Genomic DNA, 115,343 nt, shown 5'->3' on the forward strand with positions numbered 1-115,343 from the left:
GAACAACAGCCACAAAAACAAGAATTTCTTTTTGATGGTATTAACTACAAAATTCTATTAATCGGAATTGGGGTTATCGCATTAGGCTTTATTTTAATGTCTGGCGGAGGAAGTAAAGATCCTAATATTTTTAATGAAGATGTTTTTAATTTCAGACGTATTCGTTTGGCTCCAACTACTGTTTTAATTGGTTTTGGAATTACGATTTATTCTATTTTCAAAAAATCTAAATAGACTTTCTTTAGACTGCTTAGACAATTTAGATCTTTAAGATTATTAGATTAATCTCTTTAAAAAAGTCTGACATCTAAGAAGTCTAATAATCTAACAATCTAAATTAAATGAATACTTTACAAGCTATTGTTCTTGCCATAATTGAAGGAATTACAGAGTTTTTACCTGTTTCTTCAACTGGCCACATGATTATTGCCTCTTCTTTTTTTGGTATTGCCCACGAAGATTTTACTAAACTTTTTACCATTGTTATTCAACTTGGTGCAATCCTTTCTGTAGTAGTTTTATACTTTAAACGTTTCTTTCAAACACTTGATTTTTACTTTAAGCTTTTGGTTGCTTTTATTCCGGCCGTAGTTCTAGGTTTATTATTAAGTGATTTTATTGATGGTTTATTAGAAAATCCGGTTACTGTAGCGGTTTCGCTTTTAATAGGAGGATTAATTTTATTGAAAGTTGACGAATGGTTCAATAATCCAAATACTGCTGAGACTTCGCAGGAAATCACCTATTTACAAGCTTTTAAAATTGGAATGTTTCAATGTCTGGCGATGATTCCGGGAGTTTCACGAAGTGGAGCCAGTATCGTTGGAGGTATGTCTCAAAAATTATCCAGAACAACAGCTGCTGAATTCTCTTTCTTTTTAGCTGTACCAACAATGTTGGGTGCAACTGCAAAAAAATGCTACGATTATTATAAAGCAGGATTCGAATTATCTCATGATCAGGTTAATTTATTAGTTATTGGTAATGTTGTTGCATTTATTGTGGCACTTTTAGCGATTAAAACTTTTATTGGCTTTTTAACTAAAAACGGATTTAAAGTTTTTGGTTATTACAGAATAATCGCCGGAATCGTTTTATTATTGATTCACTTTTTCATTCATCCCCTTACCATAATATAATGACGCCTGAAGATTATTTAAACGGACAAGTTTTATTGATAGACAAACCTTTAAAATGGAGTTCGTTTCAAGCTGTCAATAAATTAAAATATCTATTGATTAATAAAGTTGGACTTCCTAAAAAGTTCAAAATTGGCCACGCGGGAACATTAGATCCTTTGGCGAGCGGATTATTATTAATTTGTACCGGAAAATTCACTAAAAGAATCACCGAATTACAAGGTCAGGCAAAAGAATACACAGGAACTTTTTTCATTGGAGCCACTACTCCATCCTATGATCTGGAAACCGAAATCGATGCAACTTTTCCAACTTCGCATATCGACGAAGCTTTGATTCATGAAACTGTAAAACAATTTTTAGGAGAAATCGATCAAAAGCCACCTATTTTTTCGGCTATTAAAAAAGATGGTGTTCGTTTATACGAACATGCACGTGCAGGAGAAACCATAGAAATTGCAAGCAGAAAAACTACTATTCACGAATTCGAAATTACAAGAATCGCATTGCCTGAAGTAGATTTTAGAATTGTTTGCAGTAAAGGAACTTATATCAGATCAATAGCTTATGATTTTGGAAAAGCAATGAATTCAGGATCGCATTTGACCGTTTTACGCCGAACTAAAATTGGCGATTATGACGTAAAGAATGCCATTGATGTTACTTTATTTGAGGAAAGTCTGCAATCTGATTCAAAATAAAAAGCCCTTTCAGAATCAGTCAATAAATTGGTATCATTTCTTTTTTTTATACTTTTAGGTATATGCTTTAAAAACAAGAATATGAAAAATCTCTTTTTGACATTGCTTACTGTCTTTGGTTTATCTTCTTATAGCCAAAATCAAAAAATTGTTTCTGTCGATATTGATCATTTTTGGAATGCTTATGATAAAATCAGCAACGAAAAGGACACTTTAAAACAATACCAAATTTTTAAAGAACTTTATATCGACAAAGGAACTCCAGGTTTAAAAAGTTTAATTGAGGTTCGAAATTATACGCTCAAAGAATATGTCGATGCAATAAATAAATATCCCGAATTCTGGAATTCACTAAGGCCAAATACATTAAATGTAAATGAGCTCTGTCCTGAAATTGAAACTGCAATTGACAAACTACAACACGCTTATCCTGATTTAAAACCATCAACTATTTATTTCTCTATTGGCGCTTTTAGAACAAACGGCACGATACAAAATGATCGTGTTTTAATTGGAAGCGAATTGAGTCTCGCAGACGAAACTACGTTCATCAACGAACTTCCTAAATGGAGACAGCCTTTTTATAAAGAATACAATCCAAGAAAAAACATCGCATTATTATGTACGCACGAGTATGTGCATACGCAGCAAAAAGAATTAGTCGAAAACCTACTATCAATGTGTTTGTACGAAGGTGTTGCTGAGTTTATTTCATGTCACGCAACAGACGAAAAACCAAATACTCCTGCGATCGAATTCGGTAAAAAGAATCAGCAAAAGGTAATTGATCAATTTATTACTGATTTGTACATTATCAGCAATAACTATAACTGGATGTGGGGTGAAAACAAAAACAGTTTAAAAGTAAGAGATCTTGGTTATTATATTGGTTACGAAATCTGTGAACGCTATTACAACGCTGCAAAAGACAAAACAAAAGCCATAAAAACTCTTATCGAACTGGATTATCATAATGAAAAAGAAGTTGAGAAGATTGTTGATGCTGTAAAATTATTTCCGGAAAGCGTAAAGAAACTAAAACAGAATTATGAGAAACAGAGACCAACTGTTGTATCTGTATCAGCTTTTAAAAACGGAAGTCAAAAAGTAAAACCGGGCATAACCGAAATTACGATTACATTTTCTGAACCATTGAACGGACGCAATACGGGTATTGATTTTGGTCCGCTTGGCGAAAATTATTCTCCAAAAATAAATCCTGAAAAAACCTGGGCACCGGATATGAAATCCTGGACTTTTAAAGCAGATCTAAAACCAGATCAGCACTATCAGATATTAATTTCGGATAATTTCAGAAAACAAAACGGAACAAGATTAAAACCATATTTAATAGAATTTAAAACGCTCAAATAGAAAGTTCTTTTTGATTTAAATGAAAGTCGAAGAATTGACTAAAAACAGAAAGCACATTACAATTAAAAAATAGTAATGTGCCAACTCCTAAAATAATTCTATTTCATAAGGTGTCTTTTTTTGGAGTTAATAATTACATACATTTTTTCCTCCAAACAATACACCTGAAACAAAATCATAAAATCTTTCGAATAACTTTTTCATAATAGTGCATTTTAATTGTTAAACATTAAATAAACACCAATAAAAAGAGTAAATCAGAAAATAAATAATAGAAGTGGGATCATGTGACTAAGTTAAACAATTTTTAAATTAAAAAAAATATTTTATTATATTTTTAAAATCTATTAAATTCAATTACAACACATTAACCAACAAAACCCCTATTTCAGCATCTTAATTAAATAAAATCACAGACGATTATATTTAATATCTTCTATAATTTGCATGAGTTCTTCCTGAACCGAAACACCTTTATCTGCCAGGTACCATAATTGCAAATCTGTTTTTATTTTTTCATCAAGTACACCAAATTCTTTTTTGTAGTTGGCTATTAGTTCAGAAGCTCCTTTTGGTCTTGGTCCCCAATCGGCACGAACAATTCCGGCTTCTTTACAAATTACAATAACTTTCGGGATTGCTCTTCCGCCATTTGTAAGATATTGATTCATTAATTCTTCATTTTCATCACGCAACACAATTCTAAGATCAATTTTTTTATTTGACGCCAAAGCCATCTTATTCAGAATTGGAAGTATTTGCGCAGCATCACCACACCAGCCTTCAGAAATTACAAGCCAAATATATCTATGATCCAGATTCTCTAATTTTAAAACAATTTCATCTGTTAATTTTATCGTTTTATCTAATCGATTCATTCTCGCATCGTTCAGCTTACTATAATTGGTTAAACTTTCAGATTGTTCGCTACCGGTTGATTTTCCGTCGACTAATAAATCAGCAACCAATTTGCGATATTCAGGATAAGTATGACTTTTAAATAATGCCTTCGCGATAATATTTTTCATATTTGTTTAATTTTTGAATTGCATAAAATTACAAATTTCAAGAAGACCCAAAGAATGACTTTTATCACATTCAAAAAAATCCTGAAAATTCCGTATAAATTTAAAAATAAAAGAACGATTAATTTTTTTAAAACATTATTTTTAAAAATAAGAATATGTCTATATTTGCACAAATTAACGCAACAACACATGAAATATAAAAGAATTCTTCTAAAACTAAGCGGCGAAGCCTTAATGGGTGATTTACAATACGGAATTGACCCTAAAAGATTAGCCGAATATGCTGAAGAAATTAAGCAAATTCACAGTAAGGGAGTAGAAATTGCTATTGTTATTGGAGGAGGAAATATTTTTAGAGGCGTTGCAGGTGCAAGTGCTGGTATGGATAGAGTACAAGGCGACTACATGGGAATGCTTGCTACAGTTATAAACGGTATGGCATTACAAGGCGCTCTTGAAGACAGAGGAATGAAAACCCGTTTGCAAACTGCCTTAAAAATGGAGTCTATTGCAGAACCTTATATTAAAAGAAGAGCAGATCGTCACCTTGAAAAAGGAAGAATTGTAATTTTTGGAGCCGGAACCGGAAATCCTTATTTTACAACTGATACTGCAGCCGTTTTAAGAGGAATTGAAATTAATGCAGATGTGATCTTAAAAGGAACCCGTGTTGATGGTGTTTACGATTCTGATCCTGAAAAAAATGCATCAGCAGTAAAATTCGATATGATTTCGTTTGATGATGTTCTTAAAAAAGGATTAAATGTAATGGACACAACAGCTTTTACATTAAGTCAGGAAAACAAATTGCCAATAGTTGTTTTTGATATGAACAAAATTGGAAATTTATTAAAAATCTGTGAAGGCGAAAACATAGGAACAGTAGTTAACGTATAAGCTACTTCGATTGTTTAATTTTAAATCATCAGATTTCTAAATTTTTGCAATCGTACAATATTAAAAAAACAAAAAACTATATTAGTTAGTAAATTAGATGCCGGTATTTTTAAAAATTTAAAAATCGAATCGTCTAAAAATCTAAAAATCTAAAAGAAATGACTGAAGAAATAGAATTTATATTAGATAGTACTGAAGAATCAATGAATGGTTCGATTGCGCATTTAGAGAAAGAATTTCTTAACATTCGTGCAGGAAAAGCTTCTCCAGCAATGCTAGGAAGTGTTTTCGTAGATTATTACGGATCAGCAGCGCCACTTTCGCAAGTGTCGAAAATTAGTGTTCCGGATGCAAGAACGATTACTTTACAGCCCTTTGAAAAAAACATGCTACAAGCGATCGAAAAAGCAATTATGGTAGCCAACATTGGTTTTAACCCAATGAACAATGGAGACGTAATTATCATTAGCGTTCCGCCTTTGACAGAAGAGCGTCGTAGAGATTTAGCCAAACAAGCAAAAGCTGAAGCTGAAGATGCCAAAATTGGTGTACGTAATGTGCGTAAAGATGCTAATACCGATATCAAAAAATTAGAAAAAGAAGGAACTTCTGAAGACATTTGTAAATCTGCAGAAGAGCAAGTTCAAAATCTGACAAATACTTATATCAAGAAAATCGACGAATTATTGGCTGCAAAAGAAGCCGAAATCATGAAGGTTTAATGATATTATCACAAAATAAAAATCCGTTTAGTTAAATTGTACTAGACGGATTTTTTTTATTGTTATTTTTGCATACCAAAATTACGTTTTATCCGTTTTGAAACTATAATATTCTCTATGAAGCTATTTTGTTTATTGACTTTGTTTTTTACGCTTACTATTCAGGCGCAATTTCAAATAAACGGAATTGTAACGGACTCCAACAACAAACCTTTACCTTTTGCCACCATAACAACTTCTGACAACATCAATACAATTACTGATGTCGACGGAAAGTTCATTTTTACACCTTCGGCAAAAGCAACCACTTTCGCGGTTTCTTACATTGGTTTTCAAACCAAAATTATTGCGATTACAGAGAACAAAAAGTTTTATTTAATTCCGCTTTCTCAAAAAACCGACGATTTAAAAGAAGTTATTGTTTCTAATGAAAATCCGGCTTTAACCATTATAAGGAAAGTAATTGCAAATAAAAACAAAAACAATCCGCAAAAAAAACTGAATAGTTTTGAGTACAAAAGCTACAATAAACTGATCGTAACCGCCAATCCCGATTCTATCGATGGTAGAATCGATTCTACGGCCGCTTATAAAGATTTCGACAAAAAACGCATCAATATAGACTCATCTGATTATAAATTCAAAGAGATAATCAGCAAACAGCATTTATTTCAAACCGAAAAAGTGTCGCAATATCAGTTTGGCAACAACAAACTAAAAGAAACCATTCTGGGTACAAAAATGGCTGGATTTAAAAATCCGATCTATGAAGTTATTGCTTTCAATTTGCAATCGATCTCTATTTACGATAATAAATACGAGCTTTTCGAAACCAAATACGAAAACCCAATTTCCAATAATGCTCCCGCAAATTACAATTATAAAATACTCGATACTGTCAATATCAAAGGCCGCGAAACCTATATGATTTACTTTAAAAACAAACAAAAAAGAAAATCATCAGGACTTGAAGGCGTATTGTATATCGATCAGGAAAATTTTGCCGTAGCCAAAGCCGTAATGCGTATAAAAGGTGTTCTGGACATTAGCGGTATTCATGAATTTGATTATGTACCCAACGAAAAAGTATGGTTTCAGAGCAATACTACTTTTAAAATCGTAAAAGGTAAAAACGACGATGATATAAAAATTCTTGGCGGAACGATTCAGTTTGACGGAGATGTCGAGGACAACTTTGAACCCCGAAAAAAATCAGCTTCAGACTTTACTTATCTGCTTTCAGAAAGTAATAATTTCGACATACATTACAACACAAATACCCCAATAAAAGATCCGGCACTTTATATCGAAATTAAAGATGATGCCAGCAAAAAACCGGAAGCCTTCTGGAACGAGTACCGTAAAGAAACTCTGGACTTAAAAGGCCAAAGAACCTATCAACTGATCGATAGCCTTTCGATCAAGAAAAGGATCGAAAATCGTTTGGGTTTTGGTCGAAAAATAATCAATGGTTACGTTCCTATCGGACCAGTTGATCTTGATCTGAAAAAAATCATCAGTTACAACAACTACGAAGGTTTTCGATTAGGTCTTGGCGGAATCACAAATGATCGTTTTTCTAAGAATTTCAGAATCGAAGGATACTCTGCTTACGGAACAAAAGATGGCGAACTAAAATACAGTTTAGGAACCGGAGTTTTGCTTGACAAAAGCACCAATACATGGGTAAACGGATATTATACAGATGATGTTCGCGAAATTGCGAGTACCGTTTTTGCGGTAGACAAACGCGTTTTTAAAATCTACGATCCGCGACCAATTAACATTAGTACTTTCTATAAATATACAGCCTGGAAAGCCAATGTTCAGTCAAAAATCATCCCAAAAACCGAAGCCGTTTTCGAATTGGCAAGAACAAATGTCGAACCCCAATTTGATTATCTTTTTAATTACGGCGGAAAATTATATTCGAGTTACATCATGACAACCGCGATGGTTTCGATTGTTTGGGCACCGTTTAGCAACTTTATGCAAACGCCAACCGGAAGAAACGAATCTGAGAAAAGATTTCCCCGATTTACTTTTCAATACACGCAATCCCTGCCTGATGTTTTAGGAAACGATTTTACTTTTGGTAAAATAGATTTTAAAACCGAATATGAAAAAAATTACCTGAACGGTCAAAAAACAAGCTTGCTTTTGCAAGGAGGTTACGCCATAGGCGATGTTCCGCTTACGCATTTGTACAACACGATGCCCAACAACCTGACCAAAGAAACCGTTATTCAGCGTATTACTTTTGCCGGCCGAAACAGTTTTGAAACCATGTATTTTAATGAGTTTTTCTCGAGTCAATATATCTTTTTCCAAATCAAACATGGTTTTGACCGAATCAGAATACTCAAAAAAGTTCGTCCGTCATTAGTATTGGTGACCAGAATGGCGTGGGGAAATATGGAAAACCCTCAGCAACACGTTGGTCCAACCTACAAAACCCTAGACAAAGGTTTCTTCGAATCCGGAATCGAACTAAACAAAATCTACAAAGGTTTTGGCCTTGGAGGTTTCTATCGCTACGGACCAAATCAGTTATTGAAATTCGAAGACAATATTGCCGTTAAGATTTCGTATGTTCTGGATTTGGGGCTATAAATTAAAATTAAATTCCAATCTTTTTAAATTGCTTCGCCTGTTCGCTATCGCTCGGGTCCAAATTCCAATTATAGAAATAGCTTGTCATTCTGAGCGAGTCGAAGAATTAGGAGCTATTTCCTGCTATCCGCTTGTATCTTTTCATCCGCAAAAGGCGGATAAAAAGGATACCGCTTCTATCAGGGCTAGGGCATTCGTTTTCATAATAAAAAATATAAATTCCAATTACACATATAGTTTGTCATCTCGACGTGAGGAGAGATCACACTCGAAACTCCGCACAGCAAATCGCCAATCATTATTGATCTCCTGGTGTGATCTCTCCTCACGTCGAGATGACAAGATTGTGGCCCATCTTTATCGAGCTACTAGCAAAGATTCTTCCTTCCTCAGGATGACAAAAAAAGTGACATAAGGAATAAAAAAAATCCGCACAAATCCGTGTTTTCGCGCAAGCGAATCCGTGTCATCCGCGTGCCATCTCGCAATCAAAATCCTCAAAAAGTCAAAAACAAAAAAAATCCCAAACCCCAATAAAAATTGGAATTTGGAATTTTAAAATTATTGTAATTTAAACCCTAATTATGGTTTCAAGATCAAAACCGAAGGTGTATTATTCAACCACGTACTTTGAGATTCGATTAGTTTTTTCCAGCTGTCTAAACTAATAATCATTAAATTCTGGTTTTCTAAAAACTCTTTCTTGATCGTTCTGTCATGCATAATCATAATATGATTCGGTGCTATTTGCTCGATCGAACGAATCGTTTCCTGAATATCCCTGGTATTTTTCACTTCACCACTCGCATCCAGAACCGTAATCTGAGAACCATTATTGTTGATTAATTTCTTCGCATATTCAATTAGGAAAGAATCTTCTTTGGTAAAAATTGGCATGAAAACCTGATTTACTTCCTCTAATTCCTTATCGATAAAAATACCAACCGGCATTTTACTTTTTAAAATAATATGACGCGTTCTTTCATCAAAAGGAGAATTTTCGAACAAACCTTCTTTTCCGGTAAACTTATCGATCAAACGATCCGGATTTACGATTCGGGTCGTGAAACCTAGAATCTTTCCTAACAAAGTTCCGTCAAAAATAGACTGACCTAAACCAACTAATAATAAATCATATTCGCCTTGATTGGCCGTGTCTATAATATCAGTATCAATATCATTCGTTACCTTAAAAACGCTCACCATATTCTGATTCAAACGTTCTGATTCTTCAATAACCGGAACCAGCATTTTACGTTCATGGTCTTTTACATCAAACGAATGTATTTCGGTACTTAATGATAAATGCATTGCCGTAACAATAGAATTATCACCTTGTTTCTTCACTAAACTATTGGCGATTTTCAATAGTTTTTTCCCTCTTTCAGGAGTTGCAAACGAAAGCAGAATCTTGTATTTACTTTTATTTCCAATTTCCTGCGGAACGGCTGTTACTTTATCTTTAAAAATAAAACCTATAAAATCCAGCGCCGGACCCGTCATAAAAGTCGTTACTAAGGCCATAATTACCATCATGGTAAAAATCTCTGTAGAAAGAACACCAAGATCATAACCAATATTTAAAACCACAAGTTCCATTAAACCACGAGTATTCATTAATGCACCAATGGCCAAACTGTCTTTCCAGCTTTGCCCAACGAATTTCGCAGCAAAAGCACTTCCTAAAAATTTACCAGCTACAGCAACAGCGATAATCAATCCGGTAATTTTCCATAAAGCAGGATCATTTAATAAACCAATTTGCGTACGTAAACCTGTAAATACAAAGAATAAAGGCAATAAAACGATGATGGCAACATCTTCTACTTTTTCGATAAAAATATTTCTGAATTTGTTATTTTCAGGCATGATTGCTCCAGCTAAGAAAGCTCCAAACAAAGCGTGAATTCCGATTAACTCAGAAGCATAAGCAGAAAACAAAAGCGTAAGGAAGAAAATAGCAACAACCGGTTTATTCAAACTTTCGCGAGTTGAATTTAAATCTCCAACACGTTTCAGGAACGGACGCACTATTTTTAGCATGATAATAACATACAAAATAGCCAAACCAATTACGTATAAAGAACTTGTAAACGAACCTGCTTTTACAATAGCAATTACAACAGCCAAAATACACCAGGCCGTAATGTCATCTGCGGCAGCACAAGTAATGGCAATAGTACCCAATTTTGTTTTTTGCATGCCTCGCTCCTGCACGATTCTGGCCAATACCGGAAACGCTGTAATACTCATCGCAATACCCATAAACAAACCAAACGACGCAAACTCAACTCCAACAGGAGCAAAAGTATGGTAGATAAAATAAGCTAATGACAGACCCAGGGCAAAAGGGATAACAATACTTGCGTGACTTATTACTACAGCATCGTGTGCTTTATTTTTTAATACTTTCAAATCCAGTTCCATCCCAATAACGAACATAAAAAGGATCAAACCAATCTGACTTAAGAATTGTAAATTTCCTAAAGATTCTTTTGGAAACAACGCGGCTGAGAATTCAGGAAAATACATTCCGACCAAAGACGGCCCTAAAACAATACCTGCAATCATTTCGCCAATTACAGATGGCTGTCCTATTTTTCTAAAAACCCATCCAAACAAACGCGCTACTAAAATAATGGTAACGATCTGAGCCAATAAAATAGCGAGAGGATGTTGTAAATTTTCGACCATCGAATGCAGGAAGTCATTCCAATGATTGCTTTCGATTTGTTTATGTACGATTCCGCGCCCCACTTCGAGTGCAGCACCTTTTGAAATTACCCAATATATCAAGGCAGTGAATCCGCCAATAACAGTAACGTAAAATAAGGAGTTTTTAATGTTATTCATAACTCGTTTTTTTGATTTAATGGTGCAAATATCAGAACTGAGAATTAAGTGATAAAGCAATTTTAAACCTAATTTCGAATGTATGTAACAAGTCCGAAAAACTTTGTAATAAGTTATAATTTTACCTTTTTCAAAAAGTCCGAACGGTAGGTTTCACTTAAAATCAAAGTACTGTTTTTATCATTTTTTTCTAAATGATGCAGGACAATTTCGTTATGATTAAAGAATTTAATCGCTTTTACAGCAACAATTTCCTTTTTGTTTATACGGCAAAAATCAGCATCGGGTAATTCGTGCAGCAACGTATCAAATTTTACATTTTTCAGGTTCAGGAAACTTCCGTCAGTCAGCAAAACGGTTTTATCACGGCTATCGCTCACTGCGGTTTTGATGTACACGATTTGATTAAAATACAACAGCGTTTTTCCTTTGTCAGTATTCAGCTGAATAAACTTTTTAGCAGCATCCGGTTTATGAAAACGTTCATAAGCCTTTGTGATTGCTTTTTGCAAACGTTCAAGTTTTACCGGTTTTGTAATATAATCTACAGCATCAATATTAAAAGCATCGGCAGCATAATCTTTATAAGCCGTACAAAAAATTACTAATTTATTATCTAATAATTCTGCAAGATGCAAACCGTCCATTCCCGGCATTTCGATATCTGAAATCAACAGATCAAAATCGAGATTGGGAATATCAGCAAGAAGTTTCTCCGGATTATTATACGTTTTTACAATTTCGACTTCGTGAATTTGTTCGCAAAGCATTTTCAGGTACGTTAATCCCGGCAACTCATCGTCCAGAAGCAAGCATTTCAGTTTTGTATTCAAGTAAATCTATTTTAAGATGAGCGATATAAACATCGTTTTCTACAAACTTATCGAGTTTGAAGTTGTTTTTATAAATAATACGCAATCGGTGTTCTAAAGTCGCATGACCAAAACCGCTTCGTTCTTTTTTTAATACTTTTTTATCTGATATTTTATTCGAAACCGTCATAAAAAAGGCATTATCCCTAAACTCAAAAACAACCGAAATGAAGGCATCGGCACTTTGCAAATCGGCGTGTTTAAAGGCATTTTCGATTAAATCAATAGAAATTAACGGCGCGAGTAAAGGCTGATCGTATAATTTGTCTTCTTTGTTGATATTGGTTTTTATCTTCAACTCAAAAAGCGGACTGATCTTAATTTTATTGATTTCGATTAAATTCAATGCAAAATCAATTTCTTCTTTTGCAGTGACGAATTTCTTTTTGCTTTCGTATAAAATATAATCCAGAACATTGGCCAGTTTATCTAATGCAAAATAGGTTTGGTAAGCATGCGACTGAATCGAGTTTAAAATATTCTTAAACAAATGCGGATTCAGTTTCGATTCTAAAGTTTCTAACTGCAAATCGTTGACTTTCATCTCGAGAGCATAAAAACTTTTCTCAGCATCGTCTTTTGCTTTTTTAAACTGCATCAATTGATACATTAAAAAACAAATGATAATGATAAGCAATAAAAGTATCGCCAGGAATATAAAAGTGATAGTGTTGTTTTCTTGCATATGTTACGCTTGTAAAGTTGTTTTTAATGTCATTTTATAATGAATCAAAATCCCAATTGTCAATATCAAAATACTCGCTAACCAAAGATAATATCCCAATTCAAAAGAAACAATCTTAGCCATAGTACCGCTTTCTGCACCCAATATTTCATTCCAGAATGAAAAAGAAATTGCCAAAGCAGAAGCTATTAAACTTACTAAAACAGCTCTCTTATCATCTTTGATCATAAATTTTATGGCTAATAAACATAACGGACTTGCCAACCAAATAATCTCTTCTAATAATCCTCCGCCCATAAAAGCTATTGATCCTATAAAAAGATATTCTAATGATGAAGCTGTTTTTATTTCATTATTATAATTTACAACCAAAGCATTTTGAGTAAGTGAAATAGCAAAAACTAATAAACTCAATCCGATAGTTGTAAATTTTATTTCTCTTGATTCCATAATTTATATAAATGTTATTTTTTGCCACGACTTTACTTCGTCTGTTCGCTGTCCCTTGAGTCCCGAATAACATGATTTTTTTTTTGAATATTTTTTTGCCACTGATTAAATGATTAAAAAGATTTTTTCTAATAATTTACTACAAATTAATCTGTGAGAATCTGTGTAATCTGTGGCATATTTTATTATTTAAAAAATAAAAAAATCCGCGTAAACCTGTTCAATCCGTAAAACCCGTGGGCCAATTCTTAATGACTAGAAACAAACTTTAACCCAATAATCGAAGCAATTAAAGTCGAAAGAAAAAATATCCTCCAGAAAGTTGCCGGTTCTTTAAAAACCAAAATCCCAACTAAAACAGTTCCCACGGCTCCAATTCCTGTCCAGACAGCATAAGCAGTTCCTATTGGCAAAACCTGAGTGGCTTTATACAATAATAACATACTTATCGAAAGACAAATAAAGAAACCCACCATCCAATACGTCGAGATCATTCCTGTTGTTTCTTTGGCTTTGCCTAAGCAAGATGCAAACCCTACTTCAAAAAGTCCTGCTATGATTAATAAAATCCAGTTCATTTTTATCTCATTTTTAAATTACGTACAAATATGAGAAAAGCTGATCATTAAAACACAAAAAGAGAGAAATATATCACAAACAACAACTGTTCAATTTGTGTTAACATTAAGTAAAATACAATTGATTATTTATGATTTAGAGCACTTTTCACTACATTTGCATCCATTTTAAAGATTTTATGAAAAACGCTGTACAAGTTGGATTTTGGGAAAAACTAGCCCGAATCATACTTAAGAACCGAATTATAATACTAGTAATTCTATCTGCTTTAACGATTTTCCTTGGTTACCAATGGAAAAACCTTTCTATGACTTATACTGAAGCTAACTTGCTTCCTAAAGATCATATCGTAAATAAACAATACCAACAGTTTCTTGATAAATTTGGTGAAGAAGGAAATTTAGTAGTAATTGGGTTTCAGGATCCGAAATTTTTTACGCCTAAAAATTATGCTGCGTGGAATGAATTAATGACAGGTTTAAAAAATTCTAAAGAAGTAGATTTGGTCGTTTCTTTGAATGATTTAAAGAAATTAGAAAAAGATACGGTTAACGAAAAATTTGTTCTGACTCCGTTTATCGACCAAAAGAAAGCGCTTGATCCTGAGTATTTAAAGAAAATTCAATACGATTTGTTTCACAATTTGCCTTTTTACGAAGGATTATTGTTTAACAAACAAAGTGGTAGTATTCGTTCAGCGATTTACATTAATAAAGCACTTGTAAATACGCCGGAAAGAAAGACTTTTATTCTTGAAAATCTGGTTCCGAAAATCAATAAATTCGAAAAAACTACGGGAGTTGATTTAAAAGTTTCCGGAATGCCATACATCAGAACGATTAATGCTGACAATATGAAAGGCGAAATTGGGCTTTTTATTGGCGCGGCTTTATTCACAGTTTCCCTGATTTTCTTTTTCTTTTTCCGTTCGTTCAGAGCAACTTTTATCTCGATTTGTATTTTAATTATTGGTGTAATCTGGTCTTTTGGAACACTTGGATTATTTCATTATAAAATCACGATTTTAACGGCGATTATTCCGCCATTAATTATCGTTATCGGAATCACGAATTGTATTTTCCTGATCAATAAATACCAGCAGGAAATTAAACTGCACAACAATCAGGCAAAAGCTTTGCAACGTATTATTTCTAAAATTGGAGTTTCGACTTTAATGACGAATTTAACTACGGCGATAGGTTTTGCAACATTTATGATTACGGGCAATGATTTGCTTTTTGAGTTTGGTCTTGTAACTTCTATCAATGTAATTTCGGTTTACTTATTGACGCTTTTAATTGTACCAATTGTATATAGTTTTATGTCGATTCCGGGAGAAAGACATTTATATCACTTAAACAAAACTTACATTTCGACTTTATTGAATTTTGTCGAAAATGTGGTTAAAAATAAACGAAGAGTAATTTACACGATTTACGGTTTGCTTTTGGTTTTTAGTGTAATTGGAGTGGCGCAAATGAAAGTTTCCGGAAGTTTGATTGGCGAAATGCCAAAAAGCGCTTCATTTTATAAAGACATTTTATTTTACGAAAAAGAATTCAACGGCGTTATGCCTCTTGAAATAATGATTAACACCAAACACAAAAAAGGTGTTATGAAATTATCGACGATGAAAAAAATGGATGAATTGCAAAGCACTATTGCAGAACTTCCTGAATTATCGAAACCGGTTTCTGTAGTGAATTTGGTTAAATATTCGAAACAGGCTTTCTATAACGGAAATCCGGAATATTATCAATTGCCTACTTCGCAGGAACAGACATTTATTTTGTCGTACGCAAAAAATGCAACCAAAAACAGTAAAGACAATTTAATGAAGTCGTACGTAGATTCGACTGGACAATATGCCCGAATCACGACTTTCATGAAAGATATTGGAACGCAGGAAATGGCAAGAGTAGAGAAAAAATTACGCTCTAAAATTGCTGAAATTTTCCCTGCCGACCGTTACGAAGTGACTTTAACAGGAAAAGCATTGGTTTTCCAGAAAGGAACTTCTTACCTGGTAGACAACTTAATCGAATCTTTGATTTTTGCTATTTTAGTAATTGCAGCTTTGATGCTGTACTTGTTCAGATCGTTTAAAATGGTAATGGCATCGGTAATTACGAACATTTTACCGCTTTGTATTACGTCGGGATTAATGGGTTATTTCGGGATTCCGTTAAAACCTTCAACGATTTTAGTATTTAGTATTGCGTTTGGAATTTCGGTAGATAATGCGATTCAGTTTATGGCGAAATACAAACATGATTTGATACAAAGTAACGGAAAGGTAAAGAAATCTGTTTTCAGCGCTTTGAGAGAAACAGGAATCAGTACTTTTTATACTTCGGTAGTTTTGATCTTAGGTTTTGCAACTTTCACGCTTTCAAGCTTCAGCGGAACAATCGCCCTTGGTGGATTAATTTCTTGTACTTTGGCTTTTGCAATGTTTGCTAATTTATTGGTTTTACCTGCTTTGGTTTTGACTTTTGAAAAGAAAAAAGCTAAGAAAGAGGATTTGGAGAATTTGGAGGGGTAAACAAGAACTAGTTTCCAAATAAAATATTTAGGTATGGATAAAGGTTTTTCAGAAATCACAAGTCTAATTAAGCAAACTAGAATTAACACTTTGAAAATTGTTAATTCTGAATTGATAAATTTATATTGGAATATTGGTCAACATATCTACTTGAAAATTGAGCAATCTAATTGGGGACAATCTATTGTAAAAGAATTAGCCAAACACATTCAAGAGACCGAACCTGATTTAAGAGGTTTTTCAGATAAAAATCTTTGGCGAATGAAGCAATTTTATGAAGCTTATAAAGATTTTCCAAAACTCTCAACACTGGTGAGAGAAATTAGCTGGTCACATAATTTAGCCGTTTTTTCAAGATGTAAATCAGTTGAAGAACGAGAATTTTATTTAAAGCTTTCTAAAGAAGAAAAATATAGCTTTCGAGAGCTTGATCGTCAAATCTCTGCAAGTCTTTTTGAACGAACTCTGATAGGAAATTCAAAAATCTCAACAGTGTTGAGAGAAATAGATTCAGATATTACTAATTCTTTTAAAGACAATTATATTTTTGAGTTTTTAAACCTTCCTGAACTGCATAATGAAAAGGATTTGCAAAAAGGGCTTATCAAACAGATGAAAAATTTTATTCTTGAATTAGGAAAAGATTTTTTATTTATAGAGGAAGAATATAGAATACAAGTAGGAAGCAGTGATTTTTACATTGATTTATTGTTTTACCATCGTGGCCTACAATGTTTAGTTGCATTTGAATTAAAGACAGACAAATTTAAACCTGAACATTTAGGACAATTGAATTTTTATCTGGAAGCACTCGACCGAGATGTAAAAAAACAAAACGAAAACCCAAGTATTGGTGTTTTACTTTGTAAAGATAAAGACAACGAAGTTGTAGAATATGCATTAAGCCGAAGTTTATCACCAACATTGGTTTCTGAATACAAAACACAACTTCCGGATAAGAAAATATTGCAGCAAAAACTTCACGAATTGTTTGACAGAGAAAGTGAGGATGAATTATAAAAAATTAAAAGAGAATTTGAAGGAGTAAAAGTTTTTTGAGAAGACTTTTACTTTTCTTTATAAGTTAATTACCAAAAAAGATGGAATTAGAAGAATTTCGAAAATTAGATGAAGTAATTACTCAAAATCAATTTCATCCTTTACTTGATCTTTTTCTTGTTGAAAAGAATAATTTTAAAAGCTTAGAACAGATAGAAATTTTAAATATTCTATCTGAGAAATATTCTAAATTTTACTCTAATATTTTAAATGAGGAACAAGAAAATAAAATTTATCAATTATTGATTGACTTAACTGATTTTGGAGATTTAGAGAGAATGGAAATAGTAACTGGAATATTATTTAATTTTCAAAACAACAGCTTTTATAACTATTTAGACAGACATAAAGACACAATTATTCATATACTCGTAAAGAAAGAGGTCATTAAAACTTTAGCAGATTATAGAAAAGATTTTAATCATTTTAAAGAAAAAGATGAAACCTGCTTTTAAGAAGAGATAGAGGATTTGAAAAATTTGGAGGATTAAAACTTGAATTAAAAAGGCTGCAAAAAAAATGAAGAAAAGCATAATTACTTTTGCCCTTTTGTTTTTATACAATACAAATTGTCATGCTGAAGGCCAAGGCGGATTGAATGAATTGTCTAATATTATAAGTTCAATTTACTATGTAGGTGTTTTTATTTGTTTTGTTTGCTACGCCATAATCGCACGATCTGTTTTAAAATGGATATTGAGGAAAAAGACAATAAAGCTTTTAGGGAAAGAAATAAACAACAGCGATCTTATCACTTCATTTGTAATCATCTTTTTAGTAGCTATATTTTTGGTCATGATTCTATACGTTTATTCAGGAATTTTACTTTAATAAAGTTCCCTTTAAAAACTTGACAAAGACTTATAAATAAACTTGTCATTCCTTGTTTGTGTGAATGACAAAAATGAGAGAAATAATAAATTCATAAAAAATAATTGCTTCTTTTGAAAACGATTGCCCTAGCCCCGATAGCAGCGGCATCCTTTTTATTGCTCCTTTAGCAATAAAAAGATATAGCGGATAGCGGGAAACAGCTTCTAATTTTAATTATTATCGTTTATATTTGCAGTTATTACACAACAAATAATTTAATTTCAATATTATATATAAAATGAAACACACAAAAGTTAAAGACTTATTAAACAGTACGACGACGCTTCAGGAGGTTAATGCAAAAGGATGGGTAAGAACTTTTAGAAATAATCAGTTCATCGCTCTTAATGACGGTTCTACCATTAATAATATACAATGTGTTGTTGATTTTGAAAATACGCCTGACGAAACTTTAAAAAGAATCACTACTGGTGCTGCGGTTTCTGTAATTGGAACTTTGATCGAAAGCAAAGGTGCTGGTCAGAAATATGAAATTCAGGTGAACAAATTGGAAATCTTAGGAGATTCTGATGCAGAAAAATTTCCGATACAGCCAAAAAACAAACCTAGTTTAGATTTCTTACGTGAAAATGCACATTTACGTGTTCGTACGAATATGTTTGGTGCTATTATGCGTGTGCGTTCGGTATTATCGTTTGCGGTTCACAACTATTTTCAACAAAAAGGTTTTGTGTATGTAAATACGCCAATTATTACCGGTTCTGATGCTGAAGGTGCTGGAGAAATGTTTAAAGTTACGGCTTTACCTTTTGACAATACGCCAAGAACTGAAGACGGAAAAGTAAATTATAAAGAAGATTTCTTCGAAAAAGAAACCAACTTAACGGTTTCAGGACAATTAGAGGGTGAAACGTATGCAATGGCTTTGGGTCAGATTTATACTTTTGGACCAACTTTTAGAGCTGAAAACTCAAATACTTCTCGTCACCTTGCAGAATTCTGGATGATTGAGCCGGAAGTTGCTTTCAACAATCTTGATGACAACATGGATTTGGCTGAAGATTTTATTCAGTACGTTATTAAATATGCTTTAGACAATTGTCAGGATGATTTGAAGTTTTTAGAAGGAAGACTTCTTGAAGAAGAAAAATCAAAACCTCAGGCAGAAAGAAGCGAAATGGCTTTGCTAGAGAAATTGAACTTTGTATTAGAGAACAACTTTAAACGTGTTTCTTATACTGAAGCAATTGACATTCTGAGAGATTCTACTCCAAACAAAAAGAAAAAATTTCAATATATCATCAACGAATGGGGAGCTGATTTACAGTCAGAACACGAACGTTATTTGGTTGAAAAACACTTTAAATGTCCGGTAATCTTGTTTGATTACCCAGCAAATATTAAAGCGTTTTACATGCGTTTGAACGACAACACGGAGCCTGGAAGAGAAACGGTTCGTGCAATGGATATCCTTTTCCCTGGAATTGGAGAAATCGTTGGTGGTTCTGAAAGAGAAGAGCGTTACGATGTTTTGATCGAAAAAATGAAAGCTTTAGAAATCGATGAAGAAGAATTATCATGGTATTTAGATACCAGAAGATTTGGATCAGCAACTCACGCAGGTTTCGGACTTGGATTTGAGCGTTTAGTATTGTTTGTTACTGGAATGACAAACATTAGAGACGTAATTCCTTTCCCGAGAACTCCTGGAAATGCAGAGTTTTAATTTAAGGTTCTAAGGTACTGAGATACTAAGGTTCTAAGTTTTTAGAATGTAAATAAAAAAATAATTAACACGAATTTAATTCGTCAATATAAGATACTTAGCACCTTAGTGCCTTAGTATCTTAGCAACTTTTTATATGCTAAAGCAATTTTTAAATTTAAAATTATCCCAAAAATTATCTCCTCAGCAAATTCAGCTGATGAAGTTAATTCAATTGCCTACGCAAGCTTTTGAGCAACGTTTATTAGAAGAAATGAACGAAAATCCAGCTCTTGAAGCCGGAAAAGAAGATGAATACGAAGCAGATGAATTCGCTAATGAAGACTACGACGATTATGATGATGCAGAATCTGACAGAATCGAAGCGGACGACATTAATATCGACGAATACTTAAGCGACGACGATACTCCTGATTATAAAACTCAGGTGAATAATTATAGCGAAGACGAAGAAAGAGAAACTCCTTTTGCTTCTCCAATCAGTTTTCACCAGGATTTGATCAATCAGTTGAATACTTTTATTTTGAATGATGAAGAACGCGAAATCGCGGAATTCCTTGTTGGAAGTATTGATGATATGGGTTACATCCGCAGAAGTGTTCCGGATATTGTAGATGATATGGCTTTTACTCAGGGTATATATACGGATGAGAAAATGGTCGAAAAAATGCTTCAGGTAATTCACGAGCTAGAACCTTCGGGCGTTGGCGCACGTGATTTGCAGGAATGTTTGTTATTGCAATTAAAACACAAAACACCAACTGAATATGTTGATTTAGCAATTGATATTATCGAAAATCAGTTTGATGCTTTTACGAAAAAGCATTACGATAAACTGCTTCAAAAATACGGAGTTTCGAACGAACAGCTTAAAAAAGCAATTCACGAAATTGAAAGACTAAACCCTAAACCGGGCGGATCTTACACGGGAAACAATAAAGTAACAGAGAATGTGGTTCCTGATTTCGCCATCAGAATTGTTGATGGAGAACTGGAATTAACTTTAAACGGAAGAAACGCTCCTTCTCTGCACGTTTCTAAAGATTATCAGGAAATGATGCAGACGTATAAAGATTCTCGTGATAAATCGTCGGCTCAAAAAGATGCAGTTCAGTTTATCAAACAAAAACTGGATTCAGCTAAATGGTTTATCGATGCGATCAGACAACGTCAGGAAACGCTTTTTGTAACGATGAATGCGATTATGCATTATCAGGAAGAATATTTTTTAGATGGCGACGAAACGAAACTAAAACCAATGATCTTAAAAGATATTGCGGATATGGTTGGTTTGGATATTTCGACAATCTCTCGTGTTGCCAACAGTAAATATGTTGAAACACCATACGGAACGAAATTAATCAAAGAGTTTTTCTCTGAAGCGATGAAAAATGATCAGGGTGAAGATGTTTCGACTTTAGAAATCAAAAAGATTCTTAAAAATACAATTGAAGAAGAAGACAAAAAGAAACCTTTACCGGATGATCAATTAGCTGAAATCTTAAAAGAAAAAGGATATCCTATCGCCAGAAGAACTATTGCAAAATACCGTGAGCAATTGGATATTCCGGTGGCGAGAATGAGAAAGAAAATTTAATTTTTTTTACCATATAAGAAATATAAGTTCATTTAAATAGCAAACCCGACAGGTTTTAAAAACCTGTCGGGTTTTATTTTTTTATATCATTTCGTATTAAACCGGACTAAAGTCCGTCCCTACAAAATGGTTCGAGCTGAAGGCTCTTTCATAGTTCCGAAGGAACGTTTTATATTGTAGAGCTGGACTTCAGTCCAGTTTAGATGTAATTTTTAAAAGTTCAAACCAATAGAATTATCGTATCATTTATTATTCCGTAGGAATTTTGATTGATAGAAAAAGACTACGGTTTTCGAATTGTGTCCTGTAGGGACACTTGTTATTTGCGTGATTAATTACAATAAAAATCTTCTACATTCAAACGTTCCTACGGAACGTATATTGACAAAACGATTTAAAATAGCTACCAATCAGACATTCCTACGGAATGATCAATACTCCTCTAAAAACAAAAAACCCAACAAATCAAAATCTGTTGGGTTTCTTTATATTCAAATATCAGGTTATTTATACTGATCAGGCAATATTCTTATTTTAAATAAAGCTGCTTTCTTTTTGTCATAGTAATTGTAAATCAATGAAAAATCATTGTCTCTAAAAACCTGAAGCCCCGGATTTGCTTTAGCAGTACTGATCAGACTTTTTTCTATTTCTTCTTGTATGATATTGATTTCTGCCTTTTCTTTCTCAACATTCATCAATGTCAAATTGTACTGAACAGTTCTTTCTTCAGGCAAACTCACGCTGTCTAAGCGAATGCCTTCCTGAATCGTCAACGGGCAATTTTTATTGTATTTTTCAATAAGTTCTGTCACCTCGGTGTTTACTTCCTTGACACTGTTAGAAAGATAAAACTGAAAATAAGCAACCAGCACCAATGCGATTCCGATTCCTATTAACAATAAGGTATTCTGTTTCTTTGTACTTTGTTTTTCTTCCATAGGTCTACTAAAACTTAATTGAATATTACTTTTCCTGACTTTTTTTCATAGCATTATAATAAGCTGCACGGCTTAATGGCTCATATTCCTCGGTTTCGCCAAGCATTACTAACTTATCATTATCTGTTTTTCTAAAACTATAATTGGCTAAATTTCCTGTTCTGGTACAAACGGCATGAACTTTAGTAACATATTCTGCTGTTGCCATAAGTGCCGGCATCGGACCAAAGGGATTTCCTTTAAAATCCATATCAAGTCCTGCAACTATCACACGAATTCCCTGATTGGCAAGATCATTACAAACTGTAACAATCTCATCATCAAAAAATTGTGCTTCATCAATACCAATAACGTCGCAACCTTGTGCTAAAATAGAGATATTTGCTGCGGCCGGAACCGGAGTGGAGCGAATTTCGTTCGAATCATGCGACACGACCATTTCGTCATGATAGCGTGTATCAATTGCGGGTTTAAAAATTTCGACTCTTTGTTTGGCAAATTGGGCGCGTTTTAATCTGCGGATTAACTCCTCGGTTTTACCCGAAAACATTGATCCACAAATAACTTCAATCCAACCAAATTGTTCTTTGTGATTTACTGTATTTTCGAGAAACATTTTGTATTTTTCTACCTTTAAAAATGAATAGTTTTTATTACTTTGTACTGGTAATAAATCGACGTGAAAAATCGCTGTTTTTACACTTTTTCAAAAGTAGAAAATTTTTATCAAATCGGAGATTCGCAAACGCTTATTAACAGAAATAAAAAAATATCTTTTAGATTTCTACCGGGAATAAAGACATTCAAATACAAAATATACTAAAATACCCTATTCACTATAATTTCAACAGTTATGAAAAAAAAATTGGAAGCCGATTTAATCAGCATTGCACATCGAATTTTAAAGCTTAAAAACAAATCCGATATCAATCAATTGTATCTTGAAACGCAGAAATTATACGAGAAATTAGCGGTTTTAAAGTTTGTAGATGAAAATTTCGATACTTTGAAGCCAACAATTGGTCACAGCGAAATTAGCTCTGAAATTGAATCTATTTTTGATAAAGAAGAAACAATTCCTGCAGCAATTGCAATTGGAGAGTCTGTTACAGTAACAGAAACTCCAATTGAAACTATAGCTGAACCAATAGTTACTGAAGAAATCAAAGCAGAAGAAGTAACCGAAGAAATTGTTGCTGAAGAGGTTGTTGCTGAAGAAACTGCTACAGAAGAAATTATTGAGGAAGAAATCGTTGCTGAAGTTTCTGAAGAAGTGATTCCGGAAACTGTAATTGAAACGATTACGGAACCAATTGCTGAAATTATTGAAGAACCAGTTGCGGAAAAAACTGAAGAACCAATTGCTGAAACTAAAGAAGAAACAGAAACGATCGAAGAACTTTCTTTTACAACTATTAGCGATTTAAAACCAATTCCGGATTTTGTACCTCTTTTTGAATTAGAGACAATAGAAGAAAAAGAACCGGAAAAAGAAGAGCCAAAAGCAGAAACGTCATCAAATGCAAATCCTATTACAATTTCATTTGAGGATTTTGGAGTTAATTATGCCGATGCTCAGTTTGTAAAAGTGGATAGTTTTGAAAATGTAACTTCTACTCCTGCTCCGGTAATCAATGAATTTAAAGAGAAAAAAGAGGTTCTTGAAACTGTTGTTTTAGAAAAACCGGCAGAAACAAAAGCTGCAACTTTAAACGAAAAACTGGCAAAAGGTTTTCATATTGATCTAAATGACCGAATTGCTTTTACCAAAAACCTTTTCGGAAACAGTTCTGAAGATTATAGCCGCGTCCTGAATCAATTATTGACTTTTGACAATTATAGCGAAGCTAAAGAATTCATAGAAAACATGGTGAAACCTGATTATAACAATTGGGAAGGAAAAGATGATTACGCAGAACGTTTCTTAGGAATTGTAGAAAAGAAATTTTCATAAAAAGTAAAACACGAATTTCACAGATTTACACTAATTCATTTTTGTGAAATTATAAGCACTTTAATCATTCGTGTTAATTCGTGCAATCTGTGTTTAAATATTTAAAATTAATTATGTCTAAATTATATATCGTTCCAACGCCAATTGGCAATCTTGAAGACATGACTTTTCGTGCTATCAGGATTCTGAAAGAAGTCGATTTGATCCTGGCTGAAGATACCAGAACGAGTGGAAAATTGTTGAAGCATTTTGAAATTGGCACGCACATGCACAGCCATCACATGCACAACGAACACAAAACCACAGAAAATTTGATTGCGCGTTTGAAAGCGGGCGAAACTATCGCTTTGATTTCGGATGCAGGAACTCCGGCAATTTCAGATCCCGGTTTTTTATTGACGCGCGCTTGTGTCGAAAATAAAATTGAAGTCGAATGTTTGCCTGGCGCAACTGCCTTCGTTCCAGCATTAGTCAACAGCGGTTTACCAAATGACCGATTTATATTTGAAGGTTTTTTACCGGAAAAAAAAGGACGTCAGACTCGTTTTTTGGCTTTAGCCGAAGAAACAAGAACGATGATTTTATACGTTTCTCCGCATAAACTCGTTAAGACTTTAGCTGAATTTATTACTTATTTTGGAGAAGACAGACAAGTTTGCGTTTCGCGTGAATTATCAAAATTACACGAAGAAAACGTACGCGGAACTGCAAGAGAAGTTTTAACGCATTTCGAAAAAACAGCACCACGCGGCGAAATTGTCGTAGTCGTTGCCGGAAAAACAATAACAAAAGAACCTAAGAAAAGTAAATTTTCGAAGGATCAAGAAGAAGATGAAGATTAAATTATTTAAGCCACAGATTAAAATGATTCTCACAGATTAATAAAAAAGTTCGCCACAACCCGAGCGATAGCGAATTGGCGAAGCAATTTTACTAATTTTCTCTAATTAAATTCGTGATAATTGGTGACTCGAGCGACAGCGAACAGACGAAGTAAATTCGTTGCAAAAAATCATTCGAATCATTTTAATCTGTGGCAAAAAAAACAATACATAACATGAGCATACAAGCATTTTTAGAAAAAGTAAAACAAACTCCAAACGAAATAACATTCCCCGAAACTATTGCAGTAATTGAAGAAAATTACAATTTTACTCCAACAGCTTTCCAAAACGGAACACAACATAATGCAGCCGGAGAAAACTCTGGTTCCTGCAAATTATTTTCTTTCGCGAAATTGCAAAATCTAAGCAAAGAAGAAACTTTAGCTTGTTTTGGAGCTTTTTATTTTGAAGAAGTTTTAGGAGATCCAAACGGAACAAATCACCAAAACATTAGAAATTTCATCAACTTGGGTTGGGACGGAATTAAATTTGAAGGAAACGCTTTAGAAGCGAAATAATTTTAGATTTTAGAGTGTAGATTTTAGATCTCTGAAATTTGCATTCTAAAATCTGAACTCAAAAAACTTTGACAAAGTTAAAAACGAATATCTCTGCTACAGATTAAAAAATCCTTAAAAATCATTTAATCCGTGGCATTAAAAAAATCACCTTTCTGATTAAACGATTTCTAAAATTTGAAATCTAAAATCTAAAATCTACAATAAGAAAAATGCGTTGGACATTAAAACCAAAACCTTCTCAAGATAAAGTCAATCATTTGGCACAAGCCCTAAATGTAGAAGATTTTGTAGCAACGCTTTTGATTCAGCGTGGCATTGAAACTTTCGAAGATGCCAAAAATTTCTTTCGTCCTTCGTTAGAACATCTTCATGATCCGTTCTTGATGAAAGATATGGACAAAGCAGTTTCCCGAATAGAATTAGCAATCGAAAATCAGGAAAACATTTTAGTTTTTGGAGATTATGATGTCGACGGAACAACAGCTGTTTCCTTGGTTTCGGCGTATTTAAAATCGCATTATCCTAATATTGCGACTTATATTCCGGATCGTTATGCTGAAGGTTACGGAATTTCTTTTAAAGGAATTGACTTTGCCGATGATAATGGTTTCTCGCTAATTATTGCTTTAGACTGCGGAATAAAATCTATTGATCATATCGCTTACGCGAAAGAAAAAAACATTGATTTTATTATTTGCGATCACCACCGTCCAGGAGAATTTCTTCCGGATGCAGTTGCTATTCTTGATCCTAAAAGAGAAGATTGCTTTTATCCGTATGATGAATTGTGCGGTTGTGGAGTTGGTTTTAAATTGATTCAGGCTTTAGGAACAAACAGAAATGAAACGATCGAAGATTTGGTTCCGTATCTGGATTTAGTTGCCACAGCAATTGCAGCCGATATCGTGCCAATCACAGGCGAAAACAGGGTTTTGGCTTACTACGGATTGCAAGTTATTAATTCAGATCCAAGACCGGGAATTAAAGCTTTGGTACATCAGGTAAAAAAGAGAACTCTTGATATTACTGATGTTGTTTTTATTATTTCGCCAAGAATAAATGCTGCCGGAAGAATCAAACACGGTAATCATGCGGTTGAATTATTGACTGAATTTAATTTTGAACAAGCCCAACAATTCGCATCTGAAATAGAACAATACAACTCCGACCGAAAGGATCTGGACAAACAAATTACCAAAGAAGCTTTTCAGCAAATTATACAAAATCAGGAAGAAGATCGATTTTCGACCGTTGTTTTTCAGGAAGACTGGCACAAAGGCGTAATTGGAATTGTAGCCTCGAGACTGATTGAAACATATTATCGTCCGACTTTGGTTTTTACTAAAAGCGGTGATAAATATGCGGCTTCGGCAAGATCTGTAAAAGGATTTGACGTTTACAATGCACTTGATGCCTGCTCGCAACATTTAGAGCAATTTGGAGGCCATATGTACGCAGCCGGAATGACTTTGAAAGCTGAAAACTATAAAACCTTCAAAGACGCTTTCGAAAAACAAGTCGAAGAAACGATTTTACCCGAAATGCGAACGCCGGAAATAGAAGTTGATGCCGAAATTAATTTCTCAGACATTACACCAAAACTAATTCGAATTTTAAAACAATTCGAACCTTTTGGACCTTTGAACATGACGCCTGTTTTTATGACTAAAGATGCAAAAGACACAGGTTACGCTAAAACTTTAGGCGGAGAAGATGAACATTTGAGACTTTTTATAAAACAAAATAGCTCAGACGGAATCGCCGCAATAGGTTTTGGTCTTGGAAAAAAAATAAACATTGTAAAAAATCAACAACCTTTTCAGTTAGCATATTCATTGGCTGAAAATGAATGGAACGGCAGCGTTTCTACCCAACTTATGCTTAAAGACATTAGAACAAATGACAACTAAAACAAACAAGCGAGATCCTTATCAGGCATTGCGTTACAGAGAATTTAATGTATTTCTAATATTACGTTTTGCTATGGTTTTTGCCTGGGCTATGCAATTTATCTTGATCGAATGGGAAGTTTACAGTTTAACTAAAAACCCTCTTTCGTTAGGAATTATTGGTCTTATGGAAGTTATTCCCGCCGTTGGTATGGCTTTGTTTGCCGGACATATTGTGGATCAAAAGGAAAAGAAAGGATTATTGGTAAAATGTATTTTGGGCTTTTCAGTAATTAGTTTTGGATTGTTTTTATTGACCTGGCCGAAAGTTGTTGGCGATTTATCTCCAACTGTTATTTTATATTCAATTTATACATTAGTTTTTTTAGGCGGATTAGTCAGAGCTTTTCTTGGGCCAACTATTTTCTCTCTTCTGTCTTTGATTATTCCTAAAAAAGCATATCCAAATGCGGCAACATGGAGTAGTTCGGTTTGGCAAATTGGAGCCGTTATGGGGCCGGCGCTGGCTGGTTTTTCAATTAACTGGATTGGAGTTCATTGGTCAATGTGCCTTGTTTTTGGATTCTCAATTCTTTCTTTAATGGCCTTATCTCAAATCAGTAAAAAACCTATTACAAATCCAAAGATTGGAGAATCGATAAAAGATAGTCTTGCCGAAGGTTTAAATTTCGTGTTTAAAAACCAAATTGTTTTAGGTGCATTATCGCTTGATATGATTGCAGTACTTTTTGGAGGCGCTGTTGCGTTATTGCCTGTTTTTGCTCAGGATATTTTAAAAGTTGGCGCTGAAGGTTTTGGTATTTTAAGAGCCGCTCCAGCAGTAGGAGCTTTTATTACCATGCTGGTTTCTGCTTATGTGCCTTTATATAAAAATGCAGGAAAGAAGCTTTTAATAGCCATATTTGTTTTCGGATTATCAATCATCTTATTTGGTCTTTCTACTTCATTCTGGCTTTCTGTTTTTGCTTTATTTTTGAGCGGACTTGCCGACGGAATTTCTGTAGTAATTCGCCAAACGATTTTACAGCTTAAAACTCCTGATCATATGCGCGGACGAGTTGGTGCTGTAAACTCAATTTTTGTTGGATCGTCGAATGAATTAGGTGCTTTTGAAAGTGGTGCAACGGCCAAATTAATGGGAACTGTAACTTCTGTTGTTTTTGGAGGAAGTGTTACACTTTTAACTGTTATTGTAACAGCATTAAAATCGCCAACATTTAGAAAATTAGATCTTAATAAAGATATGGAAGATCACCAAAACATGGAATAATGAAAAAAATATTATTCGTTTTCGCTTTAACAATATCCTTTTTCGCAAACGGACAAAATCTTTACATCAAAACGTACGGGAACAAAAACGACAAACCCATTATATTTATTCATGGCGGGCCAAGCGGAAATGCGACTTTATTTGAAGGCAGCAATACCGCCGAAGCACTTTCGAAAAAAGGTTTTTATGTTATTACTTATGACAGAAGAGGCGAAGGCAGATCTACAGATCCTAATGCAACATTTACTTATGCAGAAGCTTTTCAGGATCTAAATGCTATTTATAAAACATACCGTCTAAAAAAAGCAACTCTTCTTGCCCACAGTTTTGGCGGATTAGTGGCGACTCTTTATACCGAAAAATATCCTCAGAATGTGAGTAATCTTATTTTGGCAGGAGCCTTATTTTCTCAACAGGAAACTTACGATCATATTTTGGATTCGGTTAAAAAAATAGGCGCCAAAAAGAATGATTTAGCAATGCTGGATAAAATCGCTTTTGTAGAAACTCTGAATAAAAACTCAGCAGAATATCGAAAAGGATGTTTCGAGCTAGCTGGAGCAAATAATTTCTTTAAAATACCAAATCCAACGGAAGAATCTAAAAAGCTATACGCTGCTTATGATTCAAGTGAATTTTTCAAAACTAATATTCGAAATAAAAATGCTCCGTTGCTTTTCTATCAAAACGAAAAGAAAAACAATATAGACACGAGATCATCCTTAAAAAAAATAAAAGCCGAAGGCATTCCTATTTATGCGATTTACGGCAAACAAGATGGTGTTTTTTCAGATGATCAAATCAATTCTATTAAAAATTTAGCGGGTAAAAATCATTTTGCTTTGCTTGATAATTGCTCTCATTATTTGTTTGTAGATCAACAAAAAGAGTTTCTTTCAAATGTTAAAAATTGGATAAAGTAAGTTTTGATTGTAATGGAATTTCATTTCTTTATAAGAAATTTTCTAAATGAAATTTGCAAAACTTCTACTTCTATTTTTAATAACTTTTAATGTATTCGCTCAGGAAAAAACCATTTCCGGCGAAATAAAAGATTCAGAAAACAATTCAACTTTAGAATATGTCAACATTGGAATCTTCAATAAAAACACAGGAACGGTTTCAAACTCAAAAGGAATTTTCAGTTTAAAGCTAAACGAGAAAGTCAGCCTTAACGATACAATTGTGTTTTCGCATATTGGTTATGAGAGCAAAAAAATAGTTGTCAATCAATTAAAATCAACAAACAACTCTATTCTTTTAAAACCTTCAGAAAACACTTTGAAGGAAGTTGTTGTAAAATTTAAGGAGCCAAAACCCAAACAATTTGGAAGAAGTTCTAAAGGCCTTTCTTTAATGCATTCTAACTTTTATTATGCTCTTGATAAAGATGTCGACGATCGGTTGAGCCGCGAAAAAGGAATGAAATTTAAAATTAAAAAAGATTGTAAAGTCAATGATTTTAATTTCAACATTACTTCAAACGAATTTAAATCAGTTAAATTCAGATTAAATTTTTATAAAGTAGAAAATGATTTACCTACCAACCTCATCCTTGACAAGGATATTATTTTTGAAGTAAAAAACGGATTTCTGGGATTATATACTTTAGATTTAAAACCATTTGACATTTATCTGGATAAAGAAATGGGAGATATTGCGGTAACCATTCAATGGATTGAAAGCGTAAAAACTAACGAGAAAAGTAAATTTTTCGCCATTTCAACTGCAATGTCAGCTACTGAAACGAGTTTTTACAGAGAAAAAAACATGAGCAGCTGGTATAAAAGCGGCCAGAGTTTGACTTTCTATCTTAACACCATGTGTCAATAGAAGCATTTACTTATGTCTATTGATTGGTTAACAAAAAAATTATTTTTTTTATGAATTTTTTATTTAGAATAAATATAAATAATATTTATATTTGTTGAAATAAAAGGATTTGCAATGAGAGAAATAGAACAATTATACCACAACAACTTTGGTATTGCCTTTTACTGGAAAAAGGAAAACGAAGTCATAACCGATAAAATACAATTGGTATTTAAAGAAACCGGATTTTATTTTACGATACAGGAATTAAATTATTTTTGCGATTTAATCGAAGACAGTTTAATCGAAAATGCTTGTTGTGAAGCTTGTGAATTAAAAAACTCTTGTCACAAATTTTTACTTAAAACTCCTTGTGCTTCAATAGATCTTGCTGTTTCTGTAAAAGAATTAAAATCGATTAAAGATTTAGTTGAAGGTTCTTTGTTCAGAATTGAACTAGACGAATATGTTTACGGAGTTGGCTTAAACTAAGACACATTCTAAATATTTTAACATCATTTTTTCATTATTGAAATATATTTTGATTTTCTTCAAAAAAAAGTATATTTACAGCAATGAAAAAAAACAGAATACTTTTTACTTTTTTGGTTTTGGCAGTTTTCTTTTCAAGCTGCAACAATAAATCCGATGAATATATTGATCCGCGAGGCCCTGACTACGCAGGTTCTGAAAGCTGTATTCAATGTCATCAGACACAATACGACATGGCTTTAAAAAGTGCTCATTTTAAAGCAACTGCTCCGGCAATTTCAGGAAATGTCCTGGGCGATTTCGACGAAAAAAATCATACTTTTATTTATGACAAGGATACTAAAATTGTCATGGAAAAACGCAATGACAGCCTGTATCAGGTTTTATATAAAAACGGGAAAGAAGTTCAGGCGCATCGTTTTGAAATCGTTTTTGGTACCAAACATGCGCAAACATCTGTTTACTGGCGAGACAACAATACTTACGAATTGCCACTTTCATATTACAATGCTATAAATAGCTGGGCAACAAGTCCGGGATTCCCTGCTGACAAGCCTTATTTTGACCGAAAAGTGGTTAGAGACTGCTATGCTTGTCACAGTTCGAATATAAGCAGTAGAAACGTAAATCAGAATCCTGATGAAGTCAATTTTCTATCTGCAGAAGTTGAAGATGTAATCGACAAAAAAACGATCGTTTACGGAATTGATTGTGAGCGTTGCCACGGTCCCGCGAAGAAACATGCCGAATTTCATTTAAAAAATCCAAACGTAAAAGTAGCCAATAGCATGGTAAGCTATAAAACATTAAACAGGCAACAAAAGTTAGATGCCTGTGCGCTTTGCCATTCCGGAAATGACGGAATGAAGATGAAATCCCGCTTTGATTTTAAGCCGGGAGATAATTTATCTGAATTTTACAGAAGTACCAGAAACCCTAACGACACCACATTTGACGTACACGGAAATCAATTTCACTTAATGTCGCAAAGTAAATGTTTCATTAAAAGCGAAAAAATGGATTGTATTACCTGCCATAATCCGCATGAAAATGCTTCTAAAAACTTAGCTTCGTATTCTAAAATTTGTATGAGTTGTCATCAGGGTTTAAAGCACAATGCAACAACATTAAAAACAATGTCAGGAAGTTTATTGGCAAATAATTGTGTAGAATGCCATATGCCGAAGAAAATGTCGAATGCAATTAAATTTCAGATTTCTAATAGTAAAGAAATGTCGAATTATATTTTAAGAACACACAAAATCGGAATTTATCCTGCTAAATAAACAATAATTATTTCTCGAATTTTTTAAGTTCAAAAGTTTCTCCATCAAAAACGCCATAAGTAAAATAACCAATCCAGTCGCCTAGATTTACATATTTAGCGTCCTGCCCTACTTCTATGATCATAGGTAAATGACGATGTCCGAAAATAAAATAATTATAATGCTGAGTTTCGAGTTTACGTTTGGCGTATAAAACCAGCCATTCGTTCTCCTCACCTAAAAATTTCACATCTTCGTCGCCTGAGATTAATTTGTTTTTAACCGATAAATATTGTGCTAAACTCACGCCAACATCCGGATGTAACCAGCGGAAAAGCCATTTTGAAAAAGGATTTGTAAATACCTTTTTCATTCGCTTATATCCTTTATCACCAGGACCTTTTCCGTCTCCGTGACCAATAAGGAATGTTTTTCCGTTAAAAGTAAATTCTTTGTTATCATGATAAACCGGAATATTCAATTCGGTCTCGAAGTAATCATTCATCCATAAATCGTGATTTCCCACGAAAAAATAAATTGGAATTCCACTATCACGAATTTCGGCTAATTTGCCTAAAACACGTACAAAACCCTTTGGAACAACCGTTTTATACTCGAACCAAAAATCGAATAAATCTCCCAATAAAAAGATAGCTTCTGCATCGTGCTTTACTTCGTCGAGCCAGGCCACAAATTTTTGTTCGCGCGGCAAACTCAACTCAGGCGTTGGAGCACCAAAATGCTGATCAGAAGCAAAATATACTTTTTTCATGTATTGTGAGATGTGGTTTGTGAGATGTGAAACGTTTTACCTTTCACAATTTACTTTTTTCTATTTACAAATTATCACTCGCGTACCATTCTGCAAATGAAGATTCTGTTTCCTGAAGTTTAAGAGAGAAAAGAGAAATATCTTTTGGTAAACGCGCTATGATTCTTTCTGCAAAATCAACCACCATGTTTTCGCTTGTTGGCTGATACTTTACTAAAATTACGTGATGGCCACGATTTTTTAATTCATTTGCCAATTCGATATGAGGCGTAGTTTCGTTAAAAACCGTTGCATGATCAAACTGATCGACGATTTCTTCTTTTACAATTTTCTTTAAGTCCGAAAAATCAATTACCATTCCGAATTTCACATTCGACCGATCTGTGATTGGCGAACCAATAACCGTTACCGATAATTTATAACTGTGCCCGTGAACGTTTTTGCATTTTCCGTCGTAACCGTATAAAGCATGCCCGGTTTCGAAACTAAATTGTTTTGTAATTCTGATATTACTCATCGATTTGAATTTTAGGTTGCAAATTTACAAATTAATAACCGTTTTCATCTCTTTTTTTAGCTCTGTTATACATCCAATATGCAATTCCTATTAAAACTACAAAAGGAATAAACGATCCAATGACCACTCCTATCTGATAACTTCCATCAGGAGCGTTCTTAATTTTCTCTGCAACATCTACATGCTGGAATAATGAAATGATATTCATATTAATAATTTTATTATCAAAAATTCCAATATTTTTAAAATTCCAAATTCCAATTGCAACTTAGTAGTATTGGAATTTGGGACTTTCCTATTTGAAATTTTCTTTTTTATTTACTTTAAGAAATAGCCTTTACAAAATCGAAACTTTGTCAAAGTTTAAAACTTTGACAAAGTTATCGCACTGAAAACTAAGACCGAGACCGAGACCGAGACTGAGACTGAGACTGAGACCGAGACTAAAACTAAAAAAAACCGTTACTTCTTAAACTGCGTCAAAGCCTTTCTTGAAAAATCAGATAAAACTAATTTTCCTGTAATTGCTGCACGTTCGATCAGTAAAGATTCCCAATGTTCAGTTCCTTCCCAAATAATTTTCTTCATTTCCTTTAAAGCTTCGGGATTATAAGAACTTAATTTTTGAGCAAAACTAGCGACTGCATTATCAAGATTTTCTGCAGTATGAATTTCAGAAAACAATTTATTATTTAATGCCCATTCTGCTGACTTCCACTCGTGCGCTGCCAAAGTCATTTCGGCCATTGCTGCTTTTCCTATTTTGCGGGAAACAGCCGGTTCGATCACAAACGGACCAATACCAATTGCCAATTCAGATAATTTTATTGCACTTTCGGGCGTTGCCAAAGCATAATCACAAGCCGATATGATACCAACACCTCCGCCAACAGCTTTTCCTTGAACACGCCCAACAATAAGTTTAGAACAATTGCGCATGGCATTTAGCAAATGAGCAAATCCTGAAAAAAATGCTGTTCCCTGAACTTCATTTTCTACTTGTAAAAGCTCATCAAACGAAGCTCCAGAGCAAAAAACTTTTGTTCCTTCGCTTTGCAAAATAATAACCGAAACCGTTTCATTAAGACTTAAAGAATTAATTTCGGCAGTTAGGCGATCCAGCAATTGTCTTGGAAAAGAATTACTCGCCGGATGGCCAAATTGTACTGTTGCAACTGCATTATTGAAAATAGTTTGTAAAGAACCGTTTTGATTTTCTAAACTCATAAAAATAGATTTGATCGTAAAGTTACAATTTTGACAACTATTTTTACCTGAACCCGATTTGAAATTTGTTTTTTGAAAATTAATTGACTTTATTTGCTATCGCTTTGGGGGATTAGCTCATTTGGCTAGAGCGCTTGCCTGGCAGGCAAGAGGTGATCGGTTCGAATCCGATATTCTCCACAAAAAAACCGTATTGCTTAATTGTAATACGGTTTTTTTTATATTCAAAAAAGAAAAAGTCTTAATACAAACGAATTATCAAATGGAAGAAGATAAAAACGAAGGTAAAATCTTTGTACAGATAATTGAATCTACTTTTCTCTCAATAATATTGATAATAGTTATTGGTCTTTTTTTTACATATCAAAAAAATCATAGTTTTCAGTTAAACTCCTTACTGAGCGGAGTATTGATAATGTATTTATGTTACTCATTTATTCCCATCTTTATTCTTTCAGGAATTTTTTATTACCTAAACAAGAACTTCTCATTACTGCTTTATCTTATACTTTTCTTTTTTAGCTTATGGGCTACGCTTTTCATTATATCCAATTCTGGTGAAATAAAATACAACAACCAAATTCCGGATATCATGGATGGTCTTTCAGAATTTATAACTATAAAATTAATTCAGATTATTTTTATTGTTGTTATTTCAAATTTCATAATTGTCCTGAAAAATTGGTATATCGCAAAAAAAGATGTTTTAGAAAACTAGAATAATTTCTTTTTTTATTTCTATTACAACCTTTTCACTACAAAACTTGTTTCAATTAGGTCTTTTTTACAAAAGACAAAACTTAACTTCTTACGTTTCATTAAATTATCTTAATTTAACTCTGTAACAATCCTATAAAAAATTCGTCTATATTTAACTATAAACAGCATAAAACACACAACCACTAACATAAACCAACAAACCGAATGAAAAATAAATTTTTACTCTCACTTTTATTTTTAACGACTTTAGCATTTGCTCAAAAAGCAACTTTTAAAATTAAATATTCTGAACAGTTGGCTGTTTTTGTTTTTCTACAAAATCTTTCCGAAAATTATCCTGAAAATGTTTTCAAGACCGAATTCCAAAAATCAAAATACAATACAGAGAAATTCAGAACAATCATTTCTAATTTCGACAAATTAAACATTTACTATAGTTATCCTTTTGATGAATATCCGTTTGGGTCAAAAAAGACGATGCAGACAGAAGATCTCGTGAAAAAAAACCTCATCGAAACCAATAATCTAACAGAATTCAAGCTTCGCTCTATAGGTTTTATTCCTAGTAAAACCCTGAGTGACTTTGCCGAAAGTATTGTAGCATTCACCCCAATTTACAACGAACTAATTTACAACCCCAATAAAGAAAAATTCGAAAAACAACTTGAGGAAATCACAAAATATTCGAATGAACATACTATCGAAAACTATTTTCAAATAGGGTTATTGTTCTATAACTCGGGCTGGGACAATTCAATTCCTTTCGAAATAGCTTTTTATCCGCTGCCCAATTCGCAAGGATTTACAGCGCAAGCATTTTGCAACAATTTTATAAGCGCTATACAAACCGACCTAAAATCGCATAAAGATTTGTTTAGTGTGATGCTACACGAAACCTATCACATTATTTACGACGAACAATCACTTGCCGTAAAAACAGATATTGATCGCTATTTTAAAGAAAACAAATCAAAATGCAGTAATTATGCCTATCAACTTATGAATGAAGCCCTGGCAACAGCATTAGGAAACGGTTATGTATACGGAAAATTAGATGGTCAAATAGATTCAGGAGATTGGTACAATAAAAAATATATCAATCTCATGGCAAAGCAAATTTATCCATTGGTTATAGAATATATCGACCAAAAGAAACCTATGGACAAAAATTTCATTGACAACTATATCAGTCTTTACGAAACAAACTTTCCTGAATGGATCAATGAACTTAATAATATCATGAGTTATCGTTATGTTCTTACCGAAAATCCAGAAGATATAAATGCCATCAGAAAATTGTATCGTTATCGCTCAAGAACCGAAGAAGAATATGAAATTACAAAAAGCAGTATCGAAAAAATGAAAAAAACATCACTAACAAAAGTGATAATCATTTCAAAAAACAATTCCGAAAAAATAAAACTCTTAAAAAGCGAATTTGCAGAGCTAAAAAACTGGAAAGTCAACGCCAATCAGGAATTTGCACACAAAATTCTGTTAGACGACAAAAGTCAGCTGATTGTATTGAATCAAAAAAACTCAACGATCGAAGAGCTTTTCAAATCAATAAAATAACCCTTTTATCGTTCGCCCGCGTTATTATCAAAATCAGAATCTTCCTCTTCAGCTTTCTTAAAATCATTATTTAATAAATCTGTCAGCTTCTTTTTCTCTTTCTGATTCTTTTTTGTGGTAAACACGATTAAAACAATTACAACTGCAACTACAATTGCTATTATTATCCAATTGATTTCCATAACGCTAATTTTTTAATAAAGTTACTATTTTAAACGTACAGAATATTACCAAAAGGTTAAGCCTTAGCGTTATAAAAATCAGGAGCAAAAGTTTTGTTTTCAAAACACCAATTGTCCCGCTGTACACTATATCTTTTTATTCGCAAAAAAAAGCGAATAAAAAGGATGCCGTTTCCATCGGGGCTAGATTAGAAGTTTTGTTTTTTGTCAGAAATCTTTTTTATATTTAAATTTTATAAAGGCCGTTTGTTTTAAGCCTTTTCGAATTTCCAAGCAATAAAACACCAAACATGCTCCAAAAAAACACAATGCTTAAAAATCTAAAAAAACCATTATCAATTGGTCTGCTATTTTTTATAAGTACCTTTTTAGAAATTTACTGGGCTGTTGGTCATTTTTCCGGAAAAATCTCAAGTGGCAATCCTGACGCTTCTTTTTTTGATGATGCCTATCTAATGTCGCTGTTTACCACTATCTTTTTAACGATTGTATTTCTTTTCCTTGGCTTCATTAAAAACCAATATTTAAAAATTACAATTCAGTCAACAGTATTAATCTCAGTTTGGTTTTTCTGGAATTATACCATTTTTGTCGATCGCGAATCGTCCTGGAGCACTTATACTTTCAAAGAAGAACTTTATTACACTTTTTCTGTTTCAATTTTACCTATTTTGGTTTTAGCAGTTGCTGCAATCTTTTCTTTAAATTATATCTCAAAAAAGCTATGAACCAAAACAAAAAATCGAGGATCATTTTAAGAGTTTATCTCATTCTTAGCTCTCTCTTTGCGTTGGATTGTCTGCTCTATTTTAATAGACTTATTAGTTTACGAGGCTATTACAGCGATGTTGTTTTATATTGGTTGTTGTTTTTGACCAGTTTTGTGGTAATTGTGGTATTTTGGAAAAAAATCACGGCAAAACTACTTTTGGCAGGAATTATATTAGCCATCATACTTAGCATCTTACCTCTGATGATGCCTTTTTATGCATGGATACTTTCGACTACATCATTAGGATTAATGATAGACAAAAATTTAAATGAAAAATACAGGGCACAAATTGTAAGCTATAGCGCAATGGCGCCACCATGGCTTGAAGTAATAGAAAAACATGGCCTTCTGGAAAAAAGAATATTAAAAAGCACCGATTATCAACTTATGAATGATGATCTAAATATAAAAATCAGAACAGCAAAAGACATCATTTTCAATCACGAAACCGACAGTACGCTAACTCTGACATTGTTTTACGGAGGTCCAAATAAAACCATTACCTTCAATAAAAATACCGGGGAAGTCTTAAAAATAAAAACAAACTAAACAAACCAAACAATATGACACTATTACTTCGCTGGTTACTACTACCTATAATAGCATTAATCGCATTATTGTTCTGGAAAGGAAGTCCGCTACTTATAAAATCGACTTTATTAATTGTTCCTTTAGCCCTTATTATAAGTTGGTTTGCCCACGAAGGCGCATTTAGCGGAGGCGGAGGATTAGCAAAAATGTACGGTTTATTAACCATAATCGTATTCTTGATTTGCTACGAAATCGGAATGCTGACTAATCGTTTTTACCTCGCCAAAAAAAGCATCGGCACCATACACGACAATATATTGCTTATCACAGGATTCGTTTTATTACTCGTATCAATCATATTATTTCTCATTGTAATTTCAAAATAAAACGATCTAAGAATCTCCATAATTTTTTAAACCAAAATTTTATTTATGAATTTTAAAGTACCTACACTCCTTAGCATTTCCTTTCTTTTTCTATTATCCTGCAACAATAAAAAAGAAACCGAAACCAATAAACCCAATTTAACCAAAACAGCTACTGCCCAAAACGATTCCGTTCAACCCGAAGAAGGCACAAGAAAAGAAAGCATTAATTTATTTACCATTATCCCAAAAGACAGCAGCGATGTTGCTTTTGTTTCCCTTTCGGATATTTATCCTGTAAACGACGAAAAAGACACGCTTGCTTTACCCAACATCGAAAAGATCGGAAAATACAATGCTGTATACTTCACCTTTGATAAAATTCACAGAAAAAGATTTTTAACCAAAACCAATATATCCGAAACTGATTCTGTTTTTATTATCGATTATGCCAAAAACAAACATGTTTCTTTTGCCGTAAAAAATCTAAAAACCGCCGCAATGTTAGATGGTTATTCTTCTGCCGAAGATTGGCCGTACCAACAATACGATTTTATGATTGGGTTTGAAATCAGCAAGAAACATTTAAACGGATTCAGCGAATATTATAGAGATGCCTTAGTATATGTGGGGAAAGAAAATCCGTTTTCGAAAGAACCTCTAAAAGCTATTGCCTGGAAAAAAATTGCTCAAAAAGATTATCCTTCAAAAGCAATAAAAAATCAGGATCGTACATTGCTAAAAGGCAGAGTTGCCGGCAATACCTACTCCTACAAGACCGAAAGCTATCAGTATTTTTTACAAGACTACCTCGACAGCAATAAAACAATTTATGGCAGACGCCTTTTGGTTATCGATTCTAAAACGAAAGACATCATAATCGAAAAGCTTTACACCCAAAGCGAAGGCACCTCTCCTGCTCCATTAAATTATGAAGAAGGCGACGATGCTATCAACCAATGGACGGGGAAACTTTTTAAAAATAAACCTCAGGTAATTTTTGGTTTCGAGTATATGTCTTTCGGTTGCCCTGGCATTTCAATTATTGATAAATCTAATGAGGAGATTTTTCTACAATGCGATAACCGACATTAAATCAATAATCTAAATAATCAGGAGCAGAAGTAATGTTTTCAAAAAGACCATTTGTCCCGCTCTCAGCTATATCTTTTTATCCACAAAAAAAGCGGATAAAAAGGATACCGCTTCCATCGGGGCTAGATTAGAAGTTTTAGTTTTTATAAGAGCTTATTTAATTGACTTCTATTTGTATGAAAAATTGTATTTTTGTTTACGAGAGTTTAAAAACTATAGAATCAAAAACTACTAAATTGTATCATACACAAATAACCCTGTTTTTTACTGAAAAACGATTTTGTAAATGATTTTTAAATACCTTTGAATTATGAGCACAGTAACAAAACCAAATCATATAGGGCGTAAAATAAGCCGTATTCGTGAACTTCGAGATATGAAACAGGAAGCTTTGGTACAAGCTTTAGGAACAAATCAGCAAGCGGTTTCGGCTATAGAAAATAGTGAAACAATCGATGAAGCAAAGCTTGTCGAAATAGCAAAAGCACTTGGTGTAACTGCAGAAGCAATAAAAAATTTTTCAGAGGAAAATGTCATTAATTATTTTAATACTTTCAACGACAGCCCCGGAAACTTTGGAAATTTTGCTAGCGGAGCAATTTGTAATTTCAACCCGCTTGATAAAGTAGTTGAGCTTTACGAACGTTTGGTTCAAGCCGAAAAAGATAAAGTTGAGTATTTAGAAAAAATACTAAAAGAGAAATAGTTTTAAATTAATTTTTGAAATAAAACAAAAAAAGTCATTCTAAACAGAGTGGCTTTTTTTTATTTAGAATAGTAGCTTAAAAACATGACTTATTTCGACAGAAAAATGACTTTTAGAGCAAGAGTAAAAAACGGAATTAATTTATTTTTACTAGTATCGAATATCTTTAACTATTTAAATCCAAGATGATATTAGAATCAATTTTTTAAAAAAAGTTATCAATCATAAGTTCGAAACAAAAATTAAAAATGGGCTGAAAGCCCAAAAGCAACAGCGTAGTGCAACGCACTATGAACTAAAAATAATCGCAAATATTGCCCTGAAAGGGCCAAAGCAAAAAATAACATGTCACAATCACTATCAAAAGTATATGTTCATTTAACATTTAGCACCAAAGGGCGTTATCCATTTATTGACGATAAAATACAAGAGAGATTATGGCAATACCTTGGCGGAATTTGCAAAGGGTTAGAATGCAACCCAATTCAGATTGGGGGACATAAAGACCACGTACATATTTTATGCTTGTTGTCTAAAAAGATTACTCAAATGAAATTAGTAGAAGAAATAAAAAAGCAATCTTCAAAATGGATAAAAACGATAGATGAAAATTACATAAAATTTTATTGGCAAGATGGCTATGGTATTTTTTCTGTCAACCCATCACAACTAGAAATAGTAACGCAATACATTAAAAACCAAGAAGAACATCATAAAAAACAGACATTCAAAGAAGAACTACTGGCTTTTTTAACCAAATATCATGTAACATATGATGAACGTTTTCTTTGGGATTAGGCTTTCGCCCTTACAGGGCTTTACTAATAATTCGTCATTTATTTCATAGTGCTCCGCACTATGCTATTGCTAAAGCTCTTTCAGAGCAATTCTCGAACGCTTTAATTTTTTAATTTTTATTCGAAAAGAAATCCAATAGCACGAATTTGTGATTATAAGTGATCAAAACTTTTAAAAATGGGCTGAAAGCCTAAAAGCAATAGCGTAGTGCAACGCACTACGAATTAAATCAAAAGAGGAAATTGCCCTGAAGGGGCAAAAGAAAATTGAGAACAAAGATTCAATGAAAAAGGTATTTTCTAGAAGAACATCGTATAAAATATGGTAAACATCCCTTTTGGGATTAAGCTTTCCCCCTTACAAGGCTTTACTAATAATTCGTCATTTATTCATAGTGCTCCGCACTATGCTATTGCCAAAGCTCTTTCAGAGCAGTTTTCGAACACTTTAATTTTTTAATTTTTATTCGAAAAGAAATCCAATAGCACGAATTTGCGATCATAAGTGATCAAAACTTTTAAAAATGGGCTGAAAGCCTAAAAGCAATAGCGTAGTGCAACGCACTACGAATTAAATCAAAAGAGGAAATTGCCCTGAAAGGGCAAAAGAAAATTGAGAACAAAGATTCAATGAAAAAGGTGTTTTCTAGAAGAACATCGTATAAAATATGGTAAACATCCCTTTTGGGACTAAGCTTTCGCCCTTACAGGGCTTTACTAATAATTCGTCATTTATTCATAGCGCTCCGCACTATGCTATTGCTAAAGCTCTTTCAGAGAAATTCTCAAATGCTTTAATTTTCTAATTTGTATAGAAACAGAATCTTTTTTAACCAAACATAAATACTTAACGCCCCAAAACCGTAGACCTTTTAGACTTAAAATAAATTAAATCAGGTTTGCTGTCCCAGGAAATTACAAGGCTATCTTTTGCTGCTTTTTTGATGATTCCCAAATACCATTTAGTACGGGAATAATGCACCCAAAGAGAATCGTTTTTGTAATTGCAGTCGTAAACTTTACCGTTGCTATCGTCTACAAAATAATCCGCATTGATTTCTATTTTCTTAAAATCGCCTTTTCCGCGGGATTCCCATTTACCGTAAGAATCAGCAATATTGAATGGTTCTTTTTTCTTTCCAAAAGTAAAATTAAAAGTTTCTCTTCTGGAGAATTCAGTCAATTTCTTATTTTCATTTTTATCAAAAAAGGTCTTTTTGTTATAGCTTTTTAGAAGTTTCCAATTACTATCTAAAACTGAAATTTTAAAATCTTTAGGAAAACCTACTAAGGTGTCTTTATTATGCAAAGGCAGGACTAAATATTGGTCAGCTCCTTTATCTAATACAATCGGATCTACAATATTATTTTTTTGTCGCAACAGCCATTCATCATTTATTTCCTTTACAATACGTACCGAATCTGATGGATCATCAACTAATTTATATTCCTCTCCGTGTTCATTAATAAAGTTTTTATGTTGGGCTAGAGCCATTTTAATTTCCTGATTTTTATAAAATGTAATTTCTTCTTCAGAAAATTTAAAATCTATCAAAAGCACTATTTTTTTATCGCTTTCATTTTTGAGATTCAAATGCAAAAAACCATCCTCAAAGGTTTCCGGCTCCTGTGGCTTAGAAGTTGCAACAAAAGAGAAACAAGAAAGAAGAAAAATAAATTTTAGAAAAACGGGATGAACTTTATATATAACAGATTCTTGCTTTAATAACCAAAATGAAACCAGAATACTTACCAAAGCGATATTATCTGAAAAATCTACAACACGATATAAACCAAAAAAGTCGACAAAATCTTCTGAAAAAGGACTTTTCCAAAAAACAAAAAATAAAGCAACAGCAATATGAATTTCTTTGGTTCTTTTTGGAAAAAGGACACTCCAAAAAAACGGAAAAGCAAGAAGTCCTGCAAAATCAGATAATTTTCCGGTGAGGTAATTATGAAAGACGGCTTTTAGTATCAGGTCATTTAAAAAAAGAATAAATAACGAAACAAGAAAAACAGGATGCGCTAATCGATTTAACTTTTTTATCATATTGGGTATTATTGATTAATGAATATCTAAAAACCAGTATGGTCAAAAAATCAAATTTCAAGCCAACTATATTATATTAAAGTTTAATTCTATTTTTGCTAACCAAAATCTTAGTTTCTTAGCAACTTAGAACCTTAGCGACTTAAAAAAACTACTTCAACAAATACCCAAATCGTATCGAACCGTAAAAATAACCCGAATTCGTATTGGTTTCCGGATCCCTTAATTCTCTGCCTCGATAGATAAATGAATACGACATATTAAAATTGTTGTGTCTGTACTTTAAACCAAACTCAGCATTAAAACGAAGCGGTTCAAGATCGAAAGTTAATGGACTTGTATTGCTAAACATACTTCCCTGAATCGTTGCATCATAAAATTGATAGTTTACGCTTGGCATTGCATAAAAGTAAAATTCTCTGATATTGTATTGCGGCTGAAAACTTACCGAGGCATCATGCAAATTCGAATCGTAAATTGGAAGTAATTTTTTGAAACCTATCCTGGTTAGAAACCCTGTAGAAACTCCTGTAAAAATAGTACCTAAATTAGCTTCTGACTGAAAATGAAGATCTATAAAATCATTATATTTTGACGGAAACATTTTTTTCGAATACATCACATGCGCCTGAACGGCAAAAGCATTATGCAATTGGTTTTCCCAGCCAAAAACTTCTTTATACCCAATAATGTGATGAAAACTTTCCTGAGTTTCTTTTCCTAAAGCATTTGGTCCCATGAAGCCCAACTGAAAATCGGTTTTTAAAACAGATTCACTTTGATAAAAAAAGCTTCTTCCCGCTTCGGCAAAAAGATATCCTGTAAATGGACGATCATTTATGGTAACCGCTTCTGCATTTATAAACCTCGGATTATAAATGTATTGCCCGATTCTGAATTCGGTTATTTTTTTATTGATTTTCTCGTTGTTATTCTTAGATAGAAAACGGTAAAAAAGCTCTAAACCATTGGTATAATACATATCATTTTTAGACGATGTGTACAAATCATTATCGGTTATAAAACCAATTTCTGCTGTTTTTGCCTGTCCAAAAGTCAAAGTCGACGCCAATATAAAAAGCGCAATAAATATCTTTTTATTTCGCATGATAGTTTATTTTCCCCACTGCACGCATTTCGCGTACAATTCTCTCTTTTCTTCTGTTAATATAACTAGAAGAACCTGTCGCTTTAAACTTTCTTGGGTTTGGTAATATTGCTGCAATTCCTGCGGCTTGCATTGGTGTTAAACTTGAGGCATCACGACGGTACCAATGTTCGGTTGCGGCATAAGCTCCGTAAACACCGTCGCCCATTTCTATACTGTTAAGATATACTTCCATGATACGTTCTTTGCCCCAGATTACTTCGATTAAAACGGTAAAATAAGCTTCGAGACCTTTACGGAAATAACTTTTTCCTTGCCATAAAAAGACATTTTTGGCAGTTTGTTGCGAGATTGTACTTCCACCACGAATTCGGCGGCCACGTTCGTTACTCTTATACGCTTTTTGAAGTGCTTTAAAATCGAAACCATTGTGTTTTAAGAAAGTTCCGTCTTCACTGGCAATTACTGCTTTTTGTAAATTCATCGAGATTTTCTCAATTGGTTCCCAATCGTGATCAAAGAAAACTTCTTTACCATCTAATTTATTTTCGATGGCACGAATAAGCATCAAAGGCGTAAAAGGCACCGGAATATATTTAAAGAATACCACAGACGCGATCGAGATCCCGAAAAACCATAAACATAATTTAATAAAAAACCATTTTACTTTTTCACCAAAAGAGCGATTGCCTTTTTTTGGTGTTGTTTTAGGTTTTGGTTTGGTACCGGTTGATTTGCTAGCGGTTGTTGTTTTTGGTATCGGTTTTTTGGTTACTCCCATTATATTAAATCTGCTAATTCTGTTCCTATTAAACTCCCAATTGCGACACCCATTCCGCCTAAACGCACTCCACAAAACACGTTTTCAGACAATTGAGTCACAACAGGATTTTTACTATTTCCTATTCCCATAATGCCACTCCATCGATGAGCAATCTGGAAATCCTGATTTGGTAAAATTACATTTTTAAGTAAATCCTCCAATTTATTTTGCACAATTTTCGTCTGGCCAAATTCTATTGTGTTTTCAGTTTCAAAATCAAGGTTTCGGCCTCCGCCAAGTAAAATCCTGTCGCCAACATTTCTGAAATAATAATAACCGCGATCGAGATGAAAAGTACCTTTTATATCTAAATTCTGAATAGGTTCTGTAATTAAAACCTGGGCTCTCGCCGGTTGCACAGCGCCTTTTGTTATCGAGTTCGCAAAACCATTCGTTGCAAAAAGTATTTTTTGAGATTTAAAACTAAAATTATTCAATACAATTTCGACCTGATTGCCTAATTCGGCGTAGGATGTTACGGTTTGTTGGTTCAGGATTAAAATATTTTCAGAAATGGCTTTTTTTAGCAATTCCTGCATCATATTTCCGGTATCGATTTGTGCTTCAAACGGATTGAAAATTAAATATTCCTCAATATTCTCAAACCCAAATCTATCCACTTCTTTCGAAAAAACGTCGGCTTTAAAAAGTGGCTTTAAAATTTCATTGATAAACGGCAATTTCGAAATACATTCATTAAATCCGCTTTCATCTTCTTTCAGAAATAATTCATATCCGCCGTAAGGCTTAAAATCTATTGCAGAATCTCCCAAACTTTTTCTAAGCAATTGCAAACCTTTCCAACGTTTTTCGATGAGATTTATTACGTCTTCTTCTGAATGTGTTTTGAGATCTTCCAGAATTTCAGAAAGGCTTCCGAAACACGCAAACCCCGCATTCTTGGTACTGGCGCCTTGTGGCAGCATTCCTTTTTCTAACACCAGAATTTTCGCGCCAGGAAATCTTTCGCGTAAGCGTAATGCCGCATGCAAACCTACAATACCGCTGCCTACAATGGTATAATCAACATTTGTAAACCAGTTTTTTAATTCCCAATAGCTTAGTTCCATCTTTGTTTTAAAATAAATTCCAAATTTTAAATTCCAAATTCCAATTTAGGAAATAAATTTAAGACTTTGATTTTGATTTTAATCGTCACGAATTATTTTTTGAGAATCATTTTACAATAAAAGTTCTTGAATTCGTGGCGAATATTTCTTAAACCGTTTTGGAATTTGATTTTTATATTGGAATTTAAAACGAAAACTTTAACAATAATTGGAATTTGGAATTTAAAAAATGGAATTTAAAAGTTGTATTTTTAGCCCCACGAATATTAGAATTTTATTATGAAAAAAGTATTATTTACAACCTTAATAATGATGAGTTTAAACGCTATCGGGCAGAACGTAATGTCGCCAGAATTGTTATGGAAACTAGGAAGAGTGAGTGCACTTGGACTTTCAAAAGATGCGAAAAATGTTGTTTTTAAGGTTTCGACTCCTTCGATCGAGGAAAACAAATCGTCTTCTAAATTTTACATTATCCCTGTAAATGGCGGAAATGCAACTGAAATTAAAGACACAAAAGAGATCTTGGCAGACAAAAATGTTTCGCCTGACGGAAAATTTTTAGTGTACAATGAAGAAGTAAAAATCGACAAGGTTTTAGGTAAAGATTTTTATCCTAAACTAGACAAATCTGATGCTCAAATTTATGATGGTTTAGATTATCGTCATTGGGATACCTGGAATGAGGGTAAATTTAACCACGTTTTTTATAAAGAAAACAAAGACGGCGCTAAAGGAATTGACATCCTGAAAGGTGAAAATTTCGATTCTCCGCAAAAACCTTTCGGTGGCGACGAAGATTATATCTGGTCTCCTGACGGAAAAAGCATTTTGTACGTTTGCAAGAAAAAGGCAGGAACGCAATATGCAATTTCTACCAATACTGATATCTACGAGTACAATTTAGAAACTCAAAAAACAATAAACAGAACCGAAGGAAACTTGGGTTACGATACGGCTCCGCAATTTTCTCCAACAGGAAATTTAACCTGGTTACAAATGAAACGTGACGGTTATGAAGCGGATAAAAACGACATTATTGTTGAATTTAAAGGAATCAAAACGAATTTAACCGCAAACTGGGACGGAACTGTAGATAATTTTATCTGGAGTAAAGATGGTAAAAATGTATTTTTTGTTGCTGCAGTTGATGGTACAAAACAATTGTTTACTGTAAACTTTCCTGGATTAACCAGAATTGCAATTCAGGTTCGTCAGTTAACAAACGGAGATTTTGATGTTAATGATTTAGTTGGTTTTGCTGGTGATGATATTATCGTTACAAGAAATGACATGAATCACGCTCCTGAAATTTATTCTTTTAATTTAAAGAAAAATAGCTGGAAACAATTGACGAATGTAAATACTGAAACGTATAAAACATTAGCGTTAAGCAAAACAGAGAAACGTTACGTTACAACTACAGATGGTAAAAAAATGTTGGTTTGGGTAATTTTACCTCCAAATTTTGATGCTACAAAAAAATATCCAACTTTATTATTTTGTCAGGGAGGACCACAATCTCCGTTAACACAATCGTATTCTTTCCGTTGGAATTTCTCTTTAATGGCCGCAAAAGGTTATGTGGTAGTAGCTCCAAACCGTCGTGGAATGCCAGGACATGGTGTTGAATGGAACGAACAAATTAGTAAAGACTGGGGTGGACAAGTTATGGACGATTACTTATCTGCCATTGATGATGTATCTAAAGAAAACTATGTAGACAAATCTCGTGTAGGTTGTGTTGGTGCAAGTTACGGTGGATATTCTGTATTTTATTTAGCAGGAATTCATAAAAACCGTTTCAAAACTTTTATCGCTCACGATGGAGTTTTCAATACAGTAAGTATGTTAGGAACTACTGAAGAAGTTTTCTTTAATAACTGGGATTTTGGTGGCCCTTACTGGGAAAAAGACAATGCTGTAGCACAAAAAGCTTACACCACTTTTAACCCTGCAACTTTGGTGCAAAACTGGAATAAGCCTATCTTAATTTTTCAGGGAGGAAAAGATTACCGTGTGCCAATCGGGCAAGGACAAGAGGCTTTTCAGGCCGCTCAATTAAGAGGTATTAAAAGTAGATTTGTGTATTTCCCTGATGAAAATCACTGGGTTTTACATCCTCAAAATGCTCAGGTTTGGCAAGGTGAATTTTTTAAATGGTTAGACGAGACACTTTAATCCAAACAATTTCAACATAAAAAATAGCCGTAGATTTATATAATCTGCGGCTATTTTGCTTTTTAGACCTTTTAATTATGTAAAATATTAGCATTAATTTGTATTTCTAAAACAGAAAATTTGAATAAATTGCAGCAATTTCCCGTCGCAAATCTTCCCAATCCCCACAATAACAATCTATGGAGAGCAAAAAAAGTTATACCGCACTCAAAGTTTTATTCAGTTATGTCGCATTACTGGCTTTGGTGGTTACTGTTGGATGGTTTTTATATTCTGAAAATCAGGTTTACAATAAATTAGAAAATAAAATTGCTTTCGAAAAAACGAAAATTCTTAGGGTAAGTAAATTGTTTTCGAATGTTTATAAAACAGAAAGTTTAGCCAGGAAAACAATTCAGAACAACTCTGAAGTAGATTTTAAAAATTACTTAATCGAAACTGATTCTTTAAAATCAAGAATCGATACTTTAAAACAAATCGTTACTACGCAATACCAAAAGACTTTATTGGATAGCGTAACTTATTTGCTGTCTGAAAAAACAAAGAATATTCAACAATTAAAAACGATAAAAAATAAGGCTGAAGATGAAGTTTCTGTAAATACGGCTATTGATGAAATTACCAAAATGGAGTTTAAGCTTAGAAAGTTAGAACTTCAGGATTTTAATAAAAACCCCAATCAGTTAGGAAGCTATCAGCGAAATGTGCTTCAAAAATATGTTGATTACCTGAATCAGAATATTCCAGATGACAGTACGAATACATTGAGCAAAAAAGCTTCAGATTCGATTTTGGCCAATTCTAAAAAACTTTTGAGCAATGTAAAACTGAAGGCTGAAAAGAAGAAAGAATCACTAAATTTTGAAGAAAATAAATTACTAAAAAACGAAATTGCCATTTCTGACCAACTCCGAAAAGTGCTTCGAATTATTGAAAGGGAAATTATCATCAACTCGATAAAAAACAATTCATTAAAAGAAAAATCCCTTAAAAAAGTCAACGAAATTGTCACCGTTTCGGCTATTGTGGGTTTGGTTTTAACGTTGTTTTTCTCGATTTTAATTGTGAGTGATTATTCAAAATCTCAGGTGTATAAGAAACAACTCGAAATTGCGAATTTTAAAACCAAGAATTTATTGAAGAGTCGTGAACAACTGATCTCGACGGTAAGTCACGATTTAAAAACGCCTTTGAGCACAATTGTGGGCTATTCTGAGCTTTTGGGCAATTCTGATGTAAATACAAAACAATCGTATTTCATTAAAAACATTAAAAATTCATCAGAGTATATTACACAATTGGTTCAGGATTTACTGGACTTTTCTAAGATTGAAGCCGGAAAAATTACGATTGAAAAAGTTCCGTTTTTACTACCTGAAATTATCGATGAAGTTGCAAAAAGCATCCAAACCGTTTACAAACATAAAAACATTGATCTTATTATTAATGTCGATGAAAAACTGAACACGAGAATTGTTGGAGATCCGTTTCGACTAAAACAAATTCTGAGTAACATTATCGGAAATGCTTATAAATTTACCGAGGAAGGGTTTATAAAAATAAGCGGCTACGTAACTGACAACGATAAGTTTTTTACGATTAGAATTGAAGATACTGGAATTGGAATCGAAAAAGGAAATCAGAAATTAGTTTTTGAAGAGTTTGCTCAGGCGAATGAAAACATTGAAAAAAAATATGGAGGAACTGGTCTTGGATTATCGATTTGCCAAAAGATAATTTCGATTTTAGGCGGAGATTTAAAACTGGAAAGTACTTTTGGTAAAGGAAGTATTTTTGAGGTTGAACTTCCGTTACAGTTTGACAATAGTACAAATTCAGTTCCTGAAGTCAAAAAGCCGATTGTTCGCAATACCAAAAAACAAACTTTTATTGTTTTAGACGACGATATTAATCTTTTGAACTTGACAAGTGGAGTTTTAAGGCAGGAACAACATCAGGTTCTATCTTTTAATAGCGCCATAAAAGCTTTAGAAGCGGTTCAGAACACGAATTTTGATTTTATCATTACAGATATACAAATGCCGGAAATGGACGGTTTTGCGTTTTTGAAAAAATTAAAAAATTCAGGATATTCAACTTATAAAAATCAACCCGTAATCGCTTTAACCGGAAGAACCGATCTTGACGCAACTGTTTATAGCGAAGCCGGTTTTACAACCGTAATACAAAAACCTTATTCGCCTAAAATATTACTCGAGACAATCCATCTTATTTTAGAGAATGACACTTTGCCTAATGTGGCAATTAACGAAAACGACGAACAAACGAGTTCTAAATTGTATTCTGTGGAAACCCTGAAAGAATTTTTAGGTAATGATACTACGGCATTAAAAGAAGTTTTGAAATCTTTTATAGAAAGTAGTTCTGAAAACCTGAATCTTTTAGAAAGCGCAATCATCGAAAAAAACACCGTTGAAATTAATTCGATCGCACATCGAATTGCGCCTATGTTCAAACAAATTCAGGCACGTGAGATTGGCGAAATTTTAAAAGTCTTAGAAAATAAGGATCTTGAGACTTCTGATTTAGCCGATATTTTTAAAGTTTTGAAATCGAAAACAGATGTACTTTTTAAAGCTTTACAAGAAGAAATAGCTTAATCAATATTATAATGCTTTAATTTATTGTAAAGTGTTTTTCTGGTAATTTTAAGCAATTTTGCCGCTTCAGATTTATTATTTTGTGCTTTTGACAACGCGTGAATAATAGCTTCTTTTTCGTTTTCTGATAATGAGAAATCACCATTATTGGTTTGTTGCTTTTGAATTTGAAAAAATTCAACCGGCAGCACATCACTTTGTATAAAATCGCCCTGAGTTAAAAGCGTAGCACGTTTGACACAATTTTGAAGTTCACGTAAATTTCCAGGCCAATTGTAATTTTGAAAAATAGTCACTACTTCCGGCGAAAATCCTATGATATCTTTGTTTAATTGCTGATTGGCTTTTTCTAAGAAGTAATCTGCAAAAACCATTAAATCTTCGTCTCTGTCTTTTAATGATGGAGACTGAATCGAGAATTCGTTGATTCTATGGTATAAATCTTCTCTAAAATCGCCATTTTTAACTGCTTCGCGCAAATCTTCGTTTGTAGCTGTTATGATGCGTATATCGACGTTAATTTCTTTATTACTTCCAACAGGTTTGATTTTACGTTCCTGAAGCGCTCTTAATAGCTGTATTTGATTTTCGTATGAAAGATTCCCTATTTCATCCAAGAAAAGAGTTCCTCCGTTAGCGGCTTCAAAATACCCCATTTTATCGCTAATAGCTCCCGTAAAAGATCCTTTTAAGTGTCCGAAGAATTCACTCGCTGCCAATTCTTTCGGAATAGCTCCGCAATCGACCGCAATAAAATTATTATTTTTTCTTAAACTTTGCTGATGAATACTTTTGGCAATAATCTCTTTTCCTGTTCCGCTTTCTCCAATTATCAAAACCGACATATCTGTTGGACTCACCAAATGAATATGATCTAATAATTTTTTGGAGGCAACCGAAATTCCTTTTACAAACTCATTTTCAGTATTTGCAGCTGGCTTTTTTGCAGCTTTTTTTTCTTTTATCGGAGTTTCCTCTTCTTCTGCTTCTGAAGATTTTAAAGCATTGGTAATAACCAATAAAACTTCATCAGGATTAAAAGGTTTTGAAATATAATCTGCAGCACCATTTTTTATAGCTTTCACCGCAGTATTTACATCTGAATATCCTGTCATAAGTATTACAGGAATTTCAGGATAAGCTGTTTTAAATTCAGTCATTAGCCCAATACCGTCAGAATCAGGCAAGCGAAGATCTGTCAAAATTAAATCGAATGATTCTTTTTTGATTGCTAATCTTGCTTCCGCAGCAGAGAAAGCAATGGTTACTTCGTATGCTTTTTTTACCAGAAATTTTTCTAATAATTTGCAAAACGAAATATCATCTTCTATGAGTAATATCTTTGGCATTTGTTTTTAGGGACTTTTTTGCTAAAATAAGACTATTAAAATTGTCTTTTCACAAAATTATGCAAAAAAAAAGAGATTGCGTATCGCAATCTCTTTTTCACCAAAAACATAAATCTAAATTCACCTAATTTATATCTTCAACCAGTTGCCATTGACATCTGAAAAAACAGTAGCCTTTTGGTCACCAACCGATATTTCGAGTTTATACTCTTTTTTTTCATTTACAAATGCCTTGTCCAGTTTTGCTCCAGGATAAGCAGTTTGCAGCGCGGTTTTTACAGCAGGCGGTACAGCATCTGCATTCACCTCTGTATATTCTGCCTGAGCAGAAACAACCGTCTTAGTTTGTTCTGAAGTTGTCGACATACTTGCGTACGTAGACAAACTTCCTAAAACTATTATTGCTGATAAGATTAACTTTTTCATGTTGCTCTCTATTTAATTATTTCTTGATGATGTTTCCTGAAGCATCTGTAAATACAGTATACTTTTTGTCACCACTTGAGATTTCTAACTTGTACTCATTCTTTTCATTTTTATAGGCTTTTTCAAGCTTAGTTTTTGGAAAAGATTTTTCGATAGTTGACTTTACTGCTGCCGGAACAGCATCTGCACCAATTTCAGTAAATTCATCCTGAACTGTCACTGACTGAGTCATTGAAGTTTTTACTACAGGATTAGCTGCCTGAACTGACAAACCTCCTAAAATGATTGCTGCTGATAAGATTAACTTTTTCATAATAATAGTTTTTATGGGTTACTTAATTATTTTTTAAGAATTTTACCAGTAGCATCTGTATAAACAGTAGACTTTTCACCTCTAACAGTGATCTCTATTTTATACTCTTTTTTCTCGTTAACATAAGCTTTGTCCAATTTTACACCTGGATAAGCTTCGTCTAACGCTGTTTTAATAGCTGCCGGTACGGCATCAACTTCTTTATATTCGTCCTGAATATTTACTGATTGAACCATTGAACTTGTCACGGCTACATTCCCTGCTTGCATTGACAACCCTCCTAACAGGATAGCTGCCGATAAGATTAACTTTTTCATAGTGATAGTTTTTATAGTTAGTTTCTAATTATTTTTTAATCCAAGATCCATCTGCGTTAGCAAAAAGAGATCCTACTTTGTCACCTACTGTAACGTCTAGTTTATACTCTGATTTAGCATTTTTGTATGCTTTAGAAAGTACTGCATCCGGATACGCTTTTTTAAGAGCATCTGTAATTGCAACTGGCACTTCTTCTAACTTAATTTCAGTGTATTCGTCTTGAATTGAGATTGTTTTTACGATTGTATTTGAAATTGGAGAAGTTGAAGCAAATGATGTTAAACCTCCCAAAACGATTGCGGCTGATAAAAATAGATTTTTCATAATAGTTATATTTTAATATTGTTAATTTTATTTTAGTATTGCTTATTTGAATCTGCATGAGATGAGCATCTAAAATTTAATTTAATTATTTTTTAATCCAGGTTCCGTCTGCGTTAGCAAAAAGGTTTCCTACTTTGTCACCAACGGTAACATCTAATTTATATTCTGATTTTTCGTTTTTATATGCTTTAGTAATTACAGCATCCGGGTAAGCTTTTTTCAAAGACTCAGCAATTGGAGCTGGTAATTCTTCTAATTTGATTTCTGTATATTCGTCTTCAATAGAAATCGTTTTTACGATAGTATTTGTAATAGGAGTAGTTGAAGCGAATGAAGTTAAACTTCCTAAAACAATTGCGGCTGATAAAAATAGATTTTTCATAATGTGTATATTTAATTATTAATAGTTGTTTACGCTTTAGATAATGAAATTATTATGCCGTAACGCAAACGTCGCCTCAACAACCACATAAAACCCTGTAATTTAAGCATTTAATTCGGTTGTGCCAAAAAATAGAATTATAAATAACTGTGTAATTTTATGAAATACTGTGTAAAAAGTATACACAAATAGTGTTTACACAACATATTTAACAACAAAACCCGATAAGCTTTAAATGCATATCGGGTTCTTTAAGAAGTAATCAATCCGTAGGAATGTTTGTTTGGTAGTAAATTTAATTTAGCTAGTCATTATACGTTCCGTAGAAACGTTTGACTTCTAAAAATAGGTAAGATTGTTTTTAATTTGCATGAAACAAGTGTCCTTACAGGACATAACACGAAAATTGTATTTTTTTCTACCAATCAAATATTCCTACGGAATAATAAATAGTGTAATATATAATTTGACGCAAACTAAGTAATTTATAAAATCGCCTATAAAACAAAAAAGGCTGCCAAAATTGGCAGCCTTTATATTATTCTTCTATAGGTTTCATTTTAAATGTATCCATAAATGCAGTTGTATAATCTCCTGCAATGTATCTTGGATCATCCATTAATTGTCTATGGAAAGGTATTGTAGTTTTAACTCCTTCGATTACGAATTCATCTAAAGCTCTACGCATTTTGCTTATTGCTTCTTCACGAGATTGTGCAGTTGTAATTAACTTAGCAATCATTGAATCGTAATTTGGTGGAATTGTATAACCAGAATAAACGTGAGTATCTAAACGAACTCCGTGACCTCCCGGCATATGAAGTGTAGTGATTTTTCCTGGTGAAGGACGGAAATCATTATAAGGATCTTCGGCATTAATACGGCATTCGATAGCGTGTAATTCCGGTAAATAGTTTCTTCCTGAAATTGGAATTCCGGCAGCTACCATAATTTGCTCACGAATTAAATCGTAATCAATTACTTGTTCTGTAATTGGGTGCTCTACCTGAATACGAGTATTCATTTCCATGAAGTAGAAATTTCTGTGTTTGTCTACTAAAAATTCTACTGTTCCAGCTCCTTCGTATTTAATGAATTCAGCAGCTTTTACAGCAGCTTCTCCCATTGCAGTACGTAATTCGTCTGTCATGAAAGGCGAAGGTGTTTCTTCAGTTAATTTTTGGTGACGACGTTGTACAGAACAATCTCTTTCAGAAAGGTGACATGCTTTTCCGTAAGAATCTCCAACAACCTGAATTTCGATATGACGTGGCTCTTCGATAAGTTTTTCCATGTACATTCCGTCATTTCCAAATGCTGCAGCAGCTTCCTGACGTGCGCTTTCCCAAGCTTTCAATAATTCATCTTCTTTCCAGACAGCACGCATTCCTTTTCCACCACCACCAGCAGTTGCTTTAAGCATTACCGGGTAACCAAATTCTTTAGCTAATTTTTGTGTTTGTTCGAAAGATTCTAATAATCCGTCTGAACCTGGTACACATGGAACTCCTGCAGCTTTCATTGTTGCTTTTGCAGAAGCTTTATCTCCCATTCTATCAATCATTTCAGGAGCAGCACCAATAAATTTGATTCCGTGTTCCTGACATATTTTTGAGAATTTAGCATTCTCAGAAAGAAATCCATAACCTGGATGAATTGCATCTGCATTTGTAATTTCTGCAGCGGCAATAATATTTGACATTTTCAAATACGATAAGTTACTTGGAGGAGGACCAATACAAACCGCTTCGTCAGCAAACTTAACATGTAGACTTTCTGCATCGGCTGTAGAGTAAACTGCTACAGTTTTGATTCCCATTTCTTTACATGTACGAATTACACGAAGTGCAATTTCTCCTCTATTCGCAATTAATATTTTTTTAAACATCTTACTTTAATTAGATAATTAGACAATTTGATAATTAGATAATTTTAGATGATTAACAAAATTATTGTGAATCCTTCTAAAATCTAAAATCTAAAATCTAAATTTATTTATGATGGATCAACTAAGAATAAAGGTTGGTCAAATTCTACAGGAGACATATCGTCAACAAGAATTTTTACAATTTTACCTGAAACTTCTGATTCGATTTCGTTAAATAATTTCATTGCTTCAATTACACAAAGAACATCACCTTTAGAAATAGTACTTCCAACTTCAGTAAATACTGGTTTGTCCGGAGATGGTTTTCTATAGAAAGTTCCAATAATTGGAGATTTAATAGTAATGAATTTAGAATCTTCTGCTTGAACAGATGCTTCGCTAGTTACGTTTACAACAGCTGGAGCTTGTTGAGGAGCGACTGCTTGTGGCAATGCAGCCTGAGCAGGCAATTGTTGTACATAAGTAGTTTCAGTTACATTTCCTTCTAAAGTTGTTCTGATAGTGATTTTTACATCATCCATTTCTAACTTTACCTCTGCAACTCCCGAATTTGCTACAAATTTGATTAGGTTTTGAATTTCTTTTAAATCCATAATGATTTGTTTTTAGTTTTAATTTATTTCTTATCGTAAGCCCATTTTAGGTAAATAGATCCCCAAGTGAATCCACCACCAAAAGCGGCAAAAATAATATTATCTCCTTTTTTGAACTTGTGCTCAAAATCGCTTAATACCAACGGCAATGTTGCTGAAGTTGTATTACCATATCTTTCGATATTCATTAATACTTTAGAATCTTCAAGCTCCATTCTACCAGCTGTAGCATCAATGATACGTTTGTTTGCCTGATGTGGCACCAACCAGTTCACGTCATCTTTAGTCAAATTGTTTCTTTTCAAAATCAATTCGCTGGCATCAGCCATATTAGTTACAGCATATTTAAAAACGGTTTTTCCGTCCTGAATAATATTGTGTTGTCTGTTTTTAACGGTTTCTTCTGAAGTTCTTATTAGAGAACCGCCGGCAGGAATTTTAAGAAAATCGCGTCCTAAACCATCGCTTCTTAAGTATTCATCTTGCAAACCTAAACCTTCATAATTTGGTTCGAATAAAACGGCACCCGCTCCGTCTCCAAAAATAATACAAGTTGCTCTATCTGTATAATCTACAATTGATGACATTTTATCAGCACCAATTAACAGTACTTTTTTATATCTTCCTGACTGAATGTAAGCTGCAGCAGTAGACATTCCGTATAAGAAACTTGAACAGGCAGCTTGCAAATCGTATGCAAATGCATTTGTAGCTCCAATTTCTGTAGCAACAAAAACTCCTGTAGAGGCTACCGGCATATCTGCTGTAGCTGTTGCCATTATAATCATATCAATCTCTAAAGGATCAATATTTGCTTTCGCAATTAAATCTTGTGCTGCTTTTATAGCAAGAAACGATGTTCCTTTATCAGCATCTTTTAGAATCCTTCTTTCTTTAATTCCAGTACGAGTAGTAATCCATTCGTCATTGGTATCGACCATTGTTTCTAATACTTTGTTCGAAAGTACAAAGTCAGGAACATAAGCTCCAACAGCGGTAATTGCGGCTGTGATTGTATTCATTATATTCTATTATTTCGTTTCAAATATTGCTATTTGAAAAATTTTTAAAAGACTTGAAAATTACAAAAAAAAACGAAATGAATTTGTATATATTTTCTTAAAAAAAGAAAATTATAACCAACAAAAAAAACTCTCACTATGTGAGAGTTCTAGTATCATTTACAAAAACGTATTAAGCAACCGCTACAGATTTATCGATAACAACTTGCCCTCTGTAATACATTTTACCTTCATGCCAGTAAGCTCTGTGGTATAAATGTGCTTCTCCAGTAATAGGACATGTAGCGATTTGAGCTACAGTAGCTTTATAATGTGTTCTTCTCTTATCTCTTCTTGTTTTCGAGATTTTTCTCTTAGGATGTGCCATTTTACTATATTATTTATCCGTTAATAGTTTCTTTAATTTGTCCCAACGCGGGTCAATATCTTCTTCTTGTTTACTCTCTTCTTTTTCTTCTTTGACTTTGTTTATTGTCAGCTCATTTAGTTTTTTCAAGGCTTCGGTTTGCAAACTTCCGTCTTTTACTCCTGGATGAACTCGTTTTAGCGGCACTGAAAGCGCAATCATTTCATAAATGTATTGTGCAACATCTATTTCATGCTCTCCGTGTGGCAAGATCAACAACTCTTCGTTATCGTTATTGAATTCATCTCCAAAGCGAACAATTAATTTCATTTTACCTTTTAAAGGCAAGTCAAAATCTTCGCTTGTTAGATCACAAGGTACATTTACAGTTCCTTTGTGTTTGAATTCCAACTCTAACATGTTGCTCTTCTTATCTAAAACTAAACCTACTTTGATATCCGAACTTTGAAATTCGTCGTAATCAAAGTTCTCAAAGAACACGTTACTTATTTGATACTCAAAATGGTGTTTTCCTAGCTTTAACCCTATGAAAGGAATTAAAAATTCTTTTGTTTTGCTCATTTCAACATCAATTTCACCACCTCGTATCTAAAAATCAGATACCTGAATTGGGGTGCAAAGATATAAAATTATTATAAAACTAATAATCTTATTCACCTTTTTTTGTTTATAACTGTTTTTCTTTTATTTTAAGAGGTTTTTGAGTAATCTCTTCATACTGATTACGCGAGTGAAAAATATCTATCGCAAGATAAACCGCCTCCTTAAATGAATTAAAATCTGCCATGTCTTTTCCAGCAATATCGTAAGCTGTGCCGTGATCCGGCGACGTTCTTATCTTATTTAATCCTGCTGTATAATTAACTCCTTTTCCAAAAGACAATGTTTTAAAAGGTATTAATCCCTGATCGTGATAAGTTGCTACAATGGCATCATATTTTTCATATTGACCGCTTCCAAAAAAGCCATCAGCAGAAAAAGGACCGAAAACCATCGTTCCGGCATCAAATATTTTCTTTAAAGCAGGCTTTAAAACCAAATCATCTTCTTTTCCTATTACACCACCATCACCAGCATGCGGATTTAATCCTAACACAGCAATCTTTGGCCTTACGATACTAAAATCCTGAATTAAAGATTTTTTAATCGTTTCGATTTTTCTGGTAATCAATTCTTCTGTTAGATGAGAAGAAACTTCACTTAAAGGAACATGATCCGTCAATAAACCAACTCTCAAATTATCCTGCACCATCATCATCAATGCATTTCCTTCTAACTCCTGATCTAAATAATCTGTATGTCCGGGAAATTTAAAATTTTCTGACTGAATATTATATTTATTAATTGGAGCCGTAACCAAGACATCAACCAAACCATCTTTTAAAGCTTTTGTTGCTGCGACAAATGATTTAATGGCATACTCGCCAATTTTCTCATCGTTTGTACCTAAATTAATATCCACTCCTTCTTTCCAAAGATTAAATACATTTACTTTTCCAGGCACAACCTGATCTAGTTTATCGACACCATGAAACTGAACTGTAGAAGTAAAACTCTTTTTTACAAAAGAAAGTATTTTGGCATTGGCAAAAATAACCGGCGTACACATTTCTAACATGCGAGAATCTTCGAATGTTTTTAATATAACTTCGCTTCCAATACCGTTTAAATCTCCAATTGAAATTCCAACAATTATATTTTCTGCTTTTTTATTCATGAGCTCAGGTTATTTATTACTAATTTTGATGTGCAAATTTAGTAAAATAAAACAACAATGTTTACAGGAATTATAGAAACCCTTGGAAGGATTCACGAAATAAAAAAAGACCAAAGCAATCTTCACGTAACAGTAGAAGCTTCCATTACCAACGAATTAAAAATAGACCAAAGCGTTTCGCACAACGGAATATGCCTGACGGTTGTAGCAATAAAAGATTCCTTTTATACTGTAACTGCTATCGAAGAAACCATTTCGAAAACAAATATTGGAGATTGGAAAGTTGACGACATTGTAAATTTAGAAAGAGGTATGAAACTTGGCGATCGCCTTGACGGACACATTGTACAAGGTCACGTAGACCAGACAGGAACCTGCATCAAGATCGAGGAAGCAAACGGAAGCTGGAATTACACTTTTGAATACGACAGCAACCTCAGCAATATTACCATCGAGAAAGGTTCAATAACAGTGAACGGGGTTAGTCTTACAGTCGTAAATTCTAAAACGAACGAATTTAGCGTTTCAATTATCCCTTATACTTTCGAAAATACCAATTTCAAAAACTTCAAAGTTGGAAGTAAAATCAACTTAGAATTTGACATTGTTGGAAAATACATTTCGAGACTTTACTCAATAAACAAATAAAACTCAAATTTAATTTCATAAAAAAAGCTTCAATTTACATTGAAGCTTTTTTTATTTTATTTTTATATACTACAACAGTACCTAAGACCAAGGCTGTAACTAATAAAAAGACAACATTATTATTAATAGGCAATTCATCTTCTGGAGGAGCAGGAATACAAGGATCACAATCATCATCGACGGCTGTAGTTGATGACTTTGCCGAAGAAACACCTGGATGAGGAGGATTCCCCCCTTTAACGCTTAATATCGAAACTAAAACAATAAAAAACAACAAAAAAACTATTCTTATTCCCTTCATAATTTTAACATGCTGCATTACAGCAAGGTAGATTGTTAAATTTATTAAAATTTAATATAATTCGCACAAAAACAGGGGCTTAGATGCAAATATTTGACAAAAGTATATGTTTTTTGCAAAAAAACAAGATTTAAAGCAAAAAAGCACCAAAAAAGCAAAAATTACTTTTTAACGTAAGAATAGACCCAAAAAAAAGTAATTTTTCACTCAATTATCTACGTATTATTTTACAATTTAAAACTCCAACAAAAATGAATTTTCACCTTAAAAAAACACTAATCAATTAACAAGCAACATATTAAAGATTTTTCAGACAAAAAACAATCCATTAAAAAAAAATCAAAAAAAAATGCCTTTACATTTCTGTAAAGGCATTTTATGTGGTCCCACCTGGGCTCGAACCAGGGACCACCTGATTATGAGTCAGGTGCTCTAACCAGCTGAGCTATAGGACCGGTTTGAGGATGCAATATTACTACTATTTTTAATTCACTCCAAATATTTTGGGATATGATTTCTAATTAATTTCAAATAATAGTAAGTCTTTTTAGAACATAATTGATTTTCAACCTCTTATTTCACTTCTTTAAAAGATATTTTTTTATTTAATTTCCTGACAAAGCTCAACCAAAACGCCATTTGTGTTTTTTGGATGCAAAAAAACCACTAATTTATTATCAGCACCTTTCTTTGGAACTTCATTTATCAATACAAAACCTTCGTTTTTTAGGCGCTCGATCTCAGCATGAATATCTTCGACGTCAAAAGCGATGTGATGAATTCCCTCTCCTTTTTTTTCTAAAAATTTAGCAATAGGACTTTCGGGATTTGTCGCCATCAAAAGTTCAATTTTATTAGTTCCGGTTTGAAAAAACGAAGTCAGAACTCCTTCACTTTCAACTTCTTCTTCTTTATAGGAAGGAACGCCTAATAACTTTTCGAACAAAATATTAGCATCCTTCATGTTTCTAACCGCAATTCCGATATGTTCAATTTTATTTACCATCTTAAAAATAATTTACTGATTAACATACGTATTAAAATAACCACATTCGGCGATTACATCCTGATAATATTTAGTATCTGAGTAATCTTTCTTTAAAGCCTTAAAACCGCTCCAGGCAATAAAATTAATTTTATCATCATTTGCTTCCCACCAATTTTTCAGATCATTATACTTATTATTATAATAGTCGTTACGCTCACATTTTGCCAGCATATAAATACATTTTGCTTTTTGTTCTTTTGTAGTTGCGGCTTCAAAAGCTTTTTGATAATACATTTTAGGAACATCGCAATTGGTAATCATTTTTTTCATTGAATCCCTAAATGAATAAGGATTCGAACCATAACCTACAATACTAATTTCATAGAAAGTTCTTCCATTTCCGAAATGACTAATATTATAAAACGCATTTCCTAACAACAAACTATTGGTATAAACATCTTCTTTTTGAGCCAGTTTATCCTGCATTGCTTTTACCGTATTCAAAAATTCAAGTTGCGAGTATTTCTTCTTTTGTGGTGCTGAATGATCACAATCGTGACAATCTTTAATATTTCCATTAAAAGGATTTCCTAAAAAAGTATAATATTGAACAGAATCTGTTTGCTGAATAAAAGTAATCGCTTCAGAAATTTTATTTTTGAATGTTGCCTGAACAGCCTGAAAATTATTAATATCTTTCAATTTCAAATAATAAATTCCAGCTCCAATTTTCTCAATTTCGGTTTTATTTGGCTTAGCCAAAAATCCTTTCATATCTAACAAATTCTTTTCATTATCATAAAAGGCATTTCCTCCACCCCAATAATACAAATTAGAATGAGAATCACCTCCAAACAGCTCTACCATCACAGGATTTTGCTTTGCTCTATATAATGTAGCCAAATAGTTCTTGCTCCATTGTGCTGCATTTTGATAACGAAACTCCTGACCTTTATATGTCTTTGGAAGTTCCTGAAATAACCAGTTCAAATCGGCTAAAATCGTTTTTTCGTTTTTATCGGTAAGCTTATCGATTTTACTCATGTTATTTACAAAACGAAGCAAACGCAATTGGTAATTTGCCAGCTCAGTTTTCGGCATGGTTTTCTCCGCTTTATTCAGATTATTATCTGCGGCAGCATAATCTCCTTTCAAAGTCTGTAAATATCCCAGTGAAATATCCCATAAATATGGCTTTTCTGTATTTCCTGCTGTTGCAATTTTAGCTACTAAATCGAAAGCCTTTGCATTCATTTTAGCTTTATTAGCTTCTCTGTTTTCAGCAACTGTTTGTTTCACAACAGGCGAATTATAATCGTCAGCATTTGTTTTTACCTCAAATGAATTGTTGATGCTTTGCTCCTGATTATTCACCAATCGGGTTAGTAAATAATTAAGGTGCTCACTTTTTGGATCTAAATCATAAATTTTTCCGATAGCCTGAGTTTCATCTTTATAATAACCATGAATTGCCCAAAGTGCCGCTTTTTCTTTATTACTTTTTGCCATTGCAAGAGACTTATTCCAATCGGCATCATTTTGCGGATGAAAACTATACGCTGTCACAACTCTTAATTCAGGACATTTATCAAATACCTGCGCATATAAATAATTTGAAGTTGAATATTTTTTCTGTTGATGATTTATCCCTGCAACATACGCAAGAGCTCGGTAATACAAGGTGTTTTTTACTACAGAAGCTTCGGTTTTATTAAAAAATTCAATTGCTTTTTTCTTGTTACTACTATAAAAATAAGCTTTCATAGTAAGGAACCAATATCTGTTTTTTAAAAACGAATCAGCGGTTGTATTGTAAACATTCTCTATAGACTGAATCATTTTTAAATCATTAAAAGTTTTGGCAACAACAGGGTCATAACTCCAATAATCACTATTAATAGATACCGTTTCTATCTTTTGTGCCAAATACAAAAACTCGACAAAGCTTTTTACTTTGACATCTTTTAAATCAATCTTTTTACCCCATTTTAATGAAGTTTGATTTTCTTTTTTATTTTTATAGAAAACATGAAGCTGCAAAATATCTGTTTTATTTTGAGGTGCTTTTTTCTCTGAAGAATATCTTGTCGTTTCTTCTCCAATTAAAAAATAACTTACGGTTGTAGTATCAACTTTTCCTTTTAGGTAATTTGCCCAATCTGATTTTATATTTTTATTGAAACGCGAGTTGTGCTCGGTATCAAAACCTATTCCGTAAAAAATAGCTCCCGATAAAAAAAGCGGTGAATAAGATTTATCCGTAAATGTTTCTGGTGTAAAATTAGAATTATAACCAAAGAAATCCCAATCATCTCCTCCTCCACACGCATAAATAACACCATATACAAAAAGTAAAACAGCACTAGAAACAAGAAATAACTTGTTTAAAAATATTCTTTTCATAGTTTTTAATATTGAATTCGTCTAAATCGTAAAATATAATTTCTCTTGGAGCCTGCACCAGATTTTCATCTAAATCATTGACCATTTCTTTCAAATCTTTTGCAGAAATTGCTTCTATTTTGAGCAAGTCATTTTCCTCATAAAAAACGCCATTTTTATAATTGGATTTTTTCACCTTAAAAAAAATAGCTCCTGTTTTCTCAAAATTAGAATCTTTTTCTAGTTCGCTAACATTTAGTTTTGAGCGCAAACCAATTACTTTTTGATCTCTAATATGCACTCCCCATGAATAAATTGGCAAAGCAAAATCAAGGTGCAATGGATATTTTTTTAAACTCTCAAGATATCTTTCGGCGATTTTTTTACTGTAAATTGAGTTTTCTGCATCTGGCGCAATCGTTCCCATATTATAATACATCAAAACTCCGGAATCTACATTTGGAATTTTCGTTTTCTTAAAATATTTTACCTGATGCAATCGAATTGTTGCCGAAAGTTTTTTGTGCGAAAGCTGCTTAAATCGTTCAATAAATTTAAGATAATGATCCTTACTTTTTAAAGTCCAGTCACAATCGATTTGAATTTCCTGACACGAAATTTTATTCTTTGCATTAATTTCCTCAACCAGACGAATTGTTTTCTGAGCCAGATCATCAATATCAAGATTAGGCAACAGCATGACTTTATTTTGAATAAAAACTACGGGAACAATATCAAAATCATTGCTATTTTCCTGAAAACGAATAGGACTTATTGGGATTGGTTCTTTAGTCTGGGGATGCAAACCTATATCAAAATAGCGAATATAAAGCTTACTCACTTCATTATCCTGCAAAACTTCTTTCTCTGTTGGAGATAATTTAAAAATGGTTTTCCAATAATAAAAAGCTACGATTGGCTTTTCATTTTTACCACAAGAAATCAGTAAAAGGAATAATAAACCAACGAAAAATCTTTTTATCAAAACTGGGAAAAATTATATTTGAAATCAAAAGTAAGAAATTATATCATGGCGATGATTTCAAATTCAAAAAAAATAGAGAAACAAATGAAAGCTGTAAATCCTAATAAATGGATAAAAAATTTCAATTAAAGCAAATATAATCGTTATTTTGTGCAATCAAATTCAGAAAACATTATGTTGAAAAACAACTTCAGATATATTTCATTTTTACTGGTATTTTTAATGTTGAGTTGCGCCAAGCGAGGCAGCATTACCGGCGGATTAAAAGATACTCTTGCTCCGGTTTTAAAATACAGTTCTCCAAAAAACATGACCACTAATTTTGAAGGTAATGAAATTATTTTAGGATTTGATGAATATGTAAAGCTTAAAAACCTGAACAAACAGCTTATTATTTCGCCTCCGATGAAACATGAGCCGTTGATTTTACCAACAACTGCAAGTAAAGTTATCACGATAAAAATAAAAGATACTTTACAGCCCAACACAACTTACAGCTTTAACTTCGGGCAAAGTATTGCGGACAATAATGAAGGTAACGCCATCAATCAATTTAAGTACATTTTCTCAACAGGACCATATATTGACTCACTTTCGATTAGCGGACAAATTAAAGATGCTTATGAAAAAAATGTAGACAATTTTGTTTCCGTAATGCTTTATGAGGTAAATGACACTTTTAAAGACTCTTTGATTTACAAACAAAGTCCAAGATATATTACCAATACCCTAGACAGTTTAAGAACTTTTAAGTTAGAAAATTTAAAAGCGGGAAAATATTTATTGGTTGCATTGAAAGACAAAGGCGGCAATAACAGATACAATCCAAAAGATGATAAAATTGGATTTCTTAAACATTATATCACAGTTCCAAACGATACTATATTTGAATTAGAATTGTTTAAAGAAGTTCTTCCGCTTAAAACATTCAAACCTATTCAGGCATCAGGAAACAGATTATATCTTCCTTATGAAGGCAAACAGGACTTTAGAACTTCTAAACCTAAAATTGTTCTTAAACATAATAATGAAGTTTTAGAAACTATCGTAACGGCTTTTCCTAAAAAAGATTCCTTACAAATTTGGTACAAACCTATAAAAGCAGATTCATTATCGCTGGAAGTAAGCAAAGACAATTACAACAAAAAGTTTTCTTTTAAAGTAAAAGATCAAAAGAAAGATACTTTGAATATTACTGCATTGCAAAACGGAGTAATTAATTTCAGAGACCGTTTTACTTTAGAATCCTCAACACCATTGGTTAAATTTGATAAATCAAAAATTAGATTAGTCAATAAAGATTCTGTTGCTGTAGACTTTACCACAGAATACAATGAATTTGAACAAAAGTTATATGTGGACTTTAAAAAAGAACCGGTCGAAAAATACAATGTTACCTTTTTTCCGGGTGCTTTGACGGATTTTTATGAAAAGACCAACGATACTTTGGCTTATAAATTAACCACCAAAGAACATTCTGACTACGGAAATCTTGTTTTGAATTTACAAAACGTAAAACGTTTTCCTATCATAGTTGAAACTACTAATGCAAAGGGAGATGTTGTATATGCAAGTGATTACTCTGAAGGAAAAACCAAACTTGAATTTAATTTAATGGTTCCCGACAAATTTACCATTCGAATTATATACGACGACAATAAAAACAAAAAGTACGATTCAGGAAACTTTTTGAATAAAACCTATGCCGAAGAAGTGTTTTACTACCAAACAGAGGTTGACGTACGAACGAATTGGGATGTTGATCAAGCCATAGATTTAAGCGTTCCGTTTAGTCCAGAAGTAGAAAAGAAGAAAATAGAGAAAAAGAAAAAAGAAGATGCCAAGAAGCGAACCGCATTCTAGATCTTAATCTCGAAAATATCTTTATCACTTAAAAAATCGAGTTTTTCACGAGTTTCCAGCATGATGTTTTTATCCAATTCAACGATAAAAACAGCTTCGGATTCTTGGGGTTCTAAAATAAAATTTCCTAGAAAATCAATTGCTTGCGAATGCCCAATGTGTTCGTAATTGTTGGCGTCAAGTCCTACTCTATTTACACCCAATACGTAACTTAAATTCTCAATTGCTCTTGCTTTTAGCAGGGAATCCCAGGCATTAGTACGCACTTTTGGCCAATTGGCAACGTATAAAAGCAAGTCATAATTTTCGACATTTCTGGCAAAAACCGGAAATCTTAAGTCGTAACAAACTTGCAGACAAATCTTCCAATCAAGGTATTCTACAATTACTTTTTTATTTCCGTTGGTATAGAATTTATCTTCTCCCGCAAGTGAAAATAAATGGCGCTTGTCATAATGCTGAATTTCTCCTGACGGAAAAACAAACAGCATTCTGTTATAATACTTCTCATTTTCGACAATAATCAAACTTCCCGTAATGGCGAAGTTTTTTTGTTTTGCTAAAGATTTCAGCCACGAAATGGTTTCACCTTGCATAGTTTCGGCAACTTCAACAGCATTCATAGTAAATCCTGTCGAAAACATTTCCGGAAGCACGACCAAATTAACCTCAGAATCGATCTGATTTATTTTCGATTCAAAGTTTTTTCTGTTTCTCGAAGCGTCTTCCCAATAAAGATCTGATTGTATAATTGCGATTTTCATATTTCAAAAATACGAATTTTAAGATTAAAATATATTTTTATAAAAAAAGCATTATCTGCAAAATTTTCTCAAAACACCGCCAAAAATCACACTTCTTTTAAGAATTAAAAATGCTTCACGAAAAAATATTGCAAAAAATATGCGCTTTGTGCAAAAAATATGCAAATGTGAAAAATAAATTTTTATATTTGATCGCCAATAAAAACCAAAAGAAAACATGAAAACCAAACAATTATGAAAACAAAGCTAATTTCATTAGTGTTTATTGGGGGGATGATCTTCTCAGCAAATGCAAAAGAGGCTGCAATTAAAAAGCATCTCTTTGAACAAAAAAGCAATCAGACAGAAATTTCAGGCCAAGTAGTTGGTCAGGATGACGGAATGCCAATTGCCGGAGCAACGATTTATGCAAAAGGCAATAATAAAATAGCTACCATAACTGACGAAACCGGAAAATTCAAACTAAATGTTCCGGAAAACGAAACTCACATCATCGTTACTTACATGGGTTATGCATCTTTAGAATATAAATTAGACAATACACAAAACTTAGTTATAAGCTTAAAACCTGCCGAAAATGTTTTAGATCAGGTTTTGGTAACAGCATTAGGGGTTAAAAAAAGCAGTAAATCTGTTGCCTATGCCGTAACTGAGTTAAAGGGAACTGAATTTACAAAAGCGAAAGAAACCAATATCGCTAATGCATTAGTAGGTAAAATTGCAGGTGTAAACGTGAGCAGCACCGCAACTGGTCCTAACGGTTCGAGCAGAGTTGTAATTAGAGGTAACGGATCGCTAAACGGAAATAACCAGCCGATGTATGTGGTCAACGATTTACCAATAGACAATACGCAATTGAATTTGCCTGGAATTGGTAACGGACCAGGATCAACCAGAATAAATGTTGACCGAGGTGACGGAACATCTGTTATTAACGCGGATGACATTAAAACCATCACTGTTTTAAAAGGCGGAACGGCAGCGGCATTATATGGTGCAAATGCTGCGAATGGTGTTATCTTGATTCAGACTAAACGAGGAGCTGCACAAAAAGGAATTGGAGTAGATTATAATACTTCTTTTACTTTTGAAACGCCATCAATCATACCAGATTGGCAATATGAATATGGTTCAGGAGCACTTGGAAAAAAACCTACAACACAAGCCGAAGCTATAGCAGCAGGACGCTGGTCTTGGGGAGCTAAAATGGACGGAACAAATGTTGTACAATTTGACGGAGTAGCAAGACCTTACGTAGCTCAAAAAAATAATATCAAGAACTTTTACGAAACGGGAACGACTTTCATCAATTCATTGGCTTTGTCTGGTGGAAATGAAAAAGCGACAGGACGTCTTTCTTTTTCGAACATGGACAATCAGGGTGTGGTACCAAATTCAGATTTTAATCGAAAAAGCATTAACATCGCCAGCAACGTAAACCTAACAAACTGGTTAAAATTTGATGTTGTAGCACAGTACAATATCGAAAAATCAAATAACAGAGTTACTGTTTCTGATGCTGAAGCAAATCCAAACTGGGGAACTTACATGATTGCAAATACTGTAGACATTAGAAATCTTGCTCCTGGGTATGATGAAAATGGCGTAGAGGAAGCGTGGAATCCTGTTGCGGTAGCTACAAACCCTTATTTTGTAGTTAATAAAATTAAAAATAACGATACCAAAAATCGTTTTATCGGAATGTTGAATGTAAAATTAAACTTTACACCAGAACTATTCCTTCAGGGTAGAATTGGTCAGGATTTTACAGATTATCAGTTCTTTGGATACATCCCAAAAACAACTTTAAACAATCCTGTTGGTTATGCTCAAGGTTCAAGAGTTAAAATATCGAATCTGAATTCTGAAGCAATTCTTAATTATACCAAGAAAAACATCGTTGATAATTTCTCTTTAAATGCTTTAATTGGAGTAAACTCACGCACCAATTTAAGAGACGAAACAAGATTTGAGGGTTCTAACTTTGTATTGGATGATTTTTATGCGATAAGCAATTTATCGACTCTTACTTACAGTTATCCTTACGGAAAAACAAAAACAAACTCGGTTTACGCTGCGGCAGATTTCGACTATAAAAATATCGTCTTTTTGAATGTTACCGGACGTCAGGATTGGTTTTCTACACTTTCAAAAGATAACAATACTGTATTTTATCCATCGGTAGGAACAAGTATTATCGTTTCGGATATTGTGAAAATGCCAGAATTTATTTCGTTTGCAAAATTAAGAAGTTCATGGGCACAAGTGGGTGGAGCAACTCCGGATCCTTATGCATTGAACCAATCGTATTCTATGATTCAGGGCGGACACAACGGTCAGCAATTACAAGGACCAACAAGTTCAAGAGTTCCAAATCCTACTTTAAGTCCGTTGACTTCTACAACATTTGAAATTGGAACTGATTTAGGTTTTTTCAACAATCGTTTAAATCTTGATTTTGCTTACTATAACCGTGCTACAACAAATGACATTGTCGAAACTACGATTTCAAATGCTTCAGGGTCTAGTACCGCTTTATTGAATCTTGGAAAAATGAGAAATAAAGGGGTTGAAGTTTTATTGAGTGGAAAAATCATCAATTCAGAAAATTTCTCCTGGGATGCAAGTTTCAACGGATCTTACAACAAAAACACAGTTGAAGCCCTTACAGATCAGTTGAATTCAATTACCATGGCAACTTCTGTAAACGGATATGTAACGATAACAAGTGATGTTGGTCGCCCATATAGTATTATAAAAGGATACAAACCTCGTGTAGATGCAAAAGGAAATACAGTTTATAATGTGAGCGGAGGTTCTGCTACTATCGCGCAAGGTCCGCTTGAAGAATTAGGTCAGGGAGTTCACCCTTGGACAGCGGGAATCAGCAACGAATTCAAATACAAAAACATCTCATTCAGCTTTTTGATCGATGGTAAATTTGGAGGAAGTTTATATTCAGGAACGGATTTATACGGAACTCGTATGGGATTAACAAAATTAACACTTGAAGGTCGTGAAAACGGTTTACCAATAAAAGGAGTTGATACAAACGGAAATCCTGTAGACATGGTTATTGCTCCTGAAAACTTAAGAACATACTATGATGGTTTAAGAAACATTTCATCAACATTTGTATATGATGCAAGTTTTGTAAAATTAAGACAAATCATTCTTGGGTACGATTTACCTATTCAAAGAATCAAAGGATTATCAAAACTTCAGGGAGCTTCTGTTTCATTTATCGCCAGAAACTTATTCATTCTTTACAAGAAAACACCAAACGTAGATCCGGAATCTGTATTTAGTGCAGGAAATGCTCAGGGTGTAGAACAATTTGGAGTGCCAAAAACCAGAAGTTTCGGTTTAAGTTTAAATGTGAAATTTTAAACTCACTTAGTTGCTAATTTTTAAATTAAAAGACATGAAAAAGTTAACCATATTATATATCGCAGGAATACTTTTAGGAAGTATGGCATCCTGTACTGATGATTTTGAAGAAATCAATACTAACCCAAATTCCGTTGCTAAACCAAATCCAAATTTCGTTTTCAGTAAAGCACAACTTGACGGTTTAAACAATAATTATTTCTTTACCAATATTTTAGAATGCGGTGGTATGATTCAGCATTATGCTACTTACAAAGAAGCCTCTGGTGTGGGAGATAAATATTTAAGCAATGAAGTGTACTTTTCAGCTTACTTTAATCAATTGTATCCAACGGCTTTAAACGAAACTGAAATTGTAATAAATGCATTGAAAGCAAATCCAAATGACAGCAACAAACTTAATATTGCCAGAATCTGGAGAGCTTATTTGTATCACAGAACTACAGATTTATATGGAGATATTCCATATTCTGATGCCGCGAGAGCTATTAGTACACAAGTTTTTCTTCCAAAATATGATTCTCAGGAATTCATCTACAAAGATTTACTAAAAGAATTAGACGAAGCTGCAATTGCATTAGATCCTGCAAAGCCAAGTTTTGGCAAAGCCGATTTTATCTATGATGGAGATGTGGCAAAATGGAAAAAATTCTCTTACTCATTAATGCTTCGTTTAGGATTAAGATTAAGTAAAGTTGACCCAGCTTTATCACAAACATGGGTAACCAAAGCGATTGCCGGTGGCGTAATTCTTAACGGGACAGATAATGCTATCATGAAATATACAGACGGACCAAATGATTTCAACAGAAACCCGGTTGGTTTTGATGCACGAAGACAAGATTTTACAGCAGGATCAAATGGTCAAAAAAATGTAGAAGGCGGAAAATTAGCCAAAACATTTATCGATTTACTAAAATCTACTGCCGATCCCAGAATTAGTGTTTACTCAGGTGTTTGGCAGGGATCATCACAAAATACTACTCTTGCGATACAAAAAGGTTTTCCTAACGGAACAAAAACAGCACCTACAGCAGCAGAACAAGGCACTTATTCTGAGCCAAACCAAAGTACTGTTTTTAAATATGATGCTCCATTGGTTCTTTTGAGCAATGCTGAAACCAATTTATATTTAGCCGAAGCCGCTGCAAGAGGATGGTATACTAATGAAAGCGATAAAGATTTATACGAAAAAGCAGTTAAAGCTTCTTTTTTAAACATGGGAATCTACGGCGCAGGTTATGCCATTACAGATGCAACTGCTTATTTAACACTTAATCCGTACAACGCAGCAGGATCATTTGATGCAAAAATGAACCAAATTCATACGCAGTTTTATGTTGCCTTATTTGTAGACGAACAAGAAGTTTATGCCAACTGGAGAAGAACGGGCTATCCTGTTTTAGTTCCTGTTAACTTTCCTGGAAACGTTACAAACGGCACAATCCCAAGACGTTTGAAATACTCAACCAGCGAATATTCAGTGAATTCAACTAACTTAGCAGAAGCGGTTAAACGTCAGGGAGAAGATAGTTTTACAACCAGAATGTGGTGGGATAAATAAAAATAATAAACGTTGACATAATTATTTAAACATATAGAAACCTAGTTTTAATTAAAAATTGAGAATTAAAAATTAAAAACTATGAAACCGCATTTCACATATCGCTATGAGATTTATTATAAGTGAAACGCCTTTTTAGGTTCCAAAAAACTATGTTTCTATGTGTTTAATCAAATTTTCACCAATTACTCTCAACGGAGTTAATAATACAAAAGATAAATGAGCATTTTAATTCTTACGGCATGCATTGCGTTTTTAATCATTCAGATAGCTTGGCTTAAAATCAATCCGTTTATTGCTTTTATCATAACAGCTTTATTAGCGGGTCTTTTTTTAGGACTGCCAATAGAAACTTTGTCACAAACGGTTCAAAAAGGTTTGGGCGAAATGTTAGGATCTATTACTTTGATTATTGTTTTCGGAACCTGTATTGGTAAACTTACCGTTTCATCAGGCGCCGCCAATGTTATTGCCAAAACAGTTATGGGATGGACGGGCAAAAAATACGTTCGCCTTGGCTTAATGATTACCGGATTTATTGTTGGGATACCACTATTTTATAGTGTTGGATTTGTTTTGTTAGTTCCATTAATCTTCTCAGTAGCCCATCAATTTAAACTGTCAAAAGTATATCTGGGAATCCCGATGCTGGCGTCGCTTTCAGTAGCACACGGTTTCTTGCCTCCACATCCGTCTCCAATGGCTTTAAGCAGTATTTTAAATGCTGATATCGGACTCGTTTTAGTCTACGGAATCATCATTGCGATTCCAACTATTTTTATTGCAGGATTGTTATTTTCGAATTTACTCAAAAACATCAAAACCGAATCAGATCATGAAATCCTAAACGTCGAAGAAGTAGTTAATGAAGGGAAACAACCTAGTTTTTCGCTTAGTTTATTCTCCGCCTTATTTCCGGTTTTCGGATTAACACTGACTTCGATATTACCTATGATTTCTAAAAATGAAACTCTGGTTAATATCTGCAAAACGGTTGGAGAACCAAGTATGATTATGCTGATTTCTTTATTGATTTGTACCTATACGTTAGGAATCAGAATGAACAGAAGCATCACATCAGTAATGGATGATTATGCCGTTGCAATAAAAGATGTTGCTTTGATTGTTCTAATTGTTGGTGGAGCCGGAGGTTTAAAAGAAGTAATGATCGTAAGCGGCGTAAACGAAACTATAGTAGCAACTTTAACACAAATAAACATTCATCCATATTTATTGGCCTGGATGATGGCGGCAATCATACGCGTTTGTGTGGGTTCTGCGACAGCAGCCGGATTAATGACTGCGAGCGTTTTATTACCTTTATTACAAACCACCGGACTCGACCCTAACTTATTGGTCTTATCCGTAGGAGCAGGAAGTTTAATGTGTTCGCACGTAAACGACCCAAGCTTCTGGATGTTCAAAGAATATTTTAATATCAGCCTAAAAGACACGTTCAAATCATGGACCGTCATGGAATCTCTAGTATCTGTTTTAGGAATCATTTTCGTTTTTATTTTAAACTCTATAATACATTAATATCATGAATTTATTACCACAAGAAAAATTTGAAACACTTGGTTTGTCTCTTCCACCGGCGCCTCAGCCATTAGGAATATACAAACCCTATTTAGTTGATGGTAAATATTTATACCTTTCAGGTCACGGGCCTGTTAACGACGACAAATCCTTAATCATTGGCCGAATTGGCGATGACATGGATATCGAAGAAGGAAAATTAGCAGCAAGACAAGTCGGATTAACCATGCTATCTACAATTGTAACCAATTTTGGGAGCTTGAATAAAGTAAAACGTGTTATAAAAGTTTTAGGAATGGTCAATTGTAATGGCGAATTCCTGAGACATCCGTACGTAATAAACGGTTGTAGCGAATTGTTTGCTGAAGTTTGGGGACAAGAAAACGGAATTGGAGTAAGAAGCGCCGTAGGAATGGGTTCTTTACCGGACAACATTCCTGTTGAAGTTGAAGCCGTTTTCGAATTATATTAAAAAAAGATATGCCACAGATTACATGATTAAAAAGGATTATTTTCTTTTTTGCCACGAATTTCACGAATTAGCACGAATTATTTTTACACATTGAATTAGTGAAAATTCGTGAAATTCGTGGCAAAAAAACTAAACACACAGTTTATAAATCATTTTAATCTGTAAAATATGTGGCAAAAAAGAAATCCATATAATCTGTGGCAAAAAACAAAAAATATGAATACAACACCACAAACTAGAATTGCAACTTTTGGAGAATTATTACTTCGAATGAGCGTTGCAGATGGAAACCGATTTACGCAGGCCAATGAAATAAAAATTCATGTTGGCGGTGCCGAAGCAAATGTTTGTGTTTTACTTTCTCAACTCGGGATTCAAACCGATTATATTACACGATTACCCGAAAATGATTTGGCACAATTGGCCTTAAATGAACTTCAGAAATACAAAGTAAATACTTCAAAATGTGTTTATGGCGGAGAACGTTTGGGATTGTATTTTGTCGAAGCCGGAAATCAAATCAGGCAATCACAGGTTATTTATGACCGAAGCAATTCGTCTTTTGCAACTATCGAAAAAGATCAAATTGATTGGGATTTGGCTTTCGCCGATGTTACGCACTTTCACTGGTCAGGAATTAGCCCGGGAGTTTCTCATGAAGCAGGTTTAGCATGTAAAGAAGCGATTTTGGCAGCACATAAAAAAGGTTTACCTATTTCGTCTGACTTTAATTATAGATCCAAATTATGGCAATACGGGAAACATCCGTCTGAAATTATGCCGGATTTGCTTCAATACAGCACGATTACTGTTGCTGATTTGGATGCCATTGAAATTTATTTCGGAATCAAAACCGATAAAAACGAATCAGATGAAGCTCGTTTTCAGAAAACATTCGAATTATTAAAAGTAAAAATGCCTCATCTAAAAACATTAGCAATGAGTTTTAGAAAATCTGATGGGCCGGCACATTTATACAAAGGATTACTGATTCATGACGATAATTTTTACCAGACAGAAGAACACAAAATACACGTGCTAACGGATCAAATTGGTTCCGGAGATGCTTTCAACGCTGGATTATTATACGGATTATCAAATAAATTTTCCGGACAAGAATGTATCGAATGGGCAACGGCTTGTGGCGTAATCAAACAAAGCATTCACGGAGATTTCGCGATAACGAATGGGAACGAAATAAGTCATTTCATTAAAAATGGCTCAAGTAATAGAATTAATAGATAAATAAAGAATATGTACAGCATTTTAAAAAAGCAAGGCGTACTACCATTAGTGACCCAAATTAACATTGAAACAGCCCAAATCGTATTGCAATCAGCGGCTGATGCTGGCATAAAAATTATAGAGTTTGCTGCTCGTGCAGATGATGCTAAAGAAGTTTTTAGCCAAATGATAGCCTTTAAAAAAGCAAATAATTTAGATGTAAAAATAGCCGTTGGATCAATTTTAAGCGTCGATGATGCCGAAACGTTTCATCTTCTTGGTGCAGATTGTATCGTTTGTCCGCATACCGATCTTGAAATTGGAAATTATTGTTTCAAAAATAATATCTATTGGATTCCCGGAGCTGCGACATTAAACGAAATACTGCAAGCCAATAAATTAGGAGCCGAAATTGTAAAACTTTTTCCTGCTGATAAAATTGGCGGGCCAGGATATGTAAAAGCAATTAGAGCGCCGTTCCCAAATTTAAAAATAATGCCAACCGGAGGCGTAACGCTCGAAGAAAGCAATTTAAAATCATGGTTCAAGTCCGGAGTAGTTTGCGTGGGAATTGGTTCTAATTTATTTTCGAAAGAAATGCTTTTGAACTTAAATTATGAGCAATCGTTAGAAGCATTTCAAAATTTAATTGAAGTTGTAGAAAAAACCAGAAACTAAAGTTATGCAAAACAATTGGTGGAAAATTAATTCCGAACTCCGCATTGATACGCCATTTTTGGCTGTTTACGAAAATCGTATTCAGGCAAATATTGAGCGTTTGATTGAAGCAGTAAAAGGCGAAACTCAAAAATTAAGACCACACATCAAAACGCATAAGATAGGTGAAATTCTGGATTTGTTTAAAACCTACAACATCAATAAAATAAAATGCGCCACAATTGCCGAAGCTGAATTGGCCGCAATACATGAAATTCACGATGTGCTTCTCGCCTATCAACCTGTTGGCGCTAAAAAAGACAGATGGATTGCCTTGATTCAGAAATATCCCAATGTTGCTTTTTCGACTATTGTTGACAATTTAGATTCAGCGAAAGCCTTAAATGAAAGCGCCGCAAAAAACAATCTGAAACTTACCGTTTATCTGGATTTAAATACCGGAATGAACAGAACCGGAATTTCGGTTTCTAAAAACTGGAAAGCTTTAATTGATGAAATTGTTCTCCTGAAAAACATTCATTTTGCAGGAATTCACATTTACGACGGTCATTTAAAAGGAGATTTAGAACATCGATTTGATACCGCTTCCAATTTATTTTTTAGCATAAACGAAGAAATTCAGGCGATTAATAAAAAACTGGGTTACGAATTAAAAATTGTAGCTGGAGGATCGAATACATTTCCGTTTTATGCGACTCAAAAAAATGTAGAATGCAGTCCGGGAACTTTTGTTTTTTGGGATTCGAATTACCAGATTCATTTACCGGAACAACATTTCGAACCCGCTTTGGTAATTGTTGGAACCATAATTTCAAAACCAACAAGTGCTACTTTTTGTATTGATATTGGATACAAAGCCGTAGCTTCTGAAAACCCGATCGATAAAAGATTGGTAATTTTAAATGATGAAAACTTAATCCCAACGGCACATTCAGAAGAACATTTAATTATAGAAAACAGAGGGAAAAACGAGTATGCTATTGGCGATACCATTTATGCCCAACCGTATCATGTTTGCCCTACTTGCGCCCTTTACGATTCGGTTCAGGTCGTGAATTCGGCACATGAAATTTGTGATCAATGGCTGGTTGTTGCCCGCAGGAGAAAAATTAATATCTAGCAGCAGAAAAAATAGAATAAAGAATAGAAAATAGAGCGAAAAAGAAAGAGAATAGACCTCATAATAACATTTGTCTGGAAAACCTCTGAGCCTTTGGATCTTTGTGCCTTAAAAAAAATAATATGTTTATAATAGACGCCCATTTAGACCTGAGCATGAATGCGATGGAATGGAATCGAGATTTAAGAAATGACGTACCAACTTTGCGTCATCTCGAAAAAGGAATGACGGACAAACCAGATCGCGAACGCGCAACGGTTTCGTTTCCGGATTTACGACGTGGTAATATTGGTATTGTAGTCGCGACTCAAATTGCACGATTTGTAAAACCGGACAGTATTATTCCGGGTTGGAATTCTCCTGAACAAGCCTGGGCACAAACTCAAGGCCAACTTGCGTGGTACAAAGCCATGGAAGAAGCCGGAGAAATCACTGCAATTACAGACAAAAAATCATTACTAAAACAAATTGATTTATGGAATGACGGAACGCCAAACGATAAAAAACCTATTGGTTATATTTTGAGTTTAGAAGGCGCAGATTCCATTATTGATGTTTCATATTTAGAAAAAGCATACAATTACGGATTGCGTGCCATTGGTCCTGCGCATTACGGACCCGGACGTTACGCAAACGGAACGGACGCAACCGGAAAAATGAACCAAAACGGCCTTGATTTATTGAAAGAAATGGAACGTTTAAACATCATTCTGGATGCAACCCATTTATGCGATGATGCTTTCTGGCAAGCTTTAGATCATTATCAAGGGCCAGTTTGGGCAAGTCACAACAATTGCAGAAGTCTGGTAGATCACAATCGTCAATATAGCGATGAAATGATTCAAGCATTAATTTCTCGTGGAGCCGTTATTGGCGGTGCTTTAGATGCCTGGATGCTAGTTCCGGATTGGGAAAGAGGCGTTTCGACACCAAAAGGTACAAATTGTAATCTTGAAACGGTTTTCAAACACATGGATCACATTTGTCAATTGGCCGGAAATACCAATCATATTGGTGTAGGATCAGATTTGGATGGCGCTTTTGGTACAGAACAAGGTCCGTATGATTTAGATACCATTGCCGATTTGCAAAAATTGGTTTTGATCTTTAAAAACAACGGCTATTCTGATGAAGATTTAAATAAAATCTTTCACCAAAACTGGATCAATTTCTTAATGAAAAATTGGGATTAAATAAAGACTAAACTTGGAACTGCCTTCTTATACGACTGTAATTTTTCGTCGTTTGGATCAACTTCTGTAACTACATAATTAACCTCGGATAAGTTGGCAATTTTCATTTTTAGAACCGTGTCAAGTTTTTCAGAAATAGTCAAAATCGCTGTTTTTTCAGAAGCCTGAATCATCGCTTTTTTTACCTGAACGGTTTCCCAATCAGAGTCTGAAAAACCACCTTCGATATCTAAAGCATTGGTTCCTAATATTAATAAATCGACTTTAATATTAGCCAATTGATTGTAGACATCGCCGCTCACACACATTTGGCTGTAAGATGAAATGCTGCCGCCAATCATGATAATTTTAACATTAGGTTTATCCAGAAGTTCAACTGCAGATAAAACGGTAACAGTAAAAATAGTAAGATTTAAATCATCAGGAATTAAACGGATGAATTCACGAATTGTAGTTCCTCCGCCAATCAACAAAACCATTCCGTCATGAAGTAAACCTAAAGTTTTTTGCGCAATGATTTGTTTGGATTCGCCTGCATAAGTTTGATTATTGGCCGAAGAATGGTGATAGGCTTTTGTCATCGCACCGCCTTTTACCTTAATCAATAAAGATTCTGATTCAAGTTCATTTATATCACGTCTCACAGTATCTTCTGAAACAAATAATTTGGCAGAAAGCGTTTCAAAACTTACACGAGTATGCAAGTTTATCTCTTTTAAAATAAGATTTTTACGTTCTTCCTTAGTGTAATTTACCACTTCATTATCATTACTCATGCAAATTCATTTTTGTTATGGACAAATGTAAACAATAAATGCAATATTATTGCGAAACAAATTATAACACAAAGTAATAAAAAAGTTAATTCGTCTATTTTAAAGACATTTAAGCATAAATTCATTTTGCAAAAAAAATGCAAACTAATTTACAAACCTTAAATTTGTTTAACAAATCAAAAAAACAACCATGCAAAAAAGCCTATTCCTCTTTTTAATATTTTGTTTTTCTTTCGGAAATGCCCAAACCTCTTTCATAAACAATACTATCATTCCTGCTCCCAATTCATACAAAGCAACCGGAGATAGTATTCGTTTAAACGGACAGATAAAATTTACTTTCGAAAAAAATAAATTCAGCGCAAGAGAACTCAAAACTGCACAAATTTTCGAATCGGCTATCAACTCTACTACTTCAAATAAAAAAAGTAACATCGAAGTTTTATTCATTGCTAAAAATCCATCCGCATCTTTAAAAAAAGAAGCGTATAAAATAACTATTACTCCAAAAAAAATTACGGTTACCGGTAGCGAAGAAGGATTATTTTATGCCGTGCAAAGTTTATTACAGCTTTTACCTAATAAGCCAAAAAATCAGGAAATAAAATTGCCTTGTGTTACCATCGAAGATGAGCCCAGATACGATTACCGCGGACTTCACCTCGATGTTTGCCGTCATTTTTTCTCTGTAGACGTTATAAAAGATTTTATCGCACAAATGTCTAGTTATAAATTAAATAACTTTCATTGGCATTTAACCGACGATCAGGGATGGAGAATTGAGATAAAAAAATATCCAAAACTGACTGAAGTAGGTTCTAAAAGAGCACAAACTTTAGTGGGAAATAAATTCGAAAGATTCCCGTATTTTTTTGACGGAAATCCGTACGGAGGGTTTTATACGCAGGAAGAAATCAAAGACGTTGTAAAATTTGCCGAAGACCATTATGTGAATATTATTCCGGAAATCGAAATGCCCGGTCATGCAACCGCAGCAGTTACGGCTTATCCTAATTTATCTTGTTTCCCAAATCGTCAATATAAAGTGATAGAATATTGGGGTGTTTTTGATGATATTTTCTGCGCAGGAAAAGAAGAAACTTTTACTTTTTTAGAAGATGTTCTAACCGAAGTGATGGCTTTATTTCCAAGTAAATACATTCATATTGGTGGAGACGAGTGCCCGAAAACAAGATGGAAAGAATGTCCGAATTGTCAAAAAAGAATCAAAGATTTAGGATTGAAAGACGAACATGAATTACAAAGTTATTTAACAATGCGAATCGAAAAATTCCTGAATGCAAACGGAAGACAAATTTTAGGCTGGGACGAAATGCTTGAAGGTGGGCTTGCGCCAAATGCTGCTGTAATGTCATGGCGAGGCGAAGCTGGTGGAATTAGCGCTGCAAGACAAAAACATAATGTAATCATGAATCCCGAACAAGTTTTGTATCTGGATTATAATCAGGGATATTCTCCGCAAGAGCCTTTAACAATTGGAAGATTAACCACGGTTGAAAAAATGTACAACTATAACCCAACGCCTGTTGATAGTTTGACCGTTGACGAACAAAAATATATTATAGGCGTGCAATCTAATCTTTGGTCAGAATATCTAACAAGTCCGGCGAAGTTAAATTATATGATTTATCCGCGCGTATTTGCTTTGGCCGAAATTGCCTGGACACAACCTCAAAATAAAAATTACAATCATTTTATTTTAAATCAAATTCCATATCATTTAGAAAAACTGGAAGCACAAAAAAGATTGTACAAAGTTCCTAGTCCCTTTGGTTCTAATGAAACGGCATTAATTGCTTCAAAATATGTTTTGGATTTAAAACCAACGATTAAAAACGGACAAATCTTCTACACAATTGACGGATATAATCCAGATGAAACGGCTGAACTTTATACAAAACCTGTAACGATAAATATCCCAAAAGGAGAATTCAGAACTATTAAAACCGTTCAGATTAGTCCAAGCGGAAGAAGAAGTTCTATTAGTAAAATATTAGTTAGAAATCCGGAACTAAAATCGGCTTTGGCCATAAAACCAACTAAGAAAGGTTTGAAATTCGATTATTATACGGGAACCATATTCCAGCAAGTTCAGGATTTAGATTTAGCAAAACCTGTTAATTCAGGCATTTTTGAAGGCGCAATAAGCAGTGAAAAATGGAAATCGAAAACAGAGCGTTATATCGGCTTAAAATTCAACGGATACATCTTTATTCCTGAAACGGCAAATTATACAATTTCGACGCTTTCAGATGACGGATCGAAGCTTTTTATCGATAATGAATTAGTGGTAAATAATGATGGAATTCATTGGCTCAACGAAGCCTATGGAGCTGTAAAACTCGAAAAAGGTTTCCATAAAATAAACATTGGTTATTTTGATCAGATTGGCGGAACTACTTTAACATGCTACATTCAACAGGAAGGAAAAGAAAAACAAGAAATAAGTGCTTCGCAATTGTATTACGAATAAAACATAAAAAAAGGTTCCGACGTATCGGAACCTTTTTTTTATTTAAAACTAAAAGTAATTCAAATTATCCTTTCAAACTTGCTGATAAATATTCACGGTTCATACGCGCGATATTTTCAAGTGAAATTCCTTTTGGACATTCGATTTCACAAGCTCCTGTATTTGTACAGTTACCAAAACCTTCTAAATCCATTTGGTGTACCATGTTTAAAACACGATCAACTGCTTCAACTTTACCTTGAGGTAATAATGCATATTGAGACACTTTTGCTCCAACGAACAACATTGCTGATCCGTTTTTACAAGTTGCAACACAAGCTCCACAACCAATACAAGCTGCAGCATCAAATGATTTATCAGCATCATGTTTGTTAATCGGAATTGTATTGGCATCAATTGTATTTCCTGAAGTATTTACCGAGATAAATCCTCCCGCATGTTGAATTCTGTCAAAAGAACTTCTGTCAACAACTAAATCTTTAATTACAGGGAAAGCTTTTGCTCTAAATGGCTCGATAAAAATCGTGTCACCATCTTTAAACATACGCATGTGTAATTGGCAAGTAGTAACTCCTCTGTCTGGTCCGTGTGCTTCTCCGTTGATGAATAATGAACACATTCCGCAGATTCCTTCACGACAATCGTGGTCAAATGCTACCGGCTCTTCTCCCTTGTTGATTAATTGTTCGTTAAGAACATCAAGCATTTCAAGGAAAGACATATCTGGTTCGATTCCGTCGATTGGGTAATCAACAATTCCCCCTTTATCTTGGGCGTTTTTCTGACGCCATATTTTTAATGTAAGTTTCATTTTGTATAAGTTTTAAGTATCAAAAAGTATAGCAACTTTTTAAATACTATTTGTAGCTTCTTTGAACTAATTTAATGTTTTCGTAAACCAGAGGTTCTTTGTGTAATACTGCATCACTTGGTTTTCCTTTGTATTCCCAAGCTGCAACATATGCAAAGTTTTCGTCATCACGAAGTGCTTCTCCTTCTTCTGTTTGGTATTCTTCACGGAAGTGACCTCCACAAGACTCATTACGATGTAATGCATCTTTCGCGAACAATTCTCCTAACTCTAAGAAATCGGCAACACGTGTCGCTTTCTCTAATTCCTGATTAAATTCGTTAGCGCTTCCAGGAACTTTTACATCTTTATAAAACTCTTCACGTAAAGCGGCAATTTCTTCGATCGCTTCAGCTAAACCTTTAGCATTACGAGCCATACCCACTTTATCCCACATGATTTTTCCTAATTTCTTATGGAAATAATCTACAGAATGAGTTCCGTTATTATTGATGAATCTGTCGATTTGATCTTTTACTTCTTTTTCTGCTGCTAAGAATTCTGGTAAATCTGTAGAAATTTCTCCCATTTTAATATCCGGAGCTAAGTAATCTCCAATAGTATAAGGTAATACGAAATATCCATCAGCTAAACCTTGCATTAAAGCAGAAGCTCCAAGTCTGTTTGCTCCGTGATCAGAGAAGTTAGATTCTCCAATAGAGAAACATCCCGGAATTGTAGTCATTAAGTTATAATCAACCCAAGTTCCACCCATTGTGTAGTGAACCGCCGGGTAAATCATCATTGGTGTTGTATACGGATCTTCATCGACGATTTTGTAATACATCTGGAATAAGTTTCCGTATTTACTTTTCACGATTTCAGCTCCTAATTTAGTTACCAAAGCCGCATCGTTAGCATCTAAACCTTTTACGAAAGCTTCTTCAGTTCCGTAACGTTTGATTGCTGCTGCGAAATCTAAATAAACCGCTTCTCCTGTTTTGTTAACACCAAAACCAGCATCACATCTTTCTTTTGCAGCACGAGACGCAACGTCACGAGGTACTAAGTTACCAAAAGCAGGATATCTTCTTTCTAAGAAATAATCTCTTTCTGCTTCAGTTAAATCAGTTGCTTTTTTCTTTCCTTCACGAATTGCTTTTGCATCTTCTTGTTTTGCAGGAACCCAAATACGACCGTCATTACGTAACGACTCAGACATCAAAGTCAGTTTTGACTGGTGATCTCCTGAAACCGGAATACAAGTTGGGTGAATTTGTGTGTAGCAAGGATTTGCGAAAAAAGCTCCTTTTTTATGTATTTTCCAAGCTGCTGTTGCGTTACTTCCCATAGCATTTGTTGACAAGAAAAATACGTTTCCGTATCCTCCAGAACCAATTACTACCGCGTGAGCAGAATGTCTTTCTATTTCTCCAGTGATTAAGTTACGAGCGATAATACCTCTCGCTTTTCCGTTCACGATAACAATGTCAAGCATTTCATGACGGTTGTACATTTTTACTTTACCACGACCAATCTGACGGTTCATTGCAGAATAAGCTCCTAACAATAATTGCTGACCAGTTTGTCCTTGTGCGTAAAAAGTACGAGAAACCAAAGTTCCTCCAAAAGAACGGTTATCTAATAATCCACCATATTCACGAGCCAATGGTACACCTTGAGCCACACACTGGTCGATAATATTAGCAGAAACTTCAGCCAAACGGTGAACGTTTGCCTCACGTGCACGGTAGTCACCACCTTTTACAGTATCATAAAACAATCTGTAAACTGAGTCACCGTCACCTTTATAATTTTTTGCTGCATTGATACCACCTTGTGCTGCAATAGAGTGCGCACGACGAGGTGAATCCTGAAAACAAAATGCTTTTACGTTATATCCCTGCTCAGCCAAAGTTGCCGCAGCCGAACCTCCAGCTAAACCTGTACCAACAATGATAATATCTAAATTACGTTTGTTTGCCGGGTTTACTAAATTAATATGATCTTTATAATCTGTCCATTTGTCCGATATTGGGCCGTGTGGAATTTTTGAATCTAATGCCATTATAATTTATATTAATTATTGAAATGATGAAATAATGCGATAATTACGAAAAGTGCCGGTACTACAACTGCAAAACCATAACCTACTTTACTTAAAAATCTTGAATACTTGTTGTGCATCCCCATTGACTGAAGAGATGAACCGAATCCGTGCCAAAGGTGAAAACCTAATAACACAAATGATATACAATACAATCCTGTACGAATTGGATCATGAAATTTATGAACTAACTCTCCATAATACCTTGTAGCATCCGGAGTAGCTCCTGCAATATACTTGTAATTAACCTCCGGAAACCAGAAATCATAAAAATGCAATCCTAAGAAAGCCAAAATAACTAATCCAGAAATAATCATATTTCTAGAACTCCAGGAAGCATTTGCAGCTCCGTTGTATTTTGCATATGCAATTGGTCTTGCAGCAGTATTTTGAGCAGTCAATACGAACCCCATAACGAAATGGAAGATTACTCCGATTGCCAAAACTGGTTGCATTACATATTGAATCAGCGGATTGTATCCCATAAAGTGAGATGCTTCGTTAAAAACATTTTCACTAATAATAGAAATAAAATTTAAGGAAACATGCAGCGCTAAAAACGTGATTAAGAATATTCCCGAAAGAGCCATAGCCACTTTCTTTAAGATGGAAGCATTCAATAGTGCAGATTGTGCCATAATTGTTTAAGTAGTTTGTATTAAAAAATTACACAAAAATAACTCAATTAACAAAGAACTACAACCATTTCGCTGTTATTTATAATGATTTTAAAATACATTACGTAATACGTACTTTTACGTATAAAAAGCACTCTATCCCAAATTATTTTATTATAAGATTTTTTCAAAACACCTATTGACGAGATTTTACGCGCTATAACGAGCAAACTTGTTTCTAAAGTTTGTCATATTATTATTTTAATCAAACTTTTAATTTGTTTTCTTTAAAAGTTTCTCCGCATTGTAATTTTATAGGATTAAAAAATTGTCATTCCGCAACATAATTTTACCTTTATCGGCTTCAAAAAAAATATAATGAAAACAGGAATTGACGCTATCTCTTTTGATGTAGCCAACATACATTTACCCATAAAAACTTTGGCAACTGCCAGAAATATTGAACCCGAAAAATTAGAAAAGGGATTAGGATTAATAAAAATGACTTTGCCGGACGTTCATCAGGATGCTGTTGTTTTTGGAGCAAATGCTTTAACAAAACTAATTCTTGAGAACGAAATAAACTTAAACGAAATTAGCCGAATTTATGTTGGAACCGAAAGCGGAATAGACAGTTCTAAACCCATAAGCTCGTTCTTAATAAGCTTAATGGAACAGAAATTTGGAGAAGATTCCCTTGCAGAATGTGACGTTGTCGATTTTACCTTTGCTTGTATTGGCGGTGTTGACGCTTTGCAAAACTGCATTGATTTTGTAAAATTAAATCCGACTAAAAAAGCAATTGTGGTTACGACTGATTTTGCTAAATACGATTTAAACTCTACAGGAGAATATACACAAGGCGCCGGAGCTCTGGCAATGCTTGTAACTTCTAACCCTAGAATTATTGCTTTTGATGACAATTGGGCAACCTCTACAAAAGGTGTGTTTGATTTTTTCAAACCTTACAGAACTATCTCAAAAGAAGCAATTACTCAAAACGAAAATAACGACCCCTGGTTTGATAATTTAGAAGCCGAAATTGAAATTCATAAAGATCAACCGGTTTTTGATGGTCAATATTCGAATCAATGTTATATGGATCGTACGCGTAATGCTTATTTTTCATTCAAAAGATTAAAAAACACTACCGAAACCTTATACAATACCTGGAACAGCATTATCATGCATCTTCCGTATTCTTTTCAGGGACGCAGAATGTTGTCTGAAATTTATGCTTTAGATCACGCTGATAAAATTATTGCAGAAAATATCGAACCAGCAGATTATCAAACTAAAATTAAAGAAGTTGGAAAATCTGATGAGTACAGAAAATTTGTAACCGAGAAATTGCAACCTGCTGAATTGGCTTCTTCTTTAATAGGAAACCTTTATACAGGATCTATTTTCATGGGATTATTATCAACTTTGGCCCATTATTACGATACAAAACAAGAAGTTGCGGGAACTAAATTTGGTTTCCTGGCTTACGGAAGCGGATCTAAATCGAAAGTTTTTGAAGGAACAATTCAACCAAAATGGCAATCGGCTTTAGCCAAAACAAAGCTTTTCGAAAATCTGGAAGAAAGTACAGAAATTGGTTTTGAAACTTACGAAAGTCTTCACAAAAAAGAACAAAAACAAAGCGTCAGAATTCCTAAAAACGAATGGGTTTTAGATCGAATAGAAAAAGAAATTCCTGTTTTAATTGGAGCGAGATATTATAAATGGATCGATTAAATTTTAAATTTCAATAAAGAAATTCCAAATTCCAATAAAAACCCGAAGCAAATTTGCTTCGGGTTTTTTATGTTTATTTTTCACTTCCTTTCGTAGTTTGTCTTTATTTCCAACATATTCTGCAGATTTTTCTTCTTCATTTACCATAACTCTTCTTTCATTTTTATATTCCTTCTAACCTTTAGATGCTTTCATAAATTCTCCTATAAAAAGAATTTCAAATATAAATGCCATAAAAATTATAAAAAAACTAAATATTACAATAATAGCTGCCAGCGTTTTATTTGATTTCCAGTAAATTCCAGATGATAAAAAAAGGGAAGCCATCACCATACTTACTATTAAAACAATTAAGCATCTTACATAAATCAGAATGTAAAAGAGAATAGGCTGATCGATTACACATGGATCCTGTCGAAAAACGCCTACCGATACAATCGCAATAAATATTACAATAAAAACATTCCAGTAAAACGCAAATTTCCAGAAATTTTGTAAACGCTTAGCTTTCAAAACATCAATTTCGTTTTCTATAGAATATTCTTTCTTTGAAAATAAATACCAAGTCGAAACTACAAGACTAACACCGAAAAAAAGCATTGGAAGAACAAACCCATATGTAAATTCATAAGGATGCAAATATCGGATTTTAAGTATTTTTTGATGTTGAAGATTAAAGAGTATAAAAATACCCAATAAAAAAACGAGAATAAACTGAAGCAATATTACACTTCTGAAGAATTTGGTTTTATTATCCATAATAAGGAAAACAGTTCTATAGGATTTTAACCAAAACTATTAAAAATAAATTAACATTTTGATATTTAATCAGAATTATTAGCCAAAAGACAGCTCTTCTTTTAAGTTTAATGATTCAAAATCTATAACTACATGACTAACAAGATAATTATAAATAAAAATCTTTTGTCAAAGCTTAAAACTCTGACAAAAGATTACGAGCCACAATAACGAAATCAATCCTTTTTATGTTGTTCTGTATAGTTTTGATTCCCTTTAAGAGCTTCGTCATGTACATTCATTCCGTTTGACATTCCGAGCATAAAAGCGGTTATTATCACAATCAATTTTCTTTTTATCCAATGAAGCGGTCGCTTAGATGGCTCTAAACGTGTTTTATTTTTATGTTTATACATTTTGAAAATGATAAATGATTAGACATTATTTTATCATCGTATGCGTTGTAGCGCATAAAAGCTTAGAGAAACAAATCTTTAAGCGTTGTATAAACTTTTATATAAATGTTTTGAATTGATTACCTCATTTACAAATACTGATTGACTTATAAATGAAGTTAAATTTTGATAAAGAAGTTTGTGAAATTGTAATGCAATCTTAATTTGAAAACTAAAAATGGATTTTAATTGAAGATAAATTAAAGGAATTAAAAACAAGGTTTTCTTTGTCGATTTTAACGATTTGAAAATATAAAACCAAGAATTTGCAAAATCTAATTCGCTTCTTAAAACAACAAACGAAGATTGATAATAATCTGCCGATTTTGATTGAGAATCTAAAGTACCATCACTCGCAATCATGGCAAAAACCAGAAAGAGTGAGAGTAGATATTTTAAATGTTTATTCAATCGATTTGTGTTGGATTATTATCTTTTAGCTGAACGAAAGTACAAATTAAAACAAAACTCACAATTTTGTAAACTCTTTTTGTTTAGTATCTCCCCTTTCAATTTCCGTTCTGTAAAGCAACAATCCTAATCCCACCACAAAAACCACACAACTCAACAACATATAAATTCCGTTTTTTAAAAGAAAAAAAGAAAAACCTATCGATACAGCGCCAACAATAACCATCGCAGCACTTATGGTATTTGTTTTGAAAAAGTTCAGGGCATGAATGGCTAAACCAATGAAAAGCAAAGACGGACCAACAATAACAAACGGATATAAAATAGAAGGCGTATTACTTATTTGACTGCTTAAAGCTTGTTTAGCCGCTTCGTTATTACCAAAACTCCACATTATAAAATCGATTGTGCAAAGACCAATATGCGCAATAACTCCTAAAGTTGTAACAACTGAAGCTACTGCATTTAATTTGTTTTTAGGAAACACATCATTAAACGATAATAAAAAATAAGCACCGATTAAATTAAACCAATGCGCAAAATCGATTGGTATTTGAAAGTCCGGTAAAACTTTTGAAAAGAATAAATAACTGATCAGGAAAAATAATAATCCGAGAAGGCAAAGCTGTTTTGTTGTCATAATTAATTTTTTAAATTGATGAAACAAAACTAATATTGAGATCTTTCTTAACGGCCTGTTTTATTGACTTTGGTACAAAACTATCGGTTTTAGGTATGAAATTATAATGCTAACAAAACTTCTTTGTAGCTTTTAGAAACCGGAAGTTCTATTTGGGTTAAAACAATGGTATTTTGGTTTCTCCAGGATTTAAAATGCATTGGATTTATAATATGCGAACGATGTATCTGAACTAAAAAAGGGAAATCTTCCTGTACTTTTTTAAGCGAAGAACGTATCAATTTTGAAACGAGTTTGTCATTTTCGATATAAAAAATCTCAACATAATTTTGAGCGTTTGAAATACAAACCAAATCTTCTTTTTTAATTTTTAAAACATCTAATTTATTTTCTCCCCTAAAAGTTAAAACATCTTCTTGTATTGGAATTAGCTTAATTAAATATCTTCTGGCGAGAATAATTACGGGAGTTAGAATTAAAGCGACTTTGATAAAAATTATAGAAAAGAATTCTGAAAAAGTATATCCGCCATTTAAAATTGGGCTTTTATAATAAGCGTAAACTCCAATGAAATAAATCAAATGAAATAAAAATATACTTGTAATCTCTAAACCTATATTCCATTTTGACATTCTTTTATAAAGGTTTCTCTGAAAAATAGTCAAAAGAGCATAACATAAAAAAGCTATAACACTAAAACCAAAACTTATTAAAAACCAAGCTCTAAAATTGATAGTTCCGTCGTCGAAAGGTTTTATAATGAAAGCAAAAACAAAAAGCCATAAAGCGACAAGCAAACCTACTATCAGATTGTGTTTTATGGATATATTGAGTTGTTTCATTTTTTCTTAAAGCGATTATTACTATACAATATTAGACTTTAATTCAACTTGTTTCAAGTAGATTCATCAGTTTTCTACTTCTTTTCAAGATCAATAATTTCTTCAAAACAGAAAAGAAGTAAATTACCACAAACTAAATTTTAAAAAGAAGAATTTTACACGTAATTTAAAAAACAAATTAAGGCATCAAGTAGTTTTGTAAGTATTTATTTGTATTTTTATCACAGTCGTATCCGAAAAACTTATAGAGTAGGAAAATCCAAAAAACAAATTACCTATGAAAAATTTACAAAATTTATCAAAATTTCAAAAATTATCAAAAGAAGAATTGAAATCAATCAACGGTGGAGCTGTAAAATGCGTACCATATCCGATATGTGCGGGTAATGAAGTTTCTTATGTTGGAAGAAACATCTGTGGTTGGTATTTATACAAAACAGCATCAGATAGTATCTGCATGGAATACTTAGTGTGATAATACTATAATCATCTATTTATTAAAACTGCTACCACAAAATAGCAGTTTTTTTATGTCTATTTTTTTATCGCCAGAATGCTACTTATAAATTGTAAACTTATTATGACTCAAAGTAAAACCGAGCCTTTCGTATTTCGCAACATTTTCTACACGTTTTTTATTGGTTGTAACTTCAATACTTTTTAAATTATTTTCTTCTGCAAAATCTTTAATTTCATTTATCAGTAAACGTCCAACGCCCTGACCACGATATTTTTCATGAATAAAAAATTCCTGAATTTCGCCTACTAATCCGCAATGATGAAGGAGATTTTGTGTATGAAAGCTAATAAAACCTAAAGCTTCAATTTCGTTCTCGGCTATTAAATATAAATTTTTAGGATTTGAAATGTTTTCATTGAAAATGGCTTCAAAAATTTTAAAATCTAAAACTTCATTTTCGAGTTCGCAAATTGCTTTGTAAACGAAGTCTAAGTCTTGTTTTTGGATTTTTCTGATTTGAATACTTAATTCCATGATTTAATAAATTACTAAATAACATTTGTTAATACATTGGCGAAAGCTTTCCGCCATTGCTAAAGACCTTTTTTAACTCTTCGGAATCTGCTAACCATTCAATAGTTACAAATCTTGAGCAATCATTTTTTAATTCATTAGACCAATCAATTAAAATAGCCGCATTATCATTTTTAATTTCGTCTTTAGCAAATTGATATGTTTTATTAAAATATGCCGCTGCCTCTCCCCTAAGATCAAAAGACACATATTTTGTTTTTGAAAAAACCGCACATAACGAAAGTCGTTTTCTCTCACTGGTATCAAGTTTTTTTACTTTGTCTTTTTTAGTAAAATTATCGACTTCGAAAATTCTCGATACTGAATTTTTTAGATTTGCATTTCTCTTTAAATACCCGCCCACACTCATCGGATTAAATATTCTTTTTAGTGCTGATTCTTCGATTGGTGCTGCAAAAGTCAACGGCTTTATTACTTTAACATTCTCATGATTTGCTTTTCCTGAAAAAATACTCACCAATTGCTCTTTCAAATCATCAAAATGAGCTCCTCCTTCTAAATAAATAATAACCAACTCTCCTTTTCTTAATTCAAAAGGCGGTATAAAATAATGATCCGTTTTGATTCCTTTACTTTCAATTATAAGTTCGTTCATTTTATCAGAATAAATATTCATTCAATTCTAGACGCTCAAATTTAACCTTGTATTTCTGAACGTAGTTATTCCAATCTTCTTGATTTTTATAAATCGAAAAAGCATATTCAACAATTTCTTTACTGAAATGATTTCCAAAAATGTTATCCAAATATTGAATTCCAGAATCGATTACATGTTTTAAAACTTGTAATTTATCTATCCCGTTTTCTTTGCAGGCTTTATCAAGCCAAAGTCCTTTTCCTATTTTTACATATTCTTCAAGAAGAGTTTCGGTAATAAACTCAGAAGGAACATCATTAATATCCGGTTGATGTTTTCCGTTTTTGAAAACCAATAAAATCAATTCTTCAGTATAGTATGCTGACGGAATTAATCGTAGCATTGTTCCGCTTTCTGTCGCTTTAAAACAAAGTTCTTTTGTTATAAATTCATCAGGAATTACCTGAATCGCAAAACCATCTTTATCAACTAATTTCTCACAGAGTTCAGAAGTTATGAAATCCTGATCGACAAACGGCAAAGCATGATAAGTGATATTTAAGGCCAGATTACAAAGTTCTTCGGTTTTAAATTCTTTCGGAACCAGTTTAAGATCTCTATAATTTACTAAAACACGTGTGCGCCAATATTCGTAAGTTTTAGCCGGCGGATTATTTTGTTTTAATATTAATTCGCCCATTGCCAATTCTCGTTCTAATTCTTCAAAACTTTCAATAAATGGATTATCGAGTAGTTTTCGAAGTTCGTTAGAGATGATTTCTTCATCTGTTTCATCATCATAGCTGCATTCGTTTTTCGGGTCAGAATCATTATCTCTGTCGTTATAATAAAACAAATCATTTTTTCTTTCTGCGAATGCTGTATTATGATCGTTAACAATAAAAACAGGAGCATTTATTGTGCCCGAGCAGTTAAAATTACCATGATTATAATAGGTCATGACCACTTCTTTCGCTTCAACATTTCCTTTTATTTCAGCATAGGAACCACCAAGCAAAAGACTTTGACATGTAACGTTTCCACTAATAAAAACATATGGCCCGTAATCTCCTTCGGCATTGATAATGGATCCGCTTGCTGAGAAATTTCCATTTATCAAAATGCCTTCGATTCTTATTTCTTCGATTTTTTTAATGGGAAGGTTTAGCAAGTTGGCAAGCCATTTTTTCTCTTTTTCTTCGTAAAGATCCAAATAAAAATTTCCATCAAAACTTATATGGCTTTCTGCCATTAGAAAAAAATCTTCGTCCTGCCATTCGTCAAAATAATCGAAACCTTCGTGATCGATTAGAAACGGAAATTGCGATTTGATTTCTTTTATTGTTATTAGTTTAAAATTGGAAGTTTGCATTTTATCAATTTAATCGAAGTTGTTTTTTTCTACTATCAAGATTACACAATTCTAAATTCAAAATCAAACAATGATCAGAAAAGTTGTATTTTTACTCGCATAAAATAATCTGCAAATTGTATCTCACAAGAACAAACTTGTTTTCTACCGAAACCGAAAATGTAAAAGAATTTTAAATATCTTTGAACTATGAGCACAGTAAAACCAAAACATATCGGCAGAAATATAAGCCGAATTAGAGAACTGAGAGACATGAAGCAGGAAGCGCTTGCACAAGCCATTGGTACTACGCAGCAATCGATCTCTATTATTGAAGGAAGCGAAAGCGTTGACGATGAAAAACTAAAAGCAATTGCAGAAGCTTTGGGCGTACCTGCTGATGTAATAAGAAACTTTTCTGAAGAGGCTGTTTTTAATATTATTGGGAATACTTATAATGATGATTCCTATTCTACAGTAAATTTTGGATGTACTTTTAATCCATTAGACAAACTTCTTGAAGCTTTTGATAAAAATGAAAAACTTTATGAACGATTGGTTCAGGCTGAAAAAGAAAAAGTGGCTCTTTTAGAGAAGTTGCTTGATAAGAAATAAAATTTATGATATAAAATAAAAAAAACCGAAGCTTGAATTGGCTTCGGTTTTTTTATTAATTCACAAATAAATTACAAAATTCAAACTATCATTATTTTTTGGAATTGGATTGCAATTCAACATTTTTCTTCTTTTTTAAATCTCTCAAAATCTTTTTTTCTTTAGTACTGTCTATCTTCATTTTTGTTAAAGAACTCTTTTTAATTTCGTTTGAATCTTTTAAAATTAGCTTATTAATATTTTGCTTATTTTCTATCGTTAACTTCAAAATTTGAGAACCTGCAACATATAAAACAAAAAGCAAAATTAATATTGCTGCAATTTTATTATTTTTAAATTTTTCTACAATTTTATCATAAAACAATTTAGTAGAATCAGTCTTAGTACTCAATTTACCTTGATCATATAAATTTATTTCTTTACAAACACTTTCATTAAATTTTTCTGTTATTCTTTCAAGTATTTCAAGATATCGCTCTAAGAATTCAAAATCTATTAATTTTGGAATTTCTTCAACACAATAAAAATTTTTATTTTCTTCTTCGTAAGTTTCCATTTTTCTTGAGAAATATCCATAACTAGTCCTAGAATATTTTTCTAAATGTTTATATTTTTTTCTTTCTGGCTGATCGAAATAACTATTTTCTTTTTCAGTTATCCTAAGCATAAAATCTTCATATATTGTATTATTATACGTAATCGATATACTCTTAAAATAATCCTTGTCAACTTTTGAAAGATCAAAATATTTAATTTCTGACTTCAACTCTTCGAAGAAAAAATTAATAGTTTTATCATTTGAAGTATGAATAATTTGGTTTATCTCTTCATTTAAATATTCAAATAAGTTTTGCAAATGATTTAATTGAAATTCTAAATTTTCTTTTTCCCATCCTCCTTTTTCATCTGCAGGCCGTCTTATATAATCCGTAAATTCAAAAATAGTTTTCGCCTCTCTAAATTCTATAAAAGTATTTATAGCCATATTTTTTCTGGTAAAAGTCAACTTCATATTACTTTTTTAATAATTAAATTCAAAAAATCACTAGCCAATATACAAAATAGCACAATTGAAAAATATTTTTCATTATAAATAATAAAATTCTCATAAAATTCAAATTTGCGTGAGGGATAGAGGCGGTATCCTTTTATGAAGCTTTAGCGGAATAAAAGATATAGCCGAAAGCCCGACCCGGAGGGGCACGCCCAAATACTAATCAGTTTAGTATTTTAATTACGATTAAAAGATCTTATCTATTTGTAAATTTTCCTGTACAAAAGTAGTTGTAGAGACAAAAAAAGGTTTTAGATTTGAACCTAAACCAATACCACTATTTTCGACCTATGAACCTATATAAGAAAAACTTATACTTTGTATGCATTTCATTATTTATAGCCGTGAGTTACATTTTGTATGGTTATTTTTTTAGAAATTTTATTACTCAGCCTGATTTACCCAAAAAATATTTAGCGTATAAGAACTTAGAAGACACAATAAAATCTGCTCATTACGAAATTGTAAGTTTAGGAGATAATTCTCTTAATACGAATACGGTTTACTTTTCGCCACTGTCTGAAACTGTTGTTTTTGAATCGGCAAAGCAAGGTTTTGATAATGATAATGACGAATTTAGATTGTATTATAAATTCGACAGCAAAGGAAAACTAATTGACAGCTTAAAGACGCGTAGATATGATTCGTATGAAATTTATGAATCGTATTTACTTTCGGAAAAAAATTATATCTCGTGGATTATTGACAATGATACTATTCGCCATAACTACATCGAACTTAACCCAAAAGCCGACTGGACTTTTGAACGCACGGAGGAAGAATATAGTAAATTAAGCAAAAAAGCCAGTTCTGTTTATTGTTTTAAAGCTCAGATGCATAATTACAATAGTGATGATGTTGGGCAATATTTTGACAAAGCTCTTTTTTTGATTGACAAAGAATGGTATGCATTGTATGGCAAAAGTTTGTTTAAAGAAAGTGTTTCTGAACCTTATCAAAAAATATTTTCGCCAGTTTACACTCATAAAGTAAGTAAGCTTGGTAGTAATTCCTGGCGCGTAAATGCTTTTTATGATATTTTAATAAAAAATGATACTCTGAAATTAAAAACCGAAGTCTGGAGTGATCGCACAGATCTGGCTTATTATAGCCACCCAATAGATCCTGCATTTTGTATTATAAAATACTCTACTTATTTTATTATCAGACCAATAAATTAATGCTTTATGAAAACAAAACAGCCGTTGATAAAAAGCTTTTCTTGCGCTATAATAATTACATTACTTTTTTTTATCGTTTTTAGCGCTCAGGGAAACGATTCTTTTAATCAAACAATGGGTATACTTGTAGGTATTCCGATTACTTTTATTTGTACAATGCTCTATTGTTTAACAATCATATTTTTTGAACACGTGAAGGTTATTGCGCCGAATTTTATTTACCGTTTTGCCGTTCCTTTTTCGTTTTGCTGTGTAGCTTCGATCCTGCTTTGTAATCTAAATGATATACCGGTGGTGGAGAATTTTCAGCAGTTTTCGTTTCTGGAATATTGGCAGGAAATAAGCATTCCTGTTTTGGTATTGTTTGCGATAAATATGATAATTGCCGGGATATTGTCTATCGAATAAAATGAAAACAAATAAGAAAACTTTAATAAACCTATTTTGTGCTACTTCTTCAAAAATCACTAATTTTGAAATTCGAAGTTCAAAACTCACATTATTATGAAATATCATCAAATAAACAGCGCTCTTTTTGTAAAAAATCGCAAAAAATTCACGGCAGAAATGAAACCTAATTCGGTTGCCGTTTTCAATTCAAATGACATTTACCCAGTTAGTGCTGATAGTACTTTGCCATTTGCTCAGCACAGAGATATTTTTTATCTAAGCGGTGTTGATCAGGAAGAAAGTATTTTGCTTTTGTTTCCGGATGCGCCTTATGAGAATCAAAAAGAAATTCTTTTCCTGAAAGAAACCAATGATCATATTGCTGTTTGGGAAGGTGAAAAACTAAGCAAAGAACGTGCTTTTCAGGTTTCGGGAATTAGAACCGTTTATTGGCTACAGGATTTTCATAAAGTTTTGAACGAAATGATGACGTATGCTGACACGATGTACATTAATACAAACGAACATTACCGCGCTTCAGTTGAAACTGAAACCCGCGAAGCTCGTTTTGTAAAATGGTGGAAAGAGCGTTATCCTGCTCATAATGTAGCAAAAAGCAACCCTATTTTGCAACGCATTCGTTCTGTAAAAGAAAGCGAAGAGATTGATTTGATCCAGAAAGCTTGTGATATTACTGAGAAAGGTTTCCGTAGATTATTGCCGTTTGTAAAACCAAATGTTACTGAATACGAAATCGAAGCTGAATTGATTCACGAATTTGTTCGTAACCGCTCTAAAGGTTTTGCTTATACACCAATTATCGCTTCAGGAAATAATGCAAACGTTTTACATTATATTGAAAACAATCAGCAATGTAAAGCCGGAGATTTGATTTTATTGGATGTTGCGGCTGAATATGCCAATTATTCAAGCGATATGACAAGAACGATTCCGGTTTCAGGAAAATTCTCAGATCGTCAGAAAGCGGTTTATAATGCTGTTTTGAAGGTGAAAAATGAAGCTACAAAAATGTTGGCTCCAGGAACACTTTGGAAACAATATCATATTGAAGTGGGTAAAATCATGACATCAGAATTGCTTGGTTTAGGATTAATCGATAAAGCTGATGTTCAGAACGAAAATCCGGAATGGCCTGCTTACAAAAAATATTTCATGCACGGAACTTCTCACCACATGGGACTTGACACGCACGATTACGGATTGCTTCACGAACCTATGAAAGCCAATATGGTTTTTACGGTTGAACCAGGAATTTATATTCCGGCAGAAGGTTTTGGTATTCGTTTAGAAGATAACGTAGTGGTTCAGGAAAAAGGTGAGCCTTTTAACTTAATGCGTAATATTCCGATCGAGGTTGACGAAATCGAAAGCCTGATGAATGAATAAATCATAATAAAAAAGAAAGCCCTTAATAAATATTAAGGGCTTTCTTTTTATATAATAAATCGATATTTATCCAATTTTTGAAATCTGAACATCCAATTGAAATTTTCCGTCAGCTTCGTTTCCGTTGATTAGTTCAAAAAGCTCTAAAGCTCTTCTTGCATTTTTCTCTTCTTCTCTTTGCTCAGCTACATACCACATCATAAAATCTTCTGTAGCATAATCATTTTCAGCTCTACATTTTGCAATTACTTTATTAATCGCCTGAGTAACTGCAATTTCGTTTTGCAAAGCAATTTCAAATACTTCTCTAAAAGAAGCAAATTCCTGCTGCACTTCCGGAACAGATGGCGTAACTGCAATCCCTCCCATATCTGTAATATATTTGAAAACTTTTAGAAAATGCTCTCTTTCTTCTTCGGCTTGCTTGTACAAGTATGATGCTGTATTTGCATAACCATTTCTATCTAACCATGCAGCCATAGCTAAATATTTATTAGAAGCATCGCTTTCTATTTTTGCCTGTAAGTTCAATATATTTTCTATTCCTTCAACTAATGAAGTACTTGTTCTTAGTAGATCTTTCATAACTTTGTTTTTATCTATGTAAAATTACAAAAATTATGCAAGGCAGCTCTAAATGCCTTAAAATTTGGATTTAATCTAAGTAAGAATCTAAATAAGCTCTACATTGACAGTATTGCAAAGCAAAGAATGTAAAGTAAGGGTGAATTTTGTTCCGTTTAATAAATCTCTTAACTGAACGATTTCGCAGATAGTAAGATTTCTGGAAAAATTTCTTTTAGTAGTTTCAATCAACTGTGCATCTGAATGATCAGATAAGTCATAAAGCATATTGAGAATGTCAACGCTATTAACCTTTCTTTGAAAAATCAAAAAATCATGAATTTTATAACTTGACACCGTATCAACAAAATTGATAATTATACTATTGGTCAAGTCACATTGATAACTGTATCCTTTTTCGGTTTCAAATAATACTTTGGTGGTCAAATCACTAATTAATGCCATTCTGATAAAATATAATAACGATGCAAAAATATAGAATTTAAAGCAATAACAAGCATAATTAAGACTAATTTAAAATAACAAAATCATTTAATGTTCTTAAAAACAGTTCGAATGACCGTATTTTTTGAACCATGTAAGTGATACAAGTTCATTTAAATCATAATTTTTATGTTTTTTTTCAAATTCACATAAGCTTATATGCTTTGAATATTTAGTATTAAGAGCGAATTGAATAACTTTTTTTAAACTAAAATGAACTTATATAACTTATATGGTTTAAATATCAGAATAAAGTTGAACGCGATAACTACTATTTTTAACTCAAATGAACTTATATCCCTTGTATGGTTTTGTCATTTCTTATCTTTGTACTTTAAACTTAAAACATTATTTTGAAAACTCTATCATATAAAAACACCAAGATCTCGTATACTGATTCAGGTGACGGAACTACAATTGTCTTGCTTCACGGCTTTTTAGAAAACAAAAAAATGTGGAAAGATTATATTACGTTCTTCTCTGATAAATACCGCGTTATCACCATTGATTTATTAGGTCACGGCGAATCTGATTCTTTGGGATATGTTCATTCTATGGAGGAAAATGCCAACGTCGTTCAGGAAGTTTTACAACATTTAAAAATTGAGAAAGCGACAGTTCTTGGGCATTCTATGGGTGGTTATGTTGGTTTGGCTTTCGCCGAATTATTCCCAAAGAACATCAACAAACTGGTTTTATTAAATTCGACATCAAAAGCCGATAGTCACGAGAAAAAAATAAATCGAAATCGCGCTATAAAAGCGGTAAAACAAAACTATGTAAACTTTGTAAGTCTTGCCATTGGTAATTTGTTCAGTGAAAACAACAGAACAAGATTGGCGGATGAAATAGAAAAAGCAAAAGTTCAGGCGCTAAAAACACCTTTGCAAGGAATCGTTGCCTCGCTTGAAGGAATGAAAGTCAGGAAAGACAGAGAATCTCTTTTAAAACAAAATCTATTTCCCACTTTATTGATTTTAGGCAAAAAAGATCCTGTTTTAAACTACGAAGAAAACAGTACTCAAATCGAAAATACAAACGTAAAACTGGTTTCTTTTGAAGACGGGCACATGAGCCAGATTGAAAATAAAGAAGAACTAAAAACTGTTCTATTGGATTTTTTCGAATAATTACAAAACTTTATAAAACCAAAAAAGGCTGCTCAAAAATTTTGAACAGCCTTTTTCTCATTATTGGGGCAAACTTATAATTTTGATATAATGTCTTTTTTGAATTTAGCCAAAGTTGCTCTTGTTAATCCAAGATTCGCTTTCGTTGAGTCAACTGCTAAATAAATAAAGTATTTTCCATCTTCAGACACATCTATAATATGTATTTGATCTGTAAGTGTTATTAAGATATCATTGATTTTTTGATCTAATCCTAAAGCTTTAATAGCATTTAACTTTGCTTTTACAACTTCTAAATTATAAGCAGATGCTAATTCCGGGTCAAAATTTGGATTCAAAGAAAGAGAACAGTAAGACATTCCTGTTTCAACCTCGGTTACTGAAACAGCAATAAATCCGTTAATATTTTCTTTTAAATCGTTTTGGAAATTCTGTAAAAAATCTGACATGTTTTAATTGTATTTAAATTAATTATTGAAAACGGTATCCATCTTGCGAAGCAAAAGTCCCATCTTACTTATATCTTTAGAAAGCAGCGCAACACAGTTATCGTATTCGTCTTTGTTGGCCACCACAATACCTTCTTTGTTCTTAATCATGACTTGTTTAAGATCTCCGTTATTTACATCTTCAGACATTTCTAAACACATCTTTAATATCATTCCAATCATTGCCGCGACGTTGCCGTCATACTCTAAATTAACCGATTCGAGTAAGATACCATCTATGTTAAAAGTTAATCCGGATTCGGCTCCTGTTTCTTGTACGAGTGTGTTTAAATCAATCATATTCTTATTATTTCATTTTTTAAGAAGTTCAAAGATATTTTAATAAACAGAATTGTCCGATAAACACTTGTTAAAAAAAAGGCACACCTAACCATTTGAACCACTTTTAATTATACCATAGTGTTTCTTAAATTTTAAAATAAACTTTTCAAAAAACGTTAACAAAAAAAGAATATTTGTATGGAAAAGCAACATTATAATTCAGATATCTTAAATGTTATTCCAACGCTTGTAACAAACGAGATTTAGTCGAAGTTTTTCATAGATTTGCAAAAAAAATTATGGAAACAAAAACTGTTGACGAACTACGTTTTGACTTAAATGTAAAATTGATGAAATTTAGAAGATTTCGTTTTGAAAACGGAAGTATAAATAATCCTGATTTGCAGGAACGCGCAAAAAAAGGATTCTTTAAAAAGATTTTTAGCTAAAAGCCCCCTACAAAAGCTCCAAATCTACCAAATAACCTTTCTCAAAAAGTTCTGCATTATTCCTGATGTAATGCGTTTTACCATCTTTAATCAAAACAACCTGAGTCGAAATTTTGATTACATTTTCATAATTGTGATCGGTAATCACAATTCCCTTTTTTTCTGAATTTTCTTTTATTAATTCATTGACTACATCTATCATTATTGGCGACAATCCGTTGTAAGGTTCATCGAGCAAAACAAACTTTGAAGAGTTAAAAAGGACTATTTTTATTTCGAGATATCGCAGTTCTCCACCAGACAAGTGATTTATTCTTTTACCCAAAATAGGCTGAATAAACTCATCTTCGCAGAAAAATTTTATTTTTTGTTTATCGATCGATAATAGAATTGCCTTTTTTACAGACAAATGATTTGGAATAAATTGTTCCTGCGACAAATAACTAATATCGTTGAATACATTATTTTCGTTATTTTTTGAAACCGAATCTATACGGATACATTTGTTTGGAGCCGATAGTAACCCGATAATTATTTTTAATAAAGTTGATTTTCCGGAACCATTTCTTCCTAACAAACCAATAATCTGCGAGGTTTCACATTTTAAATAAACATCAGAAAGAATTACTCTGTCATTGTATTTCTTTTGAATTCCGTCGACTTCTAAAATATGTTTTTTCAAAATATTTTCTTTATTAAAAAGACAATCAAGCCTATTAGAATTGTAGCACCAAAAGTCATCAGATAACTCAAAATTAAAAGCCAGATTTTTGAAATTCCGTTATTCGAATAAAACAAATAATCATTTCTTCTATACAATTCCTTAAAACCAATGCTCATCAAAAAACCAAAACTCAGGAACATTATAAAAAAATAATCAAACCCGCCCAATACAACAGCAATAGCACCAACAGTCAAGTTAATGACTAAAGTGGTTTTAAAAAATTCGAATATATTATTTAGCTTTCTGATACTTTATACGATTTTCTCCTCAAAAGGAATATTAACATTAAAGATCTCCGTAAGCAAAATCACGATTTCTTCTATATAATTCTTCAAAATCTCGTTTGAAACTACCATATCCAATTCCTTTTCTTCTTTAAACCCAAAAGGAAGAAATCCTGATTTTAGATTTTTAAAAGAAATAATACCTACCTCAATAGGCAAACCAGCGGCTTCATTTTCGAACATAAACGCATATGCCAAAACCTGAATGATTTTATCGTTTTTAAGCTCTTGTGTTAATCCGTTCCAGGACTTCAGTACAACATTCGTTTTTTCGACTTTACCGGTCTTATAATCGATGATTCTGACTTTTCCGTTGCGCAATTCAATTCTATCGACATTTCCTTTTATTAAAACCGGAAATGGCAATTTAGGATGGTTTAATTCGCGTTCGTATGTTTTTTCTAAAGCTATGATTTTTATTGCGTCTCCGTTTTTGATGGCCTCTAATTCCATTTTTAGGAAATTAGAAACGTTTCGCTTCGCAACCTCAAAAGCTAAAAGATTACGCCCTTTTTTAATTTCACCTTCTTTATAAACTACTTTAAATTGTCTGAGAACTTCATCATCCAGCAATTTAAAACAATTTTCGATATCTGCTTCCGAAATGAATTTCTCTACAAAAGGATCATACAATGCTTTTAATGTTTCATGAATTATCGTTCCTAATGTATTTAGCGCGATATTTTCCTCGACCTCTTCTACTTCACGAATACGAAGTATTTTTTGAAAATAAAATTCAATTGGATTTCGAATATAACTCGTCAATGCCGAAGGCGAAAAACCTGCAGTTGCGATTTCCTTTAAACGTTCCATCACCGCATCAGATTTATCTACGATCATTGGCTGATATGCCGATGTTGGCAAAACAGGATTATAAATATCAAATGTTAGATTATGTTTTGACTGCTTTTCGACTTCTAATTGTGTTATAAAACGGCTTCGTTCTCCGGCATCTAAGCCATCATTTTCCGTATTATAAATTAGATAGATATTCTTCGCTCTCTGCAACAAGTGATAAAAGTGATAAGTATAAATAGCATCTTTTTCTTTAAAAGTTGGCAAACCCAATTCTCTTTTAACATCATAAGGAATAAATGAATTCTGAGATTTTCCTGCAGGAAACTTTCCTTCATTCATAGAAGTTACAATTACGGTATCGAAATCCAGAACACGACTTTCCAAGACTCCCATGATTTGCAAACCATGCAAAGGCTCACCTTCAAACGATACTTCGGCTACATCAATAATTTGCTTATAAATAGCATGCAAAGTATCTATATTGTCGATATGATGATGTTGAGAATAATAATTAATCAATTTATTAATGACTTTAAAAACTGCAAAAACAAACGCTTTTGCAATCTTTTCTTCTTCATTATCATTACTAAAATTTTCTTTTATTAAAAGTAAAAGTGCCGATACATTCTCCAGAACTGCAATCGATCCGTTTTCCCATTTCTGAAACAACAATTTAAACAATTGCGACGGATAGGAATTGAGTTCAATAATTCGGCTATGCGTAATAAAAGTATAATTATTTTCTTTGATGATTCTAACCAAATTACCAGAGTTTGCATAAGGCTCCACCAAAGGATGGGTTAAAATATCAAGTACATCTTTATAGTAAAATACATAACTATCGCCTTTACGGGAAAGTGCATTGGTATGCATTTTAAATAATTTTGCAATCAATATTTGCGACGGATTATTTTTTCCGGAATATCCCATCGTAATATTCAAACTTCCAACAGAAGAAGGCAATGAATATAAAACCGGCATCAATAAATTTTCCTCACCCAGTACAATAGCAACTTTATCCAATGAAGTTTCAGGGTTTTCATTGATTATATTTTCTACAATACTTCCGGCTAGTTTTGCCTGGCCAATTGTTTTAGGAGTTCCTATTACCTGAATATTCTTAGATTGAGAAAAATCATCTACAATCCATTCAAAAATGTTTGATTTATAATGTTTCCAGTTTTCTTTAAAACGACGCACAAAAAGTCCTGCATCGTGATACGGATCATTAAGAAAGGTTTGATCTACATCCCAATAAATTTTAGCCTGATCTAATGCTAATAGATGTTGTACAATTTTTTCTTCGGCAGCATTTAAAGCATTAAAACCGGCGAAAATATAATTTCTGTTTGAAATTGTATTCGAAAAGTGATTTAGATTATTTACAGCTTCTCTATAAATCAATCCCTGATACCCGATTGATTTATTCAGTAAGTGATTGTACAATGAATCATAGTATAAAGGCAAAAGTTTCCAGAAATCAATATAATTTTCCAGAAGCTTGGTTTTATTTTCAACCTCAATTCCCCATTTTTTGATGTCTTCGATATCATTCAAATAAGACAAAACATGAACGGGATCTAATAAATAACGATCGATTTCATTAAAATCCTGTAAAAGTGTTTTGGCCCAATTGGCAAATAATTCAAATGATTGCTGATGTTGTTTTTCTGTTACAGAAAGATAAACTTCATAAAACTCGAACAAAAGCTCAATTGAATCTATAGATCGAATAGATGCTACATCTTGTACAAAGTCTTCGATACTAATAATTTCCGGGGAAAGAATAGTTTTGTCCGTTTCATTTTTCAAAGCTTCAATCAAAAAAACCTTAGCTCTTTTGTTTGGCAAAACAATAGTAGTTTCAGTAAGTTTATCCGAATAATCCTGAATTATAACGGCTGCAATTTTTCCGAGAAAAGAAGTATTTATCATTTGATAAAAATAAAAAAAGCCATTCAATTAAGAATGGCTTTTAGTATTTATTTAGAAAGTAAATTAGATTTTACCTTGGTATTTAGAACCAATGTGTCTAATTTCTGTTCTTCTGTTTTGTGCTTTACCTGCAGCAGTTTTATTACTTGCAACTGGTTGAGAAGATCCAAATCCTTTAGCAACTAAGTTTTCTGGATTAACACCTCTTTCGATTAATGCATTCATAACAGCGTTTGCTCTATCTTGAGAAAGTTTGTCATTGATTTTTGCAGAACCTGTACTATCTGTGTGTCCTTCAATAGAGAATTTCGCGTTTGGATAGTTTTTAAGGATTTCTTTAATAGCATCTAATCTAGCTGGAGTTTCTTTGTCACCAGTTTTGAAAGTAGCTTTTCCTGAGTTAAAGTATACCGCTCTAGCTTGAACTTTAAGATCTTCTAATGCTTCAGTAGTTACTTCAGGACAACCTCTGTTAGAAGCAGGACCGTAAACTGTAGGACAATCATCATCTTTATCAGCAACACCATCTTTATCAGCGTCTAAGAAAGGACAACCACCATTTTCTTTAGGACCAGCAACTGTAGGACATTTGTCATCTTTGTCCGGAACACCATCTCCATCAGTATCAGGACATCCGTTGAATTGTTTCAATCCTGGAGTATCTGGACAAGCATCATCTTTATCAGCGATTCCGTCTCCGTCTCTATCAGGACATCCGTTTAATGCAGCTAAACCAAATTCAGTTGGACAAGCATCACTAGCGTCAACGATTCCGTCTCCGTCAGTATCAGGACATCCGTTGAATTGTTTTAAACCAGCAACGTCTGGACAAGCATCATCTTTATCGTAGATTCCGTCTCCGTCAGTATCTTTACCTCCGAATTTGAAAACTAAACCTGCAGTGTGTTGGAAGTGAGATACAGCATCTGGAGTTCCAGGAGTATTCGCTGTTCCATTAGATTCTTGTCTATCACCACTAACTGCCCATTTGTATCTTGTAGCAAGCTCAAGACCGATAGCATCTGTAAACCAGAAAGTTATTCCAGCACCTGGATTAACTGTTCCGTAGCTGCTATCACCAAAGAAAGTGTAACCTCCACCAACAGATAACGAAGGATCGATTACTTTAGATTTAATTAATTCTTGGAAGCTATATTTAATAGTAGCATCAATTCCGTAGTACATTAAATCACCAGGATTAGTTACAACATTACCTCTTGAATCATGCCCTGCAGCAGTTGGAAGAAAAGTAACATATTTATCAATTTTGTTTACAGATCCTTGCAAACCAACAGAAAAACCACTACCTACATATCTAGACACACCAATGTAAGATAGAGAAGGAAGAATATTCCAGTTGTCTTTTACAGCGAAAGGCTGAGAAAAGTGTTGTTGAAAGAAACCACTTCCTGATCCAGAACTTGTTCTAGTATCAACGGCATTAACTCCAAAAGAGATAGCCCATGGATTGTTACTGTCTTGTGCGTGAGAACTTAAACCCATCACCATCATCACAGCAACTAAAAGTTTGTTAAGATGTTTCATACTTAATTTTTTTTAATTACAATTTAGTTAATTACAAGCAAAAGTAACACCAAATTTTTTAAATACAAAATGAAATGTTAAAAAAAACCTACAAAAATTTCCGTATGTGGAAATTATATAACTTTTAACATTTTTCCGACAACTATAAAGGCCTCTATCGCCCTATCTAAGTGGTCTTTGGTATGTGCAGCGGATAACTGAACCCTAATTCTGGCTTTTTCCTTAGGTACAACAGGAAAGAAGAATCCTATTACATAAATCCCTTGCTTCAAAAGCTCATTGGCCATTGTTTGCGATAATTTCGCATCATATAACATCACAGGAACGATTGCAGAATCTCCATCAATGATATCAAAACCGGCTTTTTTCATTCCGTCTTTAAAGTAGTTTGTATTCCACTCTAATTTATCACGCAAAGAAGTATCTTTTTCTAGTAATTCAAAAACTTTTATAGAAGCTCCAACAATAGCTGGCGCTAATGAATTTGAAAATAAATACGGACGTGAACGCTGACGTAACAATTCTATTATTTCTTTTTTGGCAGTTGTATAACCTCCCATTGCTCCTCCAAGTGCTTTACCAAGAGTTCCGGTGATGATATCAACTCTACCCATAACACCTTTTGCTTCAAGCGTACCTTTACCGGTAGCTCCTATAAATCCTGCAGCATGACACTCATCAACCATTACCATTGCATCGTATTTATCTGCCAGATCGCAAATTTTATCTAAAGGCGCCACAAGACCATCCATAGAGAAAACCCCATCAGTAACAATTAATTTAAAACGAGCTCCGGCTTCATTAGCTTTAATAAGTTGCTGTTCTAAATCTTCCATATTACTGTTTTCATAACGGTAACGTGCTGCTTTACACAAACGAACTCCGTCAATAATAGAAGCATGATTTAAACTATCAGAAATAATCGCGTCGTTTTCTCCTAATAACGGTTCAAAAACTCCACCGTTTGCATCAAAAGCAGCGGCATAAAGGATTGTATCTTCTGTACCATAAAAATCAGCAATTTTTTGCTCTAATGTTTTATGAATATCCTGTGTTCCGCAAATAAAACGAACTGACGACATTCCGAAACCATGAGTATCCATAGCATCTTTTGCAGCTTGTACCACTTCTGGATGCGATGAAAGTCCTAAATAATTGTTGGCACAAAAATTCAAAACTTTTTCTCCTGTCGAAATTGTAATTTCTGCATCCTGAGCAGAAGTAATAATTCGTTCTTTTTTAAAAATTCCGTTTTCTTCAATAGTTTGCAACTCACTTTGCAAATGTTCTTTTATTTTACCGTACATTTTTATTTATTTAAAACGTTAAAAATTAACAACTTAAACCTGTTAAGATCTAAATATCTCTTTAACATCTGATTAATTTCTTCACAAATTTACTACATCGATTTCTGTTCCTATATACACCAAAGCCTTTTTTAACACTTTGTATCCTAAATCTTCAATAGCATCCTGATATTCTTGAATTTGTTGCGTGTATTTTGAATTTATCGCTCCGGTCTTATAATCTAAAAGATAAGCTTCTTTATTTGGAGTTAAAACAATTCTGTCCGGCTTTAATATCCTTCCCTCTTTCTGAACGATTGTTTGCTCATTCAAAATACTATAATTATCATCAAAACAAACACTTAATTCAGGATGATTTACAATTTCGCGAAGCGATTTCAAAACCATATCCACCTGATCAATTGTAATCAGACCATTTTCGAGCGCTTTTGTAATTGCTAAATCAACATCTGATTTATCTTTAATAAAAGCTAAAATCTCGTGCACTATATTTCCGTAAGCAATTGCTTCTTGCTGATGCGTTCCCCACATTAAGGATTCTCGTTGCGCTATTTTGATGTTTTTAGGATTCAAAACATCTAAAACGACGGGAATTGTTTTTACCAAATCGATTAACTCTGTCGCTTTCGAAAGTTTGGCTTTATTTCCAAATTCGTATTCTAATTTTTCCGGATCATAAACGCCTTTATTCATTAGATATTTAATAAAAAAAGATGCCATATTACTCGGAAATTCACCATCTTTTCTTTCTTTTAAAGATTGCGAAATCACATATAATTGTTCTTCGGCACGAGTTAATGCCACGTATAAAACATTAATATTATCTAGTAATTCTTCTTGTTTCTTTAAATTAAAAACAGCCGATGCACTTTCACCAAAACCTTCAACCGCGCTGCTATTATCAATTAATGCTTTTGGAATATCTAATCCAGAATCATCTGTATCAAGCCATAATTTATCTTTTGGCTTTCGATTATAATCTTCTTCTGCAAAAGGCATAATCACCACAGGAAATTCCAAACCTTTCGATTTATGAATGGTCATAATTCTCACCGCATTGATTCCTTCGGGAGAAGGAATACTAAACCTTCCTGCATTTTTATCCCAATAGCTAAGAAAGTCTGCAATCCCGGCCTGATTTCTAATATCTCGTTCTAAAACGATATCCAGAAAAAATTGCACATACGCATTTCCTTCCGAAAGAGGTAAAAATTTCGAAATGATAATTTCTACCGCTTCGTAAAGTGATTTTTTTCGAATATTTTCAAAAGACAAAGCAACATCAAAAGTTAGGAGCCATTTTTCGAAATCAACTTCTAACTTATGAGCCATTCCCTGAGCGATAAAATCATGAACTGGCATTTGAAGTTCCTTGTTCGAAGCTAAAAAATGCAGAAAATTAGCTTTTGACTCAAGATCAGCACTATTGTTTAAATATTTTAGCAAATGAACAATTAAACGAACTTCTGTTGCATTCTGAATCATTAAGGTTTCTGAAGACAAAAGCGGAATATTTTGCTCTGTCAGATAATTAGCTATTGCAATTCCCTGATCTCTTTTTCGAGTCAGAATAACAATATCATTATACTCAAAACCTTCACGAACTACTTTCTGAATTGTATTTAATGTCGCTAAAACATATAAATCTGATTTTTCGACTACATCTTCGTCATCTGCAAAATCTGATTTTTCGATTATTGGAAGAAAAGAAATATTGACATAACCTCCTTTTTTTGAATTTGAGTTTTGAAAACTATGATTTTCATATAAGTTTTTATAATCTTCATTTGAAAATTCAGTAGAAATCAGTTTAAAAAAGGCATTATTAAAATCAATTACTTCGCTATAACTTCTATAATTTGTATCTAAATGTTTTATTACTTTTTCAGGATTATTAAAAGGATTTAAACCTTTACTTAATTCTATAAATTGTTCTGCTTTACCACCTCTCCAACGATAAATCGATTGTTTAGGATCTCCCACGATCATCAACGTTCCTTTGTTTCCTAAATCATCTAAACCAGAAAGTGAATTATCGATTAGCGGAATCAGATTTTGCCATTGCATTTCTGAAGTATCCTGAAATTCGTCAATAAAAAAATGACGGTAACGCTCACCAATACGCTCATAAATAAAGGGCGCGGGCTGATTCTGAATTTCACGATGAATGATCGCATTAAATTCAGAAATAGATAAGATATTTTGTTCTGACTGGATTTTCACCAACTCATTACTCACCGTATTTAAGAGAGAAAGCGGCGTTATATTTTTTAGAAAGGCTTTATAAAAATCTCTTTTTTCGAAATTTTTATAAATCTTCTCCAGAATTTGAAGCAACTCCGGAATAATATTCTCTATTAAAGCTTTGTCTTTGGCCGTTTTATTAATCGCGATATCATCAAATTCATGAAACGTTTTATTTCGCGGATTGAATTTTCCGTCCCGAATACTTTCTAAATGGTTCGGAAAAGTTCCTCGAGAAAAAGATTTCAGATCAATTCCGTTTTTATTGATCAAAGCAAGTGCTTCTGTAGCAAAACCTTCATTTTGAGATTCCAGCTCTTTGCAAAGCGCCAGCATTTTCTTTTTTATAACTACAAACTCCTCAATAGACTTATCCTGAAAATGAGAAATTTCATTTCTATTATTCTCATTCAAAACCAATCTTCCTGTATCTAAAATTTCACGAGAGATATCCCAACTTTTATCATCGTCGGTTTTTTCCATCGTAAAATCGATTAGCAATTTAGTTAGCGTTTCGTCTTGTCCGGCTTGAGCAATAATAGCGTCGACAGCTTCTGTCAATAAATTTTCAGTATCCAAAGTAACCTCAAAAGTCATTGGCAAATTAAGATCATGCGCAAAAGCACGAATCACTTTATGTGTAAACTTATCGATTGTAGAAATATCAAAGGCAGCATAATTATGAATAAGATGCTTGATGATATTTTGCGATTTTGTTTTGATTTTAATTATCGAAAGCCCCGTGTCACGAGACAAATCTTCCATTAAATCTGATGCTTTTGCAGAAGGCTCATCTTTTGTAAACTCAGACAAACTTCCCACAATACGGCTTTTCATTTCATGAACCGCTTTGTTGGTAAAAGTTATAGCAAGAATATTTCGATAAGCATCGTTTTTAGGAGAAGAAAGAATAATTTTAAGATATTCTTTCACCAAAGTATAGGTCTTTCCTGAACCTGCAGAGGCATCATAAAGGGAAAAGGACGGACTTTGCATAACTTTAGTTTTATAATGTAAAAATAGCACAATTAATATTAAACCCCAATAATGTAAGATTTTGGAATTCTAAAAAACAAAAATTCCAAATTCCAATGCTTGATGCTTTTTATCGCATAGAATATTGGAATCCGGAATTTTACTCGTTTGAAATTCTTGAAATATTATGCAGTTTTAGGGAATGCTCTTTTATTAAAAAACAATAAAATCCCAACACCTGTAGAAATCGCCATATCGGCAACATTAAAAATAGCATTAAAGAAAGAAACTTCTTCACCTCCCCAAACCGGAAACCAGGCTGGCAAAGTACCTCTCCAAAGAGGAAAATAAAACATATCTACTACCAAACCATGAAACCATGTTCCGTAAGGTTCCGGCGAGAATAATGTTGCAAGATTACCATGACTGTCGTCAAAAATAATCCCATAAAAAATAGAATCTATGATATTTCCGGCAGCACCTGCAAAAATTAATGCAATTGCCACGATCAAATAATTAGAATGACGTCTCTTAATCGAATCCGACAACCAATATGCAATTCCGAAAACAGCAAAAATTCTAAAAACAGTCAAAATTAATTTCCCGTATTGTCCCGGTATTTTTGTTCCCCAGGCCATTCCTTCATTTTCTATAAAATGAATTCTAAACCAATCAAAAACCACAACTTCTTCACCTAAAACAAAGTTTGTTTTTACGTATATTTTTGAAAGCTGATCTACAATTAAAACTAAGAATATAAGGAAATACGCTTTTGGTAATGACATTTTATTAAATTTTGATGGGCAAAAATAACAATTTAATCAAAAAAAACGCTCCCAAAGGAGCGTTAATTCTTTTCCAGCCCAAAGATTGATGTATGCCAGATTATTTTTTCTTGTTATATAGGGGTTTATTTTTTAGTATTTGGCTGGGCAGGAGCCTTTGGTGCCTTAGGCGTATCGGCAAAAAATTCAGAAATAGATTTAAGAAGGCCTTTCCCCTCTTTTCCGGCAGTTGCTTTTTTAGCTTCGGCCTTTTTTACATCAGCTTTAAATTTAATTCGAATTTTCTCAAATTCTTTCATTCTGTGCTCAACGTCAGAGTTTACATCTTTGAATTTCAATACTTTAGCCATTGTGTAAGTTTTTTATGTTAAATAAATAAAATATTAATGATTTGGTATTACAATGATACATAATTTAATTTATATTTGTTAGTAAAAATTAACACTTGTTTAGATCGAAAAGCAAAAATCTTCACCAATAGACATCAAAATGAATTAATTTTAACAATTCCCCCTAAATCTTACAAATATGACTGAAATAACTTCTACTCTCAACGACTTCTTAGTTACTACAAAATCTTCTGCTGCATTAATAATAAACGGAAAGGGAAAATTAATCACATCATTACATATAGATTACGCCGATAGTGTTGCCGCAATGAGTGCTGCAATCTTATCCATGAGCGAAAAATTCTTAATTGATTTAGACAAAGGCGCGCTAAAACAACTTTTCTTAAAAACTTCTGAAGGTGTTGTTATTGGAAACAAAATAAGCGGCACAAATTTCATACTTGCATTTTCGAAAGATGGAAGTAATCTTGGTTTACTAATGCGTTCAACTGATGAAATAGCCACAGAATTAAGTAAAAATTCCCTATTAAAATAAATAAATCTATTAACCCAAAAACAACCCTAAACTATGAGTAATGACTTTTTAAACGTTTTTTTAACTGAAATGAAAACTAACGTAAACGGCTTTATTGCAGTAGCTGTAACAGAAATTGAATCAGGATTAAGCTTTGGAAACCTAACAATTGATCCGGCATTTGATCCTGAACTTGCAGCGGCTTATAACCTTGAAGTTGTAAAAGCAAAATTAAGCGCAGTAAAAGCTTTAAATTTAAACCAGGACATCGAAGATATTTTGATTACTCTTTCGAATCAAATTCACATTATCGATATTTCTCCAAACAAAAAGTTCATGATCTATCTTGCTGCAGATTCAAGCAAAGCAAATTTAGGAATGACCAGAGCTATTTTAAGAAAACACAAATTAGAGTTAGAGAAAAACTTAGCTTAGTTTTTAGTTTTATTTTTTAATTAGAACTATCCTCAATCAAGATAGTTCTAATTAAAAAAAACTTTTCGTTGCCCCAAATCGAACACTTTTTCCTTCTTACAAAAATTGACTTATAATTTTAGCTCTTCTTTTTTAATTATAATCAAATTCTTTCAAAAGATTTAGAACCACTCTAAACAGATTACCACAAAACATTAAACAAAAAAAAAACGCCCCTAAAAGGAGCGCTTATTTCATTTGATATTTATTATCGTTGCAAGTTCTTCGCTTCGATACTCATTGTTGCATGAGGAACGATTTTAAGCCTTTCTTTGCCAATTAATTTACCAGTTACTTTACAAATACCGTAAGTTTTATTTTCTACACGGAATAATGCGTTTTTTAGGTCGCGTATAAACTTTTCCTGTCTGATAGCTAACTGTGAGTTTGCTTCTTTAGACATTGTTTCGCTTCCTTCTTCAAATGCTTTAAAAGTTGGAGAAGTATCATCTGTTCCGTTATTCAAATCATTCATGTAAGCACTTTTTATTAAATCCAGATCGGCTTGTGCTTTTTGTATTTTATTTTGGATTATTTCTTTGAACTCCGCTAAATCAGCGTCAGAGTATCTTGTAATTTCATCTATCATTTTATATTTATTTTGAAATTAATATCATTGTTTTTATATCATCAAATTCAATTTCTGTGCCGTTTTCTAAACTATCCACAAAAACCAATTCATCTGTTAATGTCTCAGACTTAATATAGTCTATATTTTTTAGAATTGCTTCTTCTAAAATACCGTTTCGTTTTATTTGAACTTTAATTTTATCTGTAACTTCAAATCCGGAATCTTTACGGATATTTTGAATTCTGTTTACTAACTCTCTTGCGATACCTTCGTTTTTTAATTCTTCAGAGATTGTAATATCAAGCGCAACTGTTATTCCGTTTGAATTAGCAACCAACCAACCTTCGATATCCTGAGATGTTATTTCGACATCTTCTAATGATAAAGTTACATTATTTCCAGCAATAACAATATCTAACGTCCCTTGCTTGTCTAACTGATTGATCTGATCTGGAGAAAAAGACTGTATCTCTTTGGAAATCAACCCCATATCTTTACCAAAACGTGGTCCTAACGCTTTAAAATTAGGCTTA

Annotated in this window: 114 protein-coding genes and 2 tRNA genes (2 of these 116 only partly in view); 54 read left to right on the plus strand and 62 right to left on the minus strand. The window is 33.2% G+C overall.

All coding sequences use genetic code 11. The features are described 5' to 3' along the window. The 4 genes from L0669_RS02985 to L0669_RS03000 form a co-directional block, all read left to right on the plus strand. On the plus strand, positions 1–234 hold the 3' portion of the coding sequence (locus L0669_RS02985) for a DUF3098 domain-containing protein (RefSeq protein ID WP_173970354.1). 21 nt of this gene lie to the left of the window's left edge; 234 of the gene's 255 nt are visible here — the last part of the coding sequence; its start codon lies off the left edge, out of view; its stop codon occupies positions 232–234. Between the two features lie 107 nt (positions 235–341). Then, positions 342–1,139 (plus strand): undecaprenyl-diphosphate phosphatase, encoded by a 798-nt coding sequence (locus L0669_RS02990; RefSeq protein ID WP_263761201.1) that lies wholly within the window; start codon positions 342–344, stop codon positions 1,137–1,139. Further along, complete coding sequence (gene truB, locus L0669_RS02995) at positions 1,139–1,840, plus strand: tRNA pseudouridine(55) synthase TruB (protein WP_263761203.1); 702 nt, start codon at positions 1,139–1,141, stop codon at positions 1,838–1,840. The genes L0669_RS02990 and truB overlap by 1 nt, the downstream gene beginning before the upstream one ends. An 81-nt stretch (positions 1,841–1,921) precedes the next feature. Then, a complete protein-coding gene (locus L0669_RS03000) occupies positions 1,922–3,214 on the plus strand; it encodes an Ig-like domain-containing domain (RefSeq protein WP_263761205.1) in 1,293 nt (430 codons plus the stop codon). Positions 3,215–3,624: 410 nt separating this feature from the next. On the opposite strand, the gene L0669_RS03005 is transcribed toward L0669_RS03000, so the two are convergent. Beyond that, positions 3,625–4,242 (minus strand): thioredoxin family protein, encoded by a 618-nt coding sequence (locus L0669_RS03005; RefSeq protein WP_263761208.1) that lies wholly within the window; start codon positions 4,240–4,242, stop codon positions 3,625–3,627. Positions 4,243–4,431: 189 nt separating this feature from the next. Here L0669_RS03005 and pyrH point away from each other — a divergent pair, with 189 nt between their 5' ends. The 3 genes from pyrH (at position 4,432) to L0669_RS03020 (ending at position 8,474) form a co-directional block, all read left to right on the plus strand. Then, positions 4,432–5,139, plus strand: coding sequence for a UMP kinase (gene pyrH, locus L0669_RS03010; protein ID WP_173970358.1), 708 nt, complete (start codon positions 4,432–4,434; stop codon positions 5,137–5,139). A 158-nt stretch (positions 5,140–5,297) separates the two neighbouring features. After that, positions 5,298–5,861 carry a ribosome recycling factor gene (gene frr / locus L0669_RS03015; RefSeq protein WP_263761210.1) on the plus strand — a complete coding sequence of 188 codons (564 nt, stop codon included), beginning with the start codon at positions 5,298–5,300 and terminating at the stop codon, positions 5,859–5,861. 117 nt (positions 5,862–5,978) lie between these two features. Next, a complete protein-coding gene (locus tag L0669_RS03020) occupies positions 5,979–8,474 on the plus strand; it encodes a DUF5686 and carboxypeptidase regulatory-like domain-containing protein (protein ID WP_263761212.1) in 2,496 nt (831 codons plus the stop codon). A 582-nt stretch (positions 8,475–9,056) separates the two neighbouring features. Here the strand turns inward: L0669_RS03020 and L0669_RS03025 are convergent. The 5 genes from L0669_RS03025 to L0669_RS03045 form a co-directional block, all read right to left on the minus strand. Continuing rightward, positions 9,057–11,327 (minus strand): cation:proton antiporter, encoded by a 2,271-nt coding sequence (locus L0669_RS03025; RefSeq protein ID WP_263761213.1) that lies wholly within the window; start codon positions 11,325–11,327, stop codon positions 9,057–9,059. Between the two features lie 113 nt (positions 11,328–11,440). Beyond that, a complete protein-coding gene (locus L0669_RS03030; RefSeq protein WP_263761214.1) occupies positions 11,441–12,160 on the minus strand; it encodes a LytR/AlgR family response regulator transcription factor in 720 nt (239 codons plus the stop codon). Next, the gene (locus L0669_RS03035) at positions 12,123–12,884 is read right to left on the minus strand and encodes a sensor histidine kinase (RefSeq protein WP_173970363.1); all 762 of its coding nucleotides are present in this window, start codon (positions 12,882–12,884) and stop codon (positions 12,123–12,125) included. The genes L0669_RS03030 and L0669_RS03035 overlap by 38 nt, the downstream gene beginning before the upstream one ends. A gap of 3 nt (positions 12,885–12,887) precedes the next feature. Then, entirely contained in the window at positions 12,888–13,334 is a 447-nt protein-coding gene (locus L0669_RS03040; protein WP_263761215.1) for a hypothetical protein, read from the minus strand. A gap of 248 nt (positions 13,335–13,582) precedes the next feature. After that, on the minus strand, positions 13,583–13,912 hold the full coding sequence (locus L0669_RS03045) for a DMT family transporter (protein WP_056248709.1): 330 nt from the start codon (positions 13,910–13,912) through the stop codon (positions 13,583–13,585). Between the two features lie 179 nt (positions 13,913–14,091). Between L0669_RS03045 and L0669_RS03050 the strand changes: the two genes are divergently transcribed. The 6 genes from L0669_RS03050 to rpoN all read left to right on the plus strand — a co-directional run bounded on the left by L0669_RS03050 (position 14,092) and on the right by rpoN (position 21,674). Further along, positions 14,092–16,458, plus strand: a complete 2,367-nt coding sequence (locus tag L0669_RS03050) for an efflux RND transporter permease subunit (RefSeq protein ID WP_263761231.1) — start codon at positions 14,092–14,094, stop codon at positions 16,456–16,458. A 33-nt stretch (positions 16,459–16,491) separates the two neighbouring features. Continuing rightward, positions 16,492–17,478, plus strand: coding sequence for a PDDEXK nuclease domain-containing protein (locus L0669_RS03055; RefSeq protein ID WP_263761233.1), 987 nt, complete (start codon positions 16,492–16,494; stop codon positions 17,476–17,478). An 80-nt stretch (positions 17,479–17,558) separates the two neighbouring features. Continuing rightward, positions 17,559–17,972: a hypothetical protein gene (locus tag L0669_RS03060; RefSeq protein ID WP_263761235.1), complete on the plus strand. Its 414-nt coding sequence runs from the start codon at positions 17,559–17,561 to the stop codon at positions 17,970–17,972. A 64-nt stretch (positions 17,973–18,036) separates the two neighbouring features. Beyond that, positions 18,037–18,348, plus strand: a complete 312-nt coding sequence (locus tag L0669_RS03065) for a hypothetical protein (protein ID WP_263761237.1) — start codon at positions 18,037–18,039, stop codon at positions 18,346–18,348. A 280-nt stretch (positions 18,349–18,628) separates the two neighbouring features. Then, on the plus strand, positions 18,629–20,077 hold the full coding sequence (gene asnS / locus L0669_RS03070) for an asparagine--tRNA ligase (RefSeq protein WP_263761239.1): 1,449 nt from the start codon (positions 18,629–18,631) through the stop codon (positions 20,075–20,077). Positions 20,078–20,213: 136 nt separating this feature from the next. Beyond that, entirely contained in the window at positions 20,214–21,674 is a 1,461-nt protein-coding gene (gene rpoN, locus L0669_RS03075; protein WP_173970367.1) for an RNA polymerase factor sigma-54, read from the plus strand. Between the two features lie 503 nt (positions 21,675–22,177). Here rpoN and L0669_RS03080 read toward each other — a convergent pair. Then, the gene (locus L0669_RS03080; protein WP_263761241.1) at positions 22,178–22,615 is read right to left on the minus strand and encodes a hypothetical protein; all 438 of its coding nucleotides are present in this window, start codon (positions 22,613–22,615) and stop codon (positions 22,178–22,180) included. A 25-nt stretch (positions 22,616–22,640) separates the two neighbouring features. Beyond that, a complete protein-coding gene (locus L0669_RS03085; protein WP_173970369.1) occupies positions 22,641–23,231 on the minus strand; it encodes a thymidine kinase in 591 nt (196 codons plus the stop codon). Positions 23,232–23,468: 237 nt separating this feature from the next. On the opposite strand from L0669_RS03085, the gene L0669_RS03090 reads away from it, so the two are divergent. The 9 genes from L0669_RS03090 (at position 23,469) to L0669_RS03130 (ending at position 32,744) form a co-directional block, all read left to right on the plus strand. Beyond that, the gene (locus tag L0669_RS03090) at positions 23,469–24,569 is read left to right on the plus strand and encodes a hypothetical protein (RefSeq protein ID WP_263761243.1); all 1,101 of its coding nucleotides are present in this window, start codon (positions 23,469–23,471) and stop codon (positions 24,567–24,569) included. A 113-nt stretch (positions 24,570–24,682) separates the two neighbouring features. Next, positions 24,683–25,411, plus strand: a complete 729-nt coding sequence (gene rsmI, locus L0669_RS03095; protein ID WP_263761245.1) for a 16S rRNA (cytidine(1402)-2'-O)-methyltransferase — start codon at positions 24,683–24,685, stop codon at positions 25,409–25,411. Positions 25,412–25,626: 215 nt separating this feature from the next. Further along, on the plus strand, positions 25,627–25,971 hold the full coding sequence (locus tag L0669_RS03100; protein ID WP_072969730.1) for a HopJ type III effector protein: 345 nt from the start codon (positions 25,627–25,629) through the stop codon (positions 25,969–25,971). Between the two features lie 212 nt (positions 25,972–26,183). Further along, positions 26,184–27,884 (plus strand): single-stranded-DNA-specific exonuclease RecJ, encoded by a 1,701-nt coding sequence (gene recJ / locus L0669_RS03105; protein WP_263761247.1) that lies wholly within the window; start codon positions 26,184–26,186, stop codon positions 27,882–27,884. After that, entirely contained in the window at positions 27,874–29,154 is a 1,281-nt protein-coding gene (locus tag L0669_RS03110; RefSeq protein WP_263761249.1) for an MFS transporter, read from the plus strand. The genes recJ and L0669_RS03110 overlap by 11 nt, the downstream gene beginning before the upstream one ends. After that, on the plus strand, positions 29,154–30,077 hold the full coding sequence (locus tag L0669_RS03115) for an alpha/beta fold hydrolase (RefSeq protein ID WP_263761251.1): 924 nt from the start codon (positions 29,154–29,156) through the stop codon (positions 30,075–30,077). The genes L0669_RS03110 and L0669_RS03115 overlap by 1 nt, the downstream gene beginning before the upstream one ends. A gap of 46 nt (positions 30,078–30,123) precedes the next feature. Continuing rightward, positions 30,124–30,987: a carboxypeptidase-like regulatory domain-containing protein gene (locus L0669_RS03120; protein WP_263761253.1), complete on the plus strand. Its 864-nt coding sequence runs from the start codon at positions 30,124–30,126 to the stop codon at positions 30,985–30,987. 114 nt (positions 30,988–31,101) lie between these two features. After that, complete coding sequence (locus L0669_RS03125; protein WP_173970951.1) at positions 31,102–31,458, plus strand: hypothetical protein; 357 nt, start codon at positions 31,102–31,104, stop codon at positions 31,456–31,458. 83 nt (positions 31,459–31,541) lie between these two features. Further along, entirely contained in the window at positions 31,542–32,744 is a 1,203-nt protein-coding gene (locus L0669_RS03130) for a cytochrome c3 family protein (protein ID WP_263761255.1), read from the plus strand. 7 nt (positions 32,745–32,751) lie between these two features. Here L0669_RS03130 and L0669_RS03135 read toward each other — a convergent pair whose 3' ends face one another. From L0669_RS03135 to L0669_RS03150, 4 genes are all read right to left on the minus strand, one after another. Then, entirely contained in the window at positions 32,752–33,495 is a 744-nt protein-coding gene (locus L0669_RS03135) for a UDP-2,3-diacylglucosamine diphosphatase (RefSeq protein ID WP_173970948.1), read from the minus strand. A 64-nt stretch (positions 33,496–33,559) separates the two neighbouring features. After that, positions 33,560–34,012 (minus strand): 6-pyruvoyl trahydropterin synthase family protein, encoded by a 453-nt coding sequence (locus L0669_RS03140; RefSeq protein WP_173970949.1) that lies wholly within the window; start codon positions 34,010–34,012, stop codon positions 33,560–33,562. Between the two features lie 31 nt (positions 34,013–34,043). Then, positions 34,044–34,220: a hypothetical protein gene (locus L0669_RS03145; RefSeq protein ID WP_263761256.1), complete on the minus strand. Its 177-nt coding sequence runs from the start codon at positions 34,218–34,220 to the stop codon at positions 34,044–34,046. 254 nt (positions 34,221–34,474) lie between these two features. Further along, positions 34,475–35,239: an enoyl-CoA hydratase/isomerase family protein gene (locus tag L0669_RS03150; RefSeq protein WP_263761258.1), complete on the minus strand. Its 765-nt coding sequence runs from the start codon at positions 35,237–35,239 to the stop codon at positions 34,475–34,477. Positions 35,240–35,345: 106 nt separating this feature from the next. On the opposite strand from L0669_RS03150, the gene L0669_RS03155 reads away from it, so the two are divergent. From L0669_RS03155 to L0669_RS03165, 3 genes are all read left to right on the plus strand, one after another. Then, positions 35,346–35,419, plus strand: a tRNA-Ala gene (locus L0669_RS03155). 82 nt (positions 35,420–35,501) lie between these two features. Then, positions 35,502–35,957, plus strand: a complete 456-nt coding sequence (locus L0669_RS03160; protein WP_263761260.1) for a hypothetical protein — start codon at positions 35,502–35,504, stop codon at positions 35,955–35,957. A 206-nt stretch (positions 35,958–36,163) separates the two neighbouring features. Further along, the gene (locus tag L0669_RS03165; RefSeq protein ID WP_263761262.1) at positions 36,164–37,534 is read left to right on the plus strand and encodes a hypothetical protein; all 1,371 of its coding nucleotides are present in this window, start codon (positions 36,164–36,166) and stop codon (positions 37,532–37,534) included. 5 nt (positions 37,535–37,539) lie between these two features. Here L0669_RS03165 and L0669_RS03170 read toward each other — a convergent pair whose 3' ends face one another. Further along, positions 37,540–37,716, minus strand: coding sequence for a hypothetical protein (locus tag L0669_RS03170; RefSeq protein ID WP_173970981.1), 177 nt, complete (start codon positions 37,714–37,716; stop codon positions 37,540–37,542). 290 nt (positions 37,717–38,006) lie between these two features. Here L0669_RS03170 and L0669_RS03175 point away from each other — a divergent pair, with 290 nt between their 5' ends. The 6 genes from L0669_RS03175 to tnpA all read left to right on the plus strand — a co-directional run bounded on the left by L0669_RS03175 (position 38,007) and on the right by tnpA (position 41,983). Beyond that, the gene (locus tag L0669_RS03175; protein WP_263761264.1) at positions 38,007–38,444 is read left to right on the plus strand and encodes a hypothetical protein; all 438 of its coding nucleotides are present in this window, start codon (positions 38,007–38,009) and stop codon (positions 38,442–38,444) included. Then, complete coding sequence (locus L0669_RS03180; protein WP_263761267.1) at positions 38,441–39,037, plus strand: hypothetical protein; 597 nt, start codon at positions 38,441–38,443, stop codon at positions 39,035–39,037. Before L0669_RS03175 ends, L0669_RS03180 begins: the two co-directional genes overlap by 4 nt. A 14-nt stretch (positions 39,038–39,051) precedes the next feature. Next, the gene (locus L0669_RS03185; protein ID WP_263761269.1) at positions 39,052–39,405 is read left to right on the plus strand and encodes a hypothetical protein; all 354 of its coding nucleotides are present in this window, start codon (positions 39,052–39,054) and stop codon (positions 39,403–39,405) included. Positions 39,406–39,450: 45 nt separating this feature from the next. Next, entirely contained in the window at positions 39,451–40,479 is a 1,029-nt protein-coding gene (locus L0669_RS03190; RefSeq protein ID WP_263761271.1) for an oxidoreductase, read from the plus strand. A gap of 310 nt (positions 40,480–40,789) precedes the next feature. Beyond that, positions 40,790–41,185: a helix-turn-helix domain-containing protein gene (locus L0669_RS03195; RefSeq protein WP_263761273.1), complete on the plus strand. Its 396-nt coding sequence runs from the start codon at positions 40,790–40,792 to the stop codon at positions 41,183–41,185. A gap of 345 nt (positions 41,186–41,530) precedes the next feature. After that, positions 41,531–41,983 carry an IS200/IS605 family transposase gene (tnpA, locus tag L0669_RS03200; protein WP_263761276.1) on the plus strand — a complete coding sequence of 151 codons (453 nt, stop codon included), beginning with the start codon at positions 41,531–41,533 and terminating at the stop codon, positions 41,981–41,983. An 846-nt stretch (positions 41,984–42,829) separates the two neighbouring features. On the opposite strand, the gene L0669_RS03205 is transcribed toward tnpA, so the two are convergent. From L0669_RS03205 to L0669_RS03220, 4 genes are all read right to left on the minus strand, one after another. Beyond that, on the minus strand, positions 42,830–44,035 hold the full coding sequence (locus L0669_RS03205; RefSeq protein ID WP_263761278.1) for a hypothetical protein: 1,206 nt from the start codon (positions 44,033–44,035) through the stop codon (positions 42,830–42,832). 151 nt (positions 44,036–44,186) lie between these two features. After that, positions 44,187–45,143, minus strand: coding sequence for a lipid A deacylase LpxR family protein (locus L0669_RS03210; protein WP_263761280.1), 957 nt, complete (start codon positions 45,141–45,143; stop codon positions 44,187–44,189). Next, entirely contained in the window at positions 45,133–45,924 is a 792-nt protein-coding gene (mtgA, locus tag L0669_RS03215; RefSeq protein WP_263761282.1) for a monofunctional biosynthetic peptidoglycan transglycosylase, read from the minus strand. Before mtgA ends, L0669_RS03210 begins: the two co-directional genes overlap by 11 nt. Next, on the minus strand, positions 45,924–47,036 hold the full coding sequence (locus tag L0669_RS03220; protein WP_263761284.1) for an NAD(P)/FAD-dependent oxidoreductase: 1,113 nt from the start codon (positions 47,034–47,036) through the stop codon (positions 45,924–45,926). The genes mtgA and L0669_RS03220 overlap by 1 nt, the downstream gene beginning before the upstream one ends. A 279-nt stretch (positions 47,037–47,315) precedes the next feature. Between L0669_RS03220 and L0669_RS03225 the strand changes: the two genes are divergently transcribed. Then, positions 47,316–49,217, plus strand: a complete 1,902-nt coding sequence (locus L0669_RS03225; protein WP_263761286.1) for a S9 family peptidase — start codon at positions 47,316–47,318, stop codon at positions 49,215–49,217. A 179-nt stretch (positions 49,218–49,396) separates the two neighbouring features. After that, on the plus strand, positions 49,397–51,838 hold the full coding sequence (locus L0669_RS03230; protein WP_263761288.1) for an ATP-binding protein: 2,442 nt from the start codon (positions 49,397–49,399) through the stop codon (positions 51,836–51,838). Here L0669_RS03230 and L0669_RS03235 read toward each other — a convergent pair. The 12 genes from L0669_RS03235 to pdxA form a co-directional block, all read right to left on the minus strand. Then, complete coding sequence (locus L0669_RS03235; protein WP_263761290.1) at positions 51,835–53,187, minus strand: sigma-54-dependent transcriptional regulator; 1,353 nt, start codon at positions 53,185–53,187, stop codon at positions 51,835–51,837. The two genes, L0669_RS03230 and L0669_RS03235, sit on opposite strands and share 4 nt — an antisense overlap. Before the next feature lie 129 nt (positions 53,188–53,316). After that, complete coding sequence (locus L0669_RS03240) at positions 53,317–53,613, minus strand: PepSY-like domain-containing protein (protein ID WP_263761292.1); 297 nt, start codon at positions 53,611–53,613, stop codon at positions 53,317–53,319. Between the two features lie 16 nt (positions 53,614–53,629). Continuing rightward, positions 53,630–53,926, minus strand: a complete 297-nt coding sequence (locus tag L0669_RS03245; RefSeq protein WP_173970995.1) for a PepSY-like domain-containing protein — start codon at positions 53,924–53,926, stop codon at positions 53,630–53,632. A gap of 26 nt (positions 53,927–53,952) precedes the next feature. Beyond that, complete coding sequence (locus tag L0669_RS03250; protein ID WP_173970996.1) at positions 53,953–54,243, minus strand: hypothetical protein; 291 nt, start codon at positions 54,241–54,243, stop codon at positions 53,953–53,955. A gap of 28 nt (positions 54,244–54,271) precedes the next feature. Then, positions 54,272–54,568: a hypothetical protein gene (locus tag L0669_RS03255; RefSeq protein WP_173970997.1), complete on the minus strand. Its 297-nt coding sequence runs from the start codon at positions 54,566–54,568 to the stop codon at positions 54,272–54,274. An 85-nt stretch (positions 54,569–54,653) separates the two neighbouring features. Further along, a complete protein-coding gene (locus L0669_RS03260; RefSeq protein ID WP_065448665.1) occupies positions 54,654–54,950 on the minus strand; it encodes a hypothetical protein in 297 nt (98 codons plus the stop codon). A gap of 538 nt (positions 54,951–55,488) precedes the next feature. Beyond that, positions 55,489–56,838: an acetyl-CoA carboxylase biotin carboxylase subunit gene (accC, locus tag L0669_RS03265; protein ID WP_173970998.1), complete on the minus strand. Its 1,350-nt coding sequence runs from the start codon at positions 56,836–56,838 to the stop codon at positions 55,489–55,491. 107 nt (positions 56,839–56,945) lie between these two features. Next, the gene (gene accB / locus L0669_RS03270) at positions 56,946–57,431 is read right to left on the minus strand and encodes an acetyl-CoA carboxylase biotin carboxyl carrier protein (RefSeq protein WP_083692582.1); all 486 of its coding nucleotides are present in this window, start codon (positions 57,429–57,431) and stop codon (positions 56,946–56,948) included. Between the two features lie 23 nt (positions 57,432–57,454). Next, positions 57,455–58,453 carry a beta-ketoacyl-ACP synthase III gene (locus L0669_RS03275; protein WP_173970999.1) on the minus strand — a complete coding sequence of 333 codons (999 nt, stop codon included), beginning with the start codon at positions 58,451–58,453 and terminating at the stop codon, positions 57,455–57,457. Positions 58,454–58,625: 172 nt separating this feature from the next. Next, positions 58,626–58,820: a 50S ribosomal protein L32 gene (gene rpmF, locus L0669_RS03280; protein WP_007137315.1), complete on the minus strand. Its 195-nt coding sequence runs from the start codon at positions 58,818–58,820 to the stop codon at positions 58,626–58,628. Positions 58,821–58,829: 9 nt separating this feature from the next. Beyond that, positions 58,830–59,381: a YceD family protein gene (locus tag L0669_RS03285; RefSeq protein ID WP_173971000.1), complete on the minus strand. Its 552-nt coding sequence runs from the start codon at positions 59,379–59,381 to the stop codon at positions 58,830–58,832. 106 nt (positions 59,382–59,487) lie between these two features. Beyond that, positions 59,488–60,537, minus strand: coding sequence for a 4-hydroxythreonine-4-phosphate dehydrogenase PdxA (gene pdxA / locus L0669_RS03290; RefSeq protein WP_173971001.1), 1,050 nt, complete (start codon positions 60,535–60,537; stop codon positions 59,488–59,490). A 57-nt stretch (positions 60,538–60,594) separates the two neighbouring features. On the opposite strand from pdxA, the gene L0669_RS03295 reads away from it, so the two are divergent. Next, positions 60,595–61,185 (plus strand): riboflavin synthase, encoded by a 591-nt coding sequence (locus L0669_RS03295; protein WP_263761294.1) that lies wholly within the window; start codon positions 60,595–60,597, stop codon positions 61,183–61,185. A gap of 34 nt (positions 61,186–61,219) precedes the next feature. On the opposite strand, the gene L0669_RS03300 is transcribed toward L0669_RS03295, so the two are convergent. From L0669_RS03300 to L0669_RS03320, 5 genes are all read right to left on the minus strand, one after another. Then, entirely contained in the window at positions 61,220–61,486 is a 267-nt protein-coding gene (locus L0669_RS03300) for a hypothetical protein (RefSeq protein WP_263761296.1), read from the minus strand. Between the two features lie 381 nt (positions 61,487–61,867). Continuing rightward, positions 61,868–61,941: transfer RNA gene (locus L0669_RS03305), tRNA-Ile, on the minus strand. A gap of 146 nt (positions 61,942–62,087) precedes the next feature. Continuing rightward, entirely contained in the window at positions 62,088–62,492 is a 405-nt protein-coding gene (gene mce / locus L0669_RS03310) for a methylmalonyl-CoA epimerase (protein WP_263761298.1), read from the minus strand. Positions 62,493–62,504: 12 nt separating this feature from the next. Further along, on the minus strand, positions 62,505–64,877 hold the full coding sequence (locus L0669_RS03315; protein WP_263761300.1) for a hypothetical protein: 2,373 nt from the start codon (positions 64,875–64,877) through the stop codon (positions 62,505–62,507). After that, positions 64,837–65,841, minus strand: a complete 1,005-nt coding sequence (locus L0669_RS03320) for a hypothetical protein (RefSeq protein WP_263761302.1) — start codon at positions 65,839–65,841, stop codon at positions 64,837–64,839. The genes L0669_RS03315 and L0669_RS03320 overlap by 41 nt, the downstream gene beginning before the upstream one ends. A gap of 174 nt (positions 65,842–66,015) precedes the next feature. Here L0669_RS03320 and L0669_RS03325 point away from each other — a divergent pair, with 174 nt between their 5' ends. Continuing rightward, positions 66,016–67,704, plus strand: coding sequence for an Ig-like domain-containing domain (locus L0669_RS03325; protein ID WP_263761304.1), 1,689 nt, complete (start codon positions 66,016–66,018; stop codon positions 67,702–67,704). Here L0669_RS03325 and L0669_RS03330 read toward each other — a convergent pair. Next, positions 67,701–68,468, minus strand: a complete 768-nt coding sequence (locus L0669_RS03330; protein ID WP_263761306.1) for an amidohydrolase — start codon at positions 68,466–68,468, stop codon at positions 67,701–67,703. The two genes, L0669_RS03325 and L0669_RS03330, sit on opposite strands and share 4 nt — an antisense overlap. A 234-nt stretch (positions 68,469–68,702) precedes the next feature. Between L0669_RS03330 and L0669_RS03335 the strand changes: the two genes are divergently transcribed. The 8 genes from L0669_RS03335 (at position 68,703) to L0669_RS03370 (ending at position 79,648) form a co-directional block, all read left to right on the plus strand. Then, the gene (locus tag L0669_RS03335) at positions 68,703–71,858 is read left to right on the plus strand and encodes a SusC/RagA family TonB-linked outer membrane protein (RefSeq protein WP_173971009.1); all 3,156 of its coding nucleotides are present in this window, start codon (positions 68,703–68,705) and stop codon (positions 71,856–71,858) included. Between the two features lie 34 nt (positions 71,859–71,892). After that, positions 71,893–73,422 carry a SusD/RagB family nutrient-binding outer membrane lipoprotein gene (locus L0669_RS03340; RefSeq protein ID WP_263761307.1) on the plus strand — a complete coding sequence of 510 codons (1,530 nt, stop codon included), beginning with the start codon at positions 71,893–71,895 and terminating at the stop codon, positions 73,420–73,422. Between the two features lie 219 nt (positions 73,423–73,641). Continuing rightward, positions 73,642–74,961: a GntP family permease gene (locus L0669_RS03345; RefSeq protein WP_263761309.1), complete on the plus strand. Its 1,320-nt coding sequence runs from the start codon at positions 73,642–73,644 to the stop codon at positions 74,959–74,961. Between the two features lie 4 nt (positions 74,962–74,965). After that, a complete protein-coding gene (locus L0669_RS03350; protein ID WP_089478791.1) occupies positions 74,966–75,433 on the plus strand; it encodes a RidA family protein in 468 nt (155 codons plus the stop codon). A 216-nt stretch (positions 75,434–75,649) separates the two neighbouring features. After that, complete coding sequence (locus L0669_RS03355) at positions 75,650–76,678, plus strand: sugar kinase (protein ID WP_263761311.1); 1,029 nt, start codon at positions 75,650–75,652, stop codon at positions 76,676–76,678. Positions 76,679–76,687: 9 nt separating this feature from the next. Continuing rightward, positions 76,688–77,335: a bifunctional 4-hydroxy-2-oxoglutarate aldolase/2-dehydro-3-deoxy-phosphogluconate aldolase gene (locus tag L0669_RS03360; RefSeq protein WP_263761314.1), complete on the plus strand. Its 648-nt coding sequence runs from the start codon at positions 76,688–76,690 to the stop codon at positions 77,333–77,335. Positions 77,336–77,339: 4 nt separating this feature from the next. After that, positions 77,340–78,455, plus strand: a complete 1,116-nt coding sequence (locus L0669_RS03365) for a D-TA family PLP-dependent enzyme (protein ID WP_263761316.1) — start codon at positions 77,340–77,342, stop codon at positions 78,453–78,455. 122 nt (positions 78,456–78,577) lie between these two features. Further along, positions 78,578–79,648 (plus strand): dipeptidase, encoded by a 1,071-nt coding sequence (locus L0669_RS03370; protein WP_263761318.1) that lies wholly within the window; start codon positions 78,578–78,580, stop codon positions 79,646–79,648. Here the strand turns inward: L0669_RS03370 and L0669_RS03375 are convergent. After that, entirely contained in the window at positions 79,645–80,424 is a 780-nt protein-coding gene (locus L0669_RS03375) for a DeoR/GlpR family DNA-binding transcription regulator (RefSeq protein ID WP_173971016.1), read from the minus strand. The genes L0669_RS03370 and L0669_RS03375 overlap by 4 nt on opposite strands. 190 nt (positions 80,425–80,614) lie before the next feature. Between L0669_RS03375 and L0669_RS03380 the strand changes: the two genes are divergently transcribed. Next, entirely contained in the window at positions 80,615–82,918 is a 2,304-nt protein-coding gene (locus L0669_RS03380) for a family 20 glycosylhydrolase (RefSeq protein WP_263761320.1), read from the plus strand. 64 nt (positions 82,919–82,982) lie between these two features. On the opposite strand, the gene L0669_RS03385 is transcribed toward L0669_RS03380, so the two are convergent. Genes L0669_RS03385 through L0669_RS03395 form a run of 3 tightly spaced genes read right to left on the minus strand, consistent with a single transcriptional unit; the run spans position 82,983 to position 86,453 of the window. Continuing rightward, complete coding sequence (locus L0669_RS03385) at positions 82,983–83,729, minus strand: succinate dehydrogenase/fumarate reductase iron-sulfur subunit (RefSeq protein WP_083692564.1); 747 nt, start codon at positions 83,727–83,729, stop codon at positions 82,983–82,985. A 46-nt stretch (positions 83,730–83,775) separates the two neighbouring features. Continuing rightward, positions 83,776–85,776 carry a fumarate reductase/succinate dehydrogenase flavoprotein subunit gene (locus L0669_RS03390; RefSeq protein WP_263761322.1) on the minus strand — a complete coding sequence of 667 codons (2,001 nt, stop codon included), beginning with the start codon at positions 85,774–85,776 and terminating at the stop codon, positions 83,776–83,778. Positions 85,777–85,787: 11 nt separating this feature from the next. Further along, entirely contained in the window at positions 85,788–86,453 is a 666-nt protein-coding gene (locus L0669_RS03395; RefSeq protein WP_056248540.1) for a succinate dehydrogenase cytochrome b subunit, read from the minus strand. Positions 86,454–86,810: 357 nt separating this feature from the next. Between L0669_RS03395 and L0669_RS03400 the strand changes: the two genes are divergently transcribed. Continuing rightward, positions 86,811–88,172, plus strand: coding sequence for a hydroxymethylglutaryl-CoA synthase family protein (locus L0669_RS03400; RefSeq protein WP_263761324.1), 1,362 nt, complete (start codon positions 86,811–86,813; stop codon positions 88,170–88,172). 3 nt (positions 88,173–88,175) lie between these two features. Here L0669_RS03400 and L0669_RS03405 read toward each other — a convergent pair whose 3' ends face one another. The 6 genes from L0669_RS03405 to L0669_RS03430 form a co-directional block, all read right to left on the minus strand. Next, a complete protein-coding gene (locus L0669_RS03405) occupies positions 88,176–88,319 on the minus strand; it encodes a hypothetical protein (protein WP_263761326.1) in 144 nt (47 codons plus the stop codon). Between the two features lie 27 nt (positions 88,320–88,346). Beyond that, positions 88,347–88,811, minus strand: coding sequence for a hypothetical protein (locus L0669_RS03410; RefSeq protein ID WP_263761328.1), 465 nt, complete (start codon positions 88,809–88,811; stop codon positions 88,347–88,349). A 335-nt stretch (positions 88,812–89,146) separates the two neighbouring features. Further along, positions 89,147–89,326 (minus strand): hypothetical protein, encoded by a 180-nt coding sequence (locus tag L0669_RS03415; RefSeq protein WP_263761330.1) that lies wholly within the window; start codon positions 89,324–89,326, stop codon positions 89,147–89,149. 78 nt (positions 89,327–89,404) lie between these two features. Next, positions 89,405–89,776, minus strand: coding sequence for a hypothetical protein (locus L0669_RS03420; RefSeq protein WP_263761332.1), 372 nt, complete (start codon positions 89,774–89,776; stop codon positions 89,405–89,407). Positions 89,777–89,834: 58 nt separating this feature from the next. Beyond that, entirely contained in the window at positions 89,835–90,416 is a 582-nt protein-coding gene (locus L0669_RS03425) for a hypothetical protein (RefSeq protein WP_263761334.1), read from the minus strand. Positions 90,417–90,517: 101 nt separating this feature from the next. Continuing rightward, on the minus strand, positions 90,518–91,258 hold the full coding sequence (locus L0669_RS03430; protein WP_263761336.1) for a LytTR family DNA-binding domain-containing protein: 741 nt from the start codon (positions 91,256–91,258) through the stop codon (positions 90,518–90,520). Positions 91,259–91,535: 277 nt separating this feature from the next. Between L0669_RS03430 and L0669_RS03435 the strand changes: the two genes are divergently transcribed. Further along, positions 91,536–91,733 (plus strand): bacteriocin-like protein, encoded by a 198-nt coding sequence (locus L0669_RS03435; RefSeq protein WP_263761338.1) that lies wholly within the window; start codon positions 91,536–91,538, stop codon positions 91,731–91,733. A gap of 81 nt (positions 91,734–91,814) precedes the next feature. Here L0669_RS03435 and L0669_RS03440 read toward each other — a convergent pair whose 3' ends face one another. From L0669_RS03440 to L0669_RS03450, 3 genes are read right to left on the minus strand one after another with little or no spacing between them, the layout of a single operon-like run. Continuing rightward, the gene (locus L0669_RS03440; protein WP_263761340.1) at positions 91,815–92,252 is read right to left on the minus strand and encodes a GNAT family N-acetyltransferase; all 438 of its coding nucleotides are present in this window, start codon (positions 92,250–92,252) and stop codon (positions 91,815–91,817) included. A gap of 28 nt (positions 92,253–92,280) precedes the next feature. Continuing rightward, entirely contained in the window at positions 92,281–92,928 is a 648-nt protein-coding gene (locus L0669_RS03445; RefSeq protein ID WP_263761342.1) for a hypothetical protein, read from the minus strand. Continuing rightward, positions 92,912–94,261 carry a polymer-forming cytoskeletal protein gene (locus L0669_RS03450; protein WP_263761344.1) on the minus strand — a complete coding sequence of 450 codons (1,350 nt, stop codon included), beginning with the start codon at positions 94,259–94,261 and terminating at the stop codon, positions 92,912–92,914. The genes L0669_RS03445 and L0669_RS03450 overlap by 17 nt, the downstream gene beginning before the upstream one ends. Before the next feature lie 189 nt (positions 94,262–94,450). On the opposite strand from L0669_RS03450, the gene L0669_RS03455 reads away from it, so the two are divergent. Further along, on the plus strand, positions 94,451–94,855 hold the full coding sequence (locus tag L0669_RS03455; protein WP_263761346.1) for a helix-turn-helix domain-containing protein: 405 nt from the start codon (positions 94,451–94,453) through the stop codon (positions 94,853–94,855). Between the two features lie 91 nt (positions 94,856–94,946). On the opposite strand, the gene L0669_RS03460 is transcribed toward L0669_RS03455, so the two are convergent. Beyond that, entirely contained in the window at positions 94,947–95,840 is an 894-nt protein-coding gene (locus L0669_RS03460; RefSeq protein ID WP_263761348.1) for a hypothetical protein, read from the minus strand. A 359-nt stretch (positions 95,841–96,199) separates the two neighbouring features. Here L0669_RS03460 and L0669_RS03465 point away from each other — a divergent pair, with 359 nt between their 5' ends. The 3 genes from L0669_RS03465 (at position 96,200) to L0669_RS03475 (ending at position 98,887) form a co-directional block, all read left to right on the plus strand. Continuing rightward, positions 96,200–97,090 carry a hypothetical protein gene (locus L0669_RS03465; RefSeq protein WP_263761350.1) on the plus strand — a complete coding sequence of 297 codons (891 nt, stop codon included), beginning with the start codon at positions 96,200–96,202 and terminating at the stop codon, positions 97,088–97,090. Positions 97,091–97,096: 6 nt separating this feature from the next. After that, positions 97,097–97,498, plus strand: coding sequence for a hypothetical protein (locus tag L0669_RS03470; RefSeq protein WP_263761352.1), 402 nt, complete (start codon positions 97,097–97,099; stop codon positions 97,496–97,498). A gap of 96 nt (positions 97,499–97,594) precedes the next feature. Then, the gene (locus L0669_RS03475) at positions 97,595–98,887 is read left to right on the plus strand and encodes an aminopeptidase P family protein (protein ID WP_173972877.1); all 1,293 of its coding nucleotides are present in this window, start codon (positions 97,595–97,597) and stop codon (positions 98,885–98,887) included. Positions 98,888–98,953: 66 nt separating this feature from the next. On the opposite strand, the gene L0669_RS03480 is transcribed toward L0669_RS03475, so the two are convergent. Next, on the minus strand, positions 98,954–99,472 hold the full coding sequence (locus L0669_RS03480; RefSeq protein ID WP_072964214.1) for a ferritin: 519 nt from the start codon (positions 99,470–99,472) through the stop codon (positions 98,954–98,956). 87 nt (positions 99,473–99,559) lie between these two features. Then, complete coding sequence (locus tag L0669_RS03485) at positions 99,560–99,916, minus strand: hypothetical protein (protein ID WP_173972875.1); 357 nt, start codon at positions 99,914–99,916, stop codon at positions 99,560–99,562. A 392-nt stretch (positions 99,917–100,308) separates the two neighbouring features. Here L0669_RS03485 and L0669_RS03490 point away from each other — a divergent pair, with 392 nt between their 5' ends. Next, positions 100,309–101,085, plus strand: a complete 777-nt coding sequence (locus L0669_RS03490; protein WP_263761354.1) for an alpha/beta fold hydrolase — start codon at positions 100,309–100,311, stop codon at positions 101,083–101,085. Positions 101,086–101,159: 74 nt separating this feature from the next. Here L0669_RS03490 and L0669_RS03495 read toward each other — a convergent pair whose 3' ends face one another. Together L0669_RS03495 and L0669_RS03500 are read right to left on the minus strand one after the other, a co-directional pair. After that, positions 101,160–101,534, minus strand: coding sequence for a hypothetical protein (locus L0669_RS03495; RefSeq protein WP_173970472.1), 375 nt, complete (start codon positions 101,532–101,534; stop codon positions 101,160–101,162). An 18-nt stretch (positions 101,535–101,552) separates the two neighbouring features. Next, positions 101,553–101,873: a roadblock/LC7 domain-containing protein gene (locus L0669_RS03500; protein ID WP_173970545.1), complete on the minus strand. Its 321-nt coding sequence runs from the start codon at positions 101,871–101,873 to the stop codon at positions 101,553–101,555. A 281-nt stretch (positions 101,874–102,154) separates the two neighbouring features. Here L0669_RS03500 and L0669_RS03505 point away from each other — a divergent pair, with 281 nt between their 5' ends. After that, positions 102,155–102,304 (plus strand): hypothetical protein, encoded by a 150-nt coding sequence (locus L0669_RS03505; RefSeq protein WP_173970473.1) that lies wholly within the window; start codon positions 102,155–102,157, stop codon positions 102,302–102,304. A gap of 7 nt (positions 102,305–102,311) precedes the next feature. On the opposite strand, the gene L0669_RS03510 is transcribed toward L0669_RS03505, so the two are convergent. The 7 genes from L0669_RS03510 to L0669_RS03540 form a co-directional block, all read right to left on the minus strand. Continuing rightward, positions 102,312–102,986: an ATP-binding cassette domain-containing protein gene (locus L0669_RS03510; protein ID WP_263761357.1), complete on the minus strand. Its 675-nt coding sequence runs from the start codon at positions 102,984–102,986 to the stop codon at positions 102,312–102,314. Positions 102,987–103,279: 293 nt separating this feature from the next. Beyond that, on the minus strand, positions 103,280–106,045 hold the full coding sequence (locus L0669_RS03515) for a PD-(D/E)XK nuclease family protein (protein WP_263761359.1): 2,766 nt from the start codon (positions 106,043–106,045) through the stop codon (positions 103,280–103,282). A 63-nt stretch (positions 106,046–106,108) separates the two neighbouring features. Beyond that, positions 106,109–107,590 (minus strand): OmpA family protein, encoded by a 1,482-nt coding sequence (locus L0669_RS03520; protein ID WP_263761361.1) that lies wholly within the window; start codon positions 107,588–107,590, stop codon positions 106,109–106,111. A 113-nt stretch (positions 107,591–107,703) separates the two neighbouring features. Continuing rightward, entirely contained in the window at positions 107,704–108,897 is a 1,194-nt protein-coding gene (gene kbl / locus L0669_RS03525) for a glycine C-acetyltransferase (protein ID WP_263761363.1), read from the minus strand. A gap of 81 nt (positions 108,898–108,978) precedes the next feature. Further along, positions 108,979–112,137, minus strand: a complete 3,159-nt coding sequence (locus tag L0669_RS03530) for a UvrD-helicase domain-containing protein (protein WP_263761365.1) — start codon at positions 112,135–112,137, stop codon at positions 108,979–108,981. Between the two features lie 164 nt (positions 112,138–112,301). Beyond that, positions 112,302–112,901 (minus strand): lipoprotein signal peptidase, encoded by a 600-nt coding sequence (locus L0669_RS03535; RefSeq protein WP_263761367.1) that lies wholly within the window; start codon positions 112,899–112,901, stop codon positions 112,302–112,304. Positions 112,902–113,026: 125 nt separating this feature from the next. Then, positions 113,027–113,251, minus strand: coding sequence for a hypothetical protein (locus tag L0669_RS03540; RefSeq protein ID WP_263761369.1), 225 nt, complete (start codon positions 113,249–113,251; stop codon positions 113,027–113,029). A 178-nt stretch (positions 113,252–113,429) separates the two neighbouring features. Between L0669_RS03540 and L0669_RS03545 the strand changes: the two genes are divergently transcribed. Together L0669_RS03545 and L0669_RS03550 are read left to right on the plus strand one after the other, a co-directional pair. Beyond that, positions 113,430–113,786, plus strand: a complete 357-nt coding sequence (locus L0669_RS03545) for a roadblock/LC7 domain-containing protein (RefSeq protein WP_263761371.1) — start codon at positions 113,430–113,432, stop codon at positions 113,784–113,786. A gap of 33 nt (positions 113,787–113,819) precedes the next feature. Beyond that, positions 113,820–114,200 carry a hypothetical protein gene (locus tag L0669_RS03550; protein WP_173970483.1) on the plus strand — a complete coding sequence of 127 codons (381 nt, stop codon included), beginning with the start codon at positions 113,820–113,822 and terminating at the stop codon, positions 114,198–114,200. Between the two features lie 247 nt (positions 114,201–114,447). Here the strand turns inward: L0669_RS03550 and L0669_RS03555 are convergent, their stop codons facing one another. Continuing rightward, positions 114,448–114,828, minus strand: a complete 381-nt coding sequence (locus L0669_RS03555) for a TraR/DksA family transcriptional regulator (RefSeq protein WP_007807070.1) — start codon at positions 114,826–114,828, stop codon at positions 114,448–114,450. A 7-nt stretch (positions 114,829–114,835) separates the two neighbouring features. Next, positions 114,836–115,343 carry the 3' end of an isoleucine--tRNA ligase gene (gene ileS, locus L0669_RS03560; RefSeq protein WP_263761373.1) on the minus strand. 2,894 nt of this gene lie beyond the right edge of the window, so only the last 508 of its 3,402 coding nucleotides appear in the window; the start codon falls outside the window, past its right edge; it ends in the stop codon at positions 114,836–114,838.

The sequence above is a fragment of the Flavobacterium bizetiae genome (assembly GCF_024271895.1).
GTDB lineage: Bacteria > Bacteroidota > Bacteroidia > Flavobacteriales > Flavobacteriaceae > Flavobacterium > Flavobacterium bizetiae.

Excerpts from the sequence above, each read along its gene's own strand:
- L0669_RS02990 (WP_263761201.1), top strand. The coding sequence starts at position 342 with ATGAATACTTTACAAGCTATTGTTCTTGCCATAATTGAAGGAATTACA.
- truB (WP_263761203.1), top strand. The coding sequence starts at position 1,139 with ATGACGCCTGAAGATTATTTAAACGGACAAGTTTTATTGATAGACAAA.
- L0669_RS03000 (WP_263761205.1), top strand. The coding sequence starts at position 1,922 with ATGAAAAATCTCTTTTTGACATTGCTTACTGTCTTTGGTTTATCTTCT.
- L0669_RS03005 (WP_263761208.1), bottom strand. The coding sequence starts at position 4,242 with ATGAAAAATATTATCGCGAAGGCATTATTTAAAAGTCATACTTATCCT.
- pyrH (WP_173970358.1), top strand. The coding sequence starts at position 4,432 with ATGAAATATAAAAGAATTCTTCTAAAACTAAGCGGCGAAGCCTTAATG.
- frr (WP_263761210.1), top strand. The coding sequence starts at position 5,298 with ATGACTGAAGAAATAGAATTTATATTAGATAGTACTGAAGAATCAATG.
- L0669_RS03020 (WP_263761212.1), top strand. The coding sequence starts at position 5,979 with ATGAAGCTATTTTGTTTATTGACTTTGTTTTTTACGCTTACTATTCAG.
- L0669_RS03025 (WP_263761213.1), bottom strand. The coding sequence starts at position 11,327 with ATGAATAACATTAAAAACTCCTTATTTTACGTTACTGTTATTGGCGGA.
- L0669_RS03035 (WP_173970363.1), bottom strand. The coding sequence starts at position 12,884 with ATGCAAGAAAACAACACTATCACTTTTATATTCCTGGCGATACTTTTA.
- L0669_RS03040 (WP_263761215.1), bottom strand. The coding sequence starts at position 13,334 with ATGGAATCAAGAGAAATAAAATTTACAACTATCGGATTGAGTTTATTA.
- L0669_RS03045 (WP_056248709.1), bottom strand. The coding sequence starts at position 13,912 with ATGAACTGGATTTTATTAATCATAGCAGGACTTTTTGAAGTAGGGTTT.
- L0669_RS03050 (WP_263761231.1), top strand. The coding sequence starts at position 14,092 with ATGAAAAACGCTGTACAAGTTGGATTTTGGGAAAAACTAGCCCGAATC.
- L0669_RS03055 (WP_263761233.1), top strand. The coding sequence starts at position 16,492 with ATGGATAAAGGTTTTTCAGAAATCACAAGTCTAATTAAGCAAACTAGA.
- L0669_RS03060 (WP_263761235.1), top strand. The coding sequence starts at position 17,559 with ATGGAATTAGAAGAATTTCGAAAATTAGATGAAGTAATTACTCAAAAT.
- L0669_RS03065 (WP_263761237.1), top strand. The coding sequence starts at position 18,037 with ATGAAGAAAAGCATAATTACTTTTGCCCTTTTGTTTTTATACAATACA.
- asnS (WP_263761239.1), top strand. The coding sequence starts at position 18,629 with ATGAAACACACAAAAGTTAAAGACTTATTAAACAGTACGACGACGCTT.
- rpoN (WP_173970367.1), top strand. The coding sequence starts at position 20,214 with ATGCTAAAGCAATTTTTAAATTTAAAATTATCCCAAAAATTATCTCCT.
- L0669_RS03080 (WP_263761241.1), bottom strand. The coding sequence starts at position 22,615 with ATGGAAGAAAAACAAAGTACAAAGAAACAGAATACCTTATTGTTAATA.
- L0669_RS03085 (WP_173970369.1), bottom strand. The coding sequence starts at position 23,231 with ATGTTTCTCGAAAATACAGTAAATCACAAAGAACAATTTGGTTGGATT.
- L0669_RS03090 (WP_263761243.1), top strand. The coding sequence starts at position 23,469 with ATGAAAAAAAAATTGGAAGCCGATTTAATCAGCATTGCACATCGAATT.
- rsmI (WP_263761245.1), top strand. The coding sequence starts at position 24,683 with ATGTCTAAATTATATATCGTTCCAACGCCAATTGGCAATCTTGAAGAC.
- L0669_RS03100 (WP_072969730.1), top strand. The coding sequence starts at position 25,627 with ATGAGCATACAAGCATTTTTAGAAAAAGTAAAACAAACTCCAAACGAA.
- recJ (WP_263761247.1), top strand. The coding sequence starts at position 26,184 with ATGCGTTGGACATTAAAACCAAAACCTTCTCAAGATAAAGTCAATCAT.
- L0669_RS03110 (WP_263761249.1), top strand. The coding sequence starts at position 27,874 with ATGACAACTAAAACAAACAAGCGAGATCCTTATCAGGCATTGCGTTAC.
- L0669_RS03115 (WP_263761251.1), top strand. The coding sequence starts at position 29,154 with ATGAAAAAAATATTATTCGTTTTCGCTTTAACAATATCCTTTTTCGCA.
- L0669_RS03120 (WP_263761253.1), top strand. The coding sequence starts at position 30,124 with ATGAAATTTGCAAAACTTCTACTTCTATTTTTAATAACTTTTAATGTA.
- L0669_RS03125 (WP_173970951.1), top strand. The coding sequence starts at position 31,102 with ATGAGAGAAATAGAACAATTATACCACAACAACTTTGGTATTGCCTTT.
- L0669_RS03130 (WP_263761255.1), top strand. The coding sequence starts at position 31,542 with ATGAAAAAAAACAGAATACTTTTTACTTTTTTGGTTTTGGCAGTTTTC.
- L0669_RS03135 (WP_173970948.1), bottom strand. The coding sequence starts at position 33,495 with ATGAAAAAAGTATATTTTGCTTCTGATCAGCATTTTGGTGCTCCAACG.
- L0669_RS03140 (WP_173970949.1), bottom strand. The coding sequence starts at position 34,012 with ATGAGTAATATCAGAATTACAAAACAATTTAGTTTCGAAACCGGGCAT.
- L0669_RS03145 (WP_263761256.1), bottom strand. The coding sequence starts at position 34,220 with ATGAATATCATTTCATTATTCCAGCATGTAGATGTTGCAGAGAAAATT.
- L0669_RS03150 (WP_263761258.1), bottom strand. The coding sequence starts at position 35,239 with ATGAGTTTAGAAAATCAAAACGGTTCTTTACAAACTATTTTCAATAAT.
- L0669_RS03160 (WP_263761260.1), top strand. The coding sequence starts at position 35,502 with ATGGAAGAAGATAAAAACGAAGGTAAAATCTTTGTACAGATAATTGAA.
- L0669_RS03165 (WP_263761262.1), top strand. The coding sequence starts at position 36,164 with ATGAAAAATAAATTTTTACTCTCACTTTTATTTTTAACGACTTTAGCA.
- L0669_RS03170 (WP_173970981.1), bottom strand. The coding sequence starts at position 37,716 with ATGGAAATCAATTGGATAATAATAGCAATTGTAGTTGCAGTTGTAATT.
- L0669_RS03175 (WP_263761264.1), top strand. The coding sequence starts at position 38,007 with ATGCTCCAAAAAAACACAATGCTTAAAAATCTAAAAAAACCATTATCA.
- L0669_RS03180 (WP_263761267.1), top strand. The coding sequence starts at position 38,441 with ATGAACCAAAACAAAAAATCGAGGATCATTTTAAGAGTTTATCTCATT.
- L0669_RS03185 (WP_263761269.1), top strand. The coding sequence starts at position 39,052 with ATGACACTATTACTTCGCTGGTTACTACTACCTATAATAGCATTAATC.
- L0669_RS03190 (WP_263761271.1), top strand. The coding sequence starts at position 39,451 with ATGAATTTTAAAGTACCTACACTCCTTAGCATTTCCTTTCTTTTTCTA.
- L0669_RS03195 (WP_263761273.1), top strand. The coding sequence starts at position 40,790 with ATGAGCACAGTAACAAAACCAAATCATATAGGGCGTAAAATAAGCCGT.
- tnpA (WP_263761276.1), top strand. The coding sequence starts at position 41,531 with ATGTCACAATCACTATCAAAAGTATATGTTCATTTAACATTTAGCACC.
- L0669_RS03205 (WP_263761278.1), bottom strand. The coding sequence starts at position 44,035 with ATGATAAAAAAGTTAAATCGATTAGCGCATCCTGTTTTTCTTGTTTCG.
- L0669_RS03210 (WP_263761280.1), bottom strand. The coding sequence starts at position 45,143 with ATGCGAAATAAAAAGATATTTATTGCGCTTTTTATATTGGCGTCGACT.
- mtgA (WP_263761282.1), bottom strand. The coding sequence starts at position 45,924 with ATGGGAGTAACCAAAAAACCGATACCAAAAACAACAACCGCTAGCAAA.
- L0669_RS03220 (WP_263761284.1), bottom strand. The coding sequence starts at position 47,036 with ATGGAACTAAGCTATTGGGAATTAAAAAACTGGTTTACAAATGTTGAT.
- L0669_RS03225 (WP_263761286.1), top strand. The coding sequence starts at position 47,316 with ATGAAAAAAGTATTATTTACAACCTTAATAATGATGAGTTTAAACGCT.
- L0669_RS03230 (WP_263761288.1), top strand. The coding sequence starts at position 49,397 with ATGGAGAGCAAAAAAAGTTATACCGCACTCAAAGTTTTATTCAGTTAT.
- L0669_RS03235 (WP_263761290.1), bottom strand. The coding sequence starts at position 53,187 with ATGCCAAAGATATTACTCATAGAAGATGATATTTCGTTTTGCAAATTA.
- L0669_RS03240 (WP_263761292.1), bottom strand. The coding sequence starts at position 53,613 with ATGAAAAAGTTAATCTTATCAGCAATAATAGTTTTAGGAAGTTTGTCT.
- L0669_RS03245 (WP_173970995.1), bottom strand. The coding sequence starts at position 53,926 with ATGAAAAAGTTAATCTTATCAGCAGCAATCATTTTAGGAGGTTTGTCA.
- L0669_RS03250 (WP_173970996.1), bottom strand. The coding sequence starts at position 54,243 with ATGAAAAAGTTAATCTTATCGGCAGCTATCCTGTTAGGAGGGTTGTCA.
- L0669_RS03255 (WP_173970997.1), bottom strand. The coding sequence starts at position 54,568 with ATGAAAAATCTATTTTTATCAGCCGCAATCGTTTTGGGAGGTTTAACA.
- L0669_RS03260 (WP_065448665.1), bottom strand. The coding sequence starts at position 54,950 with ATGAAAAATCTATTTTTATCAGCCGCAATTGTTTTAGGAAGTTTAACT.
- accC (WP_173970998.1), bottom strand. The coding sequence starts at position 56,838 with ATGTTTAAAAAAATATTAATTGCGAATAGAGGAGAAATTGCACTTCGT.
- accB (WP_083692582.1), bottom strand. The coding sequence starts at position 57,431 with ATGGATTTAAAAGAAATTCAAAACCTAATCAAATTTGTAGCAAATTCG.
- L0669_RS03275 (WP_173970999.1), bottom strand. The coding sequence starts at position 58,453 with ATGAATACAATCACAGCCGCAATTACCGCTGTTGGAGCTTATGTTCCT.
- rpmF (WP_007137315.1), bottom strand. The coding sequence starts at position 58,820 with ATGGCACATCCTAAGAGAAAAATCTCGAAAACAAGAAGAGATAAGAGA.
- L0669_RS03285 (WP_173971000.1), bottom strand. The coding sequence starts at position 59,381 with ATGAGCAAAACAAAAGAATTTTTAATTCCTTTCATAGGGTTAAAGCTA.
- pdxA (WP_173971001.1), bottom strand. The coding sequence starts at position 60,537 with ATGAATAAAAAAGCAGAAAATATAATTGTTGGAATTTCAATTGGAGAT.
- L0669_RS03295 (WP_263761294.1), top strand. The coding sequence starts at position 60,595 with ATGTTTACAGGAATTATAGAAACCCTTGGAAGGATTCACGAAATAAAA.
- L0669_RS03300 (WP_263761296.1), bottom strand. The coding sequence starts at position 61,486 with ATGAAGGGAATAAGAATAGTTTTTTTGTTGTTTTTTATTGTTTTAGTT.
- mce (WP_263761298.1), bottom strand. The coding sequence starts at position 62,492 with ATGGTAAATAAAATTGAACATATCGGAATTGCGGTTAGAAACATGAAG.
- L0669_RS03315 (WP_263761300.1), bottom strand. The coding sequence starts at position 64,877 with ATGAAAAGAATATTTTTAAACAAGTTATTTCTTGTTTCTAGTGCTGTT.
- L0669_RS03325 (WP_263761304.1), top strand. The coding sequence starts at position 66,016 with ATGTTGAAAAACAACTTCAGATATATTTCATTTTTACTGGTATTTTTA.
- L0669_RS03330 (WP_263761306.1), bottom strand. The coding sequence starts at position 68,468 with ATGAAAATCGCAATTATACAATCAGATCTTTATTGGGAAGACGCTTCG.
- L0669_RS03335 (WP_173971009.1), top strand. The coding sequence starts at position 68,703 with ATGAAAACAAAGCTAATTTCATTAGTGTTTATTGGGGGGATGATCTTC.
- L0669_RS03340 (WP_263761307.1), top strand. The coding sequence starts at position 71,893 with ATGAAAAAGTTAACCATATTATATATCGCAGGAATACTTTTAGGAAGT.
- L0669_RS03345 (WP_263761309.1), top strand. The coding sequence starts at position 73,642 with ATGAGCATTTTAATTCTTACGGCATGCATTGCGTTTTTAATCATTCAG.
- L0669_RS03350 (WP_089478791.1), top strand. The coding sequence starts at position 74,966 with ATGAATTTATTACCACAAGAAAAATTTGAAACACTTGGTTTGTCTCTT.
- L0669_RS03355 (WP_263761311.1), top strand. The coding sequence starts at position 75,650 with ATGAATACAACACCACAAACTAGAATTGCAACTTTTGGAGAATTATTA.
- L0669_RS03360 (WP_263761314.1), top strand. The coding sequence starts at position 76,688 with ATGTACAGCATTTTAAAAAAGCAAGGCGTACTACCATTAGTGACCCAA.
- L0669_RS03365 (WP_263761316.1), top strand. The coding sequence starts at position 77,340 with ATGCAAAACAATTGGTGGAAAATTAATTCCGAACTCCGCATTGATACG.
- L0669_RS03370 (WP_263761318.1), top strand. The coding sequence starts at position 78,578 with ATGTTTATAATAGACGCCCATTTAGACCTGAGCATGAATGCGATGGAA.
- L0669_RS03375 (WP_173971016.1), bottom strand. The coding sequence starts at position 80,424 with ATGAGTAATGATAATGAAGTGGTAAATTACACTAAGGAAGAACGTAAA.
- L0669_RS03380 (WP_263761320.1), top strand. The coding sequence starts at position 80,615 with ATGCAAAAAAGCCTATTCCTCTTTTTAATATTTTGTTTTTCTTTCGGA.
- L0669_RS03385 (WP_083692564.1), bottom strand. The coding sequence starts at position 83,729 with ATGAAACTTACATTAAAAATATGGCGTCAGAAAAACGCCCAAGATAAA.
- L0669_RS03390 (WP_263761322.1), bottom strand. The coding sequence starts at position 85,776 with ATGGCATTAGATTCAAAAATTCCACACGGCCCAATATCGGACAAATGG.
- L0669_RS03395 (WP_056248540.1), bottom strand. The coding sequence starts at position 86,453 with ATGGCACAATCTGCACTATTGAATGCTTCCATCTTAAAGAAAGTGGCT.
- L0669_RS03400 (WP_263761324.1), top strand. The coding sequence starts at position 86,811 with ATGAAAACAGGAATTGACGCTATCTCTTTTGATGTAGCCAACATACAT.
- L0669_RS03405 (WP_263761326.1), bottom strand. The coding sequence starts at position 88,319 with ATGGTAAATGAAGAAGAAAAATCTGCAGAATATGTTGGAAATAAAGAC.
- L0669_RS03415 (WP_263761330.1), bottom strand. The coding sequence starts at position 89,326 with ATGTATAAACATAAAAATAAAACACGTTTAGAGCCATCTAAGCGACCG.
- L0669_RS03425 (WP_263761334.1), bottom strand. The coding sequence starts at position 90,416 with ATGACAACAAAACAGCTTTGCCTTCTCGGATTATTATTTTTCCTGATC.
- L0669_RS03430 (WP_263761336.1), bottom strand. The coding sequence starts at position 91,258 with ATGAAACAACTCAATATATCCATAAAACACAATCTGATAGTAGGTTTG.
- L0669_RS03435 (WP_263761338.1), top strand. The coding sequence starts at position 91,536 with ATGAAAAATTTACAAAATTTATCAAAATTTCAAAAATTATCAAAAGAA.
- L0669_RS03440 (WP_263761340.1), bottom strand. The coding sequence starts at position 92,252 with ATGGAATTAAGTATTCAAATCAGAAAAATCCAAAAACAAGACTTAGAC.
- L0669_RS03445 (WP_263761342.1), bottom strand. The coding sequence starts at position 92,928 with ATGAATATTTATTCTGATAAAATGAACGAACTTATAATTGAAAGTAAA.
- L0669_RS03450 (WP_263761344.1), bottom strand. The coding sequence starts at position 94,261 with ATGCAAACTTCCAATTTTAAACTAATAACAATAAAAGAAATCAAATCG.
- L0669_RS03455 (WP_263761346.1), top strand. The coding sequence starts at position 94,451 with ATGAGCACAGTAAAACCAAAACATATCGGCAGAAATATAAGCCGAATT.
- L0669_RS03460 (WP_263761348.1), bottom strand. The coding sequence starts at position 95,840 with ATGGCTATAAATACTTTTATAGAATTTAGAGAGGCGAAAACTATTTTT.
- L0669_RS03465 (WP_263761350.1), top strand. The coding sequence starts at position 96,200 with ATGAACCTATATAAGAAAAACTTATACTTTGTATGCATTTCATTATTT.
- L0669_RS03470 (WP_263761352.1), top strand. The coding sequence starts at position 97,097 with ATGAAAACAAAACAGCCGTTGATAAAAAGCTTTTCTTGCGCTATAATA.
- L0669_RS03475 (WP_173972877.1), top strand. The coding sequence starts at position 97,595 with ATGAAATATCATCAAATAAACAGCGCTCTTTTTGTAAAAAATCGCAAA.
- L0669_RS03480 (WP_072964214.1), bottom strand. The coding sequence starts at position 99,472 with ATGAAAGATCTACTAAGAACAAGTACTTCATTAGTTGAAGGAATAGAA.
- L0669_RS03485 (WP_173972875.1), bottom strand. The coding sequence starts at position 99,916 with ATGGCATTAATTAGTGATTTGACCACCAAAGTATTATTTGAAACCGAA.
- L0669_RS03495 (WP_173970472.1), bottom strand. The coding sequence starts at position 101,534 with ATGTCAGATTTTTTACAGAATTTCCAAAACGATTTAAAAGAAAATATT.
- L0669_RS03500 (WP_173970545.1), bottom strand. The coding sequence starts at position 101,873 with ATGATTGATTTAAACACACTCGTACAAGAAACAGGAGCCGAATCCGGA.
- L0669_RS03505 (WP_173970473.1), top strand. The coding sequence starts at position 102,155 with ATGGAAACAAAAACTGTTGACGAACTACGTTTTGACTTAAATGTAAAA.
- L0669_RS03515 (WP_263761359.1), bottom strand. The coding sequence starts at position 106,045 with ATGATAAATACTTCTTTTCTCGGAAAAATTGCAGCCGTTATAATTCAG.
- L0669_RS03520 (WP_263761361.1), bottom strand. The coding sequence starts at position 107,590 with ATGAAACATCTTAACAAACTTTTAGTTGCTGTGATGATGGTGATGGGT.
- kbl (WP_263761363.1), bottom strand. The coding sequence starts at position 108,897 with ATGTACGGTAAAATAAAAGAACATTTGCAAAGTGAGTTGCAAACTATT.
- L0669_RS03530 (WP_263761365.1), bottom strand. The coding sequence starts at position 112,137 with ATGCAAAGTCCGTCCTTTTCCCTTTATGATGCCTCTGCAGGTTCAGGA.
- L0669_RS03535 (WP_263761367.1), bottom strand. The coding sequence starts at position 112,901 with ATGTCATTACCAAAAGCGTATTTCCTTATATTCTTAGTTTTAATTGTA.
- L0669_RS03540 (WP_263761369.1), bottom strand. The coding sequence starts at position 113,251 with ATGGCTAAAGTATTGAAATTCAAAGATGTAAACTCTGACGTTGAGCAC.
- L0669_RS03545 (WP_263761371.1), top strand. The coding sequence starts at position 113,430 with ATGACTGAAATAACTTCTACTCTCAACGACTTCTTAGTTACTACAAAA.
- L0669_RS03550 (WP_173970483.1), top strand. The coding sequence starts at position 113,820 with ATGAGTAATGACTTTTTAAACGTTTTTTTAACTGAAATGAAAACTAAC.
- L0669_RS03555 (WP_007807070.1), bottom strand. The coding sequence starts at position 114,828 with ATGATAGATGAAATTACAAGATACTCTGACGCTGATTTAGCGGAGTTC.